Consider the following 112287-nt stretch of genomic DNA (forward strand, 5'->3'; position numbering starts at 1 on the left):
CGGGGGGGCGCGTTTTTTTTAATAACCCCCCCCCCCTTGTTTCAACTTATTTACGCGTTGAGCCCGGGCGCCGGGGGGCGCGCCGCCCGCCACTCCCATCACGTCTAGGGGAGGCTCATAGCGCGAAGAGTGCGAAAACCTCTTTCCTGAGGGCCGCAAACCGGCCTTCAGGAAACGGGTTTTCTCCCGTTTCTGGCCCACCGCCAATTGGTGGTGGGTGAAAAGACAAGAAGCCGCCGACAGGCGGCGGGCAACAAGACAGGGCCGCCAAGGTGGCCCGAGATGCAAGGCGAGCCGCGGCGAGGCTCGTCCCGAGAATTGAGCTAAGGAGCGACGATGGCCCAGACCCAGACTTTCAATGGCCGCAGACGCGTACGCAAGTTTTTCGGAAAGATCCCGGAAGTTGCGGAGATGCCGAACCTGATCGAGGTTCAGAAGGCATCCTATGACCAGTTCCTGATGGTGGAGGAGCCCAAGGGCGGGCGTCCTGACGAGGGGCTGCAGGCAGTTTTCAAGTCGGTCTTCCCGATTTCCGATTTTTCCGGCTCCTCGATGCTGGAATTCGTGAAGTACGAGTTCGAGGGACCGAAATTCGACGTTGACGAATGCCGTCAGCGCGACCTGACCTACGCGGCGCCGCTCAAGGTGACGCTGCGCCTCATCGTGTTCGATATCGACGAGGATACCGGCGCGAAGTCGATCAAGGACATCAAGGAGCAGGACGTTTACATGGGCGACATGCCGCTCATGACCTTGAACGGCACCTTCATCGTCAACGGCACCGAGCGCGTCATCGTCTCGCAGATGCACCGTTCGCCGGGCGTCTTCTTCGACCATGACAAGGGCAAGTCGCACTCGTCCGGCAAGCTTCTGTTTGCCGCGCGCGTTATTCCCTATCGCGGCTCATGGCTCGACATCGAGTTCGATAGCAAGGACGTCGTGCACGCCCGTATCGACCGCCGCCGCAAGATTCCGGTCACGTCGCTGCTGATGGCGCTCGGCATGGACGGCGAAGAGATCCTGTCGACCTTCTACAACAAGATCACCTACAAGCGCGCCGGCGACCATTGGCGTATCCCGTTCAACGTCGAGCGTTTCCGCGGCCTCAAGGCCGTTGGTGACCTGGTTGACGCCGACACCGGCGAGGTCGTCGTCGAGGCCGGCAAGAAGATCACTGCCCGCCAGGCCAGGGCGCTTGGCGAAAAGGGTCTCAAGGCGATCAAGGCGACCGACGAGGATCTGCTCGGCAACTATCTCGCCGAGGATATCGTCAACTATGCGACCGGTGAGATATTCCTCGAAGCCGGCGACGAGATCGACGAAAAGACGCTGAAAGTGCTGCTCGGCACCGGCGAGGACGAGATCAAGGTTCTCGACATCGACCATGTCAACGTCGGCGCCTATATCCGCAACACGCTCAACGTCGACAAGAACGAGAGCCGCCAGGACGCACTGTTCGACATCTATCGTGTCATGCGCCCGGGCGAGCCGCCGACGCTCGAGACCGCCGAAGCCATGTTCAACTCGCTGTTCTTCGACAGCGAGCGCTACGACTTGTCGGCCGTCGGCCGCGTCAAGATGAACATGCGCCTCGAGCTCAAGGCCGAGGACACCGTGCGCGTGCTGCGCAAAGAGGACATCCTGGCCGTGGTCAAGACGCTGGTCGAACTGCGCGACGGCAAGGGCGAGATCGACGACATCGACAATCTCGGCAATCGCCGCGTGCGCTCGGTCGGCGAGCTGATGGAGAACCAGTACCGCGTCGGGCTGCTGCGCATGGAGCGCGCGATCAAGGAACGCATGTCCTCGATCGAGATCGACACGGTGATGCCGCAGGACCTGATCAACGCCAAGCCGGCGGCTGCCGCCGTGCGCGAGTTCTTCGGTTCCTCGCAGCTGTCGCAGTTCATGGATCAGACCAACCCGCTGTCGGAGATCACCCACAAGCGCCGTCTTTCGGCGCTTGGACCGGGCGGTCTGACCCGCGAGCGTGCCGGTTTCGAAGTGCGCGACGTGCATCCGACGCATTACGGTCGCATCTGCCCGATCGAGACGCCGGAAGGCCCGAATATCGGCCTGATCAACTCGCTGGCGACCTTCGCGCGGGTCAACAAATACGGCTTCATCGAGAGCCCGTACCGCAAGATCGTCAATGGCAAGCTGACCAATGAGGTCGTTTACCTGTCGGCTATGGAAGAGGCCAAGCACCACGTCGCGCAGGCCAATGCCGAGCTCGACAAGAATGGTCATTTCGTCGACGAATTCGTCATTTGCCGCAACGCCGGCGAAGTGATGATGGCGCCGCGCGAAAACGTCGATCTGATGGACGTATCGCCGAAGCAGATGGTGTCGGTGGCCGCGGCCCTGATCCCGTTCCTCGAGAACGACGACGCCAACCGTGCGCTGATGGGCTCGAATATGCAGCGTCAGGCCGTGCCGCTGGTGCGCGCCGAAGCGCCGTTCGTCGGCACTGGCATGGAGCCGATCGTCGCCCGTGACTCGGGCGCCGCCATCGGCGCCCGCCGCGGCGGCATCGTCGACCAGGTGGACGCGACGCGTATCGTCATCCGCGCCACGGAAGATCTCGATCCCGGCAAGTCCGGCGTCGATATCTACCGGCTGATGAAGTTCCAGCGTTCGAACCAGAACACCTGCATCAACCAGCGTCCGCTGGTGCGCATGGGCGACCGGGTCAACAAGGGCGACATCATTGCCGACGGCCCGTCGACCGAGCTCGGCGATCTGGCCCTCGGCCGGAACGTGCTGGTCGCGTTCATGCCGTGGAACGGCTACAACTACGAGGATTCCATCCTTCTGTCCGAGCGCATCGTCGCCGACGACGTCTTCACCTCGATCCACATCGAGGAGTTCGAAGTCATGGCCCGCGACACCAAGCTCGGGCCGGAGGAGATCACGCGCGATATCCCGAACGTCTCGGAAGAAGCGCTGAAGAACCTCGATGAGGCCGGCATCGTCTACATCGGTGCGGAAGTGCAGCCGGGCGACATCCTGGTCGGCAAGATCACGCCGAAGGGCGAAAGCCCGATGACGCCGGAAGAAAAGCTGCTGCGCGCCATCTTCGGTGAAAAGGCCTCGGACGTGCGCGACACCTCGATGCGCATGCCTCCGGGAACCTTCGGGACCGTCGTCGAAGTGCGTGTCTTCAACCGCCACGGCGTCGAGAAGGACGAGCGCGCCATGGCGATCGAGCGCGAGGAGATCGAACGCCTCGCCAAGGACCGCGACGACGAGCAGGCGATCCTCGACCGCAACGTCTATTCGCGCCTTTCCGACGTTCTTGTCGGCAAGGAAGCGATTGCCGGGCCGAAGGGCTTCAAGAAGGGCTCGAAGCTGTCGAAGGACACGCTGGACGAGTATCCGCGTTCGCAGTGGTGGCAGTTTGCCGTGGAGAACGAAAAGCTCCAGAGCGAGCTGGAAGCCCTGCGTGGCCAGTACGACGATTCCAAGAAGGCGCTCGAGCAGCGCTTCATGGACAAGGTCGAGAAGGTGCAGCGCGGCGACGAAATGCCTCCGGGCGTCATGAAGATGGTCAAGGTCTTCGTGGCCGTGAAGCGCAAGATGCAGCCCGGCGACAAGATGGCCGGCCGGCACGGCAACAAGGGTGTCGTGTCGCGGATCGTTCCGGTCGAGGACATGCCTTTCCTCGAGGACGGCACGCATGCCGATATCGTGCTCAACCCGCTGGGTGTGCCGTCGCGCATGAATGTCGGCCAGATCCTGGAAACGCATCTGGGCTGGGCTTGCGCCGGAATGGGCAAGAAGATTGGCGATCTGATCGACGCGTACAAGACTGCGGGCGACATCAAGCCGCTGCGCAAGACGCTCGAGAGCTTCATGCCGGCCAACGACCGCAACGAGCCGATCCGCGAATATGACGACGAGAGCATCATTCGCCTCAGCGAGCAGATGCGCCGCGGCGTCTCCATCGCGACACCGGTGTTCGACGGCGCGCACGAGGCCGACATTAACATCATGCTGGAGCAGGCGGGCCTGCACACCAGCGGTCAGTCGCAGCTCTATGACGGACGCACCGGCGAGCCGTTCGATCGCAAAGTGACGATGGGCTATATATATATGCTCAAGCTTCACCACCTTGTGGACGACAAGATCCACGCGCGTTCGATCGGGCCGTACTCGCTCGTTACCCAGCAGCCGCTGGGCGGCAAGGCGCAGTTCGGTGGCCAGCGCTTCGGCGAGATGGAGGTCTGGGCGCTCGAAGCATACGGCGCCGCCTACACGCTGCAGGAGATGCTGACGGTGAAGTCGGACGACGTCGCCGGCCGCACCAAGGTCTACGAGGCGATCGTCAGAGGCGACGACACCTTCGAAGCCGGCATCCCCGAGAGCTTCAACGTTCTCGTCAAGGAAATGCGGTCTCTCGGCCTCAATGTCGAGCTGGAGAACACCAAACTCGACGACAACCCGATCCGGCTGCCCGACGCGGCCGAATAAGCAAGACGCTCGGTCGCGGGAGAGGGCTCTCGCGACCGGGGCGCACCCAAATTCTTCGGCCGATGGCCGATCAAGTCGGCGGGCGTTTGGCCCGCGCTAGATGCAAGGGGTTTCGAGGACCCCGAAAAGGAGAACGGCATGAACCAAGAGGTCATGAATCTCTTCAATCCCCAGGCGCCCGCGCAGGTGTTCGATTCCATCAGGATCTCGCTTGCCAGCCCTGAGAAGATTCTGTCCTGGTCGTTCGGCGAGATCAAGAAGCCGGAGACCATCAACTACCGCACCTTCAAGCCGGAGCGTGACGGTCTGTTCTGCGCGCGCATTTTTGGTCCGATCAAGGACTATGAGTGCCTGTGCGGCAAGTACAAGCGCATGAAGTACAAGGGCGTCATCTGCGAGAAGTGCGGCGTCGAAGTCACGCTGTCGCGCGTCCGCCGCGAGCGCATGGGCCATATCGAACTGGCGGCACCGGTCGCCCATATCTGGTTCCTGAAGTCGCTGCCGTCGCGCATCGGCACGCTGCTCGACATGACGCTGAAGGACATTGAGCGGGTCCTCTACTTCGAGAACTACATCGTCACCGAACCCGGCCTCACCGCGCTGAAGGAGCACCAGCTGCTCAGCGAGGAAGAGTACATGATGGCCGTCGACGAGTATGGCGAGGACTCGTTCACCGCCATGATCGGCGCCGAGGCGATCCACGACCTTCTGGCCGGCATGGACCTCGAGAAGATCGCCGGCGATCTGCGTTCGGAACTGGCTTCGACCACCTCCGAGCTCATTCAGAAGAAGTACCTGAAGCGGCTCAAGGTCGTCGAGAACTTCATGGAATCCGGCAACCGTCCGGAATGGATGATCATGAAGGTGGTTCCGGTGATTCCGCCGGACCTGCGTCCGCTTGTCCCGCTGGACGGCGGCCGTTTCGCCACCTCCGACCTGAACGACCTTTATCGCCGCGTCATCAACCGCAACAACCGCTTGAAGCGGCTGATCGAGCTGCGCGCGCCCGGCATCATCGTGCGCAATGAAAAGCGCATGCTGCAGGAAGCCGTCGATGCACTGTTCGACAACGGCCGTCGCGGCCGCGTCATCACCGGCGCCAACAAGCGTCCGCTGAAGTCGCTGTCCGACATGCTGAAGGGCAAGCAGGGCCGGTTCCGCCAGAACCTGCTCGGCAAGCGCGTCGACTATTCCGGCCGCTCGGTCATCGTCACCGGTCCGGAGCTCAAGCTGCACCAGTGCGGCCTGCCGAAGAAGATGGCGCTCGAACTTTTCAAGCCCTTCATCTACGCCCGTCTCGACGCCAAGGGTTACTCCTCGACCGTCAAGCAAGCGAAGAAGTTGGTCGAGAAGGAGCGTCCGGAGGTCTGGGATATCCTCGACGAGGTCATCCGCGAGCATCCGGTGCTGTTGAACCGCGCGCCGACGCTGCACCGCCTCGGCATCCAGGCGTTCGAGCCGATCCTGATCGAAGGCAAGGCGATCCAGCTTCACCCGCTGGTCTGCACGGCCTTCAATGCCGACTTCGACGGCGACCAGATGGCGGTCCACGTGCCGCTGTCGCTGGAAGCGCAGCTCGAAGCCCGCGTGCTGATGATGTCGACCAACAACATCCTGCACCCGGCTTCCGGTGCGCCGATCATCGTGCCGTCGCAGGACATGGTTCTCGGTCTCTACTATCTCTCGATCGTCAACCAGAACGAGCCGGGCGAGGGCATGGTGTTTGCCGACATGGGCGAGCTCCAGCACGCGCTCGAGACCAAGGCGGTGACGCTGCATGCCAAGATCAAGGGGCGCTTCCGTACGGTCGACGCCGACGGCAAGGTCGTGTCGAAGATCTACGACACTACGCCTGGCCGCATGATCATCGGCGAACTTCTGCCGAAGAACCACAATGTGCCGTACGAGACCGCCAACCAGGAGATGACCAAGAAGAACATCTCCAAGATGATCGACACCGTCTACCGCCATTGCGGTCAGAAGGAGACGGTCATTTTCTGCGATCGCATCATGGCTCTCGGCTTCAGCCACGCCTGCCGTGCCGGCATTTCGTTCGGCAAGGACGACATGCTGATTCCGGACGCCAAGATCAAGCTGGTGTCCGACACCGAGGCTTTGGCCAAGGAGTACGAGCAGCAGTACAATGACGGCCTGATCACCCAGGGCGAGAAGTACAACAAGGTCGTCGACGCCTGGGCCAAGTGCTCGGAAAAGGTCGCCGACGAAATGATGGCCCGCATCAAGGCTGTCGAGTTCGAGGACAACGGCCGTCAGAAGCCGATGAACTCGATCTACATGATGTCGCACTCCGGTGCGCGCGGTTCGCCCACCCAGATGCGCCAGCTCGCCGGCATGCGCGGTCTGATGGCCAAGCCTAGCGGTGAAATCATCGAGACGCCGATCATCTCGAACTTCAAGGAAGGCCTCACCGTGCTCGAGTACTTCAACTCGACCCACGGCGCCCGCAAGGGTCTGGCCGACACCGCCTTGAAGACGGCGAACTCGGGTTATCTGACGCGTCGTCTCGTCGACGTGGCACAGGACTGCATCGTCAACTCGCTCGACTGCGGCACCGACAAGGGCCTCACCATGCAGCCGATCGTCGATGCCGGTCAGGTCGTCGCCTCGGTTGGCCAGCGCGTTCTCGGCCGCACCTCGCTCGACGACATCACCCACCCGGTCACCGGCGAGGTTCTGGTCAAGGCCGGAACGCTGATGGACGAGCGTGACGTGGAACTGATCGAAAAGGCCGGCGTGCAATCGGTCCGCATCCGTTCGGCGCTGACCTGCGAGGTCAGGGTCGGCGTCTGCGCGGTCTGCTACGGACGCGATCTGGCCCGCGGCACGCCCGTCAACCAGGGCGAGGCTGTCGGCGTCATCGCGGCGCAGTCGATCGGCGAGCCGGGCACCCAGCTCACCATGCGCACCTTCCACATGGGCGGCACGGCGCAGGTGGTGGATTCCTCGTTCCTTGAAGCCTCGTACGAGGGCAAGGTCGAGATCCGCAACCGCAACGTGGTGCGCAACTCCGACGGCCAGCTGATGGTCATGGGCCGCAATATGGCGGTGCTGATCCTCGACGAGGCCGGCAAGGAACGCGCCACGCACCGCGTCACCTACGGTTCGCGCATCTTCGTCGACGATGGCGACAAGGTGAAGCGCGGCCAGCGTATCGCCGAGTGGGATCCTTATACCCGCCCGGTCCTCACCGAAATCGAGGGCAAGGTCGCGTTCGAGGATCTGGTCGACGGCATTTCCGTTCAGGAAACCGCCGACGAATCGACCGGCATCACCAAGCGCGAGGTCATCGACTGGCGTTCGACGCCACGCGGCAACGACCTCAAGCCGGCGATCGCCGTCCTGGATGCCAAGGGTAAGGTCGGCAAGCTGTCGAAGGGTGGCGACGCCCGCTTCCTGCTCTCGGTCGAGGCCATTCTTTCGGTCGAGCCGGGCGCACAGGTTCGCCCCGGCGACGTGCTGGCGCGTATTCCGATGGAAAGCGCCAAGACCAAGGACATCACCGGCGGTCTGCCGCGTGTTGCCGAGCTGTTCGAGGCACGCCGTCCGAAGGATCACGCCATCATCGCCGAGATCGATGGCACGATCCGCTTCGGCCGCGACTACAAGAACAAGCGCCGTATCATCATCGAACCGCATGACTCGACGCTTGAGCCGGTCGAATACCTGATCCCGAAGGGCAAGCCGTTCCATCTCCAGGACGGCGACGTCATCGAGAAGGGCGACTACATCCTCGACGGCAATCCGGCGCCGCACGACATCCTGGCGATCAAGGGCGTGGAGGCGCTTGCCTCCTACCTCGTCAACGAAATCCAGGAGGTCTACCGACTGCAGGGCGTGTCGATCAACGACAAGCACATCGAGGTGATCGTTCGCCAGATGCTGCAGAAGGTCGAGATCACCACGCAGGGCGATTCGACCTACATTCCGGGCGACCACGTCGACGTGATCGAACTGGAAGAGGTCAACGAGCGCCTGGTCGAGGAAGGCAAGAAGCCGGCAGAAGGCCAGCCGGTGTTGCTCGGCATCACCAAGGCCTCGCTGCAGACGCCGTCCTTCATCTCGGCCGCCTCCTTCCAGGAGACGACGAGGGTGCTGACCGAAGCTGCGGTTGCCGGCAAGACCGACATGCTGCAGGGGCTGAAGGAAAACGTCATCGTCGGCCGGCTGATCCCGGCCGGCACCGGCGGCACGATGAGCCAGATCCGGCGCATCGCCACCTCGCGCGACGAACTGATCATCGACGAGCGCCGCAAGGCGTCCGGCGTCGAGGTCGCCGAGCCGATGCTGACCGACATGGCTTCCGCCGCGCAGTAAGCGCACAAGAAAGAGAAGATAGAAAAGGGGCCCAAGTGGCCCCTTTTCGCATTTTGGTTCTCTAATCGGATCGGAGAAGAAAACGATGAGCATGAAGACCTGGGCTTCTGTCGACGACTACATTGTCGAGGCTTTTTTCGATGCGGATCCCGCCCTCGATGCCGTTCTGGCGGCCAACCATGACCACGGCCTGCCGGCGATCGATGTTTCGCCGGCACAAGGCAAGCTGCTGTCACTTCTTGCGCGAATGCAGGGAGCCAAGAAGGTACTCGAAATCGGCACGTTGGGCGGCTACTCGACAATCTGGATGGCGCGAGCGTTGCCCGTGGACGGCAAGGTCGTGACACTCGAGCTTGACCCGCACCACGCCAGTGTCGCGCGGTCGAACTTTGAACGCGCAGGGGTGTCGGACCGGTAGAACTGCGGGTCGGACCGGCGCTTCAATCGCTTGCGGCGTTAGGCGCCGAGAATGCCGGGTCGTTCGACTTCATCTTCATCGACGCCGACAAGCCGAACAACCCGCACTATCTGTCGTGGGCCATGCGTCTTTCGAGGCCGGGGACCGTCATCGTCTGCGACAATGTCATCCGTGACGGCGCGGTGGTGAATGAAGATGGTCGTGACGCCAATGTCGAAGGGGCACGCGCGGCGTTCTCGTTCATCGGCAGCCACAAGCGTCTGGAAGGCACCGCGATCCAGATTGTTGGCGCCAAAGGCTATGACGGCTTTGCTATAGCGATCGTCAATTGAACTTGCGCGGTGAGTGGCCGGACATGCGATCCGGCCGACGCCCGCTGATCAATCGAAAAAAGCTTGCACCACATTGCGCTTGCCCAGCATGAAGGCGTCGGCGACGTGCTGAAGGGGCGCGAGATCGACGTCGGAGGTACCCGCGCGCACGATCTCGGCAAAGCGCCTGTAAAGCATCGGGTATTCCGCTTCCGGCTCCTCGTGAACGACGCGGCCGTCGACGGCGAGCTTCGAGCCGCCGCCGGAAAGCACCATTTTACCCCGGTCCGTCTCGGCCAGGATGTCCCAGCTCTGCGGGCCGGTCTGAAGCCAATCGAGTTCCATCGTCACTGGCAATCCGTCCGAGGTGCGGAAGGTGACATGGGCCGCGACCGGGGATGCACGGTTCTCCGGAAAATCGAGCTCTGCCGAACTGATGAACATTGGCGGCAGGATGTGGGTGGCGATCGACAGTGCGTTGATGCCGGGATCGAAGACGCCGAAGCCGCCCGGTGCCCAGATCCATTCCTGATTCGGATGCCAGCGGCGGACATCTTCCTTCCAGATGATAGCGGCCGATCTGATTTTGGTTGAACCGAGGAAAGCGCGAGCGGCCTCGACAGCCGGCGCATAGCGTGAATGCCAACTGGCGAACAGACAGACGCCGTTCGCTGCCGCCAGCGCCTTCAGGTCCTCGACCTCGCTGACGGTCGCGCCCGGCGGCTTTTCCAGGAAGACATGCTTTTTCGCCACCAGCGCCGTGTGTGCGGCGTCATAACGGAACTGCGGCGGCATGCACAGCGACACCGCCTCGAGCTCCGGCACCGCATCGAGCATCGCCTCGATCGTCGGGAAATTCGGGATGTCTTCGACTTTGCCGTGGCGGCTCGCTGCGGCGACCAAGCGATAATCCTGGTCCTTCGCCAAGGCCGGCAGGTGCTGGTCGCGGACGATCTTTCCCACGCCGACGATGCCGAGCTTGATGGGATTAGAGGACATGGGAGCTCCGCAGGTTGAGTGTGCTTGGTTTTACCGGAGGTCGCTTCTTAGCAGAGAACTTGTGTCGGGCAAGTCGCCGGGCGTTTGTCGCCGGCCGTGAGATCGACCGCGATTCAGATCGCTTCAGATCGGCACATCGAAGGTCACGATCGACACTTCGCCTTCGAGCGCGCCCTGATAGGCGGACAGATGCGGCTCCTCGTCGGGCACGCCGTCCAGGTCGCCGATTTGGTCGAGCTCGGCCTCGGCGTAACCTTCCGCGGCAAGTGATTCGAGAGCGCGGCGCACCGCCGAATCGTCGTCCGGGGCGACCAGCATCACATGCACGCCTTCCGGCTTGCCGCCTTTGCGCTTCCACACCCGGCCGGTAATGATGGTGACCGGGCGCTCCTCATTGTCATTCACGGGTTCGTACCTCCGGCGAGGGGTTTTGGGCTGTTCATGCCGCCTTTTCGCACGAAGCACGGCGTGGAAACAGCCGCAAGCCGGTCACTTTCTGCCTTCCTCTTGAAAAACGGCGCAAGAAAATTACATGCATTTTTCGCATGGCTGCCAAACCTCGGGTTCAGCGCAATATTTGCCGCTCCGGGGTTGACGGACAGTGGCCACACGAGTAGAAGCCGCCCAGTCAGAACCGATGTGAGGCTCTCGCTTCCGAAGCGACACGCTTTGGAGTTTGCCTCAAACAGGGTTCGTTTTACGAGCGAAAAGACATTTCCGGCGTGCATGAAGCGGCTTCCGCTTCCTCTGCCATTTGTTCGGGCAAGACCGCGAGGCGCGGTTTGTGGCCCGAATTTGCGTATGGAAATGACGCTTTGAGCGGCCCTGACCGGGCAAGACACGGAATTGAGAGACAAGAGGGTTTAATGCCTACCGTCAACCAGCTGATCCGCAAGCCGCGCATTGCGCCGGTGAAGCGCAACAAGGTCCCGGCCATGCAGCAGAACCCGCAGAAGCGGGGCGTCTGCACGCGCGTCTACACCACGACGCCGAAGAAGCCGAACTCGGCGCTGCGCAAGGTGGCCAAGATCCGTCTGACCAATGGTTTTGAAGTGATCGGTTACATCCCCGGCGAAGGCCACAACCTTCAGGAACACTCGGTGGTGATGATCCGCGGCGGCCGCGTCAAGGATCTTCCGGGCGTCCGTTACCACATCATCCGCGGCGTGCTCGACACGCAAGGCGTGAAGAACCGCAAGCAGCGCCGTTCGAAATACGGCGCCAAGCGTCCGAAGTGACCGAAGCGTAGCCAAGATCGTTCCGGACGGCGTCAAGCGACGATCCGGGATCCAGGCCACCGCGTAGAATTGAGGCAGAGAAAAAATGTCCCGTCGTCACAGTGCAGAAAAGCGTGAGATCAATCCGGACCCGAAGTTCGGCGACCTGATCGTCACCAAGTTCATGAATGCCGTCATGTATGATGGCAAGAAGTCGGTTGCCGAGACCATCGTCTACGGCGCGCTCGACCAGGTCCAGTCCAAGACCAAGCAGGAGCCGGTCACCGTCTTCCATCAGGCGCTCGACAATGTCGCGCCGCATGTGGAAGTGCGTTCGCGCCGCGTCGGCGGCGCCACCTACCAGGTTCCGGTCGACGTGCGCCCGGAGCGCCGGCAGGCATTGGCCATCCGCTGGCTGATCGCTGCCGCCCGCAACCGCAACGAGACCACCATGGTCGACCGCCTCTCCGGCGAGCTGATGGACGCGGCCAACAACCGCGGCACCGCCGTCAAGAAGCGTGAAGACACCCACAAGATGGCAGAAGCCAACCGCGCTTTCGCGCACTACCGCTGGTAAAGCGCGAACGAGACTGAAGAGGCACCTCCCATGGCCCGCGAATATAAAATCGAAGACTACCGCAATTTCGGTATCATGGCGCATATCGACGCCGGCAAGACGACGACCACCGAGCGCGTCCTCTATTACACGGGCAAGTCGCACAAGATTGGCGAAGTCCACGACGGCGCTGCCACCATGGACTGGATGGAGCAGGAGCAGGAGCGCGGCATCACCATCACGTCGGCCGCCACCACGACCTTCTGGAAGGGTCGCGACGGCAAGATGTATCGCTTCAACATCATCGACACCCCCGGCCACGTCGACTTCACCATCGAGGTCGAGCGTTCGCTGCGCGTACTCGACGGTGCCATCGCGCTGCTCGATGCCAATGCCGGTGTCGAGCCGCAGACGGAGACTGTCTGGCGCCAGGCCGACAAGTATCGCGTGCCGCGCATGATCTTCTGCAACAAGATGGATAAGATCGGCGCCGACTTCTACCGCTCGGTCGAGATGATCGGTTCGCGCCTCGGTGCGCATGCCGTCGTCATGCAGTTGCCGATCGGCGCCGAGACCGAGTTCAAGGGTGTCGTCGATCTCGTCGAGATGAACGCGCTGGTCTGGCGCGACGAGACGCTGGGCGCTGCCTGGGACATCGTCGAGATCCCTGCCGACCTCAAGGCTCGTGCCGAAGAATACCGCGAGAAGATGATTGAGGCCGCCGTCGAAATGGACGAAACGGCGCTCGAGAATTACCTCGAAGGCAAGATGCCGAGCAACGACGAGATCCGTGCGCTCATCCGCAAGGGCACGATCGCGGTGAAGTTCTATCCAATGTTCTGCGGCTCGGCCTTCAAGAACAAGGGCGTGCAGCCGCTGCTCGACGCCGTCGTCGAATATCTGCCGTCGCCGGCCGATGTCCCTGCCATCAAGGGCGTCGACGCCAAGACCGACGCCGAGATCGAGCGTCATGCCGACGACAACGAGCCGCTGTCGATGCTCGCCTTCAAGATCATGAACGACCCGTTCGTCGGTTCGCTCACCTTTGCCCGCATCTATTCGGGCAAGCTCACCAAGGGCATCTCAGTCGACAACACCGTGAAGGGTAAGAAAGAGCGCATCGGCCGCATGTTGCAGATGCATGCGAATTCGCGCGCCGACGTCGAAGAGGCGTTTGCCGGCGACATCGTCGCCCTCGCTGGTCTCAAGGACACCACCACCGGCGACACGCTCAGTGATCCGCTGCATCCGGTCATCCTCGAGCGCATGGAATTCCCCGATCCGGTCATCCAGATCGCCATCGAGCCGAAGACCAAGAACGACCAGGAAAAGATGGGTCTCGCCCTTCACCGCCTGGCCGCCGAGGATCCGTCCTTCCGCGTCAAGACCGACGAGGAAAGCGGCCAGACGATCATCTCCGGCATGGGCGAACTTCACCTCGACATCATCGTCGACCGCATGCGTCGCGAGTTCAAGGTCGAGGCCAATGTCGGCGCGCCGCAGGTGGCCTACCGCGAGACGATCACCCGCAAGCACGAGCAGGACTACACGCACAAGAAGCAGACCGGCGGTACCGGCCAGTTCGCCCGCGTCAAGATCCTGTTCGAGCCGAATCCGGAAAGCAGCGAATTCGAGTTCGAAACCAAGATCGTCGGCGGCGCTGTGCCGAAGGAATACATCCCCGGTGTCGAAAAGGGCATCAACAGCGTCATGACCTCCGGCCCGTTCGCCGGCTTCCCGATGATCGGCGTCAAGGCGACGCTGATCGATGGCGCCTACCACGACGTGGACTCGTCGGTTCTGGCCTTCGAAATCGCCGGCCGCGCCTGCTTCCGTGAAGCAGCGCCCAAGCTTGGCGTGCAGTTGCTCGAGCCGATCATGAAGGTCGAGGTGGTGACGCCGGAAGATTACGTCGGCAGCGTTATCGGCGACCTGAACGGCCGTCGTGGCCAGATCCAGGGCCAGGAAGCCCGTGGCGTCGCGGTGGTCATCAACGCGATGGTGCCGCTCGCCAACATGTTCAAATACGTGGACAACCTTCGCTCGATGAGCCAGGGCCGCGCGGCCTACACGATGCAGTTCGACCATTACGAGCCGGTCCCGACCGCGGTCGCCCAGGAAGTCCAGAAGAAATACGCGTAACTCGAAACGAGTTGCACCAGTAACTTAATTCAAGGCCCGCACGGGCTGGCAGGAATGGAGAGATCACATGGCAAAAGGTAAATTCGAGCGCACTAAGCCTCATGTGAACATTGGCACGATTGGTCACGTCGATCATGGCAAGACGTCGCTGACGGCGGCGATCACCAAGTATTTTGGCGAATACAAGCGCTATGACCAGATCGATGCGGCGCCCGAAGAGAAGGCGCGCGGCATCACCATCTCGACGGCGCATGTCGAATACGAGACCGCCAACCGCCACTATGCCCATGTCGACTGCCCCGGCCACGCCGACTATGTGAAGAACATGATCACCGGTGCCGCGCAGATGGACGGCGCGATCCTGGTGGTGTCGGCCGCCGACGGCCCGATGCCGCAGACCCGCGAGCACATTCTTTTGGCCCGCCAGGTCGGCGTGCCCTCGATCGTGGTGTTTTTGAACAAGGTCGACCAGGTCGACGACGCCGAGCTGCTCGAGCTGGTCGAGCTCGAGGTGCGCGAGCTTTTGACCAAGAACGAGTTTCCCGGCGACGACATTCCGATCGTCAAGGGTTCGGCGCTTGCCGCCCTTGAAGATTCTGACAAGAAGATCGGCGAGGACGCCATCCGCGAACTGATGGCTGCGGTCGATGCCTATATCCCGACGCCGGTTCGTCCGCTCGACAAGCCGTTCCTGATGCCGATCGAGGACGTGTTCTCGATCTCGGGCCGTGGCACGGTGGTGACCGGCCGCGTCGAGCGCGGCGTCGTCAAGGTCGGCGAGGAGCTGGAGATCGTCGGCATCCGTCCGACCACCAAGACGACCTGCACGGGCGTCGAGATGTTCCGCAAGCTGCTCGACCAGGGTCAGGCCGGCGACAACATCGGCGCGCTGCTGCGCGGTGTCGACCGTGAAGGCGTCGAGCGCGGCCAGGTCCTGGCCAAGCCCGGCACCGTCAAGCCGCACAAGAAGTTCGTTGCCGAAGCCTACATCCTGACCAAGGACGAGGGCGGCCGCCATACGCCGTTCTTCACCAACTACCGTCCGCAGTTCTACTTCCGCACGACGGACGTGACCGGCATCGTGTCGCTGCCGGAAGGCACCGAGATGGTGATGCCGGGCGACAACATCACCGTCGATGTCGAGCTGATCGTGCCGATCGCCATGGAAGAGAAGCTACGCTTCGCCATCCGTGAAGGCGGCCGCACCGTCGGTGCCGGCATCGTCGTCACCATCAAAGAGTAATTTGGACTTAAACCGATCTGTCGCGGGCGCTGCCCGCGCCGCGCCAGAACAAGGAAGTGACGCATGAACGGACAGAATATCCGCATCCGCCTGAAGGCGTTTGATCACCGGGTGCTCGACGCCTCGACACGGGAAATCGTGTCGACCGCCAAGCGCACCGGCGCCAACGTCCGCGGCCCAATTCCGCTGCCGACGCGGATCGAAAAGTTCACGGTCAACCGGTCGCCTCACGTCGACAAGAAGAGCCGCGAGCAGTTCGAGATGCGCACGCACAAGCGTCTGCTCGACATCGTCGACCCGACCCCGCAGACGGTCGATGCTTTGATGAAGCTCGACCTGGCCGCCGGTGTCGACGTCGAGATCAAGCTCTAAGGAACCAGAGGTCAGCGGGGCGACCCGGAACTCTGAAGGAACAAGAGGCGTGGAGGGGCGACAGCCCCGACAGGGAACTCTAAAGGAATTGAACCGATGCGTTCAGGTGTGATTGCAAAGAAGGTGGGAATGACCCGCATCTACAACGATGCCGGGGAACATGTTCCCGTCACTGTTCTCCAGATGGAGAACTGCCAGGTCGTGGCGCAGCGCACGCAGGAGAAGAACGGCTATACCGCCGTCCAGCTCGGCGTTGGCCTTGCCAAGGTGAAGAACACGTCGAAGGCGATGCGCGGCCATTTCGCGTCCGCTTCCGTCGAGCCTAAGGCCAAGGTTGCCGAGTTCCGCGTCTCCGCCGACAACATGATCGATGTCGGCGCCGAGATCACCGTCGAGCATTTCGTCGTCGGCCAGAAGGTCGATGTGACGGGAACCACGATCGGCAAGGGTTTCCAGGGCGTCATCAAGCGGCACCACATGGGTGGCGGCCGCGCGACGCACGGCAACTCGGTGTCGCACCGTACACACGGTTCGACCGGCCAGCGTCAGGATCCGGGCAAGGTGTTCAAGGGCAAGCATATGGCCGGCCACATGGGTGACACCCGCGTCACCACGCAGAATGTCGAGGTCGTCTCGACCGACGCCGATCGTGGCCTGATCCTGATCCGCGGTGCGGTCCCGGGTTCGAAGGGTGCATGGATCCTGGTCCGCGATGCGGCCAAGGTGGCGCTTCCGGCCAATGCGCCGAAGCCCGCCGCGATCCGCGCCGTTGCAACCGATGGTGCCGCCAAGAACGAGGCCCCGGCCACAGAGGGAGCGGAATAATGGACCTCAAGATTACAACGCTTGGCGGCAAGGACGCCGGCAAGCTGAAGCTCTCCGAAGAGATTTTCGGCCTTGATCCGCGCGAGGACATCCTGCAGCGCGTCGTGCGCTGGCAGCTCGCCAAGAAGCAGCAGGGCACGCACAAGGCCAAGGGCCGCGCGGAAATCGCCCGCACCGGCGCCAAGATGTACAAGCAGAAGGGTACCGGCCGCGCCCGTCACCATTCGGCTCGCGCTCCGCAGTTCCGCGGCGGCGGCAAGGCCCACGGCCCGGTCGTGCGCAGCCACGAGCACGATCTGCCGAAGAAGGTGCGTGCGCTCGGTCTCAAGCATGCGCTTTCGGCCAAGGCCAAAAGCGCGTCGATCATCATCATCGACGAGCTGAAGCTGACCGAGGCCAAGACCAAGGCACTGATCGCGAATTTCGCGACGCTGGGCCTGTGCAACGCCCTAGTGATCGGCGGCGCCGAGCTTGACAAGAATTTCAAGCTGGCGGCGACCAACATCCCGAACATCGACGTGCTGCCCATCCAGGGCATCAACGTCTACGACATTCTGCGCCGCGGCACGCTGGTCCTTTCCAAGGCCGCCGTCGAGGCTCTCGAGGAGCGCTTCAAATGACCGACCTTCGTCACTACGACGTGATCGTCTCGCCGGCGATCACCGAAAAGTCGACCATGGCTTCCGAGCAGAACCAGGTCGTCTTTAATGTCGCCAAGAAGGCGTCGAAGCCGGAAATTAAGGCCGCCGTCGAAGCGCTGTTCGGCGTCAAGGTGATGGCCGTGAACACGCTTGTCCGCAAGGGCAAGATCAAGCGCTTCCGCGGCACGATCGGCCGCCAGAGCGACGTCAAGAAGGCGGTTGTGACGCTGGCCGACGGCCAGTCGATCGACGTCGCGACGGGTCTCTGAGCAAGGTCGCGAGGACAGAACAATGGCACTGAAAAAATTCAACCCGGTTACGCCGAGCACCCGTCAGTTGGTCATCGTCGACCGCTCGGGCCTCTACAAGGGCAAGCCCGTCAAGGGCCTGACCGAAGGCCTGACCAAGTCGGGCGGCCGCAACAATTACGGCCGCATCACGGCCCGCTTCATCGGCGGCGGTCACAAGCGCACCTACCGCATCATCGACTTCAAGCGCCGCAAGTTCGACGTCGTCGGCACGGTTGAGCGTATCGAGTACGATCCGAACCGCACCGCCTTCATCGCGCTGATCAAGTACGACGATGGCGAGCTGTCCTACATCATCGCCCCGCAGCGTCTGGCTCCCGGCGACAAGATCGTGGCCGGTGAATCGGTCGACGTGAAGCCGGGCAACGCGATGCCGCTGGCCTCGATGCCGGTCGGCACGATCGTCCATAATATCGAGCTGAAGCCCGGCAAGGGCGCTCAGGTCGCCCGTTCGGCCGGTGGTTATGGCCAGCTCGTCGGCCGCGATCAGGGCATGGCGATCCTGCGCCTCAATTCGGGCGAGCAGCGTGTCGTCCACGGCTCCTGCATGGCCACTGTCGGTGCCGTGTCCAACCCGGACCACGGCAACATCAATGACGGCAAGGCTGGCCGCACCGTGTGGCGTGGCAAACGTCCGCACAATCGCGGCGTGACCATGAACCCGGTCGACCATCCGCATGGCGGCGGCGAAGGCCGCACCTCGGGTGGCCGCCATCCGGTTTCGCCCTGGGGCAAGCCGACCAAGGGCAAGAAGACGCGGTCCAACAAGGCGACCGACAAGTTCATCCTGCGCTCGCGCCATCAGCGCAAGAGCTAAGAAGAGGTAACGCCAAGTGACTCGTTCGATTTGGAAAGGCCCCTTCATCGACGGCTACCTTCTGAAGAAGGTGGACAAGGTTCGTGAAGGTGGTCGCAATGAGGTGATCAAGATGTGGAGCCGCCGCTCCACCATCCTGCCGCAGTTCGTCGGCTTCACCTTCGGTGTCTACAACGGCCAGAAGCACGTTCCCGTCTCAGTGAACGAGGACATGGTCGGTCACAAGTTCGGTGAATTCGCTCCGACCCGGACCTATTACGGTCACGGCGCGGATAAGAAGGCGAAGAGGAAATAATCATGGGCAAGGCCAAAGCTCCGCGCAGGCTTGCTGACAACGAAGCGCGCGCCGTGTTGCGCACGATCCGTATCAGCCCGCAGAAGCTGAACCTGGTTGCCGCGCTGATCCGCGGCAAGAAGGTCGCGACAGCGCTTTCCGACCTCGAATTCTCGGCCAAGCGGATTTCCGGCACGGTCAAGAAGACGCTGGAATCGGCGATCGCCAACGCGGAAAACAACCACGACCTCGACGTCGATGCGCTGATCGTGGCGGAAGCCTATGTCGGCAAGTCGATTGTCATGAAGCGGTTCCATGCCCGTGGCCGTGGTCGCGCCAGCCGTATCGAGAAGCCGTTCTCGCACCTCACGATCGTCGTTCGTGAAGTCGAAGAAAAAGGGGAGGCCGCATAATGGGCCAGAAAGTCAATCCGATCGGTCTGCGTCTCGGCATCAACCGCACCTGGGATTCGCGGTGGTTCGCGAACACCGGCGAGTACGGCAAGCTGCTGCACGAGGACATCAAGATCCGCAAATATCTTGAGAAGGAACTCAAGCAGGCTGCGATCTCGAAGGTCGTGATCGAGCGTCCGCACAAGAAGTGCCGCGTCACCATCCATGCGGCGCGTCCGGGCCTGATCATCGGCAAGAAGGGCGCCGACATCGAGAAGCTTCGCAAGAAGCTGATGGAGATGACCAAGTCCGAGACGCATCTGAACATCGTCGAAGTGCGCAAGCCGGAGATCGACGCGACCCTGGTCGCCCAGTCGATCGCCCAGCAGCTCGAGCGCCGCATCGCGTTCCGCCGCGCCATGAAGCGCGCCGTCCAGTCGGCGATGCGCCTGGGTGCCGAAGGCATCCGCATCAATTGCGCTGGCCGTCTCGGCGGCGCCGAGATCGCGCGCATGGAGTGGTATCGCGAAGGCCGCGTGCCGCTGCATACGTTGCGCGCCGACGTCGACTACGGCACGGCCGAGGCGAATACGGCCTACGGCATCTGTGGCGTCAAGGTCTGGGTGTTCAAGGGCGAAATCCTTGAGCACGACCCGATGGCATCGGAGCGCCGCGCCACCGAGGGCGATCATGCGCATGGCGGTGGTGGTGAGCGCGAGCGCGGTCGCCGTCGCGAAAACGCGTAAGACAGTCAGGAATTTGGAGTTAGAACGATGCTGCAGCCAAAGCGCACAAAGTTCCGCAAGCAGTTCAAGGGCCGCATCCACGGTACCGCCAAGGGCGGCACCAACCTGGATTTCGGTGGTTTCGGGCTGAAGGCGCTTGAGCCGAACCGCGTCACCGCGCGTGAGATCGAGGCGGCCCGCCGCGCGATCACCCGCGAGATGAAGCGCGCCGGCCGGGTGTGGATCCGTATCTTCCCGGACGTGCCGGTTACGTCGAAGCCGACTGAAGTCCGTATGGGTAAGGGCAAGGGCGCGGTCGACTATTGGGCGGCACGCGTCAAGCCGGGTCGCATCATGTTCGAGATCGACGGCGTCAACGAGGAAACCGCCCGTGAGGCGCTGCGTCTCGGCGCGGCCAAGCTCTCGGTCAGGACGCGCTTCGTACAGCGCATCGCAGAATAAGGACGGGCTGATCATGAAAGCCGAAGACATCCGGACCAAGACCCAGGACCAGCTGACCGACGACCTGGCCAGCCTGAAGAAGGAGCAGTTCAACCTGCGCTTCCAGAAGGCCACCGGCCAGCTTGAGAAGACCGCGCGCGTGAGGCAGGTCCGCAAGGACATTGCGCGTATCAAGACCATCGCTGCGGAAAAGTCCGCGGCCAAGAAGGCTTAAGGACGAAAACCATGCCAAAGCGCATTCTGCAGGGCACCGTCGTCAGCGACAAGAACGAGAAGACGGTTGTCGTCAAGGTCGAACGGCGCTTCACGCATCCCGTGATGAAGAAGACCGTGCGCATGACCAAGAAGTACAAGGCGCACGACGAGAACAACGCCCACAAGGTCGGCGATCAGGTGTTCATCCAGGAATCGAAGCCGATTTCCAAGGACAAGCGCTGGGTCGTGGTGTCTTCGGACCAGGCCTGATCAGGGCTGACGAAACGAATTTTGGACAGACCGGGGAGGGGTGAGAAACCCGTCCCGTTAGAAAAGAAGAAGGCGGCCAGTCATGATTCAGATGCAAACAAACCTCGACGTCGCGGATAATTCCGGCGCCCGTCGTGTCATGTGCATCAAGGTGCTGGGCGGCTCGAAGCGGAAATACGCTTCCGTTGGCGACATCATCGTGGTGTCAATCAAGGAAGCCATCCCGCGCGGCCGCGTCAAGAAGGGCGATGTGATGAAGGCGGTCGTGGTTCGCACGGCCAAGGACATCCGCCGCCCGGACGGCAGCGTGATCCGTTTCGACAAGAACGCAGCCGTTCTCGTCGACAACAAGAAAGAGCCGATCGGCACGCGTATCTTCGGACCAGTTCCGCGCGAACTCCGCGCCAAGAACCACATGAAGATCATCTCGCTCGCGCCTGAAGTGCTGTAAGGAGCCGGACCAATGCAAAAGATTAGAAAAGGCGACAAGGTCGTCGTGCTGGCCGGCAAGGACAAGGGCCGTTCGGGCGAAGTCCTTTCGGTGCAGCCGAAGGACGACACCGCGCTGGTGCGCGGCGTCAACCTGATCCGTCGTCATCAGAAGCAGTCCCAGTCCCAAGAGGGCGGGATCATCACCAAGGAAGCGCCGATCCAGCTGTCGAACATCGCGCTGGCCGACCCCAAGGATGGCAAGCCGACCCGCGTCGGCTTCATCTTCCAGAAGGACGGCAAGAAGGTGCGCGTCGCCAAGCGCTCGGGAGAAGTCATCAATGGCTAAGGCTCAAACCAAGCAGGCAACTGCCCAGAACACGCCGCGCCTCAAGCAGGTCTACAACGAGACCATTCGCAAGGCGCTGCAGGAGCAGTTCGGCTACGAGAACGGGATGCAGGTTCCGCGCATCGACAAGATCGTGTTGAACATGGGCGTCGGCGAGGCGACCGGCGATTCGAAGAAGCCTTCGATCGCGGCGGAGGACCTTGCAATGATCGCCGGCCAGAAGGCCGTTGTCACCCGCGCCCGCAACTCGATCGCCGGCTTCAAGGTCCGCGAGAAGATGCCGATCGGCGCCAAGGTCACGCTGCGCAAGGAACGCATGTACGAGTTCCTCGACCGCCTCGTGAACATCGCACTGCCGCGCGTCCGCGACTTCCGCGGGCTCAACCCGAAGAGCTTCGATGGCCGTGGCAACTATGCCATGGGCATCAAGGAACACATCGTGTTCCCGGAGATCAACTACGACAAGGTTGATCAGATCTGGGGCATGGACGTCATCGTTTGTACGACTGCGAAGACGGACGACGAAGCCAGGGCATTGCTCAAGGCCTTCAACTTCCCCTTCCGCCAGTAACGGCAGCGAGAAAAGGAAAAATCTGAAATGGCAAAGACCAGCTCAGTCGAGAAGAACAACAGGCGCCGCAAGCTTGCGGACCAGTTCGCTGCCAAGCGCAAGGTGCTCAAGGCGATCATCATGGATCAGTCCAAGCCGATGGAAGAGCGCTTCCGCGCTCAGCTGAAGCTTTCGGCGCTGCCGCGCAACTCGGCCAAGACCCGCATCCGCAACCGCTGCGAAGTCACCGGACGTCCGCGTGCCTATTATCGCAAGCTCAAAGTATCGCGTATCGCGCTTCGTGATCTCGGCAATAACGGCCAGATCCCGGGCCTGGTCAAGTCGAGCTGGTAAGGAGGACATAAGATGTCATTGAGCGATCCTCTCGGCGATATGCTGACCCGCATCCGCAACGCGTATGGCCGTAAGAAGTCGAGCGTTTCGACGCCGGCTTCGCGCCTGCGCACCCGTGTCCTCGACGTGCTGAAGGCCGAAGGCTATATCCGCGACTACAGCCAGACCGACTTCGACAACGGCAAGTCCGAAATCGAGATCGAGCTGAAGTATTTCGACGGTGCGCCGGTGGTGCGCGAAATCGCCCGGGTCTCGAAGCCCGGCCGCCGCGTCTACGTTTCCGCCAAGTCGATACCACACGTCGCCAACGGCCTCGGCATCGCCATTCTTTCGACGCCGAAGGGTGTGATGGCCGACCACGAAGCGCGCGAACAGAATGTCGGCGGGGAAATCCTCTGCCAGATCTTCTGATCTGGTATGTGACCCGTTGGAATCCGGCTTTCGGGATCAAGTCCCGAAAACCGAGACCTGAAACAAGAGAAGTGACGAGGACAACAGAATGTCTCGTATTGGAAAGAAACCCGTTTCGCTGCCGCAGGGCGTGACCGCGACCGTCAACGGCCAGACCGTGACGGCGAAGGGTCCGAAGGGCGAGCTGAAGTTCGTGGTGAACGACGAAGTGCTGGTCAAGATGGAAGGCAGCGAGATCGCTGTCCAGCCGCGCGACCAGACCAAGACCGCCCGTTCCAAATGGGGCATGTCGCGCACGCAGATCGTCAACATCCTGCAGGGCGTCAAGGACGGCTTCGAAAAGAAGCTCGAGATCACCGGCGTCGGCTATCGCGCCGCCATGCAAGGCAAGAACCTGCAGCTGGCGCTCGGCTTCAGTCACGACGTTGTCTACGAGACGCCGCAGGGCGTGACGATTTCGGTGCCGAAGCCGACGGAAATCACCGTGACCGGCATCGACAAGCAGCAGGTCGGCCAGGTTGCCGCCGAGATCCGCGAGTATCGCAGCCCCGAGCCCTACAAGGGCAAGGGCGTCCGCTATGCTGGCGAGAAGATCGTCCGCAAGGAAGGCAAGAAGAAGTAATTTTAACGCCGCGGGGAGCGGTCGCGGGAGGCTCGTCCTACCGCATATGGTTGCCCCCGTTTTTTGAAGGCAAGGAACTGATATCATGGGCTCGAAAGAATCCACCCAACGCCGCGCTCAGCGCGTCCGCCGCCAGATCAAAAAGGTTGCCGGCGATCGTCCGCGTTTGTCGGTCCATCGCACGTCGAAGAACATCTATGTCCAGGTGATCGACGACGCCAAGGGCCACACCATCGCGGCTGCTTCGACGCTTGAGAAGGAGCTCAAGGGCTCGCTCAAGACCGGCGCCGACACCGCGGCCGCAGCTGCCATCGGCAAGCTGATCGCCGAGCGTGCCTCGAAGGCCGGCGTCAAGGAAGTGGTCTTCGACCGCGGCGCCTACATCTACCACGGCCGCGTCAAGGCGCTTGCCGAGGCTGCACGTGAAGGTGGTCTGAGCTTCTAAAATCGAAATTCGCCCCGGCGACCCAAAGAGGCCGCCGGATATCATCATCAACCGTGCTTCCGGAAAAAAACAAGGAACAGGATATGGCACAGGAACGTAGGGATGGCGGCCGCGGCCGTGATCGCGAAGAACGCGACGACGGCATGGTCGACAAGCTCGTCCACATCAACCGTGTCGCCAAGGTCGTCAAGGGCGGCCGGCGCTTCGGCTTTGCAGCACTCGTTGTCGTCGGCGACCAGAAGGGCCGCGTCGGCTTCGGCCACGGCAAGGCGCGCGAAGTGCCTGAGGCGATCCGCAAGGCGACCGAATCGGCCAAGCGCGACATGATCTTCGTGCCGTTGCGCTCGGGCCGCACGCTGCACCATGACGTCGAGGGACGCTGGGGCGCGGGACGTGTCCTGCTGCGCGCCGCCAAGCAAGGTACCGGCATCATCGCCGGCGGCCCGATGCGCGCCGTTTTCGAGACGCTCGGCATGCATGACGTGGTCGCCAAGTCGATGGGTTCTTCGAACCCCTACAACATGGTTCGCGCCACTTTCGACGCGCTGAAGAGCCAGATGCATCCGAAGGATGTGGCTGCCGCGCGCGGCATCAAGTATTCGACCCTTCAGGCCCGCCGCGGCACCGCCGTTGCGGCTGAAGAATAGTCGACGCTGACCAGGGATCTGACCATGGCCAAGAAAGCAACCAAGACCATCACCGTCGAGCAGATCGGTTCGCCGATCCGCCGGCCGAAGGAGCAGCGCGCAACGCTGGTCGGCCTCGGCCTCAACAAGATGCACAAGCAGCGCACGCTGGAGGATACGCCCTCGGTGCGCGGCATGATCGCTGCCGTCCAGCATCTCGTCCGCGTCGTGGACGAGGGCTGAGCCAGAGCGCAGGAGAACCCAGATGAAACTCAATGATCTGCGTGACAAGGACGGCGCGACGCACTCCAAGAAGCGTCTCGGCCGTGGCATCGGTTCCGGTTCAGGCAAGACCGCCGGTCGCGGCGTTAAGGGCCAGAAGGCGCGCTCTGGTGTCGCCGTCAACGGCTTCGAGGGTGGCCAGATGCCGCTCTACCGGCGTCTGCCGAAGCGCGGCTTCAACAATATCTTCGCCAAGAGCTTCACCGTCGTGTCGCTGGCCCGCATCCAGGCGGCGCTCGATGCCAAGAAGCTTGACGCTAAGACAGTTGTGACGGCCGAGACGCTGGTTGCGGCCGGCGTCATTCGTCGCGTCAAGGACGGCGTGCGCATCCTTTCGGACGGCGACATCAAGGCCAAGCTTGCCTTCGACGTGGCCGGAGCCTCTAAGGCCGCGATCGAGAAGATCGAAAAGGCCGGCGGCTCGGTGAAACTGCCTGAGCAGGCAGCCGCCGAGTAACGGCAATTTGAAGCACGTTCGGCAAAGGTAGAATTCGGTTTTGCCTGCGGTCGTGCTTTGATCCGACGGATGTGGCGGCCGCATCAACGCGGCCGCTTGCATGTTTGCAGTCCGGAGCTTATCTCGTGAGCTTCGGTGACACGCGCCGCCTGAGCTGCGGGCATCGAGCGTGACCAAGCGGAGAATCAGGCATGGCTTCGGCTGCTGAACAACTAGCCTCGAATCTGAATTTTTCGGCCTTCGCCAAAGCCGAGGATTTGAAGAAGCGCATCTGGTTCACCATCGGCGCGCTGCTCGTCTATCGTCTTGGCACCTATATCCCGCTGCCCGGCATCAATCCCGACGCTTTCGCCCAGGCTTTCTCGTCGCAGAGCAAGGGCGTGCTCGGCATGTTCAACATGTTCGCCGGCGGCGCCGTGCAGCGCATGGCGATCTTTGCCCTTGGCATTATGCCCTATATCTCCGCTTCCATCATTATGCAGCTGATGACCTCGGTCATTCCGTCGCTGGAAGCGCTGAAGAAGGAAGGCGAGCAGGGCCGCAAGATCATCAACCAGTACACGCGCTACGGCACAGTCCTTCTGGCGCTGGTCCAGGCGTACGGCATTTCGGTCGGCCTTGAGGGCGGCAACGGCATCGTCAACGATCCCGGCATGTTCTTCCGCATCTCTACCGTCGTCACGCTGGTCGGCGGCACCATGTTCCTGATGTGGCTTGGCGAGCAGATCACCGCCCGCGGCATCGGCAACGGCATTTCGCTGATCATCTTCTCCGGCATCGTCGCCGGCCTGCCGCGCGCCATCTCCGGCACGCTGGAGCTTGGCCGCACCGGCGCCTTGTCGACCGGCCTGATCCTGGCGATCATCGTGCTCGCCATCATCGTCATCGCGCTGATCGTCTTCTTCGAGCGCGCCCAGCGCCGCCTGCTGATCCAGTATCCCAAGCGCCAGGTTGGCAATCGCATGTTCCAGGGCGATACCTCGCATCTGCCGCTGAAGCTCAACACGTCCGGCGTCATTCCGCCGATCTTCGCCTCGTCGCTGCTGCTACTGCCTGCGACCGTCGCCGGCTTCTCGCAGACCACCAATATGCCTGCATGGGCTAGCACCATCCTGGCGGCGCTCGGCCACGGCCAACCGCTCTATATGGCCTTCTACGCGGCGATGATCGTGTTCTTCGCCTTCTTCTATACGGCGATCGTCTTCAATCCGAAGGACACCGCCGACCAGCTCAAGAAGCATTCGGGCTTCATCCCGGGCTATCGTCCGGGCGAGCGCACTGCGGACTATATCGACTATGTGCTCACCCGCATCACCGTCGTCGGCGCCATTTATCTGGTGCTGGTGTGTCTGTTGCCCGAGTTCCTGATTTCAGCGACTGGCGTACCGTTCTACCTTGGTGGCACTTCGCTCCTGATCGTGGTCAGTGTAACGCTCGATACGGTGGCGCAGATTCAGGGTCACCTGATCGCGCACCAGTATGAGGGCCTGATCAAGAAGTCGAAGTTGCGCGGGGGGAAAAAGGCCAGATGAGGTTGATATTGCTTGGACCGCCGGGGGCGGGCAAGGGGACACAAGCACTGAGACTGGTAGAACGACACGGCATCCCACAGCTTTCCACGGGGGACATGCTGCGTGCTGCTGTTCAGGCCGGCACCGAAGTCGGCAAGCGCGCCAAGGCGGTGATGGACGCTGGCGAACTGGTGTCCGACGCTATCGTCAATGCCATCGTGGCCGAGCGCATCGATCAAGCTGATTGCGCAAACGGTTTCATCCTTGACGGGTATCCCCGAACTCTGGTGCAAGCGGACGCCGTTGAGGAAATGCTGTCGGATCGCGGACTGGAGCTAGACGCGGTCATCGAATTTGTCGTCGACGACAAGGCGCTGGTTGGCCGAATCGTCAAGCGCGCCGAAGAAGCCAAGGCCGCAGGCCTGCCGGTGCGCAAGGACGACAGTCCAGCGGTGTTCGAAGAACGCTTGAGGGAATATTACAAGAAAACCTCGCCGCTGATCGGCTACTACTATGCCAAGGGCAAACTCAAGGGCGTCGATGGCATGGCCGACATCGATGCGGTGACGCAGCAGATCGAGGCGGTGCTCAGGGCGACGACCCGGCAGGTTGGCCGAGCGGCCGGCTAGAGAATCGAACGATTGCGCTTGACTGGAGCGGCCCGCTGGGGTATGGCGGCCCGTCTTCCTATCAGGCATGAGGCTTGCTTGTCCGCAAGGGCAAGGCAGGCCGCTTTGAACTGGAAACTCCCGCAAGGGCCGGCCTCCACCGGACGCGGGGCAACTTGAAGCGCCGGCTCGCCCGGCCTACATGGAGAAGAGAAGAACATGGCTCGTATAGCCGGCGTCAACATTCCGACCAACAAGCGCGTCGTCATCGCGCTTCAATACATTCACGGCATTGGCAAGAAGTTCGCCCAGGAGATCGTCGACAAGGTCGGCATCCCGGCCGAGCGTCGCGTCAACCAGCTGACCGACGCGGAAGTGCTGCAGATCCGCGAGACCATCGACCGCGACTATCAGGTCGAGGGCGATCTGCGCCGCGAAGTGTCAATGAACATCAAGCGACTCATGGACCTCGGCTGCTACCGCGGTCTGCGTCACCGCCGCTCGCTGCCGGTTCGTGGTCAGCGCACACATACCAATGCGCGCACCCGCAAGGGGCCGGCCAAGTCGATTGCCGGAAAGAAGAAGTAATTTAGGGCAGTAAGGAGTAGGGCAGTAAGGCACTAGGAACGGCAGACATACTGCCCTACTGCCATATTCCCCTACTGCCTTCTCCCTGGTGGAGCCGCTGGCATTACGGCGGTGTAGAGATCAACTGAAAGGACCATCATGGCCAAGGAAGCCACTCGTGTTCGCCGTCGCGAACGCAAGAACATCTCGTCGGGCGTTGCCCACGTTAATTCGACCTTCAACAACACGATGATCACCATTACCGACGCGCAGGGTAACTCGATTGCCTGGTCGTCGGCTGGAGCCCAGGGCTTCAAGGGATCGCGCAAGTCGACCCCGTTCGCTGCCCAGATGGCCGCCGAAGATGTTGCCAAGAAGGCCCAGGAACACGGCATGCGTATGCTGGAGGTCGAGGTCTGTGGACCCGGCTCCGGTCGTGAATCGGCGCTGCGCGCGCTGCAGGCCGCCGGCTTCACCATCACCTCGATCCGTGATGTGACGCCGATCCCGCATAATGGTTGCCGCCCGCGCAAGAAGCGCCGCGTTTAAAGAATTTACCGAACGCCGCGCGAGCGCCTCAAGGGCGCTCCTCCACGGTATTCCAGGTCGCCCGCCACGATTGGATGGTGGCGGGACAACGGAAGGAAAGCACTATGATCCAGAAAAATTGGCAAGAACTGATAAAGCCGAACAAGATCGAGTTCTCGTCGAAGAAGAAGACGCTGACCACGCTCGTCGCCGAGCCGCTCGAGCGCGGCTTCGGCCTCACCCTCGGCAACGCGCTGCGCCGCGTGCTTCTATCTTCGCTGCGTGGCGCGGCTGTGACCGCCGTGCAGATCGACGGCGTTCTGCATGAATTCTCGTCCATCGCCGGCGTGCGCGAGGACGTGACCGACATCGTCTTGAACATCAAGGAAATCGCCATCCGTATGGAAGGCGACGGCCCCAAGCGCATGGTCGTACGCAAGCAGGGACCGGGTGCGGTTCTCGCCGGCGACATCCAGACCGTTGGCGACGTCGAGATACTCAATCCCGACCACGTCATCTGCACGCTGGACGAGGGCGCTGAAATCCGCATGGAATTCACCGTCGACACCGGCAAGGGCTATGTGCCGGCCGACCGCAACCGCGCCGAGGACGCGCCGATCGGGCTGATCCCCGTCGACAGCCTGTATTCGCCGGTCAAAAAGGTCTCCTACAAGGTCGAGAACACCCGCGAGGGCCAGGTTCTCGACTATGACAAGCTGACCATGACCATCGAGACCGATGGTTCGATCTCGGGCGAGGACGCAGTGGCCTTCGCCGCTCGCATCCTGCAGGACCAGCTCGGCCTGTTCGTCAATTTCGACGAGCCGCAGAAGGAAGTCGCCGCCGAACAGGTTACCGAGCTTGCCTTCAACCCGGCGCTGCTCAAGAAGGTCGACGAGCTCGAGCTTTCGGTGCGTTCGGCCAACTGCCTGAAGAACGACAACATCGTCTATATCGGCGACCTGATCCAGAAGACCGAAGCCGAGATGCTGCGCACCCCGAACTTCGGCCGCAAGTCGCTGAACGAGATCAAGGAGGTCTTGGCGGCGATGGGCCTGCATCTCGGCATGGAAGTGCCGGACTGGCCGCCGGAAAACATCGAAGACCTCGCCAAGCGTTACGAAGATCAATATTAAGCATGATCCCGAACCGAAGGTCAGCGCAGCAAAAAGTTGCAGACTTTTCGGACAAGATCATGCGGCTAACCAACTGGGGCTCAGGCCTCTTGAAACCGCAATGAAGGAGAAGAGCCATGCGCCACGGATTTAAAGGCCGCCGGTTCGCCCGCAGCATAAGCCATCGCAAGTCGATGTTTGCCAACCTTGCCGTGTCGCTTATCGAGCACGAGCAGATCCTCACCACGCTGCCGAAGGCGAAGGATTTGCGTCCGATCGTCGAGAAGCTGGTGACGCTCGGCAAGCGCGGCGACCTGCACGCCCGCCGCCAGGTTATTGCCCAGATCGGCAATGAAGGCGTCGTCAAGCGCCTGTTCGATACCATCGCGCCACGTTATGCCACCCGCAACGGCGGCTATCTGCGCATCATGAAGGCCGGCTTCCGCCACGGTGATAACGCGGCAATGGCGGTCATCGAGTTCGTCGACCGCGACACCTCGGCCAAGGGCGCCGGCGACCGTGCCCGCATCGAGGCCGAAGGCACCGACGAGGAAGCCGCAGCCGCATAAGGCTCGGCTTTCCTGAGAAGTTCAAAAGGGGCCTTCGGGCCCCTTTTTCTGTTTCCGAAGGTACCGGGCAGGGCTAGCAGGGGTTTTGTCACCGGTTTTTGCGGCGACTACCAAAATAATCGGATTTCAGCGGCTTAGCCTTTCATTTTGCACAATCGTCAGGACAATGGCGCCCGACTTGGAGGATTCGGAATGCGCGTTAAACGGCTGTCCATTGTTCTGATCTGCGCCTTGATGGCGTTGGCCGTCGTGCCTGCGGCCAGGCACGCGCTGGCGGAGGAGACCAAGCCAGATCCTGGTCTGTCCGACGTGCTGACCGATCTGTTGCATGGCGTCGAAGGCGAAAACGCCACCTCCGGCCCCGACAAGCGCGTGCCCTTCGGCCGCGAGGAGGTGCAGCTGTCCTTTGCGCCGCTGGTCAAGCAGACGGCGCCGGCTGTAGTCAATGTCTACGCCTCGCAGACCGCCAAGGTGGCGTCACCCTTCGACGGCGATCCGTTTTTCGAGGAGTTCTTCGGCCGCTCGCAGCCGCGCGCGCAGTCGTCGCTCGGTTCGGGGGTACTGGTCGATCCGACCGGCGTCGTGGTCACCAATTTCCATGTCGTCAAGGACGCCGACCAGGTCAAGGTCGCGACCGCCGACGGGCGCGAATTCGACAGTAAGGTGCTGCTCAAGGATGAGACGCTCGACCTCGCCGTGCTCAAGATTTCTTCTGACAAGCCGTTCCCGGTGATCGCCATCGGCGATTCCGACGCGCTCGAGGTCGGCGACCTGGTGTTGGCGATCGGCAATCCGTTCGGGGTCGGCCAGACCACCACCAGCGGCATCATTTCGGCGGTGGCGCGCAGCCATATCGGCATCTCCGATTCCAGCTTCTTCATCCAGACCGATGCCGCCATCAACCCCGGCAATTCCGGTGGCGCGCTGGTCAACATGGGAGGGCAGCTGATCGGCATCAACACCGCGATCTATAGCCGTAGCGGCGGCTCGATCGGCATCGGCTTTGCCATCCCTTCGAACATGGTCCGCGCCTTCGCCGATGCGGCCAAGGCCGGGCTCGACTTCTTCGAGCGGCCGTATGCCGGTGCCGAGTTCGAGGCGGTGACGCCGCAGATTGCGGAATCGCTCGGCATGGACAAACCGACCGGTGCGCTGGTTTCTTCGGTCGAAGAGGCGGGACCCGCGGCCAAGGCAGGGCTCAAGCCTGGCGACGTAGTGCTGTCGCTCAACGGCAAGCCGGTCGAGAGCGTCGGGGCGCTGGACTACCGGATGGCGACGCTGTCGATTGGTACGAATGCCAGCTTCGGCGTTCTGAGCAAGGGTCAGCAAGCGACGATGGACATCGCTCTGGAACGACCGCCCGAAGGCGCCAAAGCTGCGGAACTCACATTGCGCGGCCGCAGCCCCTTTTCCGGCGCCAAGGTTGCTGAACTGTCGCCACGGCTTGCCCAACGGCTCGGTCTGCGCACCGATGTCAAAGGCGTAACCGTGGTCGACATCAACCGCGATTCGCCCGCTGCCGATTTTGGATTCCAGCCGGGCGACATCGTGCGTGAGGTCAATGGCCTGACGATCGACAAGGCGGCGACCCTGGAACAGGTAGCCCAGCAGGATACGCGCTGGTGGCGCTTTACCGTCGAGCGCGGCGGGCAGATACTGCGCCAGGTGTTGCGTTACTGAGCCCGACCGTCAGCATGATCGGGCTCCAGGCAAGAAGAAGTTGCATGGCCGATCTGTTCAGTGTCGATGAACCGGAAAAGACGCCGCCCGGCAGGCCGCTGGCCGACCGTTTGCGCCCAAAGAACCTCGGCGAGGTCGTCGGCCAGGAGCATCTGACCGGACCCGACGGCGCGCTGACGCGGCTGATCGGCTCCGGCTCGCTCGGCTCGATGATCTTCTGGGGCCCGCCCGGCACCGGCAAGACCACGGTCGCACGGCTGCTTGCCGGCGAGACAAGCCTCGCCTTCGAACAGATCTCGGCCGTGTTTTCCGGCGTTGCCGACCTGAAGAAAGTGTTCGAGGCAGCGAAGCTGCGCCGCTCGAACGGCCGCCAGACGCTGCTGTTCGTCGACGAGATCCACCGTTTCAACCGCGCCCAGCAGGACAGTTTTCTGCCCGTGATGGAAGACGGCACCGTCGTGCTGGTCGGCGCCACCACCGAGAACCCGTCCTTCGAGCTTAACGCCGCGCTTTTGTCGCGCGCGCGCGTGCTGGTCTTTCATTCGCTCGGCGAAGACAGCATCGCCAAGTTGCTGGCGCGGGCCGAGGAGGCAGAGGGCAGGGCGCTGCCGCTCGATGAAGACGCGCGTGCGATGCTCATCCGCATGAGCGACGGCGACGGCCGCGCGGCGCTGACGCTCGCCGAAGAGGTCTGGCGCGCAGCGAAATCAAAGGAGGTGTTCGGCGCCGAAGCTCTGCAGCGCATCGTCCAGCGCCGCGCGCCGATCTACGACAAAGGCCAGGACGGCCATTACAATTTGATCTCCGCGTTGCACAAATCGGTGCGCGGCTCCGACCCCGACGCGGCACTCTACTATCTGGCCCGCATGTTCGACGCCGGCGAAGATCCGCTTTATCTCGGGCGCCGGTTGGTGCGCATGGCGATGGAGGATATCGGGCTGGCCGACCCGCAGGCGCTCGTCGTCGCTAACGCCGCCAAGGACGCCTACGACTATCTGGGCTCGCCCGAGGGCGAACTGGCCTTCGCCGAGGCGACCGTCTATCTCGCCACCGCGCCGAAATCCAATGCAGTCTATACCGCGTTCAAGGCCGCCACACAGGCGGCGAAGGAATTCGGTTCGCTGCTGCCGCCCAAGCACATTCTCAATGCGCCGACCAAGCTGATGAAACAGGAAGATTACGGCGCCGGCTATCGCTACGACCACGACGAACCCGACGCTTTTTCCGGCCAGGACTATTTTCCGGAGAAGATGGGAAGGCAGACATTCTACGACCCGCCCGAGCGCGGCTTCGAGCGCGATATCAGGAAGCGGCTGGACTATTGGGCGAAGCTGCGCAGCGAGCGGGAAAAATAGCTGCCAGTCGCACAGTGGCGTGATCGCCGTTGTCTGGCGTGACAAAAAACCCTATCAAGATGCGCCTTCGGCCGGCGGACAGGCCAGAAACGTACCGACGATATTCAGAACGGAATCGCGCCTGGCGCGTGGAAAAATGACGAAAAAATCTCGCAAGACCCTTCGGAAGTTCGCCATAGCGATCCCGCTGCTGGCGCTCGGCTTTTATTTCATTCCCATCCTGATGACAATTTTCATTGTCCTCGGTCTGATCGACGTGTTGCGCAACGACAACAAGAACTGGGCCCTGTTCAGTGGTTATTTCCTCGGCAACGGCATCTTCACCTGGCTGCTTTCGCCCTTCAATCTGCTGGTCGATCTGCTGTGCTACAGAAACCGGGGTGTCTGGAAACTGGACCAGTTTCCTCCGGACTATCAACGCGAGGTCAACGAGGTCCTGGACGTATTCAAGGAGCGCAAGGACGAGATCATCGCCGATATCGACGCCAATTTCGGCAGCGGCCGGCGCGGCATGTATGTCTATCAGTGGTATGGCAAGCACAAAATAGACAACGTTGCCGAATTCAACAAGGATTTCAAATATATCAAGACGATTGCCGTTTCTGTTTTCAGCGGCAGGGAATCGACTTCCTGGCACTTTGGCCCGCTCCGGCTCAGCCTGCGCATTCTCTACAACCTCATCCCGGTGAAATCGGAAGTGTTCGTCGAGTGCGGCAACGCCAAGAACTACTGGCACGAGAACCCGCTGTTCATCTTCGATGACACACTGCTGCATCGCTCGGTCAACCAGTATGACGGGCGCCGCTACTGTGTGTTCATGGACATCATTCGCCCGTCGCCGTTTCCCGGTCTGATCTCGACACTCCTGGCCATCGTTTCGGTCAGCGTCGAGCGCATCAATGCCATGTTCTACAAGAACTGGAAGATGATCGCCTCCAGCAAGCCGAAGAAGGCCGGAGCCGCCTGACACCGTGGTGTGACCGGCGTGAGGAAGCACGATGTATCATCTTTTGCTTGTCTGCCTTGGTGGCGCGATCGGCGCAATGGCCCGCTTCTTCTTGTCCGGCTTCGTCGCCCGCCGGGTTGGCGAGACCTTTCCCTGGGGCACGATGGTGGTCAACGTCTCGGGAGCGTTTGCAATCGGTGTCGTTGCGCATGCGGTGACGCGCGACGGCATGCCCGCCATCTGGGCCTTTGCCGTCACCGGCGGCCTCGGTTGCTACACTACGGTCTCTTCCTTCAGCCTGCAGACGCTGGCACTGGCGCGCGAGGGCGAATGGCTGCGCGCCGGCGGAAATGTGCTGCTTTCGGTTTTCCTGAGCCTCGGCGGCGTGACGCTGGGCTTTGCCGCGGGAAGTCTTCTGATTGGCAGCGGGGCGCCGTGAGCGGCCCGCGGAAGCTCCGCCACAACGGGACGGACACTGCCGCGGCCGGGCATGGCGGACGCCTCATTGGTTGGCGCAGAACCTCCGAAGCGGTTCGGCTCTATGCGACCGTGGCCGCAGGCAGCATGATCGGCGGTGTGCTGCGGGCGCTTGCCTCATCGACGAGCACTGCCCTGTGGGGCGCTGGATTTCCCTTCGGCACACTCCTCGTCAACATTGTCGGCTCATTCCTCATCGGCTTCTACACGACATTGACGGGACCGGATGGTCGTGTCTTCGCCGGTCCGCTGCAGCGCCAGTTCTTCATGGCCGGCTTCTGTGGCGGCCTGACGACCTTCTCGGCCTTCAGCCTTGAAACGCTCACCCTCGCGCAAGGCGGGAGGTTTCTGGCGGCTGGACTCAATATCGCGATCTCCGTGGTGGCCTGGCTTGCCGCCGTCTGGCTCGGCCACATCTTTGCAGTTCGCCTCAACCGGCTGAGAGGGTCCAGGCAATGAAGATACCAACACAGGCACAATTGCTGCGCATATTTATCGGCGAAAACGACAAGGCAGATGGCCGTCCGCTGTATGAGGTTATCGTGCTGAGGGCCCGCGAAATGCAGATCGCCGGCGCGACAGTCCTGCGCGGCGCGATGGGGTTCGGCCATTCCAGCCGGCTTCACACCACGAAGATCCTCCGCCTATCGGAGGATCTGCCCCTCGTCATCGAGATCGTCGATGACGAGGAAAAATTGGCCGCTTTCCTGCCCGTTCTTGAAACAATCATGACAAGTGGTTTGATTACGCTGGAGAAAGTTCAGGTTCTGCAATATGGAACCGACAACGAATAACCGAGTGAGATTGCGGGTGCCGGCGAATGCCGTTGCATGCCTGCAAAACGGCGATTGGAATCATGGCAGGCGTTGAACAGATCACAGTGGACGCCGGTGAGGCGGGCATGCGGCTCGACCGCTGGTTCAAGAGCCATTTCCCCGGTCTCGGTTTTGGTCATCTGCAGAAGCTGCTGCGTTCCGGCCAGATCCGCGTCGACGGCGGCAGGGTGAAGGCCGATACCCGCGTCGAAGCCGGCCAAACGGTGCGTGTGCCGCCGCTCGAAGTCGACAAGAAAGGCGAAAGCCCGCTGACCGGCCATTCGATACGCAACCAGGGCGACGCCGATGTCCTGGCCAAGATGCTGATCCATGAGGACCCGAAGGTCTTCGTCTTCAACAAGCCGGCCGGCCTGGCGGTGCAAGGCGGCTCCGGGGTCACCCGCAATGTCGACGACATGCTGGAAGCCTGGCGCAACCAGAAGGGCGAGAAGCCACGTCTGGTGCACCGGCTCGACCGCGACACGTCGGGTGTTCTGGTTGTCGCCCGTACAAGGCTCGCCGCCATGAAGCTCGCCGAAGCGTTCCGGGCGCGTGAGACGAAGAAAACCTACTGGGCGCTGGTCAAGGGTGTGCCGCCGAAGCGCGAGGACAAGATCTCGACCTGGTTGATCAAGGAACCGACGCCCGACGGCGATCGCGTGCGCATCGCCAAGCATGGCGAAAAGGGCGCCGACCACGCCGTGTCCTACTACCGTGTCATCGAGCAGGCTGCACAGACGATGACCTGGCTGGAGATGGAGCCGTATACCGGCCGCACCCACCAGCTTCGTGTCCATGCCGCGCATATCGGCTGCCCGATCATCGGTGACCCCAAATATTTCGAGGCCGACACCAATTGGGATTTTCCCGGCGGCATGCAGAACCGTCTGCATCTGCACGCCCGCCGCATCGTCATCCCGCATCCCGATAAGGGGTTTGTCGACGTCACCGCGCCGATGCCGCCGCACATGCGCCAGAGCTGGAACCTGATCGGCTTCGACGACGCCAGTGCGGAGGACTAGGGCCGGTGGGCGTCGCCACAGATACGCTCGACCGCCGTGACGCGGTCGATCTGGCGGCCTCCGCCATCATGGTTGGGCTGACTTTTTCCTGGGGGCTGAACTACGTCGCCGCCAAGATCTCCTATGCCGGCTACGATGCCGTTTTCCTGTCGATCGCCCGCTCGGTGATCGGCGGCCTGTGTGTTTTCGGCTGGTGCCGCTGGCGCGGCATCGCGCTGTTCACGCCCGACAAGACCCTCGTCGCCGGCATTCTGGCAGGCGCGCTTTTCGGTCTCGAGTTCCTGTTTCTGTATGTCGGGCTCGAACACACCACCGTCGTGCGCAACACCTTGCTGGTCAACACCATGCCGTTCTGGATGCTGGTCGGCGGCCATTTCCTGCTGGGTGAAAGCATCACGGCACGCAAGCTCGTTGGTCTTCTGCTCGCTTTCGCCGGACTGGTCGCGGTGTTTTCCGACAAACTGAGCGCCAATGGCGGCGCAACATTGAGCGGCGATTTGCTCAGTCTCGGCGCCGGCATTCTGTGGGCCGTGACCAATATCGTCATCAAGCGGTCGAAGCTGGTGACGGCCAGCGCCGAAAAGCTGCTGCTCTATCAGCTGGCCGGGGCCGCCGTCGTCGGGATTTTGGTGATGCCTTTTGCCGGCCCGCCAGTCCGCAGCTTTGCCGTTCTGCCGACCTTGGCTCTGTTGTTCCAGGCCGTCTACGTCGTCGCCTTCACCTATGTTCTGTGGTTCTGGCTGCTCCGGCGCTACCCTGCATCTGGACTGTCGAGCTTCACCTTCCTGTCGCCGGTGTTCGGTGTGCTCTGCGGCGCCGTCTTCTTGAACGAGCCGTTGACCGTTCGTATCTTCCTGGCACTCGGCCTCATCGCCGCCGGTCTTATCATCGTCAACCGGCCGGCCCGAAAACAAGCCCCCGGATGAGCATGCGCGACATATTGAACGACCTCGAAGCGGGAAAGCAGCTCTCCGATCCGGACCCGGTGCGTCGCGCCCAGATCCAGATGAAGACGCAACTGCCGAAGCGCTTCTACAAGACGGTCGCGGTAGCACCGGTCGAAGACGGTTTTGCGGTCCATCTCGATGGCAAGCCCGTCCGCACGCCGGCCAAGGCGCTGCTGGCGCTGCCGACCGAAAAGGCGGCTGCTCTCGTCGCCGAGGAATTCGCCGCACAGGAGGAGACCATCGACCCGGTGACGATGCCGGTGATGCGTCTGGTCAATACGGCAATCGATGGCGTCGCCTGTGATCCCCAGGCGGTGCTGGAGGACGTCCTGCGCTTCGCCTCATCCGATCTGCTCTGCTACCGCGCCGATGCGCCCCAAGGACTAGTCGACCGGCAGAACGAGCATTGGGACCCGGTCATCGACTGGGTGCGCAGCGCACTCGGCGCCCGGTTCCATCTCGCCGAAGGCGTGATCCATGTCGAACAGCCGCGCGAGAGTATCGCGCTGCTCGGCCAGCATCTTGCCCAACGTGCCGATCCGCTGCGCCTTGCCGCCATCCACGTCATGACCTCGCTGACCGGATCGGCGCTGCTGGCGCTCGCCGTCGACTTCGGCGAGCTCGACGGCGAGGCGGCCTGGGCTGCCGGTCATGTCGACGAGGACTGGCAGGCTGAGCAATGGGGCCATGATGCAGAGGCGCTCGCGCGCCGCGCTGCCCGCAAGCGCGACATGATGGCCGCAGTCAAGCTGCTCGAAGCTCTCAAAGGCTGACGGCACCGCCCGCTATTTCGCACTGCACATTAGACCAAAGTCATAATCCCAAAGGCGGTCTGCCTCTGGGCACTGCTTTCTGTCATTTTTTGCACCGGTGGCTGCACTGAGTCTGCGTTGCGAGGAAACGCGGACGATGACGCGCAGCATCGAGGGCTGACGGAATCACACGGGAGGATACGCTCATGGCAATGGCATCGACCGCCGGCAAAACAAGCCGCGGCATGACACGCGAGGAGAAGAAGGTCATCTTCGCTTCTTCGCTCGGCACCGTTTTCGAATGGTACGATTTTTATCTCTACGGCTCGCTGGCCGCCTTCATCGGCGCCACCTTCTTCTCGTCGGCGCCGGAAGCGACACGCAACATCTTCGCCCTGCTCGCCTTCGCGGCCGGTTTCCTGGTGCGCCCGTTTGGCGCCCTGCTGTTCGGCCGCATCGGTGATCTCGTCGGCCGTAAATATACCTTCCTCGTCACCATGACGATCATGGGCCTGTCGACCTTCCTGGTCGGCCTTCTGCCCGGATATGCGAGCTGGGGCATCGCCGCGCCGGTGATCCTGATCATCCTGCGCATGCTGCAGGGCCTGGCGCTCGGCGGCGAATATGGTGGCGCCGCGACCTATGTCGCCGAACATGCGCCCGACGACCGCCGCGGCTACTACACGTCATGGATCCAGACGACGGCGACGCTCGGCCTGTTCCTGTCGCTGATCGTCATCCTGATCGTGCAGGCCTCGATGAGCAAGGAAACTTATGCCGCCTGGGGTTGGCGCGTTCCTTTCCTGGTCTCCTTCCTGCTGCTCGGCATCTCGCTCTGGATCCGGCTGTCGCTCTCCGAATCGCCGACCTTCCAGCGCATGAAGGACGAAGGCAAAGGCTCCAAGGCACCATTGACGGAAGCCTTCGGCCAGTGGAAGAACGCAAAAATCGCGCTGCTGGCGCTACTCGGCCTTACCGCCGGTCAGGCCGTGGTCTGGTACAACGGCCAGTTCTATGCGCTGTTCTTCCTGCAGAACGTGCTCAAGGTCGAGGCGCAATCGGTCAACATCATGATCGCCATTGCGCTGGCGATCGGCTCGATCTTCTTCGTCGTGTTCGGCTGGCTTTCCGACAAGATCGGCCGCAAGCCGATCATCATGGCCGGCCTTGCACTGGCAATCGTCTGCACCTTCCCATTGTTCAGGGCGCTGACCTGGGCAGCCAATCCGGCGCTCGCCACCGCGCAGCAGAACACACGCGCGACGGTGACCGCGGCACCGGGGGACTGCAAGTTCCAGTTCAATCCGGTGGGCACTGCAAAGTTCACGACCTCGTGCGATATCGCCACCTCGTTCCTGACCAAGAACTCGGTGCCGTACGACGTGGTATCGACTGCGGCGCCCGGTACAGCCGCGTCGGTCAAAATCGGCAACGAGACGGTTGAGTCTTATGACGCCACTGCCGCCGGCGATCAGGCCAAGGCCAAGGATGCCGCTTTCGCCAAGGCGGTCTACACGGCACTTCGGGATGGCGGCTACCCGCTGAAGCGGGCAGCCGCCAAGGTGCCGGACCAGAAGCTCGAGGCCTTCATTGCGGCCAATCCTGAGCTGAAGCTCGATGCCGCGGCAATCCGCGCCGGCGACAAGGCCACCGTTCCGACTGACCAGGCGATCAAGGACAAGCTGCTGACTGCCGACGAGGCTGCGGGAGCCCCCGAGGTCACCGTCTATACCGTGCCGGGCGGCGGTCCCTTCGCCATGTTTGCCGACCCTGCAGCGGTCAACTGGCCGATGACGATCGCCATCCTGCTCATCCTCGTGATCTTCGTCACGATGGTCTACGGGCCGATCGCCGCGATCCTGGTCGAGATGTTCCCGACCCGCATCCGCTACACCGGCATGTCGCTGCCCTATCACATCGGCAATGGCTGGTTCGGCGGGCTGCTGCCGGCCACGGTGTTCGCGCTTAGCGCCTACAAGGGCGATATCTACTATGGTCTCTGGTACCCGGTGGTGATCGCGGCGATGTCGCTGATCATAGGCATGATCTTTATCAGGGATACGCTCGGAACGGACCTGCACACCAAACAGTAGCCGGCCCGTCCCGGTTCAAAGCAAAGCCCGGCGCGAGCGATCGCGCCGGGCTTTTTCAATTTATCGAGTGCAGGGCTTAGCTCTTCCGATCCTGTTTCGCTTCCTCGATCGCTGCCTCATGATACCAGGCACTTCCGAAATCCGTTCGGTTGCGCAAAGAAGCAAGTTCTGCCGCGAACTTAGCCTTTCCGCTTAAATTTGAGGCAGAGGCGCGCGCTGCCACCGGGAACATCAGGATTTTGGCCGACTGACGAGTGGAAATGATTTCCATTGTCGGTTTCCTTTCTTCGACAGAACCTTGCCGATTCAACCTTTGCCCAACATAGGTTCAGCAATCGAATTAGGCAACATGATTACGAAAAGATCAGTACTTGCATATTATTTGTGCAAAATGTGCTTGTGGATGATCCGAGCGCAGCATGACGGCGGACCAGCGATTTTGGGTGGATACAACCCCACTTTTGCCGCATCCGTCGCCGGCGAGAATGGCACACGAATTGCATTTTACTAGTCCGGCAGGTCGGCTGCTGGATAGGCCGGCTCGCCCCGGCGCCATCCAGGGTTCGGTGATCAAGCAACGAGAGGCTAGAATGACGAAATACAAGCTCGAGTACATTTGGCTCGATGGATACACCCCGGTTCCCAACCTCCGCGGAAAAACGCAGGTCAAGGACTACGCCGAGTTTCCGACGCTCGACCAGCTTCCGCTGTGGGGCTTCGACGGTTCTTCGACCATGCAGGCCGAGGGCCACAGCTCCGACTGCGTTTTGAAGCCGGTCGCCATTTATCCGGATCCCGCCCGCACCAACGGCGCGCTCGTCATGTGCGAAGTCATGATGCCGGACGGCGTAACGCCGCACGCGTCCAACAAACGCGCCACCATTCTCGACGACGAGGGCGCCTGGTTCGGCTTCGAGCAGGAATATTTCTTCTATAAGGACGGCCGTCCGCTCGGCTTCCCCGAGAGTGGCTATCCGGCGCCGCAAGGCCCGTACTACACTGGCGTCGGCTACAGCAATGTCGGCTCCGTCGCCAGGCAGATCGTCGAGGAGCATCTCGACCTTTGCCTTGCCGCCGGCATCAATCATGAAGGCATCAACGCCGAGGTAGCCAAAGGCCAGTGGGAATTCCAGATCTTTGGCAAGGGCTCCAAGAAGGCCGCCGACCAGATGTGGATGGCGCGCTATTTGTTGCAGCGCCTGACCGAGAAGTACGGCATCGACATCGAATACCACTGCAAGCCGCTCGGCGACACCGATTGGAACGGCTCCGGCATGCATGCCAACTTCTCGACCGCCTATATGCGCGAAGTCGGCGGCAAGAGCTATTTCGAGGCGCTGATGGCAGCCTTCGACAAAAACCTGATGGATCACATCGCCGTCTATGGGCCGGACAACGACAAGCGTTTGACCGGCAAGCACGAGACCGCGCCCTGGAACAGGTTCAGCTACGGCATCGCCGACCGCGGCGCTTCGATCCGCGTGCCGCATTCTTTTATCAACAACGGCTACAAGGGCTATCTCGAGGATCGCCGTCCGAACTCGCAGGGCGACCCCTACCAGATCGCTTCGCAGATATTGAAGACGATCGCCTCCGTCCCGACCAGCGCCGAGGTTTCGGCCGCCGCTTGAGAATGCGTTCACGGCGCGGACCTCGGGTGTCTCCGCCGTGACTTTCGTTCCCATCGCATTGCATAAAAAAGCCCCGGCGTAACCGCCGGGGTTTTTTCTACGTGACTATGAGGTTCGGGATCACACCGAGTAATACATATCGTATTCGACCGGATGCGGCGTCATTTCGAAGCGCATCACCTCGGCCATCTTGAGCTCGATATAGCTGTCGATCTGGTCGTCGTCGAAGACGCCGCCGGCCTTCAGGAACCCGCGGTCCTTGTCGAGGCTCTGCAGGGCTTCGCGCAGCGACCCGCAGACGGTCGGGATCTTCTTCAATTCCTTCGGCGGCAGGTCGTAGAGATCCTTGTCCATCGGCTGTCCCGGGTGGATCTTGTTCTTGATGCCGTCGAGGCCGGCCATCAGCATGGCGGCAAATGCGAGATAGGGGTTGGCACCAGGATCGGGGAAGCGGACCTCGACGCGCTTGGATTTCGGCGACGAGCCGAACGGAATGCGGCACGAGGCCGAGCGGTTGCGTGCCGAATAGGCGAGCAGCACCGGCGCTTCATAGCCCGGAACCAGGCGCTTGTAGGAATTGGTCAGCGGGTTGGTGAAGGCGTTGATCGCCTTCGCATGCTTGATGATGCCACCGATGTAGAACAGGCAGCTCTCAGACAGGCCGGCATATTCGTTGCCGGCGAAAGTCGGCTTGCCTTCTTTCCAGATCGACTGGTGGACATGCATGCCCGAGCCATTGTCGCCGAACACCGGCTTCGGCATGAAAGTGGCCGTCTTCCCATAGGCGTTGGCGACCTGGTGCACGACATATTTGTAGATCAGCATCTTGTCGGCGTTGCGGACCAGCGTGTCGAACTTGATGCCGAGCTCGTGCTGCGCGGCGGCCACTTCGTGATGGTGCTTTTCAACGCGCACGCCCATTTCGGCGAGCACGGTGAGCATTTCCGAGCGCATGTCCTGTGCCGAATCGATCGGCGGCACCGGGAAATAGCCGCCCTTGATGCGCGGCCGGTGACCGAGGTTGCCGGTCTCATAGTCGGTGTCGTCATTGGACGGCAGTTCGGTGGAATCCAGCCTGAAGCCGGTGTTGTAAGGATCGGCCTTGTACTTGACGTCGTCGAACACGAAGAACTCGGCTTCAGGACCGACGAAGATCTGGTCGCCGATGCCTTCGGCCTTCATGTAGGCCTCGGCCTTCTTGGCGGTGCCGCGGGGGTCGCGGTTGTAGGATTCTCCCGAGATCGGATCGAGAATGTCACACAGGATGACCATGGTCGACTGGGCGAAGAACGGGTCCATATGCACCGTATCCGCATCGGGCATCAGCACCATGTCGGACTCGTTGATCGCCTTCCAGCCGGCGATCGAGGAACCGTCGAACATGACGCCATCGGCAAACATGTCTTCCTCGACCTCGATGACATCCATCGTTACGTGCTGCAGTTTGCCCTTCGGATCGGTGAAGCGCAGATCAACGAACTTCACGTCGTTGTCTTTGATCTGCTTCATGATGTCTTTGGCTGTCGTCATGTCCCTGCTTCCCTATGTGATGACGTTTGAACGTGGCCTTTTAACGGGAAAATTCAGACGGCGTCCATGCCGGTTTCGCCGGTGCGGATGCGCACCACTTCCTCGATGTTCGAGACGAAGATCTTGCCGTCGCCGATACGGCCGGTCTGGGCCGCTTTGCGGATAGCTTCGATCGCGGCTTCGACCGCATCGTCGCCGAGCACGACCTCGATTTTCACCTTTGGCAGGAAGTCGACGACATATTCGGCGCCGCGATAAAGCTCGGTGTGGCCCTTCTGGCGGCCAAAGCCCTTGGCTTCGGTCACGGTGATGCCTTGCAGCCCGGCCTCCTGAAGCGCTTCCTTCACTTCGTCTAGCTTGAACGGCTTGATGATCGCTTCGATCTTTTTCATGTAAAAAGTGGCCTCCACTGCCAAAAAAGACGGGTTGTGAGCCCCGCTTGCGCCTCAATCAAGCACGAACTGTGCCAATTGATGGGGCGCCGAGAAGCCTCACATGATTTGGATACCATGCCGCGCAGGAATGTACATTCGCATCATTCGCTGCGTCGGATGCGCCATGAACGCCGCGAGCCTACACACCGCCGGTCCTGCCGTCCGCACAAAAATTGGGCAGATCGGATATTTCATGAGCAGCTGCACGCCGTCGTCCCGAACGATGTACGCCGCCAAATTTGCTTGGGGACCTTCGTTGTTTGCGTCGGATCAAAAACTGGACAATGCTTGGGGAAATGATGTGCATGTCGCCTGATATTCCATGAGCAACGAACTTTTGTCTCCCTCCGAAATGGCCGAGGCCGACCGGCTGGCGATTGCCGCCGGTCCATTCGACGGTATTGGCCTGATGCGCAATGCCGGCGCCGCGGTTGCCGCCGTAGTGCTCAAGCGCTACCCGGCGGCGACACGCGTCCACGTGCTTTGCGGCCCCGGTAACAATGGCGGCGACGGCTATGTCGTGGCCCGGATCCTTCGGGAGAGCGCCGTCGATGTCTCTGTGTGGGCGTCTGGATCGCCCAAAAGCGGCCGTGATGCTGCACTCGCTGCCTCGGAATGCCCGGTTGAAGCTCGGCCGCTGTCGGATTTCGTTGCCGAGATGGGCTCGGTCGTGGTTGACGCGCTCTATGGGGCGGGGCTGTCCAAGCCGCTGTCCGGCGACGCCGCCAAGGTGATCGATATCGCGGCCGAATTGAACTTGCCGGTTGTGGCGGTCGACCTGCCGTCGGGCGTTTCCGGCGAGAGCGGCAATGTGTTAGGAAAGGCCTTCCGGGCCCGGACCACGGTGACCTTCGCGCGAAAAAAGCCAGGCCATCTGCTGTTGCCGGGGCGCGAGTTGTGCGGCGACATCGAGCTCGCCGATATCGGCATAGACAACAGCATCGTTGCGCAGCTTCAACCGCGAACATTCGAGAACATTCCGGCGCTCTGGCTTGACCGCTTTCCGGTTCCGGCCGTCGACGCCCATAAGTACAAGCGCGGCCATGTTGGCGTCTTTTCCGGCGGACCGTCGGCGACGGGTGCTGCGCGGCTGTCGGCGCTTGCCGCGGCCCGGAGCGGGGCAGGGGCCGTCACCTTGCTGTCGCCGGCGAACGCCATACAGGTGAACGCGGCGCATCTGACCTCGGTCATGCTGCACAAGATAGACACTATCGCGGATGTGGACGAATTCGTCGGCAGCCGCCGCCCATCGGCCTTCGTGCTTGGCCCGGGATTTGGCATCGGGGAGAAAACGCGCGATTTTGCCCTGGTCGTACTCGGCAACGCCCATGGGCAGGGCAGCGGGATCGACGGGCTGGTGCTCGACGCCGACGGCATCACCTCGTTTCGCGACACGCCGGATGCCCTGTTCGAAGCCGCCCGTCGACCGAAAACGCCGGCTCTGGTGATGACGCCGCATGAGGGCGAGTTCGCCAAGCTTTTTCCCGATGTCGCCGGGCACCACGATTTGTCCAAGCTCGCCAAAGCCCGCGCCGCCGCTAAGCGTGCCAGTGCTATCCTCGTCTACAAGGGCGCCGACACAGTGATCGCGGCCCCCAATGGCCGGGCAGCGATCAACAGCAATGGTGCCTCATGGCTGGCTACCGCCGGTTCGGGCGATGTGCTGTCGGGCATCATCGCCGGGTTGCTGGCTCAGGGCATGCCAGCCTTCGAAGCGGCCTGTGCGGCAGTCTGGATCCATGCCGAGACCGGCAGCCGTTTCGGACCGGGGCTGATCGCCGAGGACCTGCCGCTGGCGCTGGTGGCGGTGCTGCGCGAGCTCGTTGAAAGCCGCGGGATGGCTGCCGAATGAACCGCCTGATTGCGCTGCTCGTTGCGATCATTAGTGCCATGTCCATGGTACAGGCCGCGAACGCCGAAACTCCGCTAACCATCGTCGACGACCCGGCTGTTCTCGCCGAGCTTGACAGCAAGGGCTATGGTTTCGCCGGCATTTTCGGCGTCGATGGCAAGGGCGATTTGAAGACTCTCTACGACAAGGCGCCGGCCTATCATGCGATCGTCGAAACGATTGCAAGCGACGTCGCAGCATTGCGGGCCGAGATGAAGGCCGGCAGCCGGCCGCTTTACGAGGTGACCGACGGCAATGTCGGCCGTGTCATGGACATGCGCTGGCTGAGGACCGATGCCGCGCGCTTCCGTCTCGTCGGCATAGTCAACCGGCTCGATCGGCGCGACTTCGCCGCGCTGCAAGGCGACACGAGTTGCGGCGAAGTGCGCTTCATCTATCGCCTCGCCTACAGCTTCAAGAAGAACGGCAAGGTTTTGGCCTCGCGCCTGCCGTTCAATTTCAGTGCCATCTACAATGTCGCGCCGGATGCCGATGGCGGTTGTGTCGGCGTCGCCGGACGCTGGGCACCACAACTCGACGAGAGCGTCGATGCCGGCTGGCTGATCGGCGGGCCGCTGGAAAGAGCGGCGCTCACCTTCAAGCAGCTCGAGCTCAATGCGCAAGTGGTCCGCTTCCCCTCCGGCCAGGAGACCGAATTCGGCGGACAGGCCGCCTATCTCATGCGCATTTTCGGCATCGACGGCGGGGCTGTCAGTGAAAGACCGCTGGAAAACACGCCCGACACGGCACGTCTCGCCGACGACGCTGCGCTGAAAGCAAGACTTGCCGACTATGTCCGCACCAATGTCGCGGCAATCGACTCCGGCGTCTACCAAATCCCCGATAAATTCTTGGCAAAGAAGGTAGTCTCATGGTCGACTTTCGGCAGCGCAAGGCAGGCCAACCACCCGTTCACGCCACTGTTCCAGCCCGCGGATTTAGCCGGGCTTGATTATTCCAAGCGGAAGCTGGTGCGCACGCCAGAGGCATTGGTCGAGCGGCTGGACAATGGCGCCTGCCAAGGCTGCCATCAGGCGGGTTCGACCGCCGGGTTCCACTTTATCGGCCTGGATGACAAGACGACCTCGCCGCTCAACCGCATCGAGGTCGGTATCTCACCGCATCTTCACGCCGATGTCCCGCGCCGCGTCGCCTGGCTGCGCGCGACTGCCGGGGGCAAGGAACCGAACCGCTTCCGCCCGCTGTCCTTCGCGCCGCCGGCGACATGGAACGATGCCAGCGAAATTGCCTATTCGCCGGCCGAAATGGCGATGCCGTGCTTCATGCCGGAAGATGCAGCCCGTTTCGGCGCGACTTGGCAATGCGGCGGCGGCACCGTCTGCACGCCGCTGGCGACCGCGTCCGGCGTGCGCACCAAGCTGGCGCAATGTCTGTTGCCCAAGGACAGCGAAAACATATTCTCCGGCCATCCGTGCCTGACCGGCTCGATCACCAGCAACCCGGCGCAACCTTTCAATGACCGCTATATCATCACCGGCCAGTTCGCGGCGCTCGCGCCAGGCATTTCGCGTACTGGCTACACCTGCCGACCGCCGAAGATCGGCGTGCCGGCGGGTATCGCCTATCGCGGCTGCGACGATCGGGATCGCAGCTTTGCCGCCTTCAAACCGGGCAAGCCGATGCCGAACGAGATTTGCGGATTGGTCGGCGGCAAAAAATTCGACACCTGCGTGGCGACCAATAATTTCGACCAGTGCCTGGGCGGCGCTGTCAATCGCGGTAATCGTCCCGCCTGCTCGGCCGACCATTTCTGTCGCGAGGATTACATGTGCCAGTCGCTGCCGCCCGATATGCCGGGCATCGGCAAGGTGAAAGGCATCGGCTTCTGCTCGCCGACCTATTTCATCTTCCAGATGCGCATCGACAATCACGCCACGCCGTGGTCGGGCGCTGTCAGCGCGACGATGGGAGCCGGGTTCGGAGCGGCGGAAGCGGAATAGGCCGACGACTCTGACATTGGCCGCAGTAGCTCCAGGCGGACAGCTATCGATCGAGGTCGTCGGCGATGTTCGATGTCCATTCACCGTCGAAATGCCGGACGCGTTCGGCGACGATCGTATCGCTCAGCAGGCTCGACAAGGCGGAAACCAGAATTGGTTCTATCTTTGGCACCGAGCTAAATCCAAGAGCAATCAGACGGTCGGACCAGGGCGGATGGTCCGCGCTTTCGTTATCGGGCGCGTCCCACGCTTTTTGCGCATACTCCTGCAGGATGGGAAGTCTCGACAAGTGAACTGCCGCCGCGAGGATCCTTTCGAGTGGTGGACGAGGCGGCGTCATGGCGCCAAGCAGTTCACGCCGGATCGGACTGTAGACCTGATCATCGAAAAACGCACTGGCAGCACCGATCAGTAGCAGGGCGCGGGCCGCTTCATATGCGTCGCCGGACATCGCTGCATGGCGATCCGCGTCAATTTCCGCCCGCCGCGACAACCGTATTTCTTCGCGCTCCAGCGTGCGCGACAGCGGACCAAGCATCCAGTAGAACAGGCTGCCCGAAACGGTTTTTCCCGGAGGAGCGAAGTCGAAGATTAGATCGAAGCTTTTTTCGAGTTCGGCCAGGTTGAGGCCGCCGTTTGTGTCCTTGTTTCTCAGATGTGCGTTCTCATGGACCAAGATCGCGGCAAAAGCCTTTTGGTCGGTCACTGCGAGCAGAGGAAGGCCGATGGTGAGAATCGCCCTACGGCCAAGCAGCCCCAGAAACGGCCGCTCTTCACCGATACTGGCGTTGAGATCGGGGCTCAGCACGATGGTAGTCCGGCTGGCGCGGTGTTTTCCGGCAATACTCTCCCAGATGGCCCATAATTTCGGGGCTGATTCCCGAGCGATCCCCTCCGCCTTGCTGGGTCGAAAACCGGCGAACAATGTCCCGATCAACAGAACCATGCCCAGCATCGCAGCTGGGATCGCAACAACGCCAGCCGCGATGACGGCGAGCGGATGCCGGTCGAGAAACCAGATCCATAAGACTATTGGGCAGAACAGCGGCAGAGCGAAAAGCAGGACGGCAAACCTGCCGAAGCGCGCTCCCATGTAGAGGATCAGGCGCGACATCAGCGCCTCACAGCGGTATATTGTCGTGTTTCTTCCAGGGGTTCTGCATATCCTTGTTGCGCAGCATCCTGAGTGCGCGAGCGATGCGCCGGCGGGTCGAATGCGGCATGATTACCTCGTCGACATAGCCGCGCTCGGCGGCAACGAAGGGCGAAAGGAAGCGATCCTCGTAAGCCTTTGTATGCGCAGCGATTTTCTCCGCATCGCCGATGTCCTTGCGGTAGATGATCTCGACCGCGCCCCTGGCGCCCATGACGGCAATCTGCGCCGTTGGCCAGGCATAGTTCATGTCGCCGCGCAAATGCTTTGACGCCATAACGTCATAGGCGCCGCCATAGGCCTTTCTCGTGATGACGGTGATCTTTGGCACGGTCGCTTCGGCATAGGCGAACAGAAGCTTGGCCCCATGTTTGATCAGCCCGCCATACTCCTGCGCGGTGCCGGGCAGGAAGCCCGGAACGTCCACGAAGGTGACGATCGGGATCGAGAAGCAGTCGCAGAAGCGTACGAAGCGCGCCGCCTTGCGGCTGGCGTCGGCATCGAGCACGCCGGCCAGCACCATCGGCTGGTTGGCGACGAAGCCGACGGTGCGGCCCTCGACACGGCCGAAGCCGGTGACGATGTTTTTCGCAAAATTCTGCTGGATTTCGAAGAAGTCACCCTCGTCGGCAACTTTAAGGATCAACTCCTTGATGTCGTAGGGTTTGTTGGCATTGTCGGGGATCAGCCTGTCGAGCGACAGATCGTGATCGGTGACCGACTGGTGGCATTCGATCTCGGGAATTTCCGCCGTGTTGGAGGCGGGCAGCAGATCGACCAGCCGGCGCATCTGCAACAGCGCCTCGACGTCATTGTCGTAGGCTCCGTCGGCGATCGAGGACTTCGTCGTGTGGACGGAAGCGCCGCCGAGGCTTTCGGCGGTGACCGTCTCGTTGGTGACGGTCTTCACCACATCCGGCCCGGTGACGAACATGTAGGAGGTGCCGCGGACCATGAAGATGAAGTCGGTCATCGCCGGCGAATAGACGTCGCCGCCTGCGCAAGGGCCCATGATCAGCGAAATCTGTGGGATGACCCCGGAGGCCAGAACATTGCGCTGGAAGATCTCGGCGTAGCCGCCGAGCGCCGCCACGCCTTCCTGGATGCGGGCGCCGCCGGCGTCGTAGATGCCGATGATCGGCGCGCGGTTGCGCAATGCCATCTCCTGCACCTTGACCACCTTTTCGGCATGCGCCTCGGACAGCGAGCCGCCGAACACGGTGAAATCCTTGGCGAAAAGATAGACCGGGCGACCGTTGATGGTGCCCCAGCCGGTAACGACGCCATCGCCGGCGATCTTGGTTTTCTCCATGCCGAAATCGGTCGAGCGGTGCTCGACGAACATGTCGAACTCCTCGAACGAGCCTTCGTCGAGGAAGACGTCGATGCGCTCACGGGCGGTGAGCTTGCCCTTCTTGTGCTGGGCCTCGATGCGGGCTCGGCCGCCTCCCATGCGGGCGATCTCGCGGCGCCGCTCGAGTTCCTTCAGCACGTCCTTCATGACCGGTCCCCAAAACGGAAAGCTGGATTGTGGTAATCGTGGCAGCAAGTGAGCGCAAGCGCCGCTTCGCCATGGCTTCTGCTGCGCTGCAGCATCCGACCCCTTGCATTCCGAAGCGAAGTGGGCCATATGCGGCGGCATAGGCGCTTGGGCCGGGAAACTCCGGCCTTCTCGACGAATGAGACTGGTTGCGTCTGTTTTCCCTCTTCCCGACATATCGGCAAGGTGGCGAAAAAGCCCCGTGGCATGAAGCCTGCGGGCACGACAGCGCAGCCGTGTGGACGATGACGTCCGCCCGCCTTGTCGTTTCATGACAATTTTCGACGGCAGGTTGCGCCCTGCCGCCATCGATGTTTGCGGCCAGAAGCCGCATGAAAGAAGAATATTTTGACCAATGAAAACACTTTGACCGGTGAGAACACTGGGGAACTGACCGGTTTCGCCGCACTTGGAATTAGCGGTGCACTGCTCAAGGCCACCCATGCCGCCGGCTTTACCGATCCCAAGCCGATTCAGGCGCAGGCTATCCCGCCGCAGCTCGAAGGCCGCGACATTTTCGGCATCGCCCAGACCGGCTCGGGCAAGACCGCGGCGTTCGCGCTGCCGATCCTGTCGAAGATCATCGCGCTTGGCACCAGGCGCCGGCCGAAGACGGCTCGTGCGCTGATCCTGGCGCCGACGCGCGAGCTCGCCGTACAGATCGAGGACACCATCAAGATTCTCGCCAAGGGCGCACATGTCTCGACCGCGCTGGTGCTTGGCGGCGTCTCGCGCTTCAGCCAGGTCAAGAAGGTTGCACCCGGCGTCGACATCCTGATCGCCACGCCTGGCCGGCTGACCGATCTGGTGCGTGAGGGCGACCTCGTACTTGCCGACACCAAATGGCTGGTGCTCGACGAAGGCGACCGCATGCTCGACATGGGCTTCATCAACGACGTCAAGCGCATCGCCAGGGCAACGGCGCCGGACCGTCAGACGGTGCTGTTCTCGGCGACTATGCCGGCCGAAATCGCCGAGCTGGCGAAAGGCTTGCTGAAGAACCCGATCCGCGTCGAGGTCGCCCCCCACAGCACTGCGGCCGCGGAGATCGTGCAGGGCGTCGTCTTTGCCCGCACCAAGCAGAAGCGCCAGGTGCTGTCGACGATGCTCGCCGACGACGCGATGAAGTCCGTTATCATCTTTTCGCGCACCAAGCATGGCGCCGACAGGGTGACCAAGGACCTCGAGCGCGACGGCTTCAAGGCCGCCGTTATCCACGGCAACAAGTCGCAGAATGCCCGCCAGAAGGCGCTCAACGATTTCCGCGAAGGCTCGGTGCGAATTCTCGTGGCGACCGACATTGCAGCACGCGGCATCGATGTGCCCGGCATTAGCCATGTGGTGAATTTCGACCTGCCGGACGAGGCGGAGAGCTATGTCCACCGCATCGGCCGCACCGGCCGTAACGGCATGGATGGCATCGCCATCACGCTTTGCGACCCTTCGGAAAACGCCAAGCTGCGCCAGGTCGAGCGTATCATCCGCACCAAGCTGCCGATCGTTGCCGATCATCTCGGCAGCCCCGATCCGCAGCGCAATCCGGCCGAGAAGAACGAGCGCAGCTTCGAGCCGGCCAACGATCGCAACGACCACAACGGCCGTCGCGACGGCAGGCGTCCCGGCGGCGCCAACAACGGCTTCGCCAAGAAGCGTTTCGGCGGCGACAAGCCGGCCTTTGCGGGCGACCGCAAGCCGGAAGGCGCCAAGCCCTTCAAGGGCAACAACAAGCGCCGCTTCGGCGGCAAGCGGCCGGCTGCGCGGGCGGCATAACCTGACCGTTTTGCGTCCGGCCAAGCCTGGCTTGGTTACTCACGATTGAAAAGGGCGACCGGAGTGATGCTTCAGTCGCCCTTTGCTTGAGGCCTTTGGTTTACTTCACCACCGCCTCGACCCACACGACAATCCGCTGCGCGAGGAAAGCCGTGGTCGATGGCGCGAGCGCGTCGCCGGCAATGACGTGGCGCCCCAGCGACCCGCAAACACGATCCGTCGCCCCGCCACCGATCCTATTCGACCGGTGGCTTGCGGTCGAAATTCAGCGGCCGCGCATTCCAGCGGGTGACCGTGCTGATCACCCATCGGGAGAACGGCCTCGGCAGCATCCTGAGCAGCTTCAGCGTCCAGCTCAGGCGGCGTGGGAAAGTGACTTCGAAGCCGCCACATTCGATGCCTTGCGCGATACGGCGCGAGGCCAGGTTGACCAGCATCAAGCCCGGCATCGGCAGGAAGTTCTTCTCAGTCAGCCGCGTGTCGACAAAGCCCGGATTAATCACCTGGATGCGGACGTTCATCTTGTCGAAATCGTATTTCAGCGACTCGGCCAAGATATTGACTGCCGCCTTGGTGCCGCCGTAAGCGGCGGTAGTGGGCCAGCCGAAATAGGCGGTGACCGAACCGATCAGCACGACATGGCCGCGCGAGCGTACGCGCATGCGTTCGATGACCGGCACCAGGCCATTGATGATGCCGAAATAATTGACTTCGAAAGACCGACGGAAATTGCGCGCGACAAGATCCTCGCCCGGCGTTGCGATATAGCTTCCCGCGTTGAACACTGCCAACACGATCGGACCGAGATTTTTCTCGATCGCTGCAACCGTCTCTGCCATGCGTTTTTCGTCGGTCACGTCGCAAGGAAAGGCTGCAACACCCCCCGACATCTGCGCCGTTTCGACGATGAGCGTATCGATCGGATGGTCATCGGGCGCAGTCACCGCGACGACATAGCCCTGAGCGGCAAGATCCTTGGCCAGTGAACGGCCGATACCGCTGCTGCCGCCCGTAATCCAGGCGACGCCATGCTTCGGATTGGCCCGATAGAGTGTCATGCTGCGCCCCGCCGGCTCTTCTTAACCTGCGCTCTACCGGTGAAGAAATCGAATGAAAAGAGTGCTTTTCGGTACATCGTTGAAATGAATACCGGCTGGGCGCCCTTGGGTGCAGGAATTGCAGTGTGCGAATGCGACTGGACCAGGCAAATTCTTGCCTTGAAACCGAAGCTTCGGGTTTCTAGGGTTTCGCCGCACCCACAAAGGAATCTCCATGCCCCGTTCTGTGATCGACGTGATCGGCAACACGCCCCTGATCCGCCTCAACAAGGCCTCGGAAGCAACCGGCTGCGAGATCCTGGGCAAGGCCGAATTCATGAATCCCGGGCAGTCGGTCAAGGACCGCGCCGGCCTGTTTATCATCCGCGATGCGGAGCAGCGCGGGTTGCTGCGGCCCGGCGGCGTCATCGTCGAGGGGACGGCCGGAAATACCGGCATCGGCTTGACACTGGTTGCCAAGGCGCTCGGCTACCGCACGGTGATCGTCATTCCCGACACCCAGAGCCAGGAGAAGAAGGATACAATCAAACTGCTCGGCGCCGAGCTGATCGAAGTGCCCGCCGTGCCTTACAAGAACCCGAACAACTACGTGAAGCTGTCGGGCCGGCTGGCCGAGCAGATGGCGAAGACCGAGCCGAACGGCGCGATCTGGGCCAACCAGTTCGACAATGTCGCCAACCGTGACGGCCATATCCGCACTACGGCCGAAGAAATTTGGAACCAGACCGACGGCAAGGTGGATGGTTTCGTGTCGGCGGTCGGTTCCGGCGGCACTCTGGCAGGCGTCGGTTTCGGGCTGAAGGCCAAGAACAGCCAAGTCAAGATAGCGCTGGCCGATCCGCTGGGGGCTGCGCTCTATTCCTTCTACACCAGCGGCGAGCTGAAATCCGAGGGCAGTTCGATCACCGAAGGCATCGGGCAGGGGCGGATCACCGCCAATCTCCAAGGCTTTACACCCGATTTTGCCTTCCAGATCCCCGACGAGGACGCACTGCCGATCATATTCGACCTGATCCAGGAGGAGGGGCTTTGCGTTGGCGGTTCGACCGGCATCAACATTGCCGGCGCCATTCGCCTGGCGCGCGAGTTAGGCCCCGGCCACACCATCGTGACCATGCTTTGCGACTACGGCACGCGCTACCAGTCGAAGCTGTTCAATCCTGAATTCCTGCGCGAAAAGAAGCTGCCGGTGCCGGGGTGGATGGAGCAACAGAGCACGATTTCGGTACCGTTCGAAAGGGTTGCGTGATGGCGCACAAGACCGAAGCGCTGTTTCGTGACGACGCCTATCTGGGGACGGCCGACGCCACCGTCGTCGCAGTCAACGATCGCGGGGGCATCATTCTGGACCGGACGGTGTTTTACGCCACATCGGGCGGGCAGCCGGGCGACACTGGCAGCCTCGAGCGCGCCGCCGGCACCGGCATAGCGATTGCCGCTACGATCACCGGCGAAACCAAGGACGAGATCATCCATGTGCCGGCGCTGGAGCAGGCAGTTCCAAAGGTGGGCGAGCGCATGCGGCTCGCCATCGACTGGCCGCGGCGGCAGTTGCTGATGCGCATGCATTCTGCCTGCCACCTGCTTACCGTCGTCTGCCCGTTCCCGATCACCGGCGCCGCGGTTTCCGAGGACGACAGCCGTATCGATTTCGACATCCCGGACGCCGGCTTTACCAAGGAAGACGTGACGGCCAGACTGATGGAGCTGGTGCGGGCCGACCACCCGATCTTCACCCGGCTCATTTCCGACGAGGAACTGGCATCCAATCCGGGCCTGGTGAAATCCAAGAATGTGCGCCCTCCGGCTGGCACGGGAAAGATCCGATTGGTCTGCATCGGCGAGAACGCCTCGATCGACAGCCAGCCTTGCGGCGGCACCCATGTAAAGAGCACCGGCGAAATCGGCGAGATCCATATCGGCAAGATCGAGAAGAAGGGCCGCGAGAACCGGCGCTTCCGCATTCGCTTTGGTCCTATGCCGCCAGCCTGATATAGGACTGCGACAGGCGGGACAGGAGAGAAAAGATGGCCGACGACAGTCCTTTCACCATCGATGCCGATTGGTTGCAGAAGCGGCTCGGCAAGCCCGGCCTGACGATTGTCGACGCGTCCTGGTATCTGCCGGCACAAAAGCGCGACGCGCGCGCCGAGTATGACGCAGCGCATATTCCAGGCGCCCGCTTCCTTGACCAGGACGCGGTTTCGGACCCCGACGCGGCTCTGCCGCACACGCTGCCGTCGCCGCAGCATTTCGCGCAATATGTCGGCGCGATGGGTATTTCGGCCGATGACACGATTGTTGTCTATGACGGGCCAGGGTTCTTTTCTGCACCGCGCGTCTGGTGGTTGTTTCGCGTCATGGGCGTATTCCAAGTCTATGTTCTCGACGGCGGCTTCGACCGTTGGAAAGCCGCCGGACGGCCGGTGACGGCGGAGCCGACGAAGATCGCCCCTTGCGTGTTTTATGCCAACTTTGATGCCGCCCGCGTCGCCAGCCTTGCGGACATGCGCCGGATCGTCGAGACGGGGGAGAGCCAGATCGCCGACGCGCGCTCGCCTGGCCGTTTTGCCGGCACCGAGCCGGAGCCGCGCCCCGGCATCCGCTCCGGTCATATGCCGGGCGCGCACAACGTGCCGTTTTCGGCGCTTTCGGAAAACGGCGAGTTGTTGCCAAAGGACAGGCTACGCAACGTGATCGAAGGAGCGGGCATCGACCTGTCGAAGCCGGTCGTCACCTCCTGCGGCTCGGGCGTCACCGCGGCAGCCATCACGCTAGCTTTGGAGACGCTTGGCCATACCGACAACAGGCTTTATGACGGTTCGTGGACCGAATGGGGCGGGCTTTCCGACACGCCCGTCGTGACAGGCAAGGACTGACGGGGATGGAAGACGGATCGCGGGAAGACATCGACGTCACCGTGACGTTTCTCGAAATGCATGTGCCGCCTGCCTATTCGCCGCCTCTGCCGTACAACCGCCAGATCGCGCTGCTCAAGACCAAAGACATTCCGCTGCATTTCTATCGCTATTTGATGGATCGGGTCGGCCGCAAATGGCACTGGGTCAATGTGTTGAGGCTGAACGACGAGGAGCTTGCGGCGGGCATCCACCGCGAGGACCGCGACATCAGGGTGCTTTATCTGGATGGTGCGCCGGCCGGCTTCTTCGACCTCAAACCGCATTTGCCGGAGGAAGTGGAACTCGCTTATTTCGGAATGATGGAGCACGCGACCGGGCAAGGCATCGGCCGCTGGTTCCTCGGTGCGGCAATCGCCGCGGCGTGGTCGCACGGGCCAAGGCGGGTAACCGTGCAAACCTGCACCCTCGATCACCCGGCAGCACTGCCGCTCTATCAAAAACTAGGCTTTACGCCAGTGGCGCAAAAAAAAGAGGTCGTACATCCGATGTCTTTCGCCGAGCGCGCGGCCAGCGTCATGCGGCCCTGATTCAGGCCGTTCATCCAGGCTTCAGCTTGTCGTTGCCACGCCCAGGGGTCTGGATCAACACTCAAAGGTGTGTCCGACTTGTATGAGCCGGGCACTTTCCATATCGCTGTCGTCTAAAAACCGATGGTGATGGAGGATCGCACGATGACAATACGGGTGGTAATGGCCGGTGCGACGGGCTGGGTCGGCAAGGCGCTGGTTCCGGCGATCGGGGCGCAAGGCGACATGGCGCTGGCCGGGGCCGTGTCACGCAGCGGCGCTGGGCAGGATTCCGGTCTGCTGGTTGGCATGCCGGCTAATGGTATTGTCGTTTCGGCTTCGCTGGCCGAGGCGCTGGAGGCGCCGTCGGACGTGCTGGTCGACTTCACCAAGCCGCATGTCGTGAAAGACCATGTGCTGCTCGCCATCGACAAGGGACGGCACGCTGTGATCGGCACATCGGGACTGGGTGCTGCCGACTATGCCGACATCGATGCCGCGGCGCGCGCCAACGGCGTCGGCGTCGTTGCCGCCGGCAACTTTTCCATCACCGCCACGCTGATGAAGCGGTTTGCACTTATGGGGGCAAAATACGTGCCGGATGTCGAGGTCATCGATTATGCCAGTGCAAAGAAGCCCGACGCGCCCTCCGGTACCGCACGGGAGCTTGCTGAGGCGTTGGCCGACATCCGCAAGACCTCAACGGCAAAGCCGGTCTCCGAGGTCTCTGGCGTGCCGGCTACACGCGGGGGTGCGGTCGGCGCAGGCGAGGGGGTGCAAGTGCACGCGCTTCGCCTGCCGTCCTACATCCTGTCCTGCGAGGCGCTGTTCGGCCTGCCAGACGAGCGGCTGACCATCCGCCACGACGCCGGCTCGTCCGCGGCACCCTATGTGGCGGGCACGCTGCTCGCCATCAGACGGGTACAGCAGATCAAGGGTCTGGTTCGCGGTCTCGACGCGCTGATGGACTGATCCATTTCGGCAGGAATCGGGTGGGAAGCTCTGTCTTGCGAGCATAATTTCCGGTCAACGACACCGGAGATTTTGCCATGACGATAAGATTCAAAGCCTTGCCAACCGACGCAGTCCGGGCACTTCAGCGCGGCGGGGCGGATGCTTATGGCCTGATGCCAGAGCGGCAGATTTCGGACGGCGACGGCGTGCCTTGCCGTCATTGCTTGAAGAATGTTGCTGCGGGGGAAGCCTATCTTGTTCTGGCCTATAGGCCTTTTCCGGAGCTGCAGCCTTATGCCGAAACCGGGCCGATCTTTCTGCATGCGGAAGAATGCGAACGCGCTGCCGAGGTTGAGTTGCTTCCCGAAATGCTCGAAAGCAGCGATTACATCGTGCGCGGTTATTGCAAGGACGACCGTATTGTTTACGGTAGCGGCGGCGTCATTCCGACCGACGCCATTGCCGCACGGGCAGAGACGTTGTTCAGACGCGACGACATTGACTACGTCCACATCCGCTCGGCCCGCAACAATTGCTATCAGTGCCGGATCGACCGCGCGTAACCGAACAGGCTGCACCGGCTTGGGCCTGTCGCACTCCCGTCGCATACAAGCGGTAGAAAGAGACTGTCGATCGATTTGCCGACCGCGGATGAACCGGCGGAAATCTCGATAACCGAGGAAGCGGGGCTTTGGCTCCGCTTTTTTGTGCCTGCATTGTTCGCAAAACAAAAAACCCGCCGGGATTAGCCGGCGGGCTTGAACGATTTGCCTGGAGGGCCTTAGTTGAACTTATACTTCGCACCGATACGGACGGTGTGGAAAGAAGGAGTGGTGGTGAGGACATCGCTCGGCCCTCCAAACTCCTCCAGAATATCCTTCTCGGCAAACTGCGAATAACGATATTCGAGACCGACAGTTACGTTGTTGGTCACGGCCGCTTCCAAACCACCACCGACCGAGAAGCCGCTCGAGCCCCAATCGATGATGTCGCCGATGGGTGAAGATGCGTTCAGATCGAAATGCTGCCAGCTGTAACCGCCAAGCACATAGGCGAGGGTTGATTCGTTGACCTTCAAACCGACCCGGCCCAGCACATCGAAACCATAGTCGGTGTCCAGATTAATGGACCCGCCGGGCACTTCCAGCTCCGAGGTCATGCCGGAGTAGCGAGCATCAACCATAACGCCGGCAACCCAGCTGCCGAAGTCATGATCGTAGCCGGCGTTCAATTCGCCAAACACGCCTTCGCCGCCGATACCGTTGAACTCCAGGTCGCCAAGCGGCGGAACATTGATCTGATGCACCGACGCACCCGCGCCGCCCGCACCGCCGATATAGAAGCCGGTCCAGTTGTAGGTAGGTGCCTCAAAGGAAGAGACACCGCCATTCTGGGCGCCAAAACGATAATTGGCTGCTACCTGGAACGTGTGACGCGATGTATCGAGGTTGATTGCGCCATCCGGTACACCGAACTCGGAAAGGACATCATCGTTGGTGCTGAATTGCGTAAAACGATATTCGGTTTTGATGGTCCAGTTGCTGTTGATGGCCGTCTCGACGCCGGCTCCGACGAAGTAGCCGCTCTGGTCCCAGTCGAAGTCAAAACCTGCGCTCGTGTCAAATTTGTATTTCTGCCATGAATAGCCACCAAGGACATAGCCCAAAGTGTTTGGCGTGAAGAGGTAGCCTGCCCGCAAGCCAGCGTCGAAACCATAGGTCTCTTTGACCGATGCGTCGAATCCAGCAACGTCGAGGGAGGTTTCGATGTTGCCGGCATGAGCGTCCAGAAGTCCGCCGATCAGGAACCGCGGCGCCACCATATAGTCATACCCAACGGTGAGTTCACCGTACAGGCCTTCGCCACCAATACCGTTGAACGACACCCCAGGAATGAAGTCGCTGCTCAACTCGTGGACGTTCGCCCCGGCGCCAACGCCAAAGCCGACGTAGATGCCACTCCAGTTGAAGCCCGCCGTCTCCACGACCGGTTCGACCACGTCGGCGGCATGAGAGACCGACCCAAGCGCCAGAACAGAAACTGCGCCGAGAAGAAGAGATTTCGTGAATTTTCTGCTGATCATTACCCTGCCCCTGGTGAACCCGACATCTACGTAGCATCGGCTCATTGTGGCGGCTGTAACAAAAAAGCCACAGAAAGAGCACATTGCATCAAACGGGCACCAGATGCGGGCAAGACCGGCTGTAGACCGAGAAAATTGCCTGTGAACAAGCAGCCGCCGACAGCATCGGCGACTCATCAGGAACAAACGGTTGGAAATCAGGCCGCGAGAACGGCCTTCGGCTCGACCAGTTCGTAACCGAGCGCTTCGGCCACCGCGCGATTCGTTATCTTGCCCTTGTGGACGTTCAGTCCGTTGCGCAGATGGTGGTCGTCTACCAGCGCCTTGAGGCCCTTGTCGGCGAGCTGCAGGCCATAGTGCAGCGTAGCATTGTTGAGCGCGTGGGCCGAGGTGACCGGCACCGCACCCGGCATGTTGGCGACGCAATAATGGATGATGCCGTCGACTTCATAGGTCGGCTCGGCATGGGTGGTGGCGTGCGAGGTCTCGAAACAGCCGCCCTGGTCGATGGCGACGTCGACCAGCACGGCACCTTTCTTCATGCCCGACAGCATTTCGCGCGTCACCAGCTTGGGCGCTGCTGCCCCCGGGATCAGCACGGCGCCGACGACTATGTCAGCCGAAAAACATTCTTCCTCCAGCGCCTCGACGGTCGAGTAGCGGGTGTGAACGCGGCCGCCAAAGATGTCGTCGAGCTGACGCAGGCGCGGGATCGAGCGGTCGATAATAGTGACGTCGGCGCCGAGGCCGGCCGCCATCCGTGCGGCATGCAGGCCGACAACGCCGCCGCCGAGCACGGTGACCTTGCCGGGGAGCACGCCGGGCACGCCGCCAAGTAGCACGCCGCGGCCGCCATTGGCCTTTTGCAGCGCCGTGGCGCCCGCCTGGATCGACAGGCGGCCGGCAACTTCCGACATCGGCGCCAAGAGCGGCAGGCCGCCGCGCTCGTCGGTGACCGTCTCGTAAGCTATCGCGGTCACGCCGGAGGCCAACAGGCCCTTGGTTTGCTCCGGATCCGGGGCAAGATGTAGATAGGTATAGAGGATCTGGCCGTCGCGGAGCTGAACCCATTCGCTGGGCTGCGGCTCCTTGACCTTCACGATCATGTCGGACTTGGCAAACACGTCGGCTGCCGTCTTGGCGATCGTGGCGCCGGCAGCGCGATACGCGTTGTCATCGGCGCCGATGCCTGCACCGGCGCCGGTCTCGACCAGCACTTCATGGCCATGCGCGACATATTCGCGGACCGAGCCCGGTGTCAGGCCGACGCGGTATTCGTGATTCTTGATTTCCCGGGGGCAACCGACGCGCATCTTTTTTCTCCTGATCCGGCCCTTTGGGGCTCGTTCCCTGTCTAGAAATAGTGAACCACGAATCGCTCGATAAGTGTTTGCGAATGCGCTTGCCTGAGAGGCGACTCTTCGATAATCGTTGCGCAAAACATTGCAATTGTCGCAGGAACTCGCAAAAATGCCGCTCGACAGGATTGATATTGCCATTCTTGAGACGTTGCAGAAGGATGGGCGGATACCCAATGCAGCGCTCGCCGAGAAGGTCGGCCTATCGCAGTCGGCCTGTTCGCGGCGGCTGGACAATCTGGAGAAATCCGGAACCATCCGCGGCTATCACGCCCGGCTGTCCAACGCTGCACTTGGGCACCAGATGACGGCGATCGTGCATATATCGCTGTCCGGGCAATTCGAGAAGACGTTGTCGGATTTCGAGGCGGCGATAAAGCGCTGCCCGAACGTCCTATCCTGCCATTTGATGTCGGGCGAATATGACTACATCCTGCGCATAGCGGCAAAGGATCTCGTCGACTACGAACGTATCCACAAGGAGTGGCTGTCGGCAATGCCGCATGTGACGAAGATCAATTCGTCTTTTGCCTTGCGCGAAATCGTCGATCGCACGGCCGTGGGAATGAAACCTGAACTCGCCTAGGCCCGAACTCGCCTAGGTGTTGACTGCCTCGGTCACCACACGGTCCATCGGAATGTCGTGTGGCTGCGGGTAGATGCTGACGATGCGCTGCAGTTCGTAGCCGACGCCGATGACCAGCGGCTTGAAGGGCATCGCGGCAAGCGTACGATCGAAGAAGCCGCCGCCATAGCCCAGGCGAAACTGCTCAGGATCGATGCCGACAATCGGCGAAATGACTATGTCGGGTAACACCGGATCGCCGTCAGCCGGTATCGGGATATTCCAGACGCCCTTCTCTAGCCGGTCTCCGTGGGTATAGGCGCGAAAGACAAGCGGCCGGTCTTTCTCGACGACGACGGGCAACGCCGTGCGCCCGCCCCGCGCGTTGACGGTTTCCATCCACGGGCGCAGGTCCGGCTCGCCGCGAAACGGCCAATAGAGGCTAACCACGCGGCCGGCGACGTCACCGATCACCGCGTCGAGCCCTTCGGCAATGCGCTGCGACATGGCTGCGCGCGTGTCGGCTGAAACGGCAAGGCGGGATGCGATCAATCGCTGGCGCTCGGCCTTGCGCCAGCGCCTTACGTCGGTCCAGTCGGATAGCGGAGCTTGGAACTCCGGGTCGAGCTCGTGCATAAAACAAGGCGGGGAGGCGTACTGCGCTGAGCCTTCGTCTTCATCCCTAGCCATGCTTCACCTGCAATATACAGTTCCAACCAAGTCGTATCGTGGACGCAGGCTATATCTGGGAACGAGTCTGCAGCATGCGTATTCACGACATCAAGAGACGACTCCCAGTTAGTTGCAGCGCAGGCATTGCTGCACTGCACAAGGACACTTACATCAGCCTTGGCGAGAGGGATGAGTGAGATGAACACAACCAACCATCACGTCGTCGTCGTGGGCGCCGGATTCGGCGGTCTCGAATTCACCCGCGCACTTGCCGGCGCGCCGGCGCGCATCACCATGATCGACAGGCGTAATCATCACCTCTTTCAGCCACTACTCTACCAGGTGGCGACGACGGCGCTGGCCACCTCCGAAGTGGCCTGGCCGATCCGCCATCTCCTGCGCAAGCGCGATGATGTGACGACGCTGCTCGCCACCGTTACCGGCATCGACCGCACCGGCAAGCGCGTGCTGCTGCAGGACGGTGGCACGGTCGCTTACGACACGCTTGTGCTGGCGACCGGCGCGCGGCACGCCTATTTCGGCCATGACGAGTGGGAACCGTTCGCCCCGGGCCTGAAGACGCTGGAGGACGCCACCACCATTCGACGGCGTATTCTTTTGGCTTTCGAGCGGGCCGAACGGGAAACCGATCCCGCCAAGCGTCAGGCATTGCTGACGCTGGCGATCGTCGGCGGCGGGCCGACCGGCGTGGAACTGGCCGGCACCATTGCTGAGCTGGCGCACGACACGCTGCGCGGTGAGTTCCGCAACATCGACACGCGGCAGACGCGTGTGGTGCTGATTGAGGCCGGCGACCGCATCCTCTCCAATTTCGCTCCCGAACTCTCCGGTTATGCAACGAAGGCGCTCGAAAGGCTCGGCGTGACCGTCGAACTCGGCCGGGCGGTTACGCGCTGCGATGCCGAGGGTGTCGTCTTCGGCGACACACACTTGCCGGCCAGGACAATCCTGTGGGCGGCGGGCGTCGCCGCTTCGCCGGCCGCCGAATGGCTCGGCGCGGCAGCGGACCGCGCGGGCAGGGTGCTTGTCGAGCCCGACCTGAGTGTGCCGGGAAACCCGGAGATTTTCGTCATCGGTGACGCAGCGCACGTCCTGCGGCCGGATGGCCGGCTGGTGCCGGGCGTCGCGCCGGCCGCCAAGCAGCAGGGGCGGCACGTCGCCGCGACGATCAAGGCAAGGCTTGCCGGTGACGCGACACCGCGTCCTTTCAGCTACAGGCATGACGGCGATCTGGCGACGATCGGCAAGCGCGCCGCGGCCATCGATTTCGGCTGGATCAAGCTCACCGGCCGGCTTGCCTGGTGGCTGTGGGGCTTGGCGCATATCTACTTCCTGATCGGCTTTCGTAACCGGCTTGCGGTTTCCCTGAGCTGGCTATGGATCTACTTCACCGGTCAGCGCAGCGCGCGGTTGATCACCCAGGGCGACGACGATAAGGGCTGATTGTTCGCTGCCGGACATTCATCGGCGCGTCACCTCCTCTTGATGGAATCGGCTTCTGGACTCGGCTGGATTTCGGCGCGAAGCTTTGCTTAGGGCAGGACTTGTCACGTCGTGGAAGAAGGAGAAAACGAATGTCCCAACTGCGCCACCTCGTCTCACGCCGCGATTTCCTCGCCGGCGTTGCCGCCAGCGGAGCGCTGATCATGCTGCACCCGTTCTCCGCCCGTGCTCAAGCCAATCAGGCGCATCTGAGAATTATGGAGACGACCGACATCCACGTGAATGTGCTGCCTTACGATACTACGCCGACAAAGCCAACGACACGATGGGGCTGTCGCGAACGGCATCGTTGATTGAAGCCGTGCGAAAGGAAGCAACCAACGCGATGCTGGTCGATAATGGCGACCTTCTACAAGGCAACCCGATGGGCGACTACATCGCCTACGAGAGAGGGATGAAGGATGGCGATCTGCATCCGGTCATGAAGGGCATGAACCTGCTCGGCTACGAATGCTCGACGCTCGGCAACCACGAGTTCAACTATGGCCTGTCGTTCATGGACAAGGTGCTGGCCGGCGCCAATTTCCCGTTCGTCTGCGCGAACCTGATCCGCGGCACCGAGCTCGCCGCGAACCCGCGCGACGACAAGCTCTATCTCAAGCCGTATGTCATCCTCGACAGGAAGATCAAAGACGGATCGGGCGCCGAGCAACCGATCAGGATCGGCATCATTGGCTTCGTGCCGCCGCAGATCATGGTCTGGGACCTGAAAAATCTCGAAGGCAGTGTCAAGACGCGCGACATCGTCGAGGCGGCCAAGGCGTGGGTGCCGCAAATGAAGGAAGAAGGCGCCGACATCGTCATTGCGCTCTCCCATTCCGGCATCGACGTGAAGCAAAGCGACATGATGGAGAATGCCTCCGTCTTCGTGGCAGGTGTCGAAGGCATCGATGCGGTGTTCACCGGCCACCAGCACCTCGTCTTCCCTGGCAAGAAGGACTTTCAGTTGCTGGAAGCCGTCGATCCGGCGAAAGGCACGCTGCAAGGCAAGCCCGCCGTTATGGCCGGCTTCTGGGGCTCGCATATGGGGCTGATCGATCTGTTGCTGGAGCGCGACGGATCGACATGGAAAATCGTCTCGGCGACCTCTGAGGCCAGGCCGATCTTTGAGCGGGTCGACAAGACGAACAAGCCGACCGTCGCGGACGACCAGCGCATCGTCGACGCGCTCAAACAGGATCACGAGGCGACGCTCGCCTATGTGCGCCGGCCTGTCGGCAAAACCTCGGCGCCGCTCTATTCCTATTTTGCGCTGGTCGCCGACGATCCATCGGTCCAGATCGTCAGTCAGGCGCAGACCTGGTACTTGAAGGACATCCTGAAGAACACCGAGTGGAAGGATATGCCGCTGCTGTCGGCAGCGGCACCGTTCAAGGCGGGTGGGCGCAACGGCGCCGACTACTACACCGACGTGCCGGTGGGCGATATCGCCATCAAGAACGTCGCCGACCTCTACCTCTATCCAAACACGGTGCGCGCCGTCGAAATCACCGGAGCGGAGGTGAAGGAATGGCTGGAAATGTCGGCCGGCATCTTCAACCGGATCGAACCGGGCAAAGCCGACCAGGCGCTCATCAACACTGACTTCCCATCCTATAATTTCGACGTGATCGACGGCGTCACCTACAAAATCGATCTGTCGCAGCCACCGAAATATGATTCGAAGGGCGGGCTGGTGAATGCTGGCTCGAACCGCATCATTGACTTGATGTTCAACGGCAATCCAATTGATCCCAAGCGGAAATTCGTCGTCGCCACCAACAACTACCGAGCCGGCGGCGGAGGCAATTTCCCGCAGATCAATGCCTCGAAGATCATCTACGAAGCGCCCGACACCAACCGCGATGTGATCGTGCGTTATATCGTCAGCAAAGGCACCATCAATCCGTCGGCGGACGCCAACTGGTCGTTTGCGCCACTACCGGGAACCAGCGTCGTATTCCAGACCGGCGCCAGGGCAAAGGATTTCATTGCGCAAGTGACGTCGCTGAAGATCGAGCCGGCGGGCGAGGGCGAAGCAGGGTTTGCCAAGTACCGCATCACTCTCTAGGTGAGGATTTGAGCGTCGACTCGAAACTGTCTCAGCGCTAAGATACTGTCCGGTATGGCAAACCTTTTTCCAGCAGATGGCCTTGTCACCCACGTGGTGCGAAACGCCGCTTGATGGCAGGCATGACCAGATCCAGTGCGTCCGTCGAAATCCCACCGGAATAATCGTCCGGCAGTTGGTCGATCGAGGCTGGGTCGTCGAGGCCTTGTGAAAAGCCGCCGCCGGAATAGGGACCGAGCAGGTAGACATGGCTGCCGACACCGTCCATACGGTCGAGAAAACGGTCCGGCCAGCCCCACATCCACTTTGCGATATTGACGGGGATGAGCAAAGTGCCCTGGCGGCAGGCATCAGGAACGTAGCCGCTCCAGCCGAGCGCAGTGTAGCGAAGAATGCAGCGCGTCAGGGATGCGCGGCTCAGCGTGTGCGTATCCGGCAACGCTGCCTTGACCGCGTCCATAGGCCTGTCGCCGCCATAGACCGTCAGATTGGCGCGCTCGGCCGGCGTCAATGTGGCGAGCCAGGCAGCCAGCATCTCGCCTTCCTTGGGATCGTTGCTTTTGACGTTGATGTTGAAGCGTCGGTTCGGGAAGCGCTGCAAGACTTCATCCAGCGACGGCATCATGCCGACACCCTTGCCGCGAAACGGAAAGGTCTTGCCGCCATCGGCAGTGTAGCCATAACCAATATCGAGCGCCTTCAATTCGGACATTGCATGGCTGCGCGTTTGACCCTTGCCGTCGGTGCGACAATCCAGCGTCCAATCGTGGAAGACGGCGAACTTGCCGTCCGTGGTAGGATGGACATCAAGTTCGAGCGCGTCCGCACCGAGCGCGAAGGCGGCTTCCATCGACGGTATCGTGTTCTCGAGGAGGGAATGGCGCGGCGTCAGCATGCGAGCGGCCGTGCATGTTTCCGATCCGAGGTTCGTACGGTCGAAATCCTGAGCCAGGCCGCGATGCGCAAGCACCGAAGGGGTGCCGGCCGGCCGGCTCGAAAGCAGCGAGGTGTTGTTGAGCCAGATGCCGCCTGCAGCGACAAGAATTGCAACGAGGGAGATCGTCCGTCTGCGCATGATATGATTTCCCATTGGCCGTTATGGCCGCATCCTGCGTCACGATCGGACTTTTTGACGGCCGGGCAGATCAAACGGCCGCTAAAGATTCCCGGGGAGGGTCCCCAGCAGCGTTGGAATCGTTATGGTTGCAGCCGTCCATATGCGCTAGTTTTAGTCATGCGCTATGTCATCGTCATCACGACCGTCACCTTTTTCCTGATCTGGGACGGCATTTACAACCAAGGCCGCTACCTCGACAGGACGGTCAGGGAGGTGACCCGCATCGTGCACTATGTAACCAGCATGGTGTAGTTTCTCTTCGCTGCTACGGTTCGCAGACGCGACAAACCTGCCGATTGACGGCACGCTGCCGCTGACACAAAAGAACGCCGGTCCAACGGTCGAGGAGGCTGGGTTGATCCGGCATATCGTTTTCTTCAGCGCACGGCATAAAGCGGATGTCGAGGCAGTGCGCACGGGCCTCCTTGAGCTTGGCAAGATACCTCATTCGCGTCATTTCGAGGTAACGCTCAACACCAAGGTCGACCCGCTCTCGGATGAGATCGATGTGGTCGTCTACGCCGAGTTCGAGGACGAAGCGGCGCTCGCCGCCTACAAGGCGCATCCGCTCTATGCAGAGACGACCAGCCGGGTCAAACCGCTACGCGAATTGCGTTATTCGGCCGACATCGTTGCAAGGTGACGAGCCGCCGTCCACTACCCGCTGATAGTGGTCTTGCCGCTGAGGCGTCGGCCAAGCCCTTGAACCATTTTCAGGAATGAGGCACATCGCGCGGACATGACCGAGAACACCTCCGCAAGGCCTCATCCGCTCGATCACTTGGTGCTGCCGACCGCGAGCCTCGATATTGCGCGGGCGCGCTTGACCCTGCTTGGCTTTACCGTTGCCCCGACAGGTATCCACCCTTTCGGAACGGAAAACTGCTGTGTCTTCCTCACCGACGGCACCTATCTCGAGCCGCTCGTGGTCGCCGACAGACAGGCCGTGGCAAAGGCGATCGCGAACCGCAATGTCTTTGTCGCGCGTGATCGCACCTATCGCGAAGAAAACGGCGATGAAGGATTTTCTGCCGTGGCGCTGGGCACCGAAAGCGCCGCCGCGGACTACGCGCGCTACATGGAAGCCGGTCTGTCGGCGGGAGACGCGCTAAGCTTTTCGCGCGCCTTCACCGATGCGACGGGAACGAGCGAAACCGCATCGTTCAAACTGGCCTTCGCGGCTACAGGCAAGGCAACGGACGCTTTTCTCTTCGCCTGCGAGCGGATCAATGCGCCGAACATCGACCGCACTGCGTTGCAGGTCCACGCTAATGGCGCAACCGGCATTGTCGAAGTCGTAGCAGTCACTGGCGAACCTTTCGAACAAGGCCGCTTGATTTCGATCGCAGCCGGAATCGAGGCGCAGGGCGGCACTGTCTATGAGCTGCCGAATGCCGTTGTAACCATTCTGGATCCTGCAGCCTATTCGGCACGCTTCGGCATTCCTGCCGGCGCGCCATCTGAACTCCGCTTTGCTGGGATCGTCTTTTCGATTAGGCACGCCGACGCCGTCGCCAAGCTGCTTGCAGCCAATTCCGTCGAACACCACACGCGCGGCGGTGATATCATCGTGCCGCCGGCGCCAGGGCAGGGCGCCGCCTTCATTTTCCGGGAGATCGCATGAACAAGCTCAATCCACTGATGCCGAACTCTTCCGTTGCGGTCGGCAAAGTCATTTTCGGCAACAGCGCGCCCTTATCGCTGATCGCCGGTCCATGTCAGCTGGAATCGCGGCAGCACGCTTTCGACATGGCCGGTGCGCTAAAGGAATTGACTGAAAGGCTCGGCATTGGGCTCGTCTACAAGACCAGCTACGACAAGGCCAATCGCACCTCGCTTGGCGGCACGCGCGGCGCGGGGCTTGAAGCGGCAATGCCTATCTTCGACGACTTGCGCAAGAATTTTGTGCTGCCGATCCTGACTGACGTCCACACTGAGGAACAATGCGCGATCGTCGCTCCGCATGCCGATATCCTGCAGATTCCTGCCTTCCTCAGCCGCCAGACCGATTTGCTGATTGCTGCGGCAAGAACCGGCAAGGTGGTCAATGTGAAGAAGGGCCAATTCCTCGCGCCGTGGGACATGAAAAACGTCGTCGCCAAGATCATCGGCTCCGGCAACGCCAATGTCTTGGTGACCGAGCGCGGCGCATCCTTCGGTTACAACACCCTGGTGTCCGACATGCGGGCGCTGCCGATCATGGCCGAGATCGGTGCGCCGGTGATTTTCGATGCCACCCATTCCGTGCAGCAGCCGGGTGGGCAGGGCGGTTCGTCTGGAGGCGACCGGCGCTTTGTCGAGACGCTGGCGCGCGCGGCCGTCGCGGTTGGCGTCGCCGGCGTCTTCATCGAGACGCACCAGGACCCCGACAACGCGCCTTCCGACGGTCACAACATGGTGCCGCTAAAGGATCTTCCCGCATTGCTTGAACGACTGATGGCCTTCGATCGCATCGCCAAGAGCGTGGGTTGAACCAGCAGTTGCGCCACAGCAGCGTCGTCAGGAAAACTTTGAAGAATTTCGAACCCGCCTGGAACCTTAGCCCGCGGCCCTCATTGTCAAAATCTAATGTCAACGACGACGAGGAGAATACCATGACGACCCAGACGGGACACACCGAAGCCATCGCCGCTTCGCGGGTTATCGGCACATCGGTCTACAACACGGAAGGCACTCATATCGGCGACATCGAGGACGTCATGCTCGACAAATTGTCGAACGGAATCATGTTTGCCGTCATCGGTTTTGGCGGATTTGTCGGCATTGGCGAGAAATACCACGCCATTCCGTGGGCGAGCCTTGATTATGACGAGAACAAGGGTGGCTATGTCGTGCCGTTCACCAAAGACCAGCTGATGGCCGCTCCTTCTTACTCGATCAACGAGCTGACCGGCGCCGACGGCGAGGCCGCACGTGACGCCTCATACAACTACTACAAGGTCGAGCCTTACTGGCATTGACCTTACTGGCACTGACTAAGTCTCCTGGAATCAAAAAAGGCCCCCGGGAAATCGGGGGCCTTTCGATGTGGCGGGTTGCTACTGCGCAATCTGCAGGGCCGGCAAAGGCGACGATCCCTGCGGGGGTTGCTGATTGTCGCACGACGTCAGGAACGCAGCCGCGATCAGGAACAAACTCACAATACCGCTCAACTGGGACATGGCGAAACTCCTCCTGTTTCGCCCCGCGCGACAACAGCCATAAACCAGAAACCGGCATGCGGCCTATGACAAATGATGACAGTGTTTTGTGCTTCGTGAGTCCCAAGAGCGGCAATGGGCGCGGGGCAATATTTGCAACTGCCCCGATTGCGTTTTGCGGCGCTTTGGCTAAGAGGTGCGCGACGCTTCAATCGATCAATCGGGGACATCGCAATGACGGCCATCATCGACATTGTCGGGCGTGAAATCCTGGACAGCCGCGGAAATCCGACCGTCGAGGTCGACGTCGTGCTCGAAGATGGCTCGATGGGTCGCGCCGCGGTGCCGTCCGGTGCCTCTACCGGCGCGCATGAGGCGGTCGAACTGCGCGATGGCGGCCCCCGCTATCTCGGCAAGGGCGTGCTCACGGCGGTCGAGGCGGTGAACGGCGAGCTGTTCGAGGCGATCGGCGGCATGGAGGCAGAGAATCAGATCCATATCGACCAGACCATGATCGAGCTCGATGGTACGGCCAACAAGAGCCGGCTCGGCGCCAATGCCATCCTCGGCGTGTCGCTGGCGGTGGCCAAGGCCGCGGCCGAAGCGGCCGACCTGCCGCTCTACCGTTATGTCGGCGGTACCAAGGCCCATGTGCTGCCGGTGCCTATGATGAATATCATCAATGGCGGCGCGCATGCCGACAACCCGATCGATTTCCAGGAATTCATGATCCTGCCGATCGGCGCGCCGACGCTGCGCGACGGCGTGCGCTGGGGCTCGGAGATCTTTCATACGCTGCGAAAGAAGCTGAAGGACGCCGGCCATAACACCAACGTCGGCGACGAGGGCGGCTTTGCTCCCAACCTGAAGAGTGCGCCGGCCGCGCTCGACTTTATCATGGAATCGATCGAGCAGGCTGGCTTCAAGCCTGGCGAGGAGGTTGCGCTAGGTCTCGACTGCGCGGCGACCGAATTCTTCAAGGATGGCAACTACGTCTATGAAGGCGAGAGGAAAACCCGCGACCCGAAGGCACAGGCCAGATATCTGGCCAAACTTGCTGCCGACTACCCGATCATCACCATTGAGGACGGCCTGGCGGAGGATGACTGGGACGGTTGGAAAATACTGACCGATCTCATCGGCAAGCAAACGCAGCTGGTTGGCGACGATCTGTTCGTCACCAACACGGCGCGGCTGCGCGACGGCATCCGCATGGGTGTCGCCAATTCGATCCTGGTCAAGGTCAACCAGATCGGCTCGCTTACCGAAACGCTCGACGCCGTCGAGACCGCGCACAAGGCCGGCTATACCGCGGTGATGTCGCACCGCTCGGGCGAGACCGAGGATTCGACCATCGCCGACCTCGCCGTTGCCACCAATTGCGGGCAGATCAAGACGGGCTCGCTGTCGCGCTCGGATCGCATGGCCAAGTACAACCAGCTCATCCGCATTGAGGAGGAGCTCGGCAAGCAGGCGCAATATGCCGGCAAGTCGATCGTGAAAAGCTGATTTCGAGAGAAAATCCGTGGCGGCGAGGGCGGGGACATTCCCGCCCTTTTTTGCTTCCTGGCTCTGAATCCAACAGGCTGTAACCGTCCATTAAGCACAATCGGGCGACAAAGGCGGCGTAGAGGATTCGGACCATGTGGACACGCCAGCACAAGCAAAGAAACACCGGCCGGCTGATCATCCCCTCGCTCTGCGTGGTGTTCCTGACTTATTTCGGTTTCCATGCCTATCATGGCGAGTTCGGCATCTATTCCAAGTATCAGCTCGAAGCTGAGACTGCCGAATTGCAGGGCAGGCTCGATACCGTCAAGGCACGTCGGATCGATCTCGAGCGCCGCGTTCAGCTGATGCATGAGGGCACGCTGGAGAAGGACATGCTGGACGAGCAAGCGCGCAAGGCGCTTAATCTGTCTCACGCCGACGAGATCACCATCATGTTGCCGGTCGCAAGATAACCCGATTTCAGTTAATCGGCGATATTTGCAATGATTTTAATTGCTTAGATGCATGACAGCCATGCGTTTTCGGCATGGCGAAAGCCTTCCCTGCATGTTAGCCTGCCTCAAATCGGTGGGAGAACTGATCTCCCTCGCTGTCCGCCAAGAGACGCCAACAGGGAGTGATGCATGGCCACCGCCACCAGAAAAGCGCCTGCCAAATCCAAATCAGACGGTAAAACGCCGGGCCTTTCCACCCCGAAGCCTGTTGAATTCACCAAAGACCAGGAGCTTGCCGCCTACCGGCACATGCTGCTCATCCGCCGCTTCGAGGAAAAGGCCGGCCAGCTTTACGGCATGGGCTTCATCGGCGGTTTCTGCCACCTCTACATCGGCCAGGAAGCGGTCGTTACCGGCATGAAGATGGCGCTGATCGATGGCGACCAGATGATCACCGCCTATCGCGACCATGGTCATATGCTGGCCATGGAGTTGTCACCGCGCGGCGTCATGGCCGAACTGACCGGGCGCCGTAGCGGCCTGTCGAGAGGCAAGGGCGGCTCCATGCACATGTTCTCCAAGGAGAAGCATTTTTACGGCGGCCACGGCATCGTCGGCGCGCAAGTGTCGCTCGGCACCGGCATTGCCTTCGCCAACCGCTATCGCGGCAACAACAATGTGACGCTGACCTATTTCGGCGATGGCGCCGCGAACCAGGGCCAGGTCTACGAAAGCTTCAACATGGCCTCGCTGTGGAAGCTTCCGGTGATCTACATCATCGAGAACAACCGCTACGCCATGGGCACCTCGGTCTCGCGCTCTTCGGCCGAGACGGATTTCTCGCACCGCGGCGCCTCCTTCAAGATTCCAGGCATCCAGGTCGACGGCATGGATGTGCGCGCCGTTAAGGCCGCCGGCGACCTCGCCGCCGAATGGTGCCGCGCCGGCAACGGGCCGCTCATTCTCGAAATGCAGACCTATCGTTACCGCGGCCATTCGATGTCGGATCCGGCAAAATACCGCTCCAAGGAAGAAGTGCAGAAAATGCGCTCCGAACGTGACCCGATCGAGCAGGTCAAGGCGCGGCTGCTCGACAAGAAATGGGCAAGCGAGGACGAACTCAAGGCCATCGACAAGGAAGTCCGCGACGTCGTCGCCGACGCCGCGGAATTTGCCCAGAACGACGCGGAGCCGGATCCGTCCGAGCTCTGGACCGACATCGTACTTTAACGAGAGGGCAAGGACATGCCGATCGAAATTCTCATGCCCGCCCTCTCGCCGACCATGGAAGAGGGTAATGTTTCCAAATGGTTGAAGAAAGAGGGCGACAAGGTCGCGGCGGGTGACGCCATTGCCGAGATTGAGACCGACAAGGCAACGATGGAAGTCGAAGCCGTGGACGACGGCACGCTTGCCAAGATCGTGGTTCCTGCCGGCACCGAGGGTGTCAAAGTCAACACGCTGATCGCCGTGCTGGCCGTCGATGGCGAAGACATCGACGAGGCAGGCGAAGGTATCGGCGAGGAGGCTGTTGAGTCGCAAGCGGAAGCGCCCGCGGCTGCTCCGCCCCCCGCGGCTGCTCCGGCCAAGAACGAAGCGGCAGCACCTGTTGCCGCCTCGCCCAAGCTGGAAATTGCCGCCGATCCCGACATCCCGGCCGGCACCGAAATGGTCTCGACCACAGTGCGTGAAGCCTTGCGCGATGCAATGGCGGAGGAAATGCGCCGCGACGGCGACGTCTTCGTCATGGGCGAGGAAGTCGCCGAGTACCAGGGCGCCTACAAGATCACGCAAGGCCTGTTGCAGGAATTCGGTCCGAGACGCGTGGTCGACACGCCGATCACCGAGCACGGCTTTGCCGGCGTTGGTGTTGGCGCGGCGATGGCCGGCCTGAAGCCGATCGTCGAATTCATGACCTTCAACTTCGCCATGCAGGCGATCGACCAGATCATCAATTCAGCCGCCAAGACGCTCTATATGTCCGGCGGCCAGATGGGCGCCCCGATCGTCTTTCGCGGCCCGAACGGCGCTGCTGCCCGCGTCGCCGCGCAGCATTCGCAGTGCTATGCCGCCTGGTACAGCCATATTCCCGGCTTGAAGGTGGTGATGCCTTATACCGCCGCCGACGCCAAGGGTCTGCTCAAGGCGGCGATCCGCGACCCGAACCCGGTCATCTTCCTCGAGAACGAAATCCTTTACGGCCACTCCTTCGACGTGCCGAAGATGGACGATTTCGTGCTGCCGATCGGCAAGGCGCGCATTCACAAATCCGGCAAGGACGTGACCATCGTCTCGTTCGGCATCGGCATGACCTACGCGATTAAGGCCGAGGCGGAGTTGCGTGGCATGGGCATCGATGCCGAGATAATCGACTTGCGCACCATCCGCCCGCTCGACTTCGACACGATCATCGCCTCGGTCAAAAAGACCAATCGCCTGGTGGTGGTCGAGGAAGGCTTTCCGCAGAACTCGGTCGGCGACCATATCGCCAATCAGGTCTCGCAGCGTGCCTTCGATTTCCTCGACGCACCGGTCATCACCATTGCCGGCAAGGACGTGCCGATGCCCTATGCAGCGAACCTCGAAAAGCTGGCGTTGCCCAATGTCGGCGAGGTCGTCGAGGCGGTCAAAGCCGTCACATATCGCTGAGCAGGGCGGAGGACAAAATGCCTATCAACATCACCATGCCGGCGCTGTCGCCCACAATGGAAGAGGGCAACCTTTCCAAGTGGCTGGTCAAGGAAGGCGACAAGGTCTCGCCGGGAGACGTGATTGCCGAGATCGAGACCGACAAGGCAACGATGGAAGTCGAAGCCGTCGACGAAGGCACGGTCGCCAAGCTGGTGGTTCCGGCGGGCACTGAAGGCGTCAAGGTCAATGCGCTGATCGCGGTGCTGGCGGCTGAGGGGGAGGATGCGGCGGCCGCCGCGAAAAGCGGTGACGGCGCTGCGCCGGCAAAGGCTGAGGCTCCGAAAGCGGACGCCTCCAAAGCTGAAACACCAAAGCCCGAAGCGCCGAAGCAGGAGCCTGCCGCACCTGCAGCTAAGGCGGAAGCGGCGCCGGCCGCCAACGGCCATGCAAACGGTGAGCGCATCTTCGCCTCGCCGCTGGCCCGGCGCATTGCCAGCGAAGCTGGTATAGATGTCGCGGCGCTGACCGGCTCCGGCCCTCACGGCCGCGTGGTAAAGGCCGACGTCGATGCCGCGATTTCCAGTGGCGGCGCCAAGGCGGCACCAGCAGCAAAAGCGGCGCCCGCCGGCGCTGCGGCACCTGCGACCGCAGCACCCAAGGCGATGCCGGACGAGCAGGTGCTCAAACTGTTTGCCGAAGGCTCCTACGAGCTGATCCCGCACGACAATATGCGCAAGACCATTGCGCGGCGGCTGGTCGAGGCCAAGACCACCATTCCGCATTTCTATCTGACGCTCGACTGCGAACTCGATGCACTTCTGGCCCTGCGCACACAGATCAATGCGGCCGCCCCGGTGAAGAAGACCGAGAAGGGCGAAACGCCGGCCTACAAGCTGTCGGTCAACGACATGGTCATCAAGGCTCTGGCCATGGCGCTGATGGCGGTTCCGGACGCCAATGCGTCGTGGACAGAAAACGCCATGATCAAGCACAAGCACGCCGATGTCGGCGTTGCCGTGTCGATCCCCGGCGGCCTCATCACCCCCATCATCCGGCGTGCCGACGAAAAGACGATGTCCGTCATCTCCAACGAGATGAAGGATCTTGCCGGCCGCGCCCGCAGCCGCAAGCTGAAGCCGGAAGAATATCAGGGCGGTACCACGGCGGTGTCCAATCTCGGCATGTTCGGCGTCAAGGATTTTTCTGCCGTCATCAACCCGCCGCATGCGACGATCCTGGCGGTCGGCGCCGGCGAGCAACGCGCGGTGGTGAAGAACGGCGAGATCAAGATCGCAACAATCATGTCGGTGACGCTGTCGACCGATCACCGCGCAGTCGACGGTGCGCTCGGCGCCGAGCTGCTCGTCGCCTTCAAGCGCATGATCGAAAATCCGATGGGCATGCTGGTCTAAGCAGGGAACAGGGCGGTGCGGAAATTCTACACCAGCCTTTTCGCCTCCATCCAATCCGGCTCGTAAACGATTATCGTACATTGGCTGTTCGGGCGGTAGCGATTGCGGATAGGTCTTTGTTGGAGGGGGGAAAACGCATGAAAACGGTCCTCTGCTATGGCGATTCGCTGACCTGGGGCTATGACGCGGCAAGCCTCGGCCGGCACCCGCTGGAAGATCGCTGGCCGAGCGTGCTGCAGGCGGCATTGGGCAGCGGCGTCGAGGTCGTTGCCGAAGGCCTGAATGGCCGAACCACCGCCTTCGACGATCACTTGGCCGGGGCGGACCGCAATGGCGCAAGGCTGTTGCCAACAATCCTGACGACGCACGCACCGATCGATCTGATCGTCGTCATGCTCGGCGCCAACGATATGAAGCCGTGGATTCACGGCAATCCTGTCGCGGCAAAGCAAGGCATGCAACGCCTGATCGATATCGTGCGCGGTCACGATTACCCGTTCAATTGGCCGGCGCCGCAGATCCTGATCGTCGCGCCGCCCGTAGTCAGCCGCACGGAAAACGCCGAGTTCAAGGAAATGTTCGCTGGCGGCGATGACGCGTCAAAGCGGCTGGCGCCGCAATATTCCGCCCTTGCCGACGAGGCCGGCTGTGGCTTCTTCGATGCCGGCACGGTGGCCAAAACCACGCCGCTCGACGGCGTCCATCTCGATGCCGAAAACACGCGGAACGTCGGGCAAGCGCTGGCGCCGCTCGTGCGCCTCATGTTGGAATTGTGAAGGAGAAAGCCGTGGCTGAGAACTACGACGTCATCATCATCGGCTCCGGCCCCGGCGGCTATGTCACTGCAGTGCGTTCGGCCCAGCTTGGCTTCAAGACGGCGATCGTCGAGCGCGAGCACTTGGGCGGCATCTGCCTCAACTGGGGCTGCATTCCGACCAAAGCGCTGCTGCGCTCCGCCGAGATCATGCACTATTCGGATCATCTGAAGGACTACGGCCTGAAGATCGATGGCAAGGTCGGCGTCGACACAGCCGCCGTCGTCGATCGCTCGCGAAAGGTCTCGCTGCGGCTCAACGGCGGCGTCGGCTTCCTGATGAAGAAGAACAAGGTCGACGTCATCTGGGGCGAAGCCAAGCTGACCAAACCTGGCGAGATCGTCGTGTCGAAATCGTCGAAGAAGCCGATGGAGCCGCAGCCGCCGGCGCCCAAGGGCGTCAAGGGCGAGGGCACCTATAGCGCCAAGCACATCATCCTGGCGACCGGCGCCAGGCCGCGCGCCCTGCCCGGCATCGAGCCTGACGGCAAGTTGATCTGGACCTATTTCGAGGCGATGGTGCCGAAAGAGATGCCGAAATCGCTGCTGGTGATGGGCTCGGGCGCCATCGGCATCGAGTTCGCCTCATTCTACCGCACCATGGGCGCCGAGGTGACGGTGGTCGAACTGCTGCCGGCTGTGATGCCGGTCGAGGACGCCGAGGTCTCGAAATTCGCGCAGAAGCAGTTCGAGAAGCAGGGCATGAAGATCATCCTAGAAGCCAAGGTGACCAAGGTCGAGAAGGGCACTAACTCGGTCACCGCGCATGTCGAGATGAAGGACGGCAAGGTCGAGAAGATCACCGCCGATCGCATGATCTCGGCCGTCGGCGTACAAGGCAATATCGAGAACCTCGGCCTCGAGACGCTCGGCGTGAAGACGGACCGCGGTTGCGTCGTCGTCGACGGCTACGGCAAGACCAATGTGCCGGGCGTCTACGCCATCGGCGACGTTGCCGGACCGCCGATGCTCGCCCACAAGGCCGAGCATGAGGGCGTGGTCTGTGTGGAAAAGATCGCCAATTTCCCCGGCGTGCATGCCATCGACAAGCTGAAGATCCCGGGCTGCACCTATTGCAATCCGCAAGTCGCCTCGGTCGGACTGACGGAAGCCAAAGCGAAAGCCGACGGAAAGGACATCCGCGTCGGCCGCTTTCAGTTCGCGGCAAACGGCAAGGCGATTGCGCTCGGCGAGGACCAAGGCTTCGTCAAGACCATTTTCGACAAGAAGACCGGCCAGTTGCTGGGTGCCCACATGGTCGGCGCAGAAGTAACCGAACTGATCCAGGGCTTCGTCGTGGCGATGAATCTGGAGACCACCGAGGAAGAGCTGATGCACACGATCTTCCCGCACCCGACGCTGTCGGAGATGATGAAGGAGAGTGTACTCGACGCCTATGGCCGCGCACTGAATGCATGATAAATTAGTTGGGCGAGTCTCACACGGAAGACACAAAGGAACTCGACGGCAGAGCAATTCGTTTCGCAGGCATCATCCATCATACAAGGAGAGGGCATATGGAAATGAACGGCGTGGGCTGGGTTGCAGCCATCATCATCGGCGGCCTGGCGGGATGGCTCGCCGAGATGGTCATGAAGAGCAATACCGGCATCCTCATGAACATCGTTCTCGGCATTGTCGGCGCAATCGTGTTGAACGCCATCTTGCAGGCCCTGAACATCGGCATCTTCGGCGTCGGCTGGATAGCCTATCTGATCACCGGCTTCATCGGTGCCTGCATTCTGATTGCGGTCGGACGACTGGTGCGCCGCTAACCTCTGTCGGCACTTGCTATGCGAAAAAGGCCACCGCGGCATGCGTGATCGCGGCCTTTTTCTTTTCGCCGAAAAGTCCTAGATGACGTGGGTAGAGCGAGCGCTGGACAAGCGCTTGCCAATGAGCCGGGTTTCACATGGTCACCGTCCTCGACACGATTGCCAATGCGCCGCGCCTGCGGCATCCCGAAAAGGCGCACAAGCCGGATCAGGACGTACTGCGCAAGCCTGACTGGATCCGCGTCAAGGCGCCGATGTCGAAAGGCTATGCCGAGACGCGCGAAATCGTGAAATCTCACAAACTGGTGACGGTTTGCGAAGAGGCGGGCTGCCCCAATATCGGCGAGTGCTGGGAGAAGAAGCACGCCACCTTCATGGTCATGGGCGAGATCTGCACGCGGGCCTGCGCCTTTTGCAATGTCGCCACCGGCATCCCGACCGCACTCGATCCCGACGAGCCGGCGCGTGTCGCGCATGCGGTCAAGCAGATGGGGTTGAGCCATGTCGTCATCACCTCCGTCGATCGCGACGATCTCGCCGATGGCGGGGCCCAGCATTTTGCCGATGTCATCCGTGCGATCAGGGCAGCGACCCCATCGACGACGATCGAAATCCTGACGCCCGATTTCCTGCGCAAGGACGGTGCACTGGAGATCGTCGTGGCGGCCAAGCCGGACGTTTTCAACCATAATCTCGAGACCGTGCCGTCTAACTATCTGACTGTTCGGCCGGGTGCGCGCTATTTCCACTCGATCAGGCTCTTGCAGCGGGTCAAGGAACTCGACCCCTCGATCTTCACCAAGTCCGGCATCATGGTCGGCCTTGGCGAGGAGCGGAACGAAATCCTGCAGCTGATGGACGATTTGCGTTCGGCCAATGTCGACTTCATGACCATCGGCCAATATCTGCAGCCGTCGAAGAAGCACCATCCGGTGATCCGCTTCGTCACGCCGGAGGAATTCAAGTCCTTCGAGACGATCGGCAAGACCAAGGGCTTCCTGCTGGTGGCGTCAAGCCCGCTGACGCGCTCGTCGCACCATGCCGGCGACGATTTCGCCAGACTACGCGCGGCGCGCGAAGCGTTTCTCAGGAAGTCCGCCTAACACACTGGTTTCATGCCACAATTCGAAGCCCATCGCCGCGTTGCGCATACGCCGGAGCAGATGTTCGCTCTGGTTGCCGATATCGAATCCTATCCGCAATTCCTGCCGCTTTGCGAGGCACTGACGGTTCGTTCGCGCAAGGAACGCGACGGACGCACCTTGCTCATCGCCGACATGAGCATCGGCTACAAGGCGATCCGCGAGACCTTTACCACGCAGGTGCTGCTGAAGCCGGACGAGAACGCCATCGATGTCAAATATATCGACGGCCCTTTCAAATATCTGAGCAATGTCTGGCGCTTCGACCCGGCGGACGGCGGCGGTTGCAACGTCTGCTTCTTTATCGACTACGAGTTCAAGAGCCGCATTTTGGGTGCGTTGATGGGAACCATGTTCGACCGCGCCTTCCGCATGTTCTCCGAGGCGTTCGAGAAACGGGCCGAAATCACCTACGGCGCGCCATCGGCAGCCTGATCCGCAGCGAGCGCGCGTAGACCCAGTTCAAGCGCATGCCGCACCGTCTCCCGGCGGATGAAATCACGGCCCTTGTCGGCGAACAGCTGGCATTCGCTGACTACCGGCCGGCCAGCCACGGCAACGCCGAACCAGACCAGGCCGACAGGTTTTTCCGCAGAGCCGCCGTCCGGACCGGCGATGCCAGTCACCGCCAGGGCGAGCCCGGCCGGCGAATGCGCCAAGGCTCCGGCCGCCATCTCCACCGCAGTCTCGCGCGAGACTGCGCCGTGCGCCTCGAGCGTAGCGGCCGAGACGCCGAGCATCTCGGTCTTGGCCTGGTTGGAATAGGTGATGAAGCCGCGATCGACCACCGCGGAAGAGCCGGCGATGTCGGTCAGCGCGGCGATGATCATGCCGCCGGTGCAGCTCTCCGCCGTCGCCAGCATGATGCCGCGCTGCTGGCAGGCCTGAAGCAGGGCATCTGCGAGATCGCTATTGCTCACTCGGGGACATCCCCTGGAAACACAACGCTGGCGGTCGCGATGGCCGCTATGCCTTCCTCACGGCCGACGAAGCCGAGCTTCTCATTGGTTGTCGCCTTGATCGAGATGCGATTGCGCGAAATTCGCAGCATTGCCGAAAGCGCTTCGGTCATTGCCTCGCGATGTGGGCCGACGCGCGGCGCCTCGCAGATCAGGGTGATGTCGGCGTTGGCAATGCGCCCGCCGCCCTCGCGCACCAGCTTCACCGCGTGTTCGACGAAGATGCGTGAAGCGGCCCCTTTCCACTGCGGGTCGGAGGGCGGGAAATGCGTGCCGATGTCACCGGCGCCGCAGGTGGCCAGCAGGGCGTCGGTCAAGGCATGGAGACCGACATCGGCATCCGAATGGCCGGATAACTTCCTGTCGTGTGGAATGGCGACGCCGCACAGGGTGACATGGTCGCCGGGCTCGAACGCATGGACGTCATAGCCATTGCCGGTTCGGATGTCCGGAAAACGTGCCCCCCCGGAAAGCCGCTGATCCGCCATCGCAATATCCCTTGCCCAGGTCAGTTTGACATTGTCCGGCGAGCCGGGAACGATCTTCACCGGAATATGCGCCCATTCGGCGATTGCCGCATCGTCGGTGAAATCCGCCTTGCCCAGATGATGAGCCTTTTCGTGCGCAGCCAGGATCGGCCAGAACGGAAAGCCTTGCGGTGTCTGTGCGGCATGGAGCCCGGCCCTGGACACTGTTTCGCCGATCATGCCTTCGGCCGTTTCGCGCTTCAGCGTATCAGCAACGGGCAAAGCAGGCAGCGCTCCCTGGCGCTCTTCAATGGCGGCGATCGTACGGTCTATCAGTTCCGCATCGACAAACGGCCGAGCCGCATCATGGATCAGGACCCGGCCCGGCGCATGGCTTCTCAACGCCAGCAGTCCAAGGCGGACGGACTCCTGCCGTGACGTACCGCCGGTGACCGCGACGACACGGTCGGCGTTCGCACCGGCCGCACGGCGAAAAAGCGCGCCGTCGTCGGCATGGATAGCAACGACGACAGCTCCAATTTTTGGATGCGTCAGAAAGGCGTCGAGCGTGCGTGCGATAACGGCGCCGCCGCCAATCTGCTGGTACTGCTTCGGCCCATTGGCCTGTCCGGCGCGCGCGCCGCGGCCGGCGGCAACGATGACCACCGCGACCTTGTCGTCCGCAGCTTGCTTTTCGCTCACATCTCTCATGCCGAGACGCTTAGCGCATGATCCCGAAAAGTGGTATCGCTTTCGGAAGACCCAGGATTGATGCGGTCCGGCGATCCTTTTTTTCCCAAATGCGCCTTAATGTCACGACATTGCGCGTTGCACATTGCCGTCGTTCTGGCTAGAGAATGTGCAGCAATCGAAGATGCTTGGTTTTTGTGCATGCCTGATGTGACCAAATTGGCTTCACCGCTGGACGTGGGTGGCGTGAGAATCCACAACCGCGTGTTTCTCGCGCCGATGTCGGGCATTACCGACGAACCGTTCCGGCAGCGCGCCCATGCGCATGGCGCCGGGCTGGTAGTTTCGGAAATGGTGGCGAGCGGTGAGCTTGCAAAGGGCAGGGCTGGCTCGGGCCTGCGCATCCGTCATTCCGGGCTGCCTGTCCACATGGTCCAGCTTGCCGGCCGCGAAGCGATGCACATGGCCGAGGGCGCGCGAATCGCGGTCGGCGAAGGCGCCGACATCATCGACATCAACATGGGCTGTCCGGCCAAAAAGGTGACGGGCGGCTATGCCGGTTCGGCACTGATGCGAGACCTCGACCACGCGCTGTCGCTGATCGAAGCGGTAGTCGGCGCGGTCGACGTGCCGGTCACGGTCAAAATGCGGCTCGGCTGGGACGAAGGCGCGCTCAACGCGCCGATGCTGGCGCGACGCGCCGAGCAGGCCGGGGTGATGATGGTGACGGTGCACGGCCGCACACGTTGCCAGTTCTATCAGGGCACGGCCGACTGGCGTGCCATCGCACGTGTCAAGCAGGCCGTCTCGATCCCGGTCGTTGCCAATGGCGATGTCGGCTCGCCGGCGGAGGCAGCGTCGATCCTCGACCAGTCCGGCGCCGACGCGGTGATGATCGGCCGCGCGCACTATGGCGCGCCTTGGACGGCCGGCAGCATTGTAGCGGCCGCGCTGGCCGAGCCGGTAGCCGGCATGCCGGCCAGCCCGCAAGCGCTGGGCGACTACGTCATTGCCCATTACGAAGACATGCTGACGCTCTATGGCGTGGAAAGCGGATTGCGCCAGGCGCGCAAGCATCTCGGCTGGTATCTCGACCGCCACGCCGGCGGCACAAGCGACGACCGGCGCAAGGCCATACTCACGTCTTTCGAGCCTGGGCGTGTCATTGCGTTGCTGCGTGACATGTTTTCAACCGCTCCCGAAGCGGCGAACCTGCGGAGTGCGGCATGAACGCCACCGTCACACAGAGCACGGATATGGCGGACGCCGCGCATATTGTGCTCAACACCATTCGCCGGCCGGTGATCATGGTCGATCCGCAAGGTTTCATCACCTTCGCCAATGCCGATGCCGAGGATTTTTTCCGGTCGAGCGCCACGATGCTCGCCCGCAACACGCTGCACAAGCTCATTCCTTTCGGCAGCCCGCTGCTGACGCTTGTCGACCAGGTGCGCGAGCGCCGGGCGCCGGTCAACGAATACCGGGTCGACGTGTCGTCGCCACGTCTCGGCATCGAGAAGGTGGTCGACCTCTACGTCGCACCAGTGACGGAATTTCCAGGCTCGGTCGTGGTGATGTTCCAGGAACGCTCAATGGCCGACAAGATCGACCGGCAGATGACGCATCGCGGCGCGGCACGCTCGGTTACCGGCCTCGCCGCGATGCTTGCCCATGAGATCAAGAACCCGCTGTCCGGCATTCGTGGAGCCGCGCAGCTGCTTGAACTGTCGGCGTCCGACGAGGATCGCGCACTGACCAGGCTGATCACCGACGAGACCGACCGCATTGTCTCGCTGGTCGACCGCATGGAGGTGTTTTCGGACGAGCGGCCGATCGACCGCTACCCTGTCAACATCCATGTCGTGCTCGACCATGTCAAAGCAATCGCCAAGAACGGTTTTGCCAAGCGGATCAAGATATTAGAGGATTATGATCCATCATTGCCTCCGGTCTTTGCCAATCGCGACCAGCTCATCCAGGTGTTTCTCAATCTGGTAAAAAATGCCGCCGAGGCGATCGGCAGCGATCCGCAGGGCGAGATCATGCTGTCGACCGCCTTCCGCCCGGGCATCCGTGTTTCCGTGCCCGGAACGCAGGACCGCGTGTCGCTGCCATTGGAATTCTGCGTGCGTGACAACGGTTCGGGTGTCTCCGAAGATATCCTGCCGATCCTGTTCGATCCCTTCATCACCACCAAGCCGAACGGCTCCGGTCTCGGTCTGGCGCTGGTCGCAAAGATCGTCGGCGAGCATGGCGGCATCATTGAATGCGAATCGACCCCGCGCGGCACCACTTTCCGCATCCTGATGCCGGCGTGGAAAGAAACCCAGTTTGGCACGGAAGACGACGGTGAAGGAGACCGCAAATGACCGTTCGCGGCAATATTCTCGTCGCCGACGACGATGCGGCCATCCGCACTGTCCTCAACCAGGCGCTTTCGCGCGTCGGCCACGACGTGCGTGTCACCTCCAACGCTTCGACGCTGTGGCGCTGGGTTGCGGCGGGCGAGGGCGATCTGGTTATCACCGATGTTGTCATGCCTGACGAGAACGCCTTCGACATGCTGCCGCGCATCAAGAAGGCGCGACCGGAACTGCCGGTCATCGTCATGAGCGCGCAGAACACGTTCATGACAGCAATTCGTGCCTCCGAAACCGGGGCCTACGAGTATCTTCCGAAACCGTTCGACCTGACGGAGCTGCTCAACATCGTCAACCGCGCTCTTTCCGAGCCGCGGCGGCCGAAGATCGATACGCGGGCCGACGAGCCGCCGGAAACGATGCCGCTGGTCGGCCGCTCGGCGGCCATGCAGGACATCTACCGCATGCTGGCGCGCATGATGCAGACCGACCTGACGGTCATGATCAGCGGCGAGTCGGGTACCGGCAAGGAACTGGTGGCGCGCGCGCTGCATGAATACGGCCGCCGCCGAGGCGGTCCCTTCGTCGCCATCAACATGGCGGCGATCCCGCGCGACCTGATCGAATCGGAATTGTTCGGGCACGAGAAGGGTGCCTTTACCGGCGCGCAGAACCGCTCCACCGGCCGTTTCGAGCAGGCCGAAGGCGGCACGCTCTTCCTCGACGAGATCGGTGATATGCCGATGGAAGCGCAGACGCGGCTGCTGCGTGTGTTGCAGCAGGGCGAATACACCACGGTCGGCGGCCGCACGCCGATCAAGACCGACGTGCGCATCGTCGCTGCCACCAACAAGGACCTGCGCACACTGATCAATCAGGGGCTTTTCCGCGAGGACCTGTTCTACCGCTTGAACGTTGTGCCGCTCAGGTTGCCGGCGCTGCGCGAGCGGTCGGAGGACATTCCGGACCTCGTCCGCCACTTCTTCAAGCTCGGCGTCAGTGAAGGCTTGCAGACCAAGCGCATTTCCACCGGCGGCATCGAGCTGATGAAGCGCTACCCATGGCCCGGTAATGTGCGCGAACTCGAAAACCTCATTCGCAGGCTGGCCGCACTGTATTCGCAGGACGAGATTTCCGCCGAGATCATCGAGGCGGAGTTGAAGACCGGCGAAAGGCCTGTCGTTCCAGGTGGCGGCAACCTCATTCCCGACGACCTTTCCATCGGCCAGGCGGTGGAGCATTTCCTGCAACGCTATTTTGCCTCGTTTGCCGGCGACCTGCCCCCGGCCGGGCTCTATCAGCGAATCCTCTCCGAGGTCGAATATCCGCTGGTCCTCGCCTCGATGACCGCAACGCGCGGTAACCAGATCAAGGCTGCCGAATTGCTGGGGCTCAACCGCAACACGCTGCGCAAGAAGATTCGCGAACTCGGCGTCAACGTCTACAAATCGTCCAGGCAGGTCTAGACGAATCCCTTTACGAGCGCTTTCCAGGGGATCGATTGCCGAAAGATTTCCGTCTCGGCCACACTTGTTGCATAATCGCCACAATGCGTTGCATACATCCGACGCAATCACTGGCTCTAGACGGCGACATGGCCCTGCACGCACCGACACTGAGCAAATCGCTTTTCAGCAATACGGGCGCGCGAGACGGTCGCCGGCTGCTTGCGCTGCCGGGCGTGATCGCCATTGCCGGTGCGCTGGTGACGGCAGCGATCTCCTTCGCCATTCTGGTCGGCGCGACGCCGATCACACCCGACGCGAGGACGACGCTGGCGCTGATTGCACTTAATGCGGCGTTCGTCCTGTTTCTGATCTTGCTGGTCGGCCGCGAGGTGCACCGCATCCTGATGGCACGACGACATGGCAAGGCTGCGTCGCGCCTGCATGTGCGCATAGTAGCGATGTTTGCCCTGGTCGCCGCCATCCCCGCGATCATGGTGGCGATCATCGCGTCGATCACGCTCGACATCGGCCTCGACCGCTGGTTCGAGATCCGCACCAAGACGATCGTCAATTCGTCGTTGTCGATCGCTGACGCCTATGTGCAGGAAAACGCGCGAAATCTTCAGGGCACGACGTTGTCGATGGCTTACGACCTCGACGCTTCGCGCACGCTTTACGGCCTCGATCGTACCGGTTTCCTCGACCTCATGAACAAGGAGGCGGTGGGTCGCTCGCTGGCGCACGCAGCACTCATCAAGCCCGATGGTTCCTTCGTCATGAGCGCCAAGACCGACGCGGACTTTGCCATGCCAGAGCCGCCTGAGGGCGCCGTGGCAAGCGCTGCAGACGGCAAGCCGGTGCTGATAGAACCGCGCACCCGTAACATCATGGGTGCCATCGTCAAGCTGCGCGAGATCGACGGCCTCTATCTTTACACCATCCGCCTCGTCGATCCCGAGGTGATCAAGGCGCGGCAGATCGTCAAATCCAACACAGCCGAATATCGCGGTCTCGAAGACAATCGCCGCACCTCGCAAGTGGCTTTCGCGCTTCCCTATTTGTCGCTGACGCTGATCATTATCCTGTCCGCCATCTGGACCGGCATTGCGGTGGCCGACCGCCTGGTGCGGCCGATTCGTCAGCTCATCGGCGCCGCCGACGAGGTCGCTACCGGCAATCTCGACGTAGCCGTGCCTGTCCGCCCCTCCGACGGTGACGTCGCCTCGCTCGGCGACACCTTCAACAAGATGCTGATGGAGCTGAAATCGCAGCGCAACGAGATCCTGTCGGCCAAGGATTTGATCGACGAGCGGCGGCGCTTTTCGGAGGCGGTGCTTGCCGGCGTCACCGCCGGGGTCATCGGCGTCGATCCATATGGCATCGTCACCATCGTCAACCGTTCGGCCGAAACGATGCTGGCCATATCCGCTCCGGCAGCGCTTGGGCAGAACCTTTCCGCGGTGCTGCCGCATGTCGGCCGCGTTTTCGAGATCGGCCGCAAATCGGGCAAGCCGGTCTATCGCGAACAGGTCACCTTCTATCGTGCCGGCACCGAACGGACCTTCAACGTGCAGATCACTATTGAAGCCGGCGACGACGGTTCGGAGGATTCGGAGGATAAGTCCTACGTCGTGACAGTCGACGACATTACCGATCTGGTCCAGGCACAGCGTTCCTCTGCATGGGCCGACGTGGCGCGGCGCATCGCCCACGAGATCAAGAACCCGCTGACGCCGATCCAGCTTTCGGCCGAGCGCATCAAGCGCCGTTACGGCAAGGTCATCACCGAGGACCGTGAGGTTTTCGATCAATGCACCGACACCATCATCCGGCAAGTGGAGGACATCGGCCGCATGGTCGACGAGTTCTCGGCGTTCGCCCGCATGCCGAAACCGGAAATGAAGGCAATCGATCTGCGCGATTCGTTGCGCGAGGCCTCGTTCCTGGTCGAAGTAAGCCGCGCCGACATCACCTTCGAGCGCGTCTTCGGCAATGAGCCGCTCAAAGGCACGTTCGACAGCCGCCTGATGGCGCAGGCGTTCGGCAACGTCATCAAGAATGCTGCCGAAGCCATCGACGGACTTGATGCAGAGGATCGTCCGCACGGCATAATCCGGATTCAAGCCGGGCGTCAGAATGGCGCGATTCGAATCGACGTCATCGACAACGGCAGGGGCTTGCCGCGCGAAAACCGGCAGCGCTTGCTCGAGCCTTACATGACGACACGCGAGAAAGGCACCGGGCTTGGCCTCGCTATCGTCAAGAAGATCGTGGAGGACCATGGCGGGCGACTCGAATTGCACGATGCACCAGCGGACTTCCACGATGGGCGGGGTGCAATGATCAGCATCATCCTGCCGGTTGCCGCCACAGTTCCGATACGCGGCGAGGGCAAGACAGAACACGAAAAAGAAACTGAAAAGGTCGGTAATGGCGTCTGATATTCTCATCGTCGATGACGAGGAAGACATCCGCGAACTCGTCGCCGGTATCCTGAGCGACGAAGGTCACGAAACACGCACGGCGTTTGACGCCGACAGCGCGCTGGCGGCGGTCGCCGACCGAGCACCCCGGCTGATCTTCCTCGACATCTGGCTGCAGGGCTCGCGGCTCGATGGCCTCGCTCTGCTGGACGAGATCAAGACGATGCACCCGAACCTGCCGGTGGTGATGATCTCGGGCCACGGCAATATCGAAACGGCGGTCTCGGCCATCCGCCGCGGCGCCTATGATTTTATTGAAAAGCCGTTCAAGGCCGACAGGCTGATCCTTATTGCCGAACGGGCGCTTGAAACGTCCAAATTGAGACGCGAGGTTTCGGATCTCAAGTTGCGCAGCGGCGAGACTTTCGACCTCATCGGCATGTCGTCCGCAATGAGCCAATTGCGCCAGACCATCGAGCGCGTCGCGCCGACCAACAGCCGCGTCATGATTATCGGCCCCTCCGGCTCGGGCAAGGAACTGGCGGCGCGCGCCATCCACGCATTGTCGGCGCGCAAGAGTTCACCTTTTGTGACGCTGAGCGCCGCCAACATCACGCCTGAGCGTATGGAGATCGAGCTGTTCGGCACCGAATCGAACGGCGTCGAACGCAAGGTCGGCGCGCTGGAGGAAGCCCATCGCGGCATTCTCTACATCGATGAAGTGGCCGACATGCCGCGCGAGACGCAAAACAAGATCCTGCGCGTGCTGGTCGAACAGCAGTTCGAGCGGGTAGGGGGCACCAAGCGGGTCAAGGTCGACGTGCGCATCATCTCGTCGACCTCGCAGAACCTCGAAGCCATGATCGCCGACGGCCGTTTCCGTGAGGACCTTTATCATCGCCTGGCCGTGGTTCCGGTCATGGTGCCGGGACTGGCCGAGCGTCGCGAGGACATTCCTTATCTGGTCGACAATTTCATGAAGCAGATCGCTCGCCAGGCCGGCATCAAGCCGCGTCGCATCGGCGACGACGCGCTGGCGGTGCTGCAGGCGCACAACTGGCCGGGCAACGTTCGGCAGTTGCGAAACAATGTTGAGCGTCTGATGATCCTGGCGCGTGGCGACGATGTCGATGCGCCGATCACCGCCGACCTCTTGCCTGCCGAGATCGGCGACGTCATGCCGCGCACTCCAAACAAGTCCGATCAGCACATAATGGCGCTGCCGCTGCGTGAAGCACGCGAACAATTCGAAAAGGATTATCTGATCGCCCAGATCAACCGTTTTGGCGGCAACATCTCGAAGACGGCAGAGTTTATCGGCATGGAACGCTCTGCATTGCACCGCAAGCTGAAGTCGCTGGGCGTCTGACAGCCAAACCAGTCGTGGCCCACGCAATTATCGGTTACTGCGGTCCTTGGAATCGCATAAGAAAGCTGGGACTTCTTCCAGGGATTTGCCATGCCGCGCATTGCCTATGTTAACGGGCGCTATGTCGCTCACGCCGAAGCTTCGGTGCATATCGAAGACCGTGGCTATCAATTCGCCGATGGCGTCTACGAGGTCTGCGAGGTGGCACGAGGCTTCATCGTCGACATGCCGCGCCATCTCGCTCGATTGAACCGCTCACTTACCGAACTCTCGATCGATTGGCCGATCACGCGCGGCGTGCTGCCGCTCGTCATGCGTGAGGTGGTGCGCCGCAACCATGTCGTCGACGGTCTGATCTACGTCCAGGTGACACGCGGCGTCGCCAGCCGCGAGTTTTTCTTCCCGCCGGCGGGCACGAAGCCGTCACTGGTGGTGATCGCCAAAAAAGCCGATCCTGCAGTTGCCGCGAAGCGGGCCGAGAGCGGGATCCGGGTCATCACGGTGCCGGAGAACCGATGGGATCGGGTCGATATCAAGTCGGTCGGCCTGCTGCCGAACGTGCTGGCCAAGCAGAAAGCCAAGGAAGCCGGCGCTCAGGAGGCCTGGTTCGTTGATGTTGACGGTACCGTCAAGGAAGGTGGATCGTCGAACGCGTGGATCATCACCAGGGACGGCGTGCTGGTGACACGGCCCGCCGAGCACGGCATCCTGCGCGGCATCACCCGCACGACACTGTTCGATGTCGCCGCCAAGCTTGGCCTGAAGATTGAGGAGCGCGGCTTTTCGGTTGCCGAAGCCAAGGCCGCGCGCGAGGTTTTCATCAGTTCTGCAACCACGATTGCCATGCCGGTGGTGGCGATCGATGGCGCTCCCGTCGCCAACGGCCACCCGGGCTCGATAACAGTTTCATTACGGCAGGCCTTTTTTGACGTTGCGGAAAAAAGTCCAGCCTGATAACCGCACAGATGGAATGAACATCAATATATCTCGTTCTGCTTGTCGTTACTGACGGCAAGATGGTGTTTGCGTGCTTGACATGTGCCGGCTAATTTGGCGCATTGGCCTGCAAACCGAAGGGGATCGGCGAAAGACAAGAACAATGGCGGAACGATCGCAAAATCTTCAGGACCTGTTCCTGAATTCAGTTCGCAAGAGCAAAAACCCACTCACCATCTTTCTCATCAACGGCGTGAAGCTGACCGGCGTGGTCACTTCGTTCGATAATTTCTGCGTTCTGCTGCGTCGCGACGGCCATTCCCAGCTTGTCTACAAGCACGCTATTTCCACGATCATGCCGAGCCAGCCGGTTCAGATGTTCGATGGTGAGGAAAGCCAGGGCGCCTGATTGGCACGTGAGAAAGACGCGGACCGCAGCGTTCGCGGAAAACCAGCACATCAGACCGGGACAGAGGCGAACGGTCCGACCCGGGCGGTCGTCATCGTGCCGGTGCTTACCCGGCAGCCGCGTGGCGACGACGATACCAATCGTCCGCGCCTGACCCGTTCCGCCGAGGCCCGTCGCGACGAGGCGGTCGGCCTCGCCAGCGCCATCGACCTTGACCTGGTCCACACGGCGGTGGTGACCGTCAACGATCCACGTCCGGCGACCCTGCTCGGCAGCGGCAAGGTCGCGGAGTTCGCCGAGATCGTCAAAGAGGGCCACGCGGAAGTGGTTATTGTCGATCATCCGCTGACCCCGGTACAGCAGCGCAACCTCGAAAAAGAGTTGAACGCCAAGGTGCTCGACCGCACCGGGCTGATCCTGGAGATTTTCGGCGAGCGCGCCCGCACCAAAGAAGGCACGCTGCAGGTCGACCTTGCCCATCTCAACTACCAGAAGGGCCGGCTTGTCCGAAGCTGGACCCACCTCGAGCGCCAGCGCGGCGGCGCCGGCTTTCTCGGCGGTCCTGGCGAGACCCAGATCGAGTCGGATCGGCGTGTGCTGCAGGACAAGATCACCAAGCTGAAGCACGAGCTCGAAACCGTGCGCCGCACCCGCGACCTGCACCGCGCCAAGCGCAAGAAGGTGCCATTTCCGGTGGTGGCGATCGTCGGCTACACCAATGCCGGCAAGTCGACGCTGTTCAACCGGCTAACCGGAGCAGGGGTGTTGGCCGAAGACATGCTGTTTGCCACGCTCGACCCGACGCTGCGCCGCGTGCGCCTGCCGCACGGTACGCCGATCATCCTTTCCGATACGGTCGGCTTCATTTCCGACCTGCCAACGCATCTGGTCGCGGCCTTCAGGGCGACGCTGGAGGAAGTGGTCGAGGCAGACCTCGTCATTCATCTGCGCGACATCTCCGATCCCGATACGGCCGCGCAGGCCGGAGATGTCGAGCGCATCCTTGCCGATCTCGGCGTCGATGCCCGCGATAGCAAGCGAGTCATCGAAGTATGGAACAAGATCGACCGGCTCGACGAGGGCAACCGGGCGCGGCTGCTTGCTGATGGTGCTGACGGCAAGAAGGCACCGCCAATCGCCATATCGGCGGTGACCGGCGAGGGCATCGATGCGCTGAAGGCGATCATCGAGACGATGATGTCGGGCGAACTGGAGACGTTCACCGTCACGCTCAAGCCCGACCAACTCGCCGTCGTCGACTGGCTTTACCGGAACGGCGACATCGTCTTGCGTGATGACAATGAGGATGGCAGCGTGACCATCGCGCTCAAGGCCACGCACAGCGCCCGGCAGGAGATCGAAAGCCGATTGCGCCGTCAAAACAACGGGTAGGGACCTTTACTTCGCACTTTTTGCTTGCTGCCAGAGCGCTTCCATCTCGTCCAGCGTCGCCTCTTCGAGGCTGTTTCCCGACGCTTGCAGCGTCCGCTCGACATAGTGGAAGCGCGACCGGAATTTTTCGTTGGTGCCGCTGAGTGCCGCTTCGGAATCAATTCTGAGGTGCCGGCCGAGATTGACGACCGCAAACAGCATGTCGCCGAACTCATCCTTGATCGGCGCGCTGTCGCCTTTGGCCAGCGCTTCGCGCAATTCGCCGATCTCCTCCTCTATCTTTTCGAGGATCGGTGCCGCCTCGCTCCAGTCGAAGTCGACGCGGGCGGCCTTTTCCTGCAGCTTGAGCGCCCGGGTCAGCGCGGGCAGCGCGACCGGCACGCTGTCGAGAAAGCCCTTGCCATGGTCTTCCGGGTCGAGCCCACGGGTGAGGCGCGCACTGCGCTTCACCGCCTTTTCCTCTGCCTTGATCTTTTCCCACATGCCCTTGGCCATGCCGGCGCTGCGCGCCTTGTCGTCGCCGAAGACATGGGGGTGGCGGCGGATCATTTTTGTGGTGATGGCCTGGACCACATCGCCGAATGAAAATTCGCCGGCCTCCTCGGCCATTTGCGCGTGGTAGACCACTTGCAGCAGGAGATCGCCGAGCTCATCCCGCAGATCGTCGAGGTCGCCGCGCGCAATGGCGTCCGCCACTTCGTAGGCTTCCTCGATCGTGTATGGCGCGATTGTCGAAAAGTCCTGCTCGATATCCCACGGGCAACCGGTTTCCGGCGCCCGCAGCGCTGCCATGATCTCGATCAGCCGGGAAATATCTTTCGAGGGTTTCATCTGGGAAACGCTATCCTGTACACGGCTGTGCGGCCAACGGCTTCAGCCGGTGAGGGCGCCTTGTCCACAGATGGGTCGCCAGACCATGATACGAAAGTGGAAGCCGGTTTCCGGAAGATCCTAGTTAGCAAAAGCATCAGTCGAGCACGGAGACGATCGCCTTGGCGAGCGCATCCATGCCGTCCTCGGGCAGCCCGGCAACGTTGATGCGGCTGTCGCCGACCATGTAGATGCCATGCTCGGCGCGCAGCCGCTCGACTTGCTCTTCCGACAGGCCGAGCCGGGAAAACATGCCGCGATGGCTGGCGACGAAATCGAAACGGTCGGAGTTGGACTGCCGCCGCAGCGCCTCGGCGAACTGGACGCGCAGCCGCAGCATGCGCAGCCGCATCTCTTCAAGCTCTGCCTCCCAATCGGAACGCAATGCGGAGTCTTCGAGCACGATGCGCACCGCCGCCGCGCCGTGGTCCGGCGGCATCGAATACATGGCACGTGCCGCCGACAGCATCTGGCCCATCGCCAAATCCGCCTGCGCGCCGTCTTTCGCCATGATCAGCGCTGCACCGACTCGGTCGCGATAGACGGCAAAGTTCTTCGAGCAGCTCGAGGCAACGACCATTTCCGGAACTTTTGCCGCCAGAAGGCGCAAGCCGGCGGCATCCGCATCAAGCCCGTCGCCAAAGCCCTGATAGGCGATGTCGACAAAAGGCAGCAGACCACGCTCAACGACAAGATCGGCAATGGCAGCCCATTGCGGGATGTCTAGATTGGCGCCCGTCGGGTTATGGCAACAGCCATGCAACAATACGACGTCGCCAGGATTCGCGGTTCTCAATGCATTCAGCATGTCGTCGAAGCGAACCGCACCAGAAGCAGCGTCGAAATAGGGATATTCGCGTGTCTGCAGGCCAGCGGCGCGCATGACCGGCGTGTGGTTCGGCCATGTCGGATCCGACAGCCAGACCATCGCGTCGGTGCGGGTCCTTTTCAGCAGCTCTGCCACCAGCCGCAGCGCGCCGGAGCCGCCAGGCGCCTGTGCCGCACAAATGCGTGTCATGTCGGCGGCTGGGCCGAACACCAACCTGGCCAGCGCCGCGTTGAAGGCGGTATCCCCGGCGAGGCCGAGATAGGTCTTGGTATCCTGGCCCTGCAGCAACCGCTTTTCGGCTTCGCGCACCGCGCGCATCACCGGCGTCTTGCCGTCGCGATCCTTATAGACGCCGACCCCGAGATCGACCTTGTCGGGACGCGGGTCGGCGCGATAGAGGCCGATCAAGGCCAGGATCTTGTCGGCAGGCGCGGGCTGGAGATTTTCGAACATCGATAAGTTTCCGTTGGCGGCGGAGTGATACGCAAACCGGCCGTGCTTTGCCAGCAGTTTCATATGCGCCAACGCGGCGTCGGTTTGCCTCGAGGGCGGCCGATACTATCTGCCGGGCGAGGGCAGGCGCGATATCTCCCAGAGAGAGCGCGGCGAGCCGAAAAATTCGGGCGAGCGGGATTAAAATTCCGACCTGCTCCGTAAACAGGACATGAAACGGCCGATGCCACGCTTCGACATTCTGGGACAGCTCGGTTCACTGCGCCGCTATGCACGCTCGCTGACACGCGACAGCGCCGATGCAGAGGATCTGGTGCATGATGCGCTGGTGCGTGCCTATGAGCGACGCGGCAGCTTCCGCTCCGGCGGAAACCTTCGCGTATGGCTGCTGTCGATCGTCCACAACGCGTTCATCGACGGCTTGCGATCCCGCAAATCCGAAGCAATGCGCATCGAACAGGCCGGCTATCTCGCCGAGGCCAGCGTCCAGGCTGCGCAGGAACATTCGGTCCGTCTGGCACAGGTGCGCGACGCTTTTTTCACATTGCCGGAAGAGCAACGTTGCGCGCTGCATCTCGTCGCCATCGAGGGGCTCAGCTACAGCGAGGCGGCCGAGGTTAGCGGCGTGCCGCTTGGCACGCTGATGTCGCGCATCGGCAGGGCACGTGCGGCACTCCGCGAGATGGAGGACGCGGCACCGGCACGGGCGAAAGGCCATCTGAAGATCGTCGGAGGTCGATAATGAACCAACTGCGCGATCCCGTGACCGACACCGATCTCGACGCCTATGTCGACGATCAGCTGGACGTGGCACGCCGCATCGAGGTCGAGGCGTTCCTTTCGGCCCGCCCGGACGCGGCCGCGCGGGTGATGTCCGACCTGCGGATGCGTGACGAATTGCGCGTGGCGCTTGCCGGATCGAAAGGCATGGCGCGGCCCTCGACGGCCGAGGCCGCACGGCGGCTGGAGCGGGGATTGGCGCGCGGCCGCGTCCTTGGTGCTTTGCAGCGAGCGGCGGCAGTCGCTGTCTTCGTCGCTGCCGGCTGGCTTGCGAACGGGCTCATCGGACCGATATCGGTGACGGAAGTCGTCGCTTCGACCCATCCGCCCGCCTATGTGGAGGACGCGGTCCGGGCGCACCGCACGACGCTCGTGCGCGAGGCGATGTCGTCGCAACCCGAAGCGCCCGGCTACAATGCCGACGAAGTTCGCGCCGCGACGGCGATCATTATGCCATCGCTGCCAGCGGACTGGACGGTCCGCGACGTGCAGATCTACCCATCGCAGTTCGGCCCGAGCGTCGAGATGGCTGTCGAGACGAAAGAGATGGGGCTGGTCTCGTTGTTCGCAATCAGGCCCGGGACATTCGACGTCGTCAAGCCGACTGTCGTTCCCTCGGGCGACGTTTCCTCAGCTTATTTCCAGATCGGCGAGGTCGCCTACGCGGTCGTCGCACATAGCGACATCCAAGGCATAGATCTCACGGCCGAAGCGCTCGCCAAGACGCTTTACTGATCGACCTTCAAGAAGGAGAACCACATGAACAATCTCGGATATATCGGGGCCGGAGCCCGAGCCGGAGCCGTCTACGACGAAGGCCTGCGCCGGCACATGCTGCGCGTCTACAACTACATGGGCCTTGGCCTCGTCGTTACGGGCGTGATCGCGTTCGTGGTGGCTTCCACACCCGCGCTTTACGTGCCGATCTTCTCCACACCGCTGAAATGGGTGGTTATGCTGGCACCACTGGCTTTTGTGCTCTTGTTCTCCTTCCGGATGCAGACGATGTCGGCGGCCGGCGCCCAGGCGATGTTCTGGGCATTCTGCGCGGTCATGGGGCTGTCGCTGGCTTCCGTGTTCCTGGTCTTTACCGGCACCAGCATCGCACGCACCTTCTTCATCGCCGCCACCATGTTCGGCGCGACCAGCCTTTACGGGTACACGACCAAACGCGACCTGACGCAGTTCTCGTCGTTCCTGATCATGGGCCTGATCGGCGTGGTGATCGCCAGCATCGTCAATATCTTCCTGGGCTCGACCGCGCTCCAGTTCGCGATCTCGGTGATCGGCATCGCCGTCTTCATCGGCCTCACCGCCTGGGATACCCAGACTATCAAAGAGCAGTATGCGGAAAACTTCGGTGCGGAATCACAGCAGAAGCTCGCTGTCTTCGGTGCATTCTCGCTCTATCTGAACTTCATCAACATCTTCCAACTGCTGTTGAACTTCACCGGCGAGCGCGAATAGCCGGCGTCGGACCACGACCGGAGGCGGATATCATGGACAGAAACGATCAACAGGCGATCGGACGCCTCTTCGAGAAGTTGGCAAATGTCGAGCGCCAGGCGTCGCCGCGCGATGCGGAAGCAGAGCGCTTCATCCAGGATCAGATCGGCCAGCAGCCTGGCGCGCCATATTACATGGCCCAGACGATCGTGGTTCAGGAGCAGGCCTTGAACGCAGCTCAGGCGCGCATCGAAGAACTGGAAGAGCAGGCGCAGCAGCCCGCCGGCGGTGGACCGCTCAGCAGCTTCTTCGGCCGCAGCGGCGGCAGGCGCTCGGGCTCGGTTCCGCGGGTAGGGCGCGCCGCCTCCGTTGCAACTGAAGGGCCGCAGGACACGCCACAGCGGGCAGGCGGCGGTTTTCTTGCTGGCGCTGCGCAGACCGCGATGGGCGTGGCCGGCGGAGTGCTGCTCGGCAACGCGATCGCCGGCATGTTTGGCGGCAGCGAAGCGAAGGCAGCTGAACAGCCGACGCCGCAGCCGGACGAAGCCGATCAGGCAGGCGATGCCAGCTCCGACAATGGCGGTGACTTCGGTGATATGGAGTTCTGACGAGCGACCCAGACTGTGCCTGTGCCGGCGCTGGTGACGATTGCGGGCCAGCATAGGCGAGATGGCGAGGGCAGCATCCGGGAAGCGAGCCCTCGCCGGCGGCTAATAACCCAGGCGCTTCAGTTCAGTCTTGACCGCTGCGATCGTCTTGAAGCGGAAGTGCTTCGTTGTGCCGTCGCGCCAATGGCAGTCGCATGTGGCGTCGAACTTCCGGCTCGCTTTCAATTGAGTCAGCGCCTTCTGGCCTGGCTTGGGGCCATCGAAGATGCGAACTTCGTAGAGCGTCCCTTCGACATCGTAGTGCATCTGAGCCCAGGAAAGTATCACGATCAGTTCCTTTGCCGGGTCGTGGTCGGCGTTGGCGAGGCCGAGCGCTATGTCCGGCGTGTCGCCCTCTTGTTCACCGATCGTGACCTGGATTGTGCGATATCTGTTGTCAGCTAGCCGTTGCAGCGCGACGAGCGGGCGTTCCGGATAGTCCTCAGCGGTCTGGTAATCGACGAAGAGTGTCTGGAGGCCGCTCCAGCTCACGGCTGTGGTGTGCGGATCAGCATTGTCGGCGAACCCGACAACACGTTTGGCGAAAGCCAGGTCGTTCTCGCCTGGCGCACGATCAAAGTCCTGCGCTCGCGCGCCAGTGAGCACGCAGGCGAGGGTGAGGACGAAACTTGTGAAGAGCCCAAGTCGCTTCATGATTCGCAACCCTAGCATGCCGGTTGAGAATCTTCGCGCCTGGCCGGCAGCCGATGAAATCTTGTCTGGCCATCATGCGTGAGGAAGCCGGCTTTCAAACTTGACGGACGATGGTGCCGATTACATTGACGAGAAGGCGCGCGGCGGTCATCGCCGACAGGCCGTCAATGTCGGCGGGAGGATAGAGCTCGACAAGGTCGAATCCTGCGATCTTGGCCCGCCTGCCGAGGCCCGCGATCAGGTCGATCACTTGCGTATAGGTGAGGCCGCCGGGTGTACGCGCAGCTACGCCAGGCATGATACCGGGATCGAGGCCATCGCAGTCGAGCGTGATGACGATCCGCGCTCCTTCCGGAATGTATCGGAGAGCGGCTTCGACGCCCTGGGCGTGAACCTCGCGGGCGGTCACGAAACGGCTGCCATAGCGCCGCGCAGCTTCGATTTCGGTGATGCGTGCGCTACCGACGCCACGGATGCCGACCTGCACGATGCCGGCAACATGCTGCATCTCGCTCGCCCGGCGCATCGGGTTCGAATAGCCGTATCGTTCGCCATGCAACTCGTCGCGCCAGTCGATATGGGCGTCGATCTGCAGGATCCAGACCGGGCCGTGATCCGCAAATCCGGCGAGGAAGGGAATGGGCACGGAGTCGTCGCCGCCGAGCAGGATCGGCACGGCCGGCAATGCCAGGACCTCGCGCGTCTTCGCCTCGATCTTGGCCCGGTTGCCGGCATTGTCATGCATGGTGGTCGGGATGTTGCCGGTATCGATGCAGCAGATCGGCCTGCCGTCGAACAGCGGGCCACCAAGATCGAAATCCCAGTGCTCGATGAGCGTGGCATCGACCCGGCTTGCAGCGCGGATGGCGTCGGCTGCCAAGGCATAGCCATGACTGTCCTCGCTGGGATACGTGCTGCCGTGACCGGCTCCGAAGATCACCGCACGAGGCATGCGGCCATCGGCGAGGTGATCGGGAAAGCCGAGAAAGTGGGTCATTTGCTGGTTGTAATGCTGCGGTTCGTCAGACGCACGACAAATGTCGCATCTCTAATTTGCTCAACCGTCGCATTCCTAAAATGGCTGCTACAAGCTTCAGTCGCATAAGATAGGTTATGGAACTGAAATGGCGGATAAGAATGTGGCGTGGAAGTGGCACCAGCGAGCCGCTGGGCCGGCTTTAGAGCGAGAATTGGTTTCACGCACCTTGCGAGACCCCACTCAGAAACCCAACCGTAAAAACTCGATCCTTCACGCTGATTCGTAAGGGATTTCGATCGTCATGCCATCATAAGCAGGCTCGACGTTGGCCGGCGTCTCGGCCATTACCGTTGCGTAGTCGAGTGGCACATGCATATGCGTCAGCACCGCGTTCTTCGGCGCCAGTCTTTCGATCCAGCCAAGCGCCTGGCCAAGCGACAGATGGCTCGGATGGACGGTGTATTGCAGCGCGTCGATGACCAGCACGTCCAACCCGCGCAAGCGCTCGGCGGTCGCGTCCGGAAAGTCGCTGACATCAGGGCAATAAGCCAGCCCGCCGATGCGGAAACCCAGCGAGGTGATGTCGCCATGAAGCTGCACCAGCGGTTCGAGGGTGAGGGCGCCGCCCTCGCCCTCGATCACCACCGGCCTGTCGTGGTCGATGATATGGGCGTTCACGATCGGCGGATACGAACTGCCTTTCGGTGTTTCGAAACAGTAGCGGAACGCCTCGCGTAAGCGCAGCATGGTGGCCTGATCGGCATGGATGTCGATCCGGTGGCGCTGCTCCAGTACGAAGCCGCGCAAATCGTCGATGCCGTGGATATGGTCGGCATGCGGATGTGTATAGACCACCGCATCGATGCGCCTGACCGATGCCAGCAGCATCTGCTCGCGGAAATCCGGGCCGGTGTCGATGACGACCGTGGTCCGGACGCCATTCGCCGCGATCCGCTCGACGAGCGCTGCGGTGCGCGTGCGCCGGTTTCGGGGGTTCGCGGGATCGCAACTGCCCCAGTCGCCGGTGATGCGTGGCGTGCCCGGCGATGAGCCGCAGCCGAGGACGGTAAGACGTAACCGGTCGCTCATGCGTCAGGCGCCCGGCGCGCTCGGGCGCGGCATTTTCCTGAACAGCCGGAAGAAATTATCCGTGGTGATATCAGCGATCTCGGCCTCGCTGAAGCCGATCGTCTCGGCCAGCACCTTGGCTGTATGCGCGACATAGGCGGGCTCATTGCGCTTGCCGCGAAACGGGATCGGCGCAAGGTATGGCGCGTCGGTTTCGACCAGCAGACGGTCGCGCGGCACATCGGCGGCGACGGCGCGCAGCTCGGCGGAGTTCTTGAAGGTCAGGATACCGGAAAACGAAACGTAGCCGCCGAGCGCGACACCGATCTCGGCTAGCCTGCGCCCAGACGAAAAACAGTGCAGGATGAAGGGGAAGGCGCCCTTCCCTGTTTCTTCTTCGAGGATGTCAGCCATGTCGTCGTCGGCGTCGCGCGAATGGATGACCAGCGGCAGACCGGTCACGCGCGCCGCGGCGATGTGGGTGCGAAAGCCCTGAGCCTGTGCGTCGCGCGGCGCATGATCGTAGAAATAGTCGAGCCCGGCCTCGCCGATCGCCACCACTTTGCGATGAGCAGAGAGCCGCACCAGATCATCGACAGCGACGTCAAGCTCTTCCGCCGCATTGTGCGGATGGGTGCCCACCGAGCAATAGACCTCATCGAAAGTCTCTGCAATCTCAAGCACTTGGCTAAATCGCTTCACCCTCGTCGAGATCGTCACCATACGGCCGACGCCGGCCGCGAGGGCGCGGGCGACGATGGTCGCCCGCTCTTCGGCGAAATCCGGAAAGTCGAGATGGCAGTGACTGTCGACCAGCATCAGGCGCTTGTATCCGTTTGCTCGACATAGCGTGGAAATACTGGTTCCGGCGCCGGCAGCGCCGTACCGGACACCAGCGCATGACGTTCGGCGACATGCGCGAAGTCGCGGCTGTCCGCCGGCACTGCCAAAAGATCGAGCAGCTTTGCCGCCGAGCCTGGAATGAAGGGCTGGCACAGCAATCCGACACGCCGGATCACCTCTGCCGTCGTCCACAGCACCGTTTCCATGCGTGCCGGATCGGTCTTCTTCAGCGCCCATGGCTCCTGCCCAGCGAAATAGCGGTTGGCTTCGGCCACCACGCCAAAGATCGCCGCCAGCGCCAAATGGATGCCCTGGTCGGCCATCGTCCTGCGCGCCGTGACAAGGGCAGCATCTGCCTGATCGAGGATCGCCTTGTCGGCGTCGCTCAATTCGCCACGCTTCGGCACCACGCCGCCGCAGTTCTTGCCGATCATCGACAGCGAGCGCTGCGCCAGATTGCCAAGATCGTTGGCAAGGTCGGCATTGGTGCGGTTGACGATCGCATCATGGCTGTAGCTACCGTCCTGACCGAACGGCACTTCGCGCAGGAAGAAATAGCGCACCTGGTCGAGACCGTAGTGCTCGATCATGGCGAACGGGTCGATGACGTTGCCGACCGACTTCGACATTTTCTCGCCGCGGTTGAACAAAAAACCATGCGCGAACACGCGCTTCGGCAATTCGATGCCAGCCGACATCAGGAAAGCCGGCCAGTAGACCGCGTGAAAGCGCACGATATCCTTGCCGATGACATGAACGTTTGCAGGCCAGAAAGACCATCTCTCGCTGGCCGGATCCGGATAACCGGCAGCGGTGATGTAGTTGGTCAGTGCATCGACCCAGACATACATCACATGCTTGTCGTCGCCCGGGACCGGCACGCCCCAGTTAAACGTGGTGCGCGAGATGGACAGATCCCTGAGGCCGGATTTGACGAAGCTGACGATTTCATTGCGCCGCTCCGCTGGCCCGACGAATTCGGGGCTGTTCTCGTATAGTGCGAGCAGCCTGTCCTGATAGGCGGAAAGCCGAAAGAAGTAGCTTTCTTCTTCGGTCCATTCGACAGGCGAGCCGAGCGGTTCGCGGCGCACGCCGTCGTCGCCGACCTTGGTTTCGGCCTCATCGAAATAGGCTTCCTGCCGAACCGAATACCAGCCGCTGTAGCGGTCGAGGTAAATGTCGCCATTCTCAGCCATGCGTGTCCAGATCGCCTGGCAAGCCTTGTAGTGCCGCTCCTCGGTAGTTCGGATAAAAACGTCGTTCGAGCAGCCGGTCGCTTCGAGCATCGAACGGAAGATCGCCGAATTGCGATCGGCAAGCGCCTTCGGCGTCAGGCCTTCGGCGTCCGCCGTCTGCTGCATCTTCAAGCCGTGCTCGTCGGTCCCCGAGACGAAGAAGACGTCCTTGCCGTCGAGCCGCTGGAAGCGGGCAAGCGTGTCGCTGGCGATCACATTGTAGGCATGGCCGATATGCGGCTTTCCGTTCGGATAGAAGATCGGCGTCGTGACGTAGTATTTTTCGCGTGACATGGATGAGCCGTCATGAATGTCTGAATGAAAGATGTCGCGGTGAGATATCGCATCGAAACGGCAATTGCCATCCGACGCCAATGTGGTGGCTTCGAAGTTCCTGCGATTGATTGGGATCAATGCTCAGGGGCTTCAAAGCCACGCCAGCGGCCGTCACATTCGCATTGCAGAATTCAGGCGGTCGATCATGGTCAGGGCGTGCTGCTTTTTGTCGAGATTGTAGGTCTCGGTTTCAGATATAGCGTTCAAAGCCTCGTGCCAAGTATCCGACAGCGTTTTGGCCCGCGCGAGATCGCCGGCGAGCGCGGCCTGGCTGGCGCCGGCCGACAGCAGGTCGAGCGCGCGGCGATTGAATATCTCGAACGGGATTGCCTGGTCGCGGCCGGCGACCGCCTCGGCAAGACGGTAGGCGCCTGCGACATCTATCTTTTTGGACATCACCAGGGCATCGAGGGTCGCGGCGATTTCAAGCCCGCCATACTGCGTCAACAGGATCGCGTTGCGCGCGCTGCCCCCTGCCCGCTCCGCCAGCGCCGCGCGCGCCGCAGGATCCTCCGGTGGCGGCGGCTCGATGCCCTCCAGAACCGCCATCAAGCTCTTGGCATCGAGCGGGGCTAATCGCACCATCTGGCAGCGCGACCGGATCGTCGGCAGCAAACTGCCCGGCGCATGGACGATGAGGATGAACAAGGTGCGCGCGGGTGGCTCTTCAAGATTCTTCAGCAAAGCATTGGCAGCATTGGTGTTCATGTCGTCGGCGGGATCGACGATAACCACCCGGTAGCTGCCGTCGTGCGAGGTCAGTGACAGAAAGCGGCTGACCTTACGGATTTCGTCGACCGTGACCACTGTCTTGAAGCTCTTGGTCTTGTCATTCGCGGGGCGTGTAAGATGCAGAACCGAAGGATGTGCCCCGGTGGCGATCTGGCGAAACAGCGACGAAGCCGGATCTGGAACGGCAAGGCTTTCCAGCGCCTGCTCGAAGGCCGGGTGCTTCAACAGATGATGCGCCAGATGAAAGGCCAGCGTCGCCTTGCCTATGCCCACCGGTCCGGCAAAGATCAGTGCGTGCGGCAGCTTTCCCGAGCGGTAAGCGGTGGCGAGCATGTTGGCTGCCTGCGGGTGACCGACAAGACGCGGCGTCTCGGATGGCTCGGGCACCCCGTCCAGCGTATCGTGCTGTTCCGGCGCGATGCGTTCGAAAATCATGCCGGCGCCGCCTGCCTTCTTTGCGCCGGCATCATCCTCTCGAGAGCCGCGAAGACGATGGCGGTAAAGATATCCTCCACGGTGTCGGGGTCGGCTGACGCATCGACGACGACGCAGCGTTCGGGTTCAGCTGCGGCGATCGCGAGAAACGCCTCGCGCCGGCGTTGGTGGATGGCCAATCTTTCCTTCTCGAAGCGGTCCGGTCCGTCACTGCTCCCCCGCCGGGCGGTAGCGCGCCTCAGGCCCTCGGCGGGGTCGATATCGAAGATCAGCGTCATGTCCGGCACCATGCCGTTGATGGCGACCTTCTCCAACGCGTCCATGAATGCCGGGTCGAGGCCGCCGGTGACGCCCTGGTAGACGCGCGAAGAATCCATGAAACGATCGCAAAGCACGACCGAACCGCGCTCGACCGCCGGCCGGATGACCTGTTCGACATGGTCGGATCGCGCAGCGGCGAAAAGCAACGCTTCCATCTTGGGGCCGAACGGCTCGGCTGCGCCTGAAAGCAGGACATGCCTGACCGCCTCCGCCCCCGGCGAGCCACCCGGCTCACGCGTCACCAGCACATCGTATTTCTTGGCGCGCATCTTCTTTGCCAGCCGCTCGATCTGCGTCGACTTGCCTGCTCCTTCGCCGCCTTCAAAAGTGATGAAAAATCCGCGCGCCAAAGCCTTTGTCCATACTTCGGGGACCGTATAGTCCCGGCGGGAAAAAAGGTCCACCGCGACGGTGCTAACGCAGCCAGCCGACGGCCAGTTCCTTGGCGGCGTCGAGCGCGCGCTGCGGCAGGGAACCGACACCGATCGACTCGGCGGCAAACAGCGGCGTCTCCTGGCTCAGAGTATCGCCGATCCAGACGCGCAGCGTACCGACCGGCTGCCCCTCCTCCACCGGCGCGGCAACCGGTCCGTCATAGACGATCCGGGCGGTGAGCTTGTCGCGGTTGGTGATCGGCAGGAAGATCTGCACCGGTCCTTTTGCCTTTAACGCGACTCCGGACTTGGCGCCGCCAAAGACCTGGGCTTCGCCAACCACTTCGTCCTTGGCGAATATTTCAGCCTTCTCGAAGGAGCGAACGCCCCAGTCGAGCAGCTTTCGCGCTTCCTCAGCACGCTCGCGGTCGTTTGCCAGGCCGCCCATCGCCGCGATCACCCTTGTGCCGTTGTGGCTGGCCGAGCCGACAATGCCGAACCCGGATTGCTCGCTGGCGCCGACCGCGAGCCCGTCGGCGCCTATATCCATGGCCAGCAGCGGATTGCGGTTTCTCTGGGAAATCTTGTTCCAGGTAAAATCCTTCTGGCCGTAATAGCGGTAGAGATCCGGGTAGTTGCGCCACATATGCAGCGCCAGAAGCGCGAGTTCGCGAACGCTCGTTTGCTGCCCATCTGCCGGCAGACCGGTGGAGTTGACGAAGGTCGATTTCTGCAAGCCGATCTGGCGGGCACGCTCGGTCATCTGCGCCGCGAAGTTTGCCTCGGACCCCGCGATTCCTTCAGCGATGACGATACAGCCGTCATTGGCCGCCTGCACGGTCACGCCCTGGATCAGGTCTTCAAGCCGGATCGTCGACTTGAGTTTCGCGAACATAGTCGATGTCCCCGAAGGAGCGCCGCCCTTGCGCCAGGCGTTTTCGCTCACCACGAAGGTGTCATCGAGCGTCATGCGCCCCGATTTGATGGCGTTGAAGACCACTTCCATCGTCATCAGCTTGGCCAACGAGGCCGGCGGGATCAACCTGTCGGCGTCCTTGGAAAACAGCACGGTTCCGGTTTCGGCATCGATCATGAAGGCCTGCGCGGCCTTGGTCTCGAAAAGCTGTGCTGAGGCCGGCGCAAGCGAGAGCAGCAGCAGCAGGCCGAGCGCCATAAGCCCAGTGAAAGGGTGAAAAAATTTCATCAGATTCGACCAGTGAGCCGGCGCTCTTGCACGTTGGCAGAAGCTATCAGGCTTTTGCCTGGCGGATCAATCGCGCACGAAAAACCAGGCAGCCCCGAGCTCAATTGCGTACAGCAAGCGCATCCGGCGCACCGTGCGACCACGCTGCCTGCAGCATCTCGTCCAGGCTGCCACGGCCGTCGGCATAGAGGTTGACCGAGTACCAGTCCTTTCCTTCAAGTTCCGAGCGCTGGATTTCGGTCTTGCCGAAGCTGGAAAGCTGGGTCGCCACCTGCTCGGCTTCGGCGGCATCCTCGAACGAACCCGCCGCGACATAGTCCGTGGGCGACTGGATTGGAGGAGCTTGCCGCTTCCACGATTGAAGAAGCTCGGCGGGCGACATGCCGGTGTCGTCCAGCTCGGCAAACGCGTTGGAGGCGCGCTGCACGCGCTCGTCGGCGTAAGACAGCGACGCCATGGTGAATGGAGATTGCGCCGGCAGGTTGATCTCCGGACGCTCCGGCACGATCGGGCCGAAATCGGGCAGTACAATGTCTCCCGAAGCAGACGCTTGCACCGCTATGACAGGCCCTGCATCGGATCCCTGCCCGGTATTCGTCAGCTGACCGGGGAACGGCACGGCTGCAGCGCTCACCGCCAGGCTTGGCGACGGCCCATTCATGGCGACCATGACACCGCTGGGCAGACCGTCCGACGGATCCGGCGCCCTGTTGCCTGGACGATACGAAGCCATAAGATACTGCCCGTCATTGCCTTCGAGCGGCGCACGGCCGACATATTCGACCTTCACCTCGGCCGTACCGATATTGGCATAATCGAGCATTTCAGCAGCGCGCTTCGACACATCGATGATGCGTCCATCATGATAGGGTCCGCGATCGTTGACGCGCACGATCACCGAGCTGCCGGTCTTCATGTTGGTGACCCGCGCATAGCTCGGGAGCGGCATAGTCGGATGCGCCGCCGTCAGATCTGCCATGTCGTAGACTTCGCCATTGGCGGTCAACCGGCCGTGGAACGCCTCACCATACCAGGACGCTAGGCCAACCTTGGCGTAACGTTTGTCTTCCTTCGGATAATACCACTTGCCGCGCACCTGATAGGGCTTGCCGAGCTGGTCGCGCCCCCGAGACGTCTTGAACATCACGCGCGGGCTGGCTTTCACGCCATATTCGGCTTCGGAAAAATATTCCTTGGAGCGAGGTTTCTTGTTGACCATCGCCTTTTGCTGCGGCGCGGCACATGCCGCAAGAAACGCTGCCGACAAGGCCAACAGCGCGAAAGCGAAAGCGCGACGAAGACGCGGGCGCGCCGTGGTCTGCATATTTTGATTGCCCCTATAGCATCGACGAAGGCACCGCAGCATAAACGTCAGCGATGCCAAAGCACCCACTCCAGAAACGCCGGCAACGCCCTACCCCAATGCTTTTTGTGCGCAGGAATTGTTTATCACCGTATTAACCGATTGTGGTCGGAACCGGGCGAGATTGTGGCGCGGACCGTCTCGCCGGTCGGGATGAAGCCATCGCTTAGATCAGCAAAACGCCGTTCGTGGCGGGCTTTGAACCTCGCCTGGCGTGTCTGCGAGCGCAGACTCAGGGACCGAAGATCACGAGCTCGGTGAACGTCAGATCTCCAGGTGTGGGTGGTCTGGGACCCTTGAAGTATTTCAGCCCCTTGTTGGGGCGGTACCATCCCACCAAACCTGGAATCGGCTCCTTGGCGTCGACAAAGCAAACCAGGATTCCGCTTCGCAAGAGAAAGCGCCCCATGGCACCGGCGCAGCGGCTCAAATCCGCGAGCGAGCGGCAATAGATGACCTGATGGCAGCGGATAAGACCGTGCAAAATCCGGCGCGGCATCAACACCAGGGGGAACGCTGCTCCGTCGCAGATGCAGATCAACGACAGGCACCCCAGCGCGGCGTGTTCCGAGAGTATGTATCTCTCACTCTCGGGAAGCATCGCCAGTTCCGGAAGATCGGGACGCACTTCGACCACGCGACATGGCCGCGGCGCCGAACTTAAAGCCGGCAAGAAGGTAAATTGTCCGCTGGAGAAGAGCCGAAAGCCGAGCGCCCGGTTGGCTTTCAATGTCGCTTGCGCCGGCGAAATGTTCGTGTAGGTCACGTCCTTCCGCTTGAGAACCGCCGCAACCAACATGGCGCCATAGGAACGGAATTCTGCGTCGACTGACCAGCTCGAAAGATTGCAGCGGATTTCCTCGCTCTCCGACCCCTGGTAGCGCGCATAAAGGGTGAGCACAACGCCGACGATCCGATCGGCATGCTCCAAAGCAAAGCCATATTGTGGGAACTCGGCAACCGCAGGCCGCTTTGACAAACGCGTCAGAGCCCGGATCCAGTAACTTCGGTTACGCGCCGGAAAGCCCCTGCACAGACAATCGACCACTCCCTCCCAGTCGGTTTCACGAATTGGTCTGCAGCGAAGACCGGGCGGGAGAGCGCCAAGTACGGCCAAAATTCAACTCCAGAAGACGATTTTACTTACATGTGCCTAATGCGCCCAACATATCAGCGCGCAACGATTAATAGTCCGTGCGGGTTTTAAAAACGATTTTCCACACTCAGCACAAACAGCTCGCCATGACGCTGCTCACCGTCCTGGATCGCGCCGAAAGGTGCGGCCGCCACGGTTGACTTGGCGTTGAATGCGGCTTTACAGGAATGGAGCGCGAACCGATCGGGGACCGTCCTGGTGCCAATCCGGTACCGACAGCTCGAACCCGCTCCTCTCGCGATATCCTAAGTGATTGAAAAATCACCCTGGAGGGATGGCCGAGCGGTTTAAGGCACCGGTCTTGAAAACCGGCGTGGGTGCAAGCCCACCGTGGGTTCGAATCCCACTCCCTCCGCCAGTGACGCTCTTTATCCCGAAAGCAATCTCCCGGGCTTGCATCGAGATGACCGGGACGCGAGCGAGCCCCCGATCGGATTGATTTTTGCGCCGAAATATGGTGCTTCTCCCGCCCATGAATAGGTTATTTTTTGCGCTCCTCGCATGGATGGCGCTGCCTTGGCCGGCCAGCACGGGTGCTGCGTTTCGCAGCAAACGACAATGGTACCGGTTGAAATTCAAATGCGAGACAGCGCCGGACCATATGGAAGTCCTGCAGCTCCGCTACCGGATCGGTGATAAAATTCCGGAAAGCGACTGGCCCAAATACAATCTCTATAACTAGGCATTCGCGACCTGTGGCCGCATTTTGCCGGTGTTTCGGGCCGATCGTCGCAAACTCTGTATATTGCCGACCTTGTTCCAACCAGTCCCTTGACGCGCGGGAACCATACACGTTAGGCCCTCCAGGCATTCGACGCGAACGGTCGGCCAACCAGCAAGGGACTTCCAGTCGATGGAAATTTTCACTGCCGCGGGCTTCTCTGCCCTGCTCCAGGTCATCGCCATCGACCTCGTGCTTGCAGGCGATAACGCCATCGTCATCGGCCTGGCCGCAGCGGGCTTGCCGGTCGAGCAGCGCAAGAGAGCGATTCTCATCGGCGTGGTGGCGGCAACGGTGCTGCGCATCGGTTTTGCCGCGATCACCGTCACCCTGCTGCAGATTGTCGGCCTGCTGCTGGCCGGCGGCATCTTGCTGCTGTGGGTGTGCTGGAAGATGTATCGCGAGCTGCGCACGTCGCATGCCGACGAGATGGAGGCGACCGAAGCGCTGTCCAATTCCGATATCAACAGCGATGACATGGTGGCCGGCAAGGCGCGCAAGAAGACCTTGGGTCAGGCGGCATTGCAGATCGTCATCGCCGACGTTTCGATGTCGCTCGACAACGTACTGGCGGTCGCCGGCGCGGCGCGCGATCACTTCCAGGTGCTGGTGATCGGCCTCGTCCTGTCGATCGCGCTGATGGGCCTTGCCGCGAGCTTCATCGCCAAGCTGCTGCACCGCCATCGCTGGATCGCCTATATCGGCCTTTTGATCATCTTCTATGTCGCACTCGATATGATCTATCGAGGCGCGGTGGAAGTCTTCCCGCATGTCAGCAGTGCGGTGAGCTGACGCATCGACTCGAATTCGCATCGGCCGCGACTTCGATTTCGGCGAGCCTTCGGCGATGCCGGCGGTTGCGTTTCGCCGCAGCCGCTGCCCATACCAATGCGGCAACAACTGTGGTACTGCGCCGCCAATCCTGAATCCGGAAAAGCTTGATGTCCGCCCCTCGCGTCAGTTTCGTCAGCCTTGGATGCCCGAAAGCCCTTGTGGATTCCGAGCGCATCATCACGCGCTTGCGGGCTGAAGGCTACGAGATCGCCCGCAAGCACGACGGTGCCGACCTTGTCGTCGTCAACACCTGTGGCTTTCTCGATTCGGCCCGCGACGAATCGCTCAGCGCTATCGGCTCGGCACTTTCGGAGAACGGCAGGGTTATCGTCACCGGCTGCCTCGGCGCCGAGCCGGACGTCATTCGTGAAAGACACCCCAACGTCCTCGCCATCACTGGTCCACAAGCCTATGAAAGCGTTATGGCGGCAGTGCATGAGGCAGCACCGCCGAGCCACGATCCCTACGTCGACCTTTTGCCGCCGCAAGGGGTCAAGCTCACGCCGCGCCACTATGCGTATCTCAAGATTTCGGAAGGCTGCAACAACCGCTGCACCTTCTGCATCATCCCGGCGCTGCGTGGCGACCTCGTATCGCGGCCGGCCGCCGACGTGTTGCGCGAAGCCGAGAAGCTGGCCAAGGCCGGGGTCAAGGAGATCCTCGTCATCTCGCAGGATACCAGCGCCTACGGCATCGATATCAAATACCAGACCAGCATGTTCGGCGACCGCGAAGTGCGGGCGAAGTTCCTCGATCTATCGGAAGAACTGGGCAAGCTCGGTGTCTGGGTGCGCATGCACTATGTCTATCCCTACCCGCATGTCGCAGACGTCATCCCCCTGATGGCCGAAGGTAAGATTCTTCCCTATCTCGACATTCCGTTCCAGCATGCCTCGCCGCAGGTGCTGAAGAACATGCGCCGGCCCGCTCATGGCGAAAAGACGCTCGAGCGCATTCGCAGCTGGCGCGACGTCTGCCCGGACCTTGCCATCCGCTCCACCTTCATCGTCGGGTTCCCCGGCGAGACGGACGACGATTTCGAGATGCTGCTCGACTGGCTGGACGAGGCGAAGATCGACCGCGCCGGCTGTTTCAAATACGAGCCGGTCAGAGGCGCCCGCTCCAACGAGCTCGGCCTCGAGCAGGTGCCGCAGGAGATCAAGGAAGCCCGCTGGCACCGCTTCATGCAGCGCCAGCAGAAGATTTCGGCAACGCAGCTCACCAGGAAAATTGGCAAGCGACTGCCGGTCCTGATCGACGAGGCGCATGGCAATTCGGCCAAGGGCCGGACCAAATACGACGCGCCCGAAATCGACGGCTCGGTCCATATCCAGTCGCGGCGGCCACTGCGCGCCGGCGACATCGTCACGGTCAAGATCGATCGCGCCGACGCTTACGACCTCTACGGCTCGGCCGTCTGATTCAGTCCGAAATGAAAGGGCGCCTCGCGGCGCGCTTTCGTTACGATGTGCTTCCGGTTGCTTATTGCGGCAGCTTGTCGTCGACGCCCTTCACGTAGAAATTCATGCCGAGCAACGTGGCGTCGTCGGCGACCTCGCCCTCCTTCAGCCAAGGTGTGCCGTCCTGCTTGGCGATCGGCCCGGTAAAGGGGTTCCAGCCGTCGGCGATCTTCTTGGTGGTGGCTTCGGCCATCGCCTTGACGTCGTCGGGCATGTTGGTGAACGGCGCCAGCTTGACGGCGCCGTCCTTGATGCCGAGCCATACATTGTCGGGCTTCCAGGTGCCGTCGAGTGCCGCCTGGACCCGGCTGATGTAGTACGGGCCCCATTCGTCGGTCAGTGCGGTCAGCTGCGCGTGCGGTGCGAACTTGATCATATCGGAGGACTGGCCGAAGCCGTGCAGCTTGCGCTCCTCCGCCACCTGCAACGCAGCGGTCGAGTCGGTGTGCTGGACGATGATGTCGGCGCCTTGGTCGAACAATGCCTTGGCGGCGTCGGCTTCTTTGCCCGGATCGAACCAGGAGTTCACCCAGACGATTTTGGCTTTGAAGTTCGGATTGATCGACTGTGCGCCTAGCATGAAGGAATTAATACCCATCACCACTTCCGGGATCGGGAAAGAAACGATGTAGCCGGCGACCCCCGACTTCGATTGCTTGGCGGCGATCTGACCAAGTACGTAACGGCCTTCATAGAAACGCGCATTGTAGATGCCGAGATTTTTGGCGGTCTTGTAGCCAGTGGCGTGCTCGAACATCACCTTGGGGAATTTTTTGGCGATCTTCACTTCCGGGTCCATGAAGCCGAAGGATGTGCCGAAAATGATCTTGCATCCCTCGCGCGCCAGGCGCTCGAAGGCGCGGTCGGCATCGGGGCCTTCGGAGACGTTTTCGAGATAGGCGGTCTCGACCTTGTCGCCGAGTGCCTTTTCCACCTCGAGGCGGCCCTGGTCGTGCTGGTAGGAGTAGCCGAAATCGCCGATCGGGCCGGTATAGACCCAGCATGCCTTCAGCTTGTCCGCCGCCTCAGCT

The 112287-nt window shown here is 61.7% G+C and carries 113 protein-coding genes, 1 tRNA gene and 3 pseudogenes (1 of these 117 only partly in view); 89 read left to right on the top strand and 28 right to left on the bottom strand.

Annotated features, from left to right (window positions below; genetic code table 11):
- The first annotated feature begins 336 nt into the window (after window positions 1-336).
- The 3 genes and pseudogenes from rpoB to NKJ17_RS15010 all read left to right on the top strand — a co-directional run bounded on the left by rpoB (window position 337) and on the right by NKJ17_RS15010 (window position 9558).
- Window positions 337-4473, top strand: a complete 4137-nt coding sequence (gene rpoB, locus NKJ17_RS15000; protein ID WP_352509951.1) for a DNA-directed RNA polymerase subunit beta — start codon at window positions 337-339, stop codon at window positions 4471-4473.
- A 138-nt stretch (window positions 4474-4611) separates the two neighbouring features.
- Window positions 4612-8808 (top strand): DNA-directed RNA polymerase subunit beta', encoded by a 4197-nt coding sequence (gene rpoC / locus NKJ17_RS15005; RefSeq protein WP_352689256.1) that lies wholly within the window; start codon window positions 4612-4614, stop codon window positions 8806-8808.
- Window positions 8809-8893: 85 nt separating this feature from the next.
- Window positions 8894-9558, top strand: a pseudogene (locus NKJ17_RS15010) (O-methyltransferase).
- Window positions 9559-9606: 48 nt separating this feature from the next.
- Here the strand turns inward: NKJ17_RS15010 and NKJ17_RS15015 are convergent.
- Entirely contained in the window at window positions 9607-10536 is a 930-nt protein-coding gene (locus NKJ17_RS15015) for a Gfo/Idh/MocA family protein (RefSeq protein WP_352689258.1), read from the bottom strand.
- A gap of 123 nt (window positions 10537-10659) precedes the next feature.
- Window positions 10660-10941, bottom strand: coding sequence for a transcriptional regulator (locus NKJ17_RS15020; protein ID WP_254817147.1), 282 nt, complete (start codon window positions 10939-10941; stop codon window positions 10660-10662).
- 461 nt (window positions 10942-11402) lie between these two features.
- Between NKJ17_RS15020 and rpsL the strand changes: the two genes are divergently transcribed.
- The 41 genes from rpsL (at window position 11403) to NKJ17_RS15225 (ending at window position 40485) form a co-directional block, all read left to right on the top strand.
- The gene (rpsL, locus tag NKJ17_RS15025; RefSeq protein WP_006333356.1) at window positions 11403-11774 is read left to right on the top strand and encodes a 30S ribosomal protein S12; all 372 of its coding nucleotides are present in this window, start codon (window positions 11403-11405) and stop codon (window positions 11772-11774) included.
- 85 nt (window positions 11775-11859) lie between these two features.
- Window positions 11860-12330, top strand: a complete 471-nt coding sequence (gene rpsG / locus NKJ17_RS15030; protein ID WP_008875664.1) for a 30S ribosomal protein S7 — start codon at window positions 11860-11862, stop codon at window positions 12328-12330.
- Between the two features lie 30 nt (window positions 12331-12360).
- Entirely contained in the window at window positions 12361-14451 is a 2091-nt protein-coding gene (gene fusA, locus NKJ17_RS15035; protein WP_254817148.1) for an elongation factor G, read from the top strand.
- Window positions 14452-14518: 67 nt separating this feature from the next.
- Window positions 14519-15694 carry an elongation factor Tu gene (gene tuf / locus NKJ17_RS15040; RefSeq protein WP_254817137.1) on the top strand — a complete coding sequence of 392 codons (1176 nt, stop codon included), beginning with the start codon at window positions 14519-14521 and terminating at the stop codon, window positions 15692-15694.
- Between the two features lie 63 nt (window positions 15695-15757).
- Complete coding sequence (rpsJ, locus tag NKJ17_RS15045) at window positions 15758-16066, top strand: 30S ribosomal protein S10 (protein WP_006205468.1); 309 nt, start codon at window positions 15758-15760, stop codon at window positions 16064-16066.
- 96 nt (window positions 16067-16162) lie between these two features.
- Window positions 16163-16891: a 50S ribosomal protein L3 gene (rplC, locus tag NKJ17_RS15050; RefSeq protein ID WP_254817149.1), complete on the top strand. Its 729-nt coding sequence runs from the start codon at window positions 16163-16165 to the stop codon at window positions 16889-16891.
- Window positions 16891-17511, top strand: coding sequence for a 50S ribosomal protein L4 (gene rplD / locus NKJ17_RS15055; protein ID WP_352689259.1), 621 nt, complete (start codon window positions 16891-16893; stop codon window positions 17509-17511). Before rplC ends, rplD begins: the two co-directional genes overlap by 1 nt.
- Window positions 17508-17801: a 50S ribosomal protein L23 gene (locus NKJ17_RS15060; RefSeq protein WP_006205465.1), complete on the top strand. Its 294-nt coding sequence runs from the start codon at window positions 17508-17510 to the stop codon at window positions 17799-17801. The genes rplD and NKJ17_RS15060 overlap by 4 nt, the downstream gene beginning before the upstream one ends.
- Before the next feature lie 22 nt (window positions 17802-17823).
- Window positions 17824-18657, top strand: a complete 834-nt coding sequence (rplB, locus tag NKJ17_RS15065) for a 50S ribosomal protein L2 (protein WP_023675138.1) — start codon at window positions 17824-17826, stop codon at window positions 18655-18657.
- Between the two features lie 16 nt (window positions 18658-18673).
- Window positions 18674-18952, top strand: a complete 279-nt coding sequence (rpsS, locus tag NKJ17_RS15070) for a 30S ribosomal protein S19 (protein ID WP_006205463.1) — start codon at window positions 18674-18676, stop codon at window positions 18950-18952.
- 2 nt (window positions 18953-18954) lie between these two features.
- Window positions 18955-19344, top strand: coding sequence for a 50S ribosomal protein L22 (rplV, locus tag NKJ17_RS15075; RefSeq protein WP_006205462.1), 390 nt, complete (start codon window positions 18955-18957; stop codon window positions 19342-19344).
- Complete coding sequence (gene rpsC, locus NKJ17_RS15080; RefSeq protein ID WP_023675137.1) at window positions 19344-20069, top strand: 30S ribosomal protein S3; 726 nt, start codon at window positions 19344-19346, stop codon at window positions 20067-20069. Before rplV ends, rpsC begins: the two co-directional genes overlap by 1 nt.
- Before the next feature lie 27 nt (window positions 20070-20096).
- Window positions 20097-20510: a 50S ribosomal protein L16 gene (rplP, locus tag NKJ17_RS15085; protein ID WP_006205460.1), complete on the top strand. Its 414-nt coding sequence runs from the start codon at window positions 20097-20099 to the stop codon at window positions 20508-20510.
- Window positions 20511-20523: 13 nt separating this feature from the next.
- Complete coding sequence (rpmC, locus tag NKJ17_RS15090) at window positions 20524-20724, top strand: 50S ribosomal protein L29 (protein WP_006205459.1); 201 nt, start codon at window positions 20524-20526, stop codon at window positions 20722-20724.
- An 11-nt stretch (window positions 20725-20735) separates the two neighbouring features.
- Window positions 20736-20975, top strand: coding sequence for a 30S ribosomal protein S17 (gene rpsQ / locus NKJ17_RS15095; RefSeq protein WP_023675136.1), 240 nt, complete (start codon window positions 20736-20738; stop codon window positions 20973-20975).
- A gap of 82 nt (window positions 20976-21057) precedes the next feature.
- Window positions 21058-21426 (top strand): 50S ribosomal protein L14, encoded by a 369-nt coding sequence (rplN, locus tag NKJ17_RS15100; protein ID WP_006205457.1) that lies wholly within the window; start codon window positions 21058-21060, stop codon window positions 21424-21426.
- 12 nt (window positions 21427-21438) lie between these two features.
- Window positions 21439-21753 (top strand): 50S ribosomal protein L24, encoded by a 315-nt coding sequence (gene rplX, locus NKJ17_RS15105; protein ID WP_254817150.1) that lies wholly within the window; start codon window positions 21439-21441, stop codon window positions 21751-21753.
- Window positions 21746-22324: a 50S ribosomal protein L5 gene (gene rplE / locus NKJ17_RS15110; RefSeq protein ID WP_352689261.1), complete on the top strand. Its 579-nt coding sequence runs from the start codon at window positions 21746-21748 to the stop codon at window positions 22322-22324. The genes rplX and rplE overlap by 8 nt, the downstream gene beginning before the upstream one ends.
- Window positions 22325-22351: 27 nt before the next feature.
- Window positions 22352-22657: a 30S ribosomal protein S14 gene (rpsN, locus tag NKJ17_RS15115; protein WP_023675134.1), complete on the top strand. Its 306-nt coding sequence runs from the start codon at window positions 22352-22354 to the stop codon at window positions 22655-22657.
- Window positions 22658-22669: 12 nt separating this feature from the next.
- A complete protein-coding gene (gene rpsH / locus NKJ17_RS15120) occupies window positions 22670-23068 on the top strand; it encodes a 30S ribosomal protein S8 (protein ID WP_006205453.1) in 399 nt (132 codons plus the stop codon).
- Window positions 23069-23156: 88 nt separating this feature from the next.
- Window positions 23157-23690 (top strand): 50S ribosomal protein L6, encoded by a 534-nt coding sequence (gene rplF, locus NKJ17_RS15125; protein ID WP_023675133.1) that lies wholly within the window; start codon window positions 23157-23159, stop codon window positions 23688-23690.
- Window positions 23691-23775: 85 nt separating this feature from the next.
- The gene (gene rplR, locus NKJ17_RS15130; protein WP_023675132.1) at window positions 23776-24135 is read left to right on the top strand and encodes a 50S ribosomal protein L18; all 360 of its coding nucleotides are present in this window, start codon (window positions 23776-23778) and stop codon (window positions 24133-24135) included.
- An 83-nt stretch (window positions 24136-24218) separates the two neighbouring features.
- Entirely contained in the window at window positions 24219-24782 is a 564-nt protein-coding gene (rpsE, locus tag NKJ17_RS15135) for a 30S ribosomal protein S5 (RefSeq protein WP_006333394.1), read from the top strand.
- Between the two features lie 24 nt (window positions 24783-24806).
- Complete coding sequence (rpmD, locus tag NKJ17_RS15140; RefSeq protein ID WP_006205449.1) at window positions 24807-25004, top strand: 50S ribosomal protein L30; 198 nt, start codon at window positions 24807-24809, stop codon at window positions 25002-25004.
- 22 nt (window positions 25005-25026) lie between these two features.
- Window positions 25027-25500 carry a 50S ribosomal protein L15 gene (gene rplO, locus NKJ17_RS15145; RefSeq protein WP_352689263.1) on the top strand — a complete coding sequence of 158 codons (474 nt, stop codon included), beginning with the start codon at window positions 25027-25029 and terminating at the stop codon, window positions 25498-25500.
- Window positions 25501-25691: 191 nt separating this feature from the next.
- On the top strand, window positions 25692-27032 hold the full coding sequence (secY, locus tag NKJ17_RS15150) for a preprotein translocase subunit SecY (protein ID WP_023675130.1): 1341 nt from the start codon (window positions 25692-25694) through the stop codon (window positions 27030-27032).
- A complete protein-coding gene (locus tag NKJ17_RS15155) occupies window positions 27029-27640 on the top strand; it encodes an adenylate kinase (protein WP_352507450.1) in 612 nt (203 codons plus the stop codon). Before secY ends, NKJ17_RS15155 begins: the two co-directional genes overlap by 4 nt.
- A 198-nt stretch (window positions 27641-27838) precedes the next feature.
- Window positions 27839-28207: a 30S ribosomal protein S13 gene (rpsM, locus tag NKJ17_RS15160; protein WP_006205445.1), complete on the top strand. Its 369-nt coding sequence runs from the start codon at window positions 27839-27841 to the stop codon at window positions 28205-28207.
- Between the two features lie 138 nt (window positions 28208-28345).
- A complete protein-coding gene (rpsK, locus tag NKJ17_RS15165) occupies window positions 28346-28735 on the top strand; it encodes a 30S ribosomal protein S11 (protein ID WP_023799279.1) in 390 nt (129 codons plus the stop codon).
- Window positions 28736-28839: 104 nt separating this feature from the next.
- The gene (locus NKJ17_RS15170; protein WP_023675128.1) at window positions 28840-29850 is read left to right on the top strand and encodes a DNA-directed RNA polymerase subunit alpha; all 1011 of its coding nucleotides are present in this window, start codon (window positions 28840-28842) and stop codon (window positions 29848-29850) included.
- 116 nt (window positions 29851-29966) lie between these two features.
- Complete coding sequence (gene rplQ, locus NKJ17_RS15175; RefSeq protein WP_023799277.1) at window positions 29967-30398, top strand: 50S ribosomal protein L17; 432 nt, start codon at window positions 29967-29969, stop codon at window positions 30396-30398.
- A gap of 192 nt (window positions 30399-30590) precedes the next feature.
- Complete coding sequence (locus NKJ17_RS15180) at window positions 30591-32078, top strand: DegQ family serine endoprotease (RefSeq protein ID WP_352507449.1); 1488 nt, start codon at window positions 30591-30593, stop codon at window positions 32076-32078.
- A 44-nt stretch (window positions 32079-32122) separates the two neighbouring features.
- Window positions 32123-33433, top strand: coding sequence for a replication-associated recombination protein A (locus NKJ17_RS15185; protein ID WP_023675125.1), 1311 nt, complete (start codon window positions 32123-32125; stop codon window positions 33431-33433).
- A 136-nt stretch (window positions 33434-33569) separates the two neighbouring features.
- Window positions 33570-34400: an aspartyl/asparaginyl beta-hydroxylase domain-containing protein gene (locus NKJ17_RS15190; RefSeq protein WP_352507448.1), complete on the top strand. Its 831-nt coding sequence runs from the start codon at window positions 33570-33572 to the stop codon at window positions 34398-34400.
- A gap of 31 nt (window positions 34401-34431) precedes the next feature.
- Window positions 34432-34818, top strand: coding sequence for a fluoride efflux transporter CrcB (gene crcB, locus NKJ17_RS15195; RefSeq protein WP_352507447.1), 387 nt, complete (start codon window positions 34432-34434; stop codon window positions 34816-34818).
- Between the two features lie 110 nt (window positions 34819-34928).
- Entirely contained in the window at window positions 34929-35315 is a 387-nt protein-coding gene (crcB, locus tag NKJ17_RS15200) for a fluoride efflux transporter CrcB (RefSeq protein ID WP_502896091.1), read from the top strand.
- Complete coding sequence (locus NKJ17_RS15205) at window positions 35312-35650, top strand: DUF190 domain-containing protein (RefSeq protein WP_254817158.1); 339 nt, start codon at window positions 35312-35314, stop codon at window positions 35648-35650. Before crcB (NKJ17_RS15200) ends, NKJ17_RS15205 begins: the two co-directional genes overlap by 4 nt.
- A 62-nt stretch (window positions 35651-35712) precedes the next feature.
- Window positions 35713-36693, top strand: a complete 981-nt coding sequence (locus tag NKJ17_RS15210; protein WP_352507446.1) for an RluA family pseudouridine synthase — start codon at window positions 35713-35715, stop codon at window positions 36691-36693.
- A 68-nt stretch (window positions 36694-36761) separates the two neighbouring features.
- Complete coding sequence (locus NKJ17_RS15215; RefSeq protein WP_502896093.1) at window positions 36762-37619, top strand: DMT family transporter; 858 nt, start codon at window positions 36762-36764, stop codon at window positions 37617-37619.
- 2 nt (window positions 37620-37621) lie between these two features.
- The gene (locus NKJ17_RS15220) at window positions 37622-38413 is read left to right on the top strand and encodes an ATP12 family chaperone protein (protein ID WP_352507444.1); all 792 of its coding nucleotides are present in this window, start codon (window positions 37622-37624) and stop codon (window positions 38411-38413) included.
- 185 nt (window positions 38414-38598) lie between these two features.
- The gene (locus NKJ17_RS15225; RefSeq protein WP_352689265.1) at window positions 38599-40485 is read left to right on the top strand and encodes an MFS transporter; all 1887 of its coding nucleotides are present in this window, start codon (window positions 38599-38601) and stop codon (window positions 40483-40485) included.
- Window positions 40486-40561: 76 nt separating this feature from the next.
- Here the strand turns inward: NKJ17_RS15225 and NKJ17_RS15230 are convergent, their stop codons facing one another.
- Entirely contained in the window at window positions 40562-40756 is a 195-nt protein-coding gene (locus tag NKJ17_RS15230) for a DUF2735 domain-containing protein (protein WP_352507442.1), read from the bottom strand.
- Window positions 40757-41075: 319 nt separating this feature from the next.
- Here NKJ17_RS15230 and NKJ17_RS15235 point away from each other — a divergent pair, with 319 nt between their 5' ends.
- Window positions 41076-42116, top strand: a complete 1041-nt coding sequence (locus NKJ17_RS15235; RefSeq protein WP_352689266.1) for a glutamine synthetase beta-grasp domain-containing protein — start codon at window positions 41076-41078, stop codon at window positions 42114-42116.
- A gap of 120 nt (window positions 42117-42236) precedes the next feature.
- On the opposite strand, the gene glnA is transcribed toward NKJ17_RS15235, so the two are convergent.
- Window positions 42237-43646 (bottom strand): type I glutamate--ammonia ligase, encoded by a 1410-nt coding sequence (glnA, locus tag NKJ17_RS15240; protein ID WP_352689268.1) that lies wholly within the window; start codon window positions 43644-43646, stop codon window positions 42237-42239.
- Window positions 43647-43699: 53 nt separating this feature from the next.
- Window positions 43700-44038 (bottom strand): P-II family nitrogen regulator, encoded by a 339-nt coding sequence (locus NKJ17_RS15245; protein WP_019857988.1) that lies wholly within the window; start codon window positions 44036-44038, stop codon window positions 43700-43702.
- Between the two features lie 166 nt (window positions 44039-44204).
- Here NKJ17_RS15245 and NKJ17_RS15250 point away from each other — a divergent pair, with 166 nt between their 5' ends.
- From NKJ17_RS15250 to NKJ17_RS15260, 3 genes are read left to right on the top strand one after another with little or no spacing between them, the layout of a single operon-like run.
- Window positions 44205-44396 (top strand): hypothetical protein, encoded by a 192-nt coding sequence (locus NKJ17_RS15250; protein WP_352689270.1) that lies wholly within the window; start codon window positions 44205-44207, stop codon window positions 44394-44396.
- Between the two features lie 6 nt (window positions 44397-44402).
- Window positions 44403-45932: an NAD(P)H-hydrate dehydratase gene (locus tag NKJ17_RS15255; RefSeq protein ID WP_352689272.1), complete on the top strand. Its 1530-nt coding sequence runs from the start codon at window positions 44403-44405 to the stop codon at window positions 45930-45932.
- Window positions 45929-47932, top strand: a complete 2004-nt coding sequence (locus NKJ17_RS15260; RefSeq protein WP_352689273.1) for a hypothetical protein — start codon at window positions 45929-45931, stop codon at window positions 47930-47932. Before NKJ17_RS15255 ends, NKJ17_RS15260 begins: the two co-directional genes overlap by 4 nt.
- A gap of 43 nt (window positions 47933-47975) precedes the next feature.
- Here the strand turns inward: NKJ17_RS15260 and NKJ17_RS15265 are convergent, their stop codons facing one another.
- Window positions 47976-49046, bottom strand: a complete 1071-nt coding sequence (locus tag NKJ17_RS15265) for a M48 family metallopeptidase (protein WP_352689275.1) — start codon at window positions 49044-49046, stop codon at window positions 47976-47978.
- Between the two features lie 7 nt (window positions 49047-49053).
- Window positions 49054-50586: an acyl-CoA carboxylase subunit beta gene (locus NKJ17_RS15270; protein ID WP_352478807.1), complete on the bottom strand. Its 1533-nt coding sequence runs from the start codon at window positions 50584-50586 to the stop codon at window positions 49054-49056.
- A gap of 387 nt (window positions 50587-50973) precedes the next feature.
- Here NKJ17_RS15270 and NKJ17_RS15275 point away from each other — a divergent pair, with 387 nt between their 5' ends.
- On the top strand, window positions 50974-52395 hold the full coding sequence (locus tag NKJ17_RS15275) for a DEAD/DEAH box helicase (RefSeq protein WP_352689276.1): 1422 nt from the start codon (window positions 50974-50976) through the stop codon (window positions 52393-52395).
- A 236-nt stretch (window positions 52396-52631) separates the two neighbouring features.
- Here the strand turns inward: NKJ17_RS15275 and NKJ17_RS15280 are convergent, their stop codons facing one another.
- The gene (locus tag NKJ17_RS15280; protein WP_352689278.1) at window positions 52632-53453 is read right to left on the bottom strand and encodes an SDR family oxidoreductase; all 822 of its coding nucleotides are present in this window, start codon (window positions 53451-53453) and stop codon (window positions 52632-52634) included.
- A 214-nt stretch (window positions 53454-53667) separates the two neighbouring features.
- On the opposite strand from NKJ17_RS15280, the gene NKJ17_RS15285 reads away from it, so the two are divergent.
- The 6 genes from NKJ17_RS15285 (at window position 53668) to NKJ17_RS15310 (ending at window position 58397) form a co-directional block, all read left to right on the top strand.
- On the top strand, window positions 53668-54702 hold the full coding sequence (locus tag NKJ17_RS15285; RefSeq protein ID WP_254817174.1) for a cysteine synthase A: 1035 nt from the start codon (window positions 53668-53670) through the stop codon (window positions 54700-54702).
- Complete coding sequence (locus tag NKJ17_RS15290) at window positions 54702-55445, top strand: alanyl-tRNA editing protein (RefSeq protein ID WP_352689279.1); 744 nt, start codon at window positions 54702-54704, stop codon at window positions 55443-55445. Before NKJ17_RS15285 ends, NKJ17_RS15290 begins: the two co-directional genes overlap by 1 nt.
- A gap of 35 nt (window positions 55446-55480) precedes the next feature.
- Complete coding sequence (gene sseA, locus NKJ17_RS15295; protein ID WP_352689281.1) at window positions 55481-56332, top strand: 3-mercaptopyruvate sulfurtransferase; 852 nt, start codon at window positions 55481-55483, stop codon at window positions 56330-56332.
- Window positions 56333-56337: 5 nt separating this feature from the next.
- A complete protein-coding gene (locus NKJ17_RS15300) occupies window positions 56338-56901 on the top strand; it encodes a GNAT family N-acetyltransferase (RefSeq protein WP_352689283.1) in 564 nt (187 codons plus the stop codon).
- Between the two features lie 144 nt (window positions 56902-57045).
- A complete protein-coding gene (dapB, locus tag NKJ17_RS15305) occupies window positions 57046-57852 on the top strand; it encodes a 4-hydroxy-tetrahydrodipicolinate reductase (RefSeq protein ID WP_352689284.1) in 807 nt (268 codons plus the stop codon).
- A 77-nt stretch (window positions 57853-57929) separates the two neighbouring features.
- Entirely contained in the window at window positions 57930-58397 is a 468-nt protein-coding gene (locus NKJ17_RS15310; protein ID WP_352689286.1) for a DUF1203 domain-containing protein, read from the top strand.
- A 218-nt stretch (window positions 58398-58615) separates the two neighbouring features.
- On the opposite strand, the gene NKJ17_RS15315 is transcribed toward NKJ17_RS15310, so the two are convergent.
- Both NKJ17_RS15315 and ald read right to left on the bottom strand, forming a co-directional pair.
- Window positions 58616-59917, bottom strand: coding sequence for an outer membrane protein (locus tag NKJ17_RS15315; RefSeq protein ID WP_352478814.1), 1302 nt, complete (start codon window positions 59915-59917; stop codon window positions 58616-58618).
- A 197-nt stretch (window positions 59918-60114) separates the two neighbouring features.
- The gene (gene ald, locus NKJ17_RS15320; RefSeq protein WP_352689287.1) at window positions 60115-61230 is read right to left on the bottom strand and encodes an alanine dehydrogenase; all 1116 of its coding nucleotides are present in this window, start codon (window positions 61228-61230) and stop codon (window positions 60115-60117) included.
- Window positions 61231-61387: 157 nt separating this feature from the next.
- Between ald and NKJ17_RS15325 the strand changes: the two genes are divergently transcribed.
- On the top strand, window positions 61388-61861 hold the full coding sequence (locus tag NKJ17_RS15325; RefSeq protein ID WP_023675099.1) for an Lrp/AsnC family transcriptional regulator: 474 nt from the start codon (window positions 61388-61390) through the stop codon (window positions 61859-61861).
- A 12-nt stretch (window positions 61862-61873) separates the two neighbouring features.
- On the opposite strand, the gene NKJ17_RS15330 is transcribed toward NKJ17_RS15325, so the two are convergent.
- Window positions 61874-62530, bottom strand: coding sequence for a 5-formyltetrahydrofolate cyclo-ligase (locus NKJ17_RS15330; protein WP_352689288.1), 657 nt, complete (start codon window positions 62528-62530; stop codon window positions 61874-61876).
- Between the two features lie 180 nt (window positions 62531-62710).
- On the opposite strand from NKJ17_RS15330, the gene NKJ17_RS15335 reads away from it, so the two are divergent.
- Both NKJ17_RS15335 and NKJ17_RS15340 read left to right on the top strand, forming a co-directional pair.
- A complete protein-coding gene (locus NKJ17_RS15335) occupies window positions 62711-63976 on the top strand; it encodes an NAD(P)/FAD-dependent oxidoreductase (protein ID WP_352689290.1) in 1266 nt (421 codons plus the stop codon).
- Window positions 63977-64107: 131 nt separating this feature from the next.
- Window positions 64108-66086 (top strand): annotated as a pseudogene (locus NKJ17_RS15340) (bifunctional 2',3'-cyclic-nucleotide 2'-phosphodiesterase/3'-nucleotidase).
- An 85-nt stretch (window positions 66087-66171) separates the two neighbouring features.
- Here the strand turns inward: NKJ17_RS15340 and NKJ17_RS15345 are convergent.
- Window positions 66172-67161 (bottom strand): glycerophosphodiester phosphodiesterase family protein, encoded by a 990-nt coding sequence (locus NKJ17_RS15345; RefSeq protein ID WP_352507425.1) that lies wholly within the window; start codon window positions 67159-67161, stop codon window positions 66172-66174.
- A gap of 159 nt (window positions 67162-67320) precedes the next feature.
- On the opposite strand from NKJ17_RS15345, the gene NKJ17_RS15350 reads away from it, so the two are divergent.
- From NKJ17_RS15350 to NKJ17_RS15370, 5 genes are all read left to right on the top strand, one after another.
- Window positions 67321-67455: a hypothetical protein gene (locus tag NKJ17_RS15350; protein ID WP_292655342.1), complete on the top strand. Its 135-nt coding sequence runs from the start codon at window positions 67321-67323 to the stop codon at window positions 67453-67455.
- Between the two features lie 103 nt (window positions 67456-67558).
- Window positions 67559-67846 carry a Dabb family protein gene (locus tag NKJ17_RS15355; RefSeq protein ID WP_352507424.1) on the top strand — a complete coding sequence of 96 codons (288 nt, stop codon included), beginning with the start codon at window positions 67559-67561 and terminating at the stop codon, window positions 67844-67846.
- Window positions 67847-67942: 96 nt separating this feature from the next.
- Window positions 67943-68827: a VOC family protein gene (locus NKJ17_RS15360; RefSeq protein WP_352507423.1), complete on the top strand. Its 885-nt coding sequence runs from the start codon at window positions 67943-67945 to the stop codon at window positions 68825-68827.
- On the top strand, window positions 68824-69675 hold the full coding sequence (kdsA, locus tag NKJ17_RS15365; protein WP_352507422.1) for a 3-deoxy-8-phosphooctulonate synthase: 852 nt from the start codon (window positions 68824-68826) through the stop codon (window positions 69673-69675). The genes NKJ17_RS15360 and kdsA overlap by 4 nt, the downstream gene beginning before the upstream one ends.
- Before the next feature lie 122 nt (window positions 69676-69797).
- Window positions 69798-70163, top strand: a complete 366-nt coding sequence (locus NKJ17_RS15370; protein WP_352689292.1) for a PRC-barrel domain-containing protein — start codon at window positions 69798-69800, stop codon at window positions 70161-70163.
- A gap of 78 nt (window positions 70164-70241) precedes the next feature.
- Here the strand turns inward: NKJ17_RS15370 and NKJ17_RS15375 are convergent, their stop codons facing one another.
- Entirely contained in the window at window positions 70242-70364 is a 123-nt protein-coding gene (locus tag NKJ17_RS15375) for a hypothetical protein (RefSeq protein WP_084642452.1), read from the bottom strand.
- A 213-nt stretch (window positions 70365-70577) separates the two neighbouring features.
- On the opposite strand from NKJ17_RS15375, the gene eno reads away from it, so the two are divergent.
- The 10 genes from eno to NKJ17_RS15425 all read left to right on the top strand — a co-directional run bounded on the left by eno (window position 70578) and on the right by NKJ17_RS15425 (window position 80498).
- Window positions 70578-71852: a phosphopyruvate hydratase gene (gene eno, locus NKJ17_RS15380; protein WP_352507421.1), complete on the top strand. Its 1275-nt coding sequence runs from the start codon at window positions 70578-70580 to the stop codon at window positions 71850-71852.
- 134 nt (window positions 71853-71986) lie between these two features.
- Entirely contained in the window at window positions 71987-72307 is a 321-nt protein-coding gene (locus NKJ17_RS15385; protein ID WP_352507420.1) for an FtsB family cell division protein, read from the top strand.
- A gap of 171 nt (window positions 72308-72478) precedes the next feature.
- Complete coding sequence (pdhA, locus tag NKJ17_RS15390; protein ID WP_352507419.1) at window positions 72479-73519, top strand: pyruvate dehydrogenase (acetyl-transferring) E1 component subunit alpha; 1041 nt, start codon at window positions 72479-72481, stop codon at window positions 73517-73519.
- Between the two features lie 15 nt (window positions 73520-73534).
- Window positions 73535-74938 (top strand): pyruvate dehydrogenase complex E1 component subunit beta, encoded by a 1404-nt coding sequence (locus tag NKJ17_RS15395; protein ID WP_352507418.1) that lies wholly within the window; start codon window positions 73535-73537, stop codon window positions 74936-74938.
- A gap of 17 nt (window positions 74939-74955) precedes the next feature.
- On the top strand, window positions 74956-76332 hold the full coding sequence (locus tag NKJ17_RS15400) for a pyruvate dehydrogenase complex dihydrolipoamide acetyltransferase (protein ID WP_352507417.1): 1377 nt from the start codon (window positions 74956-74958) through the stop codon (window positions 76330-76332).
- Between the two features lie 137 nt (window positions 76333-76469).
- The gene (locus NKJ17_RS15405; RefSeq protein WP_352507416.1) at window positions 76470-77108 is read left to right on the top strand and encodes an SGNH/GDSL hydrolase family protein; all 639 of its coding nucleotides are present in this window, start codon (window positions 76470-76472) and stop codon (window positions 77106-77108) included.
- An 11-nt stretch (window positions 77109-77119) separates the two neighbouring features.
- Window positions 77120-78565, top strand: coding sequence for a dihydrolipoyl dehydrogenase (gene lpdA, locus NKJ17_RS15410; protein WP_352507415.1), 1446 nt, complete (start codon window positions 77120-77122; stop codon window positions 78563-78565).
- Between the two features lie 98 nt (window positions 78566-78663).
- Window positions 78664-78921: a GlsB/YeaQ/YmgE family stress response membrane protein gene (locus tag NKJ17_RS15415; protein ID WP_023675081.1), complete on the top strand. Its 258-nt coding sequence runs from the start codon at window positions 78664-78666 to the stop codon at window positions 78919-78921.
- Window positions 78922-79058: 137 nt separating this feature from the next.
- Window positions 79059-80024 carry a lipoyl synthase gene (lipA, locus tag NKJ17_RS15420; protein ID WP_352507414.1) on the top strand — a complete coding sequence of 322 codons (966 nt, stop codon included), beginning with the start codon at window positions 79059-79061 and terminating at the stop codon, window positions 80022-80024.
- Between the two features lie 12 nt (window positions 80025-80036).
- Entirely contained in the window at window positions 80037-80498 is a 462-nt protein-coding gene (locus tag NKJ17_RS15425; RefSeq protein WP_352689293.1) for a type II toxin-antitoxin system RatA family toxin, read from the top strand.
- Here the strand turns inward: NKJ17_RS15425 and NKJ17_RS15430 are convergent.
- Window positions 80474-80983, bottom strand: a complete 510-nt coding sequence (locus NKJ17_RS15430; protein ID WP_352507412.1) for a CinA family protein — start codon at window positions 80981-80983, stop codon at window positions 80474-80476. The genes NKJ17_RS15425 and NKJ17_RS15430 overlap by 25 nt on opposite strands.
- On the bottom strand, window positions 80980-82200 hold the full coding sequence (locus NKJ17_RS15435; protein ID WP_352507411.1) for a bifunctional 2-C-methyl-D-erythritol 4-phosphate cytidylyltransferase/2-C-methyl-D-erythritol 2,4-cyclodiphosphate synthase: 1221 nt from the start codon (window positions 82198-82200) through the stop codon (window positions 80980-80982). Before NKJ17_RS15435 ends, NKJ17_RS15430 begins: the two co-directional genes overlap by 4 nt.
- Window positions 82201-82380: 180 nt before the next feature.
- On the opposite strand from NKJ17_RS15435, the gene dusB reads away from it, so the two are divergent.
- From dusB to hflX, 8 genes are all read left to right on the top strand, one after another.
- Entirely contained in the window at window positions 82381-83409 is a 1029-nt protein-coding gene (gene dusB, locus NKJ17_RS15440; protein ID WP_352689294.1) for a tRNA dihydrouridine synthase DusB, read from the top strand.
- On the top strand, window positions 83406-84548 hold the full coding sequence (locus NKJ17_RS15445) for a two-component system sensor histidine kinase NtrB (RefSeq protein WP_352507408.1): 1143 nt from the start codon (window positions 83406-83408) through the stop codon (window positions 84546-84548). Before dusB ends, NKJ17_RS15445 begins: the two co-directional genes overlap by 4 nt.
- Window positions 84545-86005, top strand: coding sequence for a nitrogen regulation protein NR(I) (ntrC, locus tag NKJ17_RS15450; protein WP_254817199.1), 1461 nt, complete (start codon window positions 84545-84547; stop codon window positions 86003-86005). The genes NKJ17_RS15445 and ntrC overlap by 4 nt, the downstream gene beginning before the upstream one ends.
- Window positions 86006-86133: 128 nt before the next feature.
- On the top strand, window positions 86134-88428 hold the full coding sequence (locus NKJ17_RS15455) for a sensor histidine kinase NtrY-like (protein WP_352689296.1): 2295 nt from the start codon (window positions 86134-86136) through the stop codon (window positions 88426-88428).
- The gene (ntrX, locus tag NKJ17_RS15460; RefSeq protein ID WP_352689297.1) at window positions 88418-89779 is read left to right on the top strand and encodes a nitrogen assimilation response regulator NtrX; all 1362 of its coding nucleotides are present in this window, start codon (window positions 88418-88420) and stop codon (window positions 89777-89779) included. Before NKJ17_RS15455 ends, ntrX begins: the two co-directional genes overlap by 11 nt.
- A 90-nt stretch (window positions 89780-89869) precedes the next feature.
- A complete protein-coding gene (locus NKJ17_RS15465) occupies window positions 89870-90733 on the top strand; it encodes a D-amino-acid transaminase (RefSeq protein ID WP_352689299.1) in 864 nt (287 codons plus the stop codon).
- Between the two features lie 145 nt (window positions 90734-90878).
- Entirely contained in the window at window positions 90879-91124 is a 246-nt protein-coding gene (gene hfq / locus NKJ17_RS15470) for an RNA chaperone Hfq (RefSeq protein ID WP_006202172.1), read from the top strand.
- Window positions 91125-92516: a GTPase HflX gene (gene hflX, locus NKJ17_RS15475; RefSeq protein ID WP_352689300.1), complete on the top strand. Its 1392-nt coding sequence runs from the start codon at window positions 91125-91127 to the stop codon at window positions 92514-92516.
- A gap of 6 nt (window positions 92517-92522) precedes the next feature.
- Here hflX and mazG read toward each other — a convergent pair whose 3' ends face one another.
- Complete coding sequence (mazG, locus tag NKJ17_RS15480; protein WP_352689302.1) at window positions 92523-93347, bottom strand: nucleoside triphosphate pyrophosphohydrolase; 825 nt, start codon at window positions 93345-93347, stop codon at window positions 92523-92525.
- Window positions 93348-93483: 136 nt separating this feature from the next.
- A complete protein-coding gene (locus tag NKJ17_RS15485) occupies window positions 93484-94668 on the bottom strand; it encodes an amino acid aminotransferase (protein WP_352689304.1) in 1185 nt (394 codons plus the stop codon).
- 211 nt (window positions 94669-94879) lie between these two features.
- Between NKJ17_RS15485 and NKJ17_RS15490 the strand changes: the two genes are divergently transcribed.
- Genes NKJ17_RS15490 through NKJ17_RS15505 form a run of 4 tightly spaced genes read left to right on the top strand, consistent with a single transcriptional unit; the run spans window position 94880 to window position 97502 of the window.
- Window positions 94880-95410 carry a sigma-70 family RNA polymerase sigma factor gene (locus NKJ17_RS15490; RefSeq protein WP_352876799.1) on the top strand — a complete coding sequence of 177 codons (531 nt, stop codon included), beginning with the start codon at window positions 94880-94882 and terminating at the stop codon, window positions 95408-95410.
- Complete coding sequence (locus NKJ17_RS15495) at window positions 95410-96183, top strand: anti-sigma factor family protein (RefSeq protein WP_352689305.1); 774 nt, start codon at window positions 95410-95412, stop codon at window positions 96181-96183. Before NKJ17_RS15490 ends, NKJ17_RS15495 begins: the two co-directional genes overlap by 1 nt.
- A 24-nt stretch (window positions 96184-96207) precedes the next feature.
- Window positions 96208-96915, top strand: a complete 708-nt coding sequence (locus NKJ17_RS15500) for a Bax inhibitor-1/YccA family protein (protein WP_254817208.1) — start codon at window positions 96208-96210, stop codon at window positions 96913-96915.
- 32 nt (window positions 96916-96947) lie between these two features.
- Complete coding sequence (locus NKJ17_RS15505; RefSeq protein WP_352689307.1) at window positions 96948-97502, top strand: DUF2076 domain-containing protein; 555 nt, start codon at window positions 96948-96950, stop codon at window positions 97500-97502.
- A gap of 102 nt (window positions 97503-97604) precedes the next feature.
- Here NKJ17_RS15505 and NKJ17_RS15510 read toward each other — a convergent pair whose 3' ends face one another.
- From NKJ17_RS15510 to NKJ17_RS15555, 10 genes are all read right to left on the bottom strand, one after another.
- Window positions 97605-98195 carry a hypothetical protein gene (locus tag NKJ17_RS15510; RefSeq protein WP_352689308.1) on the bottom strand — a complete coding sequence of 197 codons (591 nt, stop codon included), beginning with the start codon at window positions 98193-98195 and terminating at the stop codon, window positions 97605-97607.
- Window positions 98196-98289: 94 nt separating this feature from the next.
- Window positions 98290-99192, bottom strand: coding sequence for an agmatinase (locus NKJ17_RS15515; RefSeq protein ID WP_352689309.1), 903 nt, complete (start codon window positions 99190-99192; stop codon window positions 98290-98292).
- Between the two features lie 252 nt (window positions 99193-99444).
- On the bottom strand, window positions 99445-100263 hold the full coding sequence (locus NKJ17_RS15520; protein WP_352478841.1) for an MBL fold metallo-hydrolase: 819 nt from the start codon (window positions 100261-100263) through the stop codon (window positions 99445-99447).
- Between the two features lie 3 nt (window positions 100264-100266).
- The gene (locus NKJ17_RS15525; RefSeq protein ID WP_352689311.1) at window positions 100267-101061 is read right to left on the bottom strand and encodes a TatD family hydrolase; all 795 of its coding nucleotides are present in this window, start codon (window positions 101059-101061) and stop codon (window positions 100267-100269) included.
- On the bottom strand, window positions 101061-102647 hold the full coding sequence (gene metG / locus NKJ17_RS15530) for a methionine--tRNA ligase (protein ID WP_352689351.1): 1587 nt from the start codon (window positions 102645-102647) through the stop codon (window positions 101061-101063). The genes NKJ17_RS15525 and metG overlap by 1 nt, the downstream gene beginning before the upstream one ends.
- Before the next feature lie 120 nt (window positions 102648-102767).
- Window positions 102768-103823: a DNA polymerase III subunit delta' gene (locus NKJ17_RS15535; protein WP_352689312.1), complete on the bottom strand. Its 1056-nt coding sequence runs from the start codon at window positions 103821-103823 to the stop codon at window positions 102768-102770.
- Entirely contained in the window at window positions 103820-104494 is a 675-nt protein-coding gene (gene tmk / locus NKJ17_RS15540) for a dTMP kinase (RefSeq protein WP_352689313.1), read from the bottom strand. Before tmk ends, NKJ17_RS15535 begins: the two co-directional genes overlap by 4 nt.
- Before the next feature lie 64 nt (window positions 104495-104558).
- Window positions 104559-105692 (bottom strand): D-alanyl-D-alanine carboxypeptidase family protein, encoded by a 1134-nt coding sequence (locus NKJ17_RS15545; RefSeq protein ID WP_352689353.1) that lies wholly within the window; start codon window positions 105690-105692, stop codon window positions 104559-104561.
- 130 nt (window positions 105693-105822) lie between these two features.
- Window positions 105823-107046: a septal ring lytic transglycosylase RlpA family protein gene (locus NKJ17_RS15550; protein WP_352689315.1), complete on the bottom strand. Its 1224-nt coding sequence runs from the start codon at window positions 107044-107046 to the stop codon at window positions 105823-105825.
- A 271-nt stretch (window positions 107047-107317) separates the two neighbouring features.
- A complete protein-coding gene (locus NKJ17_RS15555; protein ID WP_352689316.1) occupies window positions 107318-108016 on the bottom strand; it encodes a hypothetical protein in 699 nt (232 codons plus the stop codon).
- A gap of 493 nt (window positions 108017-108509) precedes the next feature.
- Here NKJ17_RS15555 and NKJ17_RS15560 point away from each other — a divergent pair.
- From NKJ17_RS15560 to rimO, 4 genes and pseudogenes are all read left to right on the top strand, one after another.
- Window positions 108510-108599 (top strand) — tRNA-Ser (locus NKJ17_RS15560).
- Between the two features lie 168 nt (window positions 108600-108767).
- Window positions 108768-108923, top strand: a pseudogene (locus NKJ17_RS15565) (DUF930 domain-containing protein); the annotation flags it as partial.
- A gap of 171 nt (window positions 108924-109094) precedes the next feature.
- Window positions 109095-109754 carry a TerC family protein gene (locus NKJ17_RS15570; protein WP_352689318.1) on the top strand — a complete coding sequence of 220 codons (660 nt, stop codon included), beginning with the start codon at window positions 109095-109097 and terminating at the stop codon, window positions 109752-109754.
- A gap of 149 nt (window positions 109755-109903) precedes the next feature.
- Entirely contained in the window at window positions 109904-111217 is a 1314-nt protein-coding gene (gene rimO / locus NKJ17_RS15575) for a 30S ribosomal protein S12 methylthiotransferase RimO (RefSeq protein ID WP_352508442.1), read from the top strand.
- A gap of 61 nt (window positions 111218-111278) precedes the next feature.
- On the opposite strand, the gene NKJ17_RS15580 is transcribed toward rimO, so the two are convergent.
- Window positions 111279-112287: the 3' portion of a BMP family ABC transporter substrate-binding protein gene (locus tag NKJ17_RS15580; RefSeq protein ID WP_352508441.1), read on the bottom strand. Its footprint extends 59 nt past the window's final position; 1009 of the gene's 1068 nt are visible here — the last part of the coding sequence; its start codon lies beyond the right edge, outside the window; it ends in the stop codon at window positions 111279-111281.

Origin of the sequence: Mesorhizobium sp. M0208, from assembly GCF_040322015.1 — a bacterium.
GTDB lineage: Bacteria > Pseudomonadota > Alphaproteobacteria > Rhizobiales > Rhizobiaceae > Mesorhizobium.

What these genes read in the sequence shown, in the direction of transcription:
- rpoB (WP_352509951.1), top strand. Translation starts at nt 337, where the DNA reads ATGGCCCAGACCCAGACTTTCAATGGCCGCAGACGCGTACGCAAGTTT.
- rpoC (WP_352689256.1), top strand. Translation starts at nt 4,612, where the DNA reads ATGAACCAAGAGGTCATGAATCTCTTCAATCCCCAGGCGCCCGCGCAG.
- NKJ17_RS15015 (WP_352689258.1), bottom strand. Translation starts at nt 10,536, where the DNA reads ATGTCCTCTAATCCCATCAAGCTCGGCATCGTCGGCGTGGGAAAGATC.
- rpsL (WP_006333356.1), top strand. Translation starts at nt 11,403, where the DNA reads ATGCCTACCGTCAACCAGCTGATCCGCAAGCCGCGCATTGCGCCGGTG.
- rpsG (WP_008875664.1), top strand. Translation starts at nt 11,860, where the DNA reads ATGTCCCGTCGTCACAGTGCAGAAAAGCGTGAGATCAATCCGGACCCG.
- fusA (WP_254817148.1), top strand. Translation starts at nt 12,361, where the DNA reads ATGGCCCGCGAATATAAAATCGAAGACTACCGCAATTTCGGTATCATG.
- tuf (WP_254817137.1), top strand. Translation starts at nt 14,519, where the DNA reads ATGGCAAAAGGTAAATTCGAGCGCACTAAGCCTCATGTGAACATTGGC.
- rpsJ (WP_006205468.1), top strand. Translation starts at nt 15,758, where the DNA reads ATGAACGGACAGAATATCCGCATCCGCCTGAAGGCGTTTGATCACCGG.
- rplC (WP_254817149.1), top strand. Translation starts at nt 16,163, where the DNA reads ATGCGTTCAGGTGTGATTGCAAAGAAGGTGGGAATGACCCGCATCTAC.
- rplD (WP_352689259.1), top strand. Translation starts at nt 16,891, where the DNA reads ATGGACCTCAAGATTACAACGCTTGGCGGCAAGGACGCCGGCAAGCTG.
- NKJ17_RS15060 (WP_006205465.1), top strand. Translation starts at nt 17,508, where the DNA reads ATGACCGACCTTCGTCACTACGACGTGATCGTCTCGCCGGCGATCACC.
- rplB (WP_023675138.1), top strand. Translation starts at nt 17,824, where the DNA reads ATGGCACTGAAAAAATTCAACCCGGTTACGCCGAGCACCCGTCAGTTG.
- rplV (WP_006205462.1), top strand. Translation starts at nt 18,955, where the DNA reads ATGGGCAAGGCCAAAGCTCCGCGCAGGCTTGCTGACAACGAAGCGCGC.
- rpsC (WP_023675137.1), top strand. Translation starts at nt 19,344, where the DNA reads ATGGGCCAGAAAGTCAATCCGATCGGTCTGCGTCTCGGCATCAACCGC.
- rplP (WP_006205460.1), top strand. Translation starts at nt 20,097, where the DNA reads ATGCTGCAGCCAAAGCGCACAAAGTTCCGCAAGCAGTTCAAGGGCCGC.
- rpmC (WP_006205459.1), top strand. Translation starts at nt 20,524, where the DNA reads ATGAAAGCCGAAGACATCCGGACCAAGACCCAGGACCAGCTGACCGAC.
- rpsQ (WP_023675136.1), top strand. Translation starts at nt 20,736, where the DNA reads ATGCCAAAGCGCATTCTGCAGGGCACCGTCGTCAGCGACAAGAACGAG.
- rplN (WP_006205457.1), top strand. Translation starts at nt 21,058, where the DNA reads ATGATTCAGATGCAAACAAACCTCGACGTCGCGGATAATTCCGGCGCC.
- rplX (WP_254817150.1), top strand. Translation starts at nt 21,439, where the DNA reads ATGCAAAAGATTAGAAAAGGCGACAAGGTCGTCGTGCTGGCCGGCAAG.
- rplE (WP_352689261.1), top strand. Translation starts at nt 21,746, where the DNA reads ATGGCTAAGGCTCAAACCAAGCAGGCAACTGCCCAGAACACGCCGCGC.
- rpsN (WP_023675134.1), top strand. Translation starts at nt 22,352, where the DNA reads ATGGCAAAGACCAGCTCAGTCGAGAAGAACAACAGGCGCCGCAAGCTT.
- rpsH (WP_006205453.1), top strand. Translation starts at nt 22,670, where the DNA reads ATGTCATTGAGCGATCCTCTCGGCGATATGCTGACCCGCATCCGCAAC.
- rplF (WP_023675133.1), top strand. Translation starts at nt 23,157, where the DNA reads ATGTCTCGTATTGGAAAGAAACCCGTTTCGCTGCCGCAGGGCGTGACC.
- rplR (WP_023675132.1), top strand. Translation starts at nt 23,776, where the DNA reads ATGGGCTCGAAAGAATCCACCCAACGCCGCGCTCAGCGCGTCCGCCGC.
- rpsE (WP_006333394.1), top strand. Translation starts at nt 24,219, where the DNA reads ATGGCACAGGAACGTAGGGATGGCGGCCGCGGCCGTGATCGCGAAGAA.
- rpmD (WP_006205449.1), top strand. Translation starts at nt 24,807, where the DNA reads ATGGCCAAGAAAGCAACCAAGACCATCACCGTCGAGCAGATCGGTTCG.
- rplO (WP_352689263.1), top strand. Translation starts at nt 25,027, where the DNA reads ATGAAACTCAATGATCTGCGTGACAAGGACGGCGCGACGCACTCCAAG.
- secY (WP_023675130.1), top strand. Translation starts at nt 25,692, where the DNA reads ATGGCTTCGGCTGCTGAACAACTAGCCTCGAATCTGAATTTTTCGGCC.
- NKJ17_RS15155 (WP_352507450.1), top strand. Translation starts at nt 27,029, where the DNA reads ATGAGGTTGATATTGCTTGGACCGCCGGGGGCGGGCAAGGGGACACAA.
- rpsM (WP_006205445.1), top strand. Translation starts at nt 27,839, where the DNA reads ATGGCTCGTATAGCCGGCGTCAACATTCCGACCAACAAGCGCGTCGTC.
- rpsK (WP_023799279.1), top strand. Translation starts at nt 28,346, where the DNA reads ATGGCCAAGGAAGCCACTCGTGTTCGCCGTCGCGAACGCAAGAACATC.
- NKJ17_RS15170 (WP_023675128.1), top strand. Translation starts at nt 28,840, where the DNA reads ATGATCCAGAAAAATTGGCAAGAACTGATAAAGCCGAACAAGATCGAG.
- rplQ (WP_023799277.1), top strand. Translation starts at nt 29,967, where the DNA reads ATGCGCCACGGATTTAAAGGCCGCCGGTTCGCCCGCAGCATAAGCCAT.
- NKJ17_RS15180 (WP_352507449.1), top strand. Translation starts at nt 30,591, where the DNA reads ATGCGCGTTAAACGGCTGTCCATTGTTCTGATCTGCGCCTTGATGGCG.
- NKJ17_RS15185 (WP_023675125.1), top strand. Translation starts at nt 32,123, where the DNA reads ATGGCCGATCTGTTCAGTGTCGATGAACCGGAAAAGACGCCGCCCGGC.
- NKJ17_RS15190 (WP_352507448.1), top strand. Translation starts at nt 33,570, where the DNA reads ATGACGAAAAAATCTCGCAAGACCCTTCGGAAGTTCGCCATAGCGATC.
- crcB (WP_352507447.1), top strand. Translation starts at nt 34,432, where the DNA reads ATGTATCATCTTTTGCTTGTCTGCCTTGGTGGCGCGATCGGCGCAATG.
- NKJ17_RS15205 (WP_254817158.1), top strand. Translation starts at nt 35,312, where the DNA reads ATGAAGATACCAACACAGGCACAATTGCTGCGCATATTTATCGGCGAA.
- NKJ17_RS15210 (WP_352507446.1), top strand. Translation starts at nt 35,713, where the DNA reads ATGGCAGGCGTTGAACAGATCACAGTGGACGCCGGTGAGGCGGGCATG.
- NKJ17_RS15215 (WP_502896093.1), top strand. Translation starts at nt 36,762, where the DNA reads ATGGTTGGGCTGACTTTTTCCTGGGGGCTGAACTACGTCGCCGCCAAG.
- NKJ17_RS15220 (WP_352507444.1), top strand. Translation starts at nt 37,622, where the DNA reads ATGCGCGACATATTGAACGACCTCGAAGCGGGAAAGCAGCTCTCCGAT.
- NKJ17_RS15225 (WP_352689265.1), top strand. Translation starts at nt 38,599, where the DNA reads ATGGCAATGGCATCGACCGCCGGCAAAACAAGCCGCGGCATGACACGC.
- NKJ17_RS15230 (WP_352507442.1), bottom strand. Translation starts at nt 40,756, where the DNA reads ATGGAAATCATTTCCACTCGTCAGTCGGCCAAAATCCTGATGTTCCCG.
- NKJ17_RS15235 (WP_352689266.1), top strand. Translation starts at nt 41,076, where the DNA reads ATGACGAAATACAAGCTCGAGTACATTTGGCTCGATGGATACACCCCG.
- glnA (WP_352689268.1), bottom strand. Translation starts at nt 43,646, where the DNA reads ATGACGACAGCCAAAGACATCATGAAGCAGATCAAAGACAACGACGTG.
- NKJ17_RS15245 (WP_019857988.1), bottom strand. Translation starts at nt 44,038, where the DNA reads ATGAAAAAGATCGAAGCGATCATCAAGCCGTTCAAGCTAGACGAAGTG.
- NKJ17_RS15250 (WP_352689270.1), top strand. Translation starts at nt 44,205, where the DNA reads ATGAACGCCGCGAGCCTACACACCGCCGGTCCTGCCGTCCGCACAAAA.
- NKJ17_RS15255 (WP_352689272.1), top strand. Translation starts at nt 44,403, where the DNA reads ATGAGCAACGAACTTTTGTCTCCCTCCGAAATGGCCGAGGCCGACCGG.
- NKJ17_RS15260 (WP_352689273.1), top strand. Translation starts at nt 45,929, where the DNA reads ATGAACCGCCTGATTGCGCTGCTCGTTGCGATCATTAGTGCCATGTCC.
- NKJ17_RS15265 (WP_352689275.1), bottom strand. Translation starts at nt 49,046, where the DNA reads ATGTCGCGCCTGATCCTCTACATGGGAGCGCGCTTCGGCAGGTTTGCC.
- NKJ17_RS15270 (WP_352478807.1), bottom strand. Translation starts at nt 50,586, where the DNA reads ATGAAGGACGTGCTGAAGGAACTCGAGCGGCGCCGCGAGATCGCCCGC.
- NKJ17_RS15280 (WP_352689278.1), bottom strand. Translation starts at nt 53,453, where the DNA reads ATGACACTCTATCGGGCCAATCCGAAGCATGGCGTCGCCTGGATTACG.
- NKJ17_RS15285 (WP_254817174.1), top strand. Translation starts at nt 53,668, where the DNA reads ATGCCCCGTTCTGTGATCGACGTGATCGGCAACACGCCCCTGATCCGC.
- NKJ17_RS15290 (WP_352689279.1), top strand. Translation starts at nt 54,702, where the DNA reads ATGGCGCACAAGACCGAAGCGCTGTTTCGTGACGACGCCTATCTGGGG.
- sseA (WP_352689281.1), top strand. Translation starts at nt 55,481, where the DNA reads ATGGCCGACGACAGTCCTTTCACCATCGATGCCGATTGGTTGCAGAAG.
- NKJ17_RS15300 (WP_352689283.1), top strand. Translation starts at nt 56,338, where the DNA reads ATGGAAGACGGATCGCGGGAAGACATCGACGTCACCGTGACGTTTCTC.
- dapB (WP_352689284.1), top strand. Translation starts at nt 57,046, where the DNA reads ATGACAATACGGGTGGTAATGGCCGGTGCGACGGGCTGGGTCGGCAAG.
- NKJ17_RS15310 (WP_352689286.1), top strand. Translation starts at nt 57,930, where the DNA reads ATGACGATAAGATTCAAAGCCTTGCCAACCGACGCAGTCCGGGCACTT.
- NKJ17_RS15315 (WP_352478814.1), bottom strand. Translation starts at nt 59,917, where the DNA reads ATGATCAGCAGAAAATTCACGAAATCTCTTCTTCTCGGCGCAGTTTCT.
- ald (WP_352689287.1), bottom strand. Translation starts at nt 61,230, where the DNA reads ATGCGCGTCGGTTGCCCCCGGGAAATCAAGAATCACGAATACCGCGTC.
- NKJ17_RS15325 (WP_023675099.1), top strand. Translation starts at nt 61,388, where the DNA reads ATGCCGCTCGACAGGATTGATATTGCCATTCTTGAGACGTTGCAGAAG.
- NKJ17_RS15330 (WP_352689288.1), bottom strand. Translation starts at nt 62,530, where the DNA reads ATGGCTAGGGATGAAGACGAAGGCTCAGCGCAGTACGCCTCCCCGCCT.
- NKJ17_RS15335 (WP_352689290.1), top strand. Translation starts at nt 62,711, where the DNA reads ATGAACACAACCAACCATCACGTCGTCGTCGTGGGCGCCGGATTCGGC.
- NKJ17_RS15345 (WP_352507425.1), bottom strand. Translation starts at nt 67,161, where the DNA reads ATGCGCAGACGGACGATCTCCCTCGTTGCAATTCTTGTCGCTGCAGGC.
- NKJ17_RS15350 (WP_292655342.1), top strand. Translation starts at nt 67,321, where the DNA reads ATGCGCTATGTCATCGTCATCACGACCGTCACCTTTTTCCTGATCTGG.
- NKJ17_RS15360 (WP_352507423.1), top strand. Translation starts at nt 67,943, where the DNA reads ATGACCGAGAACACCTCCGCAAGGCCTCATCCGCTCGATCACTTGGTG.
- kdsA (WP_352507422.1), top strand. Translation starts at nt 68,824, where the DNA reads ATGAACAAGCTCAATCCACTGATGCCGAACTCTTCCGTTGCGGTCGGC.
- NKJ17_RS15370 (WP_352689292.1), top strand. Translation starts at nt 69,798, where the DNA reads ATGACGACCCAGACGGGACACACCGAAGCCATCGCCGCTTCGCGGGTT.
- NKJ17_RS15375 (WP_084642452.1), bottom strand. Translation starts at nt 70,364, where the DNA reads ATGTCCCAGTTGAGCGGTATTGTGAGTTTGTTCCTGATCGCGGCTGCG.
- eno (WP_352507421.1), top strand. Translation starts at nt 70,578, where the DNA reads ATGACGGCCATCATCGACATTGTCGGGCGTGAAATCCTGGACAGCCGC.
- NKJ17_RS15385 (WP_352507420.1), top strand. Translation starts at nt 71,987, where the DNA reads ATGTGGACACGCCAGCACAAGCAAAGAAACACCGGCCGGCTGATCATC.
- pdhA (WP_352507419.1), top strand. Translation starts at nt 72,479, where the DNA reads ATGGCCACCGCCACCAGAAAAGCGCCTGCCAAATCCAAATCAGACGGT.
- NKJ17_RS15395 (WP_352507418.1), top strand. Translation starts at nt 73,535, where the DNA reads ATGCCGATCGAAATTCTCATGCCCGCCCTCTCGCCGACCATGGAAGAG.
- NKJ17_RS15400 (WP_352507417.1), top strand. Translation starts at nt 74,956, where the DNA reads ATGCCTATCAACATCACCATGCCGGCGCTGTCGCCCACAATGGAAGAG.
- NKJ17_RS15405 (WP_352507416.1), top strand. Translation starts at nt 76,470, where the DNA reads ATGAAAACGGTCCTCTGCTATGGCGATTCGCTGACCTGGGGCTATGAC.
- NKJ17_RS15415 (WP_023675081.1), top strand. Translation starts at nt 78,664, where the DNA reads ATGGAAATGAACGGCGTGGGCTGGGTTGCAGCCATCATCATCGGCGGC.
- lipA (WP_352507414.1), top strand. Translation starts at nt 79,059, where the DNA reads ATGGTCACCGTCCTCGACACGATTGCCAATGCGCCGCGCCTGCGGCAT.
- NKJ17_RS15425 (WP_352689293.1), top strand. Translation starts at nt 80,037, where the DNA reads ATGCCACAATTCGAAGCCCATCGCCGCGTTGCGCATACGCCGGAGCAG.
- NKJ17_RS15435 (WP_352507411.1), bottom strand. Translation starts at nt 82,200, where the DNA reads ATGAGAGATGTGAGCGAAAAGCAAGCTGCGGACGACAAGGTCGCGGTG.
- dusB (WP_352689294.1), top strand. Translation starts at nt 82,381, where the DNA reads ATGCCTGATGTGACCAAATTGGCTTCACCGCTGGACGTGGGTGGCGTG.
- NKJ17_RS15445 (WP_352507408.1), top strand. Translation starts at nt 83,406, where the DNA reads ATGAACGCCACCGTCACACAGAGCACGGATATGGCGGACGCCGCGCAT.
- ntrC (WP_254817199.1), top strand. Translation starts at nt 84,545, where the DNA reads ATGACCGTTCGCGGCAATATTCTCGTCGCCGACGACGATGCGGCCATC.
- NKJ17_RS15455 (WP_352689296.1), top strand. Translation starts at nt 86,134, where the DNA reads ATGGCCCTGCACGCACCGACACTGAGCAAATCGCTTTTCAGCAATACG.
- ntrX (WP_352689297.1), top strand. Translation starts at nt 88,418, where the DNA reads ATGGCGTCTGATATTCTCATCGTCGATGACGAGGAAGACATCCGCGAA.
- NKJ17_RS15465 (WP_352689299.1), top strand. Translation starts at nt 89,870, where the DNA reads ATGCCGCGCATTGCCTATGTTAACGGGCGCTATGTCGCTCACGCCGAA.
- hfq (WP_006202172.1), top strand. Translation starts at nt 90,879, where the DNA reads ATGGCGGAACGATCGCAAAATCTTCAGGACCTGTTCCTGAATTCAGTT.
- mazG (WP_352689302.1), bottom strand. Translation starts at nt 93,347, where the DNA reads ATGAAACCCTCGAAAGATATTTCCCGGCTGATCGAGATCATGGCAGCG.
- NKJ17_RS15485 (WP_352689304.1), bottom strand. Translation starts at nt 94,668, where the DNA reads ATGTTCGAAAATCTCCAGCCCGCGCCTGCCGACAAGATCCTGGCCTTG.
- NKJ17_RS15490 (WP_352876799.1), top strand. Translation starts at nt 94,880, where the DNA reads ATGAAACGGCCGATGCCACGCTTCGACATTCTGGGACAGCTCGGTTCA.
- NKJ17_RS15495 (WP_352689305.1), top strand. Translation starts at nt 95,410, where the DNA reads ATGAACCAACTGCGCGATCCCGTGACCGACACCGATCTCGACGCCTAT.
- NKJ17_RS15500 (WP_254817208.1), top strand. Translation starts at nt 96,208, where the DNA reads ATGAACAATCTCGGATATATCGGGGCCGGAGCCCGAGCCGGAGCCGTC.
- NKJ17_RS15505 (WP_352689307.1), top strand. Translation starts at nt 96,948, where the DNA reads ATGGACAGAAACGATCAACAGGCGATCGGACGCCTCTTCGAGAAGTTG.
- NKJ17_RS15510 (WP_352689308.1), bottom strand. Translation starts at nt 98,195, where the DNA reads ATGAAGCGACTTGGGCTCTTCACAAGTTTCGTCCTCACCCTCGCCTGC.
- NKJ17_RS15515 (WP_352689309.1), bottom strand. Translation starts at nt 99,192, where the DNA reads ATGACCCACTTTCTCGGCTTTCCCGATCACCTCGCCGATGGCCGCATG.
- NKJ17_RS15520 (WP_352478841.1), bottom strand. Translation starts at nt 100,263, where the DNA reads ATGAGCGACCGGTTACGTCTTACCGTCCTCGGCTGCGGCTCATCGCCG.
- NKJ17_RS15525 (WP_352689311.1), bottom strand. Translation starts at nt 101,061, where the DNA reads ATGCTGGTCGACAGTCACTGCCATCTCGACTTTCCGGATTTCGCCGAA.
- NKJ17_RS15535 (WP_352689312.1), bottom strand. Translation starts at nt 103,823, where the DNA reads ATGATTTTCGAACGCATCGCGCCGGAACAGCACGATACGCTGGACGGG.
- NKJ17_RS15545 (WP_352689353.1), bottom strand. Translation starts at nt 105,692, where the DNA reads ATGGCGCTCGGCCTGCTGCTGCTGCTCTCGCTTGCGCCGGCCTCAGCA.
- NKJ17_RS15550 (WP_352689315.1), bottom strand. Translation starts at nt 107,046, where the DNA reads ATGCAGACCACGGCGCGCCCGCGTCTTCGTCGCGCTTTCGCTTTCGCG.
- NKJ17_RS15570 (WP_352689318.1), top strand. Translation starts at nt 109,095, where the DNA reads ATGGAAATTTTCACTGCCGCGGGCTTCTCTGCCCTGCTCCAGGTCATC.
- rimO (WP_352508442.1), top strand. Translation starts at nt 109,904, where the DNA reads ATGTCCGCCCCTCGCGTCAGTTTCGTCAGCCTTGGATGCCCGAAAGCC.